Source organism: Brachybacterium paraconglomeratum, assembly GCF_039541415.1.
GTDB classification, from domain to species: domain Bacteria; phylum Actinomycetota; class Actinomycetes; order Actinomycetales; family Dermabacteraceae; genus Brachybacterium; species Brachybacterium paraconglomeratum_A.
The window spans coordinates 566,750-682,092 of record NZ_BAABGE010000007.1 but is presented as its reverse complement, the minus strand read 5'-3'; the positions used below and the strand labels follow the sequence as shown (position 1 = coordinate 682,092).

Genomic DNA, 115,343 nt, shown 5'->3' with positions numbered 1-115,343 from the left:
TTCTCGATCGATCACGGCATCGTGTCGATCGCCTCGATCACCTCCTGCACCAACACGTCGAACCCCTCGGTGATGATGGCCGCCGGCCTGCTCGCGCAGAACGCGGTCGATCGCGGACTGGTCGCCAAGCCCTGGGTGAAGACCTCCATGGCCCCCGGCTCCCAGGTCGTCACGAACTACTACACCAAGGCCGGGCTCTGGCCCGCTCTGGAGTCGCTCGGATTCCACCTGGTCGGCTACGGCTGCACCACCTGCATCGGTAACTCCGGTCCGCTGGACTCGGAGATCTCCGACGCGATCGCGGAGAAAGATCTCGCGGTCACCGCGGTGCTCTCGGGCAACCGCAACTTCGAGGGCCGCATCAACCCCGACGTGAAGATGAACTACCTGGCCTCGCCGCCGCTGGTCATCGCCTACGCACTCGCGGGCACGATGGACTTCGACTTCGAGAACGACCCGCTGGGACAGGACAAGGACGGCGCGGACGTCTTCCTGCGGGACATCTGGCCGAATCCCACCGAGGTGGAGAAGGTCATCGCCGAGTCCATCTCCCAGGAGATGTTCACGGAGGACTACAAGGACGTCTTCACCGGCGATGAGCGCTGGCGGAGCCTGGAGACCCCCGAGGGCGCGACCTTCGAGTGGGACGACGAGTCCACCTACGTGCGTAAGCCTCCGTACTTCGAGGGCATGACGGCGACGCCGGAGCCGGTCACCGACGTCACCAATGCACGCGTGCTGGTCAAGGTCGGCGACTCGACCACCACCGACCACATCTCGCCCGCCGGTGCGATCAAGCTGGACTCTCCGGCCGGACGCTACCTGCAGGAGAACGGGGTCGCGCGCAAGGACTTCAACTCCTACGGCTCGCGTCGTGGCAACCACGAGGTGATGATCCGCGGAACCTTCGCGAACATCCGCATCAAGAACCAGCTGCTGGACGGCGTCGAGGGCGGGTACACCAAGAACCTGCTGACCGGTGAGCAGGAGTTCATCTACGACGCGGCCCAGGCGTATGCCGAGAAGGACATCCCGCTGGTGGTCCTCGCCGGCAAGGAGTACGGCACCGGCTCCTCTCGTGACTGGGCGGCCAAGGGCACCAAGCTCCTCGGCGTCGAGGTCGTCATCGCGGAGAGCTTCGAGCGGATCCACCGCTCGAACCTCATCGGCATGGGCGTGCTGCCCCTGCAGTACCCCGTGGGCGAGAATGCCGAGTCGCTGGGCCTGGATGGCACGGAGACCTTCTCGTTCACCGGCGTGACCGCCCTGAACGACGGCTCCATCCCGAAGACGGTCAAGGTCGTCGCCGCGAAGGATGACGGCTCCACGGTGGAGTTCGACGCGCCGGTGCGCATCGACACCCCCGGCGAGGCGGAGTACTTCCGCAACGGCGGAATCCTCCAGTACGTCCTGCGGCAGCTTGTCGCAGCCTGATTGACGTGCTGCGAGGAACGAGCGGTAGGAAGTCGGGGAGAAGGTAGTGCCTGACTGACGTGCTGCGAGGAACGAGCGGTAGGAAGTCAGGGAGAAGGTAGAGCCTGACTGAGTGACGCCATGCGACGCCCCGACCCTGATGGGTCGGGGTGTCGTCGCGTTCTGAGGGAGATGCGCCTCGGGGACAGGTGCCCGCGTGCACCATTGCTCGGCACCTCTGCACCGCGATGCACACCGAAGCGGCGGCACGTGAATCACCGGTGAAGATGTGCACAGATGTGATCATGTCGCACGTCGCCACAGGTCAGCAGGACATAGGCTGGTCGAGTTCCGGCCCCGTCCCTGAGGGAGGACCACGCGTGTCCACCATTGAGCACCGCTCCGCCACCCCGCGCCGCGGGCGCGCTGCAGCGACGCCCCCGGCACCTGCTGCACCTTCCGCACCGGCTGCCGAGAGCGCGACGCCTCCTCCCGAGGTGGCGATCCCGGGCGACCCCGAGTCGCTGCGGGCGATGGACCCCGCACAGCTGCCCGGACTCGCACGCACCCTGCGTCGGCGCCTGGTGGAGATCTGCTCGCAGAGCGGAGGCCACCTGGGACCGAATCTCGGCGTGGTCGAGCTGACGATCGCCCTGCACCGCGAGTTCCACTCTCCGGCCGAGCCGATCGTCTTCGACACCGGTCACCAGGCTTATGTGCACAAGATGCTCACCGGGCGCGCTGATCTGACCGGGCTGCGCACCGCAGGCGGCACTGCGGGCTATCCAGACCGCAGCGAGTCGGTCCACGACCTGGTCGAGAACTCCCACGCTTCGGGCTCGATCGCCTGGGCCCATGGCCTGGACCGCGCCCACCGGCTCGCCGGAGCCGACGGCACTGCCCTCGCCATCATCGGAGACGGAGCCCTCACCGGGGGAGTGGCTCTTGAGGCCCTCAACCTGCTCGGCTCCGATCGCGGCTCCCGCACCATCGTGGTGCTCAACGACAACACCCGTTCCTATGCCCCCACCGTGGGCGGGATCGCCGAGCATCTCTCCCAGCTCCGCGCGGGACGGATCGCCGCCGGTGAGGATCTCTTCTCCACGCTCGGGCTGACCTATCTCGGACCGATCGACGGCCATGACCTCGGTGCCCTCGCCGACGCGATGGCCGCAGCACGGCGAGCCGCGGAAGACCCCACCAGCGCCGGTGTGCTCATCCACGTGCTGACCCGGAAGGGTGCTGGCTTCGCCCGCGCCGAAGCCGACACCGTGGATCATTGGCACGCCACCGGCCCCTTCGCTGCCGAGGGACCGGCGCCGGACCAGGAGCTGGCACCGGTACCGGACCAGGCCCAGCCGGCACCGACCGCGCCGGCGGAGACCTGGACGTCGCGCTTCGGCGCCGCGATGCTCGATGCCGCCCGCGCTGATGAGCGCGTGGTCGCGATCAGCGCCGCGATGATCGATCCCGTGGGCCTCACTCCCATGCAGCAGGAGCTGCCGCGACGTGTACTCGATGTCGGCATCGCAGAGCAGCTCGCGCTGGACACCGCCGCCGGACTCTCCGCGGGCGGACGCAAGCCGGTGGTCTCTCTCTATGCGACCTTCCTGAACCGGGCGATCGATCAGCTGCTGCTCGATATCGCGCTGCACGGCGAGGACGTCACCCTCACCCTGGACCGGGCTGGTGTCACCGGTGATGACGGGCCCAGCCACCACGGCATCTGGGACCTGGCCCTGGCGGCCACGGTGCCCGGTCTCTCACTCTGGGCACCCCGGGACGCCGCCCATCTCGATGCCGCGCTCCCGGCCGCCCTCGCTGCTCCCGGCCCGGCCCTGGTGCGCTTCCCGAAGGGGGCCTGCCCGCCGGAGCTGCCCGCCCTCGCCCAGCTGCCCGCGGGAGAGGTGCTCGCGGGTGACGCGAGCGCACCCATCGACATCCTGCTGGTCTCCGTCGGTGCGCTGGCGGGGCGCGCTGTCGACGCCGCTGCGGGGCTCGCTGCGATCCACCCCGCGCTGAACCTCGTGGTCCTGGACCCGGTCCGCGCCCTGCCGCTGGGGGACGAGCTGCTGGAGCTGGCAGCGACCGCCCGCGCGGTCGTCACGCTCGAGGACGGCTTGGCTGAGCGTGGGATCGGGGCAGCGCTCGGCACCCGACTCGCCCGTCACGCCACTCTCGCGGCTCCTGGCCCGGTCCTGCGCAACCTCGGGGTCGACCAGGAGTTCATCCCGCATGGCAAGCGCGATGCGATCCTCGCGGCGCAGGGCCTGGATGCGGCAGGCATCGCCGCGAGCATCCGCGGTCTCCTGCAGGGGAGCTGAGCCGAGGAGTCCTCCAGCGCGCTGCCGAAGTCTTCGGTGCACCGTCGGCTCCACTCTCGAGGGAGCCGACGCTCTCGCTCAACCCAGCGAGCTGCGCGGTGAGGGGTCGTCCGCCCGGGCGGTGAGGATGATCGGTGCGCCATCGGTGACCTGCAGGGTGTGCTCGGCATGGGCGCCGCGGGAGCCGTCGGCCGAGAGCTGGGTCCAGCCATCTCGTTCGTCGACCTTCAGCTCCGAGGTGGTGGGCACCAGGAACGGCTCGACCGTGATCAGCTGCCCCGCCACCAGGACGGCGCCGCCGCCGGGGGTGCCGTGATTGGGCACGAAGGGTGCCTCATGCATGGTGCGCCCCACGCCGTGACCGCCGAAGCGCTCGTTGATGGTGTAGCCGAGCGCATGGGCCTGGTTCATCACGGCATGGCCGATGTCGCCCACGCTGCTCCCGGCTCGCACCTGGTCGATGCCGGCCCACATCACCTGTTCGGTGTCCCGGATCAGGCGGAGGTCCTCCCCGCGCGGGGTGCCTACGATGATCGAGAGGCAGGAGTCCGCGACCCAGCCCTCGACCTCGACCGCGAAGTCCAGGGAGAGCAGGTCGCCATCTTCCAGGACCCGGTCATAGGGGCGACCATGAAGTACCCCGTCATTGACGGAGGTGCAGATCACGTGCCCGAAGGGGGACGACCCGAAGACCGGGTGGTACTCGATGTAGCAGCTGGTCGCTCCTGCCTCCCGAATCATCCGATGGGCCTCGGCGTCCACCTCCAGGAGATTCCAGCCGACGTCCACGACCTCGCGCAGGTGCGAGAGCACCGAGGCGACGAACTCTCCGGCCGGCCGGGCCTGGTCCAGGGTGGGCAGCTCCTGGGTGGAGCTGCGGCGGCGCTTGCCGAGGATCATCATGCCTCCGTGCTGAGGGGTGCGTCGGGCGCTGTGACGGCAGCGGGGTGCGTTTCCTGCCAGGTGAACAGCCGGGCTCCCACCCAGGCGATCCCGGCGCCGAACAGCGCCGCGCCGATCAGGTGGAGGAACACGACCAGCTCCGGCAGGCCGAGGAAGTACTGGATGTAACCGATCATGCCCTGGACCAGGGTGAGAGCCACCAGCCACCAGGCCGCGACGATCGCCTTCCGTCGGGCACCGCTTCGATGGAGCACGATCAGCAGCACCGCGAGCAGGGCACAGAACAGGTAGACCGCCAGGGCATGGATCCGCGAGGCCAGCATGGGGTTCAGCGCGATCCGGGTGACCTCTCCGTCGTCCCCCGAGTGAGGTCCGGTGCCGGTGACGATGGTGCCCAGGAGCAGCACCACGAAGCCCACCGCCGCGAGCGGCACGAAGACCTGGAGGGCGCGCACCGGGACCGCGAGGCGCGTCGCGCCGTCGCCGTCGTACAGGCGCACCAGCAGCACCATGGAGACGGCTGCCAATAGGGGCGAGATCAGGAAATGGGGGCTGACGATGCCCGGGTGGAGATCCGCGAAGACGACGACCATGCCGACGATGGCCTGCACGGCGGTACCGATCAGGGGCACCCAGGCCAGGCGGCGGAAGCCGGCGCCCTTGTGTCCGAGCCAGCGCCAGCTGACCAGCAGCAGAGCCACCGCAAAGACGGTCAGCACCCCGGTGAGCGAACGGTTGCCGAATTCGACGAAGGGATGGATGCCCGCCTCCATCGTCAGCACGGGCGTGAACTGGCCCGGCTCGCAGTTCGGCCAGGTCGAGCAGCCCAGCCCGCTGCCCGTCAGCCGGACGGCGGCTCCGGAGAGGATGATCCCGATCTGGGAGAGCAGGTTCCCCCAGAAGACCACCGCGGCCACGCGGGCGCGGCGCTGTGGGCCCCAGGAGGGCAGACGGGGATCGGGCAGAGTGCTCAGGCTCCGGTAGCGCTCGGGGGCGCGCGGCGCGGCTGCGACGGGACGGGACATGGCTCTGAGTCTAGATTCTGCCGCGGGGAGAACGCTGGGCGAGGCGGGCGGATGCGACCGATGACGCATCCAGAGCGTCCAGCTCCCGGTCCAGCCAGCTGTTCGTCAACTGTCCGTCCACCGGAACCAGCGCATGACGGCGAGCACTCCGCCGACAGCCCAGAGCAGCAGCACGGCGACGGAGCCTGCGGAGAAAGGCCCGGAGGCCAGACAGGCCCGCATCAGCTCACCGAGTGCGCCGGAGGGCAGCAGGTCGACCAGACCCCCCAGGATCCGTGGATAGGCCGCAGTGGGGAAGGCGACGCCGCCCGCCGCGATCATCAGCACGAACACGAGGTTCGAGACGGCCAGCACCGCTTCGGTGCGCAGCGTCCCGGCGACCAGCATCCCCAGCGCGCCGAAGGCGACGGTGCCGACCAGCCATATCGGGAACATCCCCAGCAGCCCCGACAGCTCGGGCCGCCAGCCGATGATGAGCGCGACCAGTCCGAGCACGATCACCTGCAGCACATGGGTGCTGAGCGTCGCGAGGATCTTTCCGGCCAGGTATCCGCCGCGCCCGAGCGGCGTGGTCGCCACCCAGCGCAGCACACCGTTGCGGCGGTCGAAGCCGGTGAGGATGGCCTGCGAGGTGAAGGAGGTGGAGATCAGGGCCGTGGCGAATGTCGCGGCGACCGCGGTGTCGACCGCGGCGACGCCCTCGAGCCGGCCCAGCGGCAGCAGCCAGAGCCCGATCAGCACCATGGCCGGCAGGGCGATGGCGACGGTGAGCTGCTCTCCGTTGGAGAGCAGGACCCTGGCCTCGAGCCTGGCGTGGGCGAGGATGCGACGCACCGCAGGTGCGGGGCGGGGACTGCGATCCGGGGGCGCGGAATCAGGGGACGTGGGGAGGGTGGTCATCGGGACTCCTCATCCATCAGGTCCAGCAGCACCGATTCCAGGTCGGCCGCGCCGCCCGTGCTGATCTCGAGCCGGGCGCCATGGCGCGCGGCGGCGGCGCGCAGATCGGCTTCGAGTGCGGGTGCTGCCTGCGGGTCGACTCCCGAGGCGGTGGCCTGCATCACCAAGGCGCCGTCGGACGAGCGGTGGGCGGTGATCACGTCCTGGACGGAGCCGGCGGCGAGGACCCGGCCGCGGGAGATCACCCGGACCGCGTCGGCAAGACCCACCACGTCGTCCATCAGATGGGTGGTGAGCACGACGGCGGTTCCGGTGCGGGCGAGCCCGCGGATCAGATCCCGCACCCGGCGGCGGATCGACGGGTCCATCCCGGCGGTCGGTTCGTCCAGGAAGACCAGGTCCGGGCGGCCGATGATGGCGAGTGCCAGCGCGAGGCGCTGGCGCTGTCCACCGGAGAGGCGTCGCACCAGGGTGCGGGCGAAGGCGTCGATGCCCAGATGCTCTGCCACCTCCTGGACATCCAGCGGCGCGGCGTGGAGGCTCGCGCCATAGCGCAGCAGCTGCATCGCCTGGGCGCCGGAGGCGAGCCCGCCGTCCTGGATCATCACCCCGACCCGGGCACGATGCTCTGGGCTGGAGCGCCAGGGGTCGGTGCCGAGCACCCGCACGGTGCCGCTCTGGGGGCGCAGCAGGCCGGTCGCACAGGAGATGGCGGTGGTCTTGCCGGCTCCGTTGCTTCCCAGCAGCGCGGTGACGGCGCCGCGCTCGGCGGTCAGGGTGAGTCCGTCCAGCGCGCGGACGGAACCGTAGCTGAGGGACAGGTCGTCGGCGACGAGGGCAGGGGAATGGGCGTTCATGGCGCCCACCATCGTAGGCCGCGGCCCGCATGACTCGGCACCCGAGGTGAGGGAACGGTCATGCGCGCCGGACGGAGCGCTCTCAGCGGCCGGTGACCTGCAAGGGGGTGTTGGCGGGGTCGACCACCTCGGCGGCGAGCGGCGCTGCGGGAGCGGTGCCGCCGGGGCCCCAGGTGTCGGTCTCGAAGCGGTCCCGGTCGTGGGGCTCCAGGAGCGGGTTCAGGTCCGGACCCAGCGGCACCACCTGGGTGGGGTTGAGGTCTTCGTGCACGTAGTAGTAGTGGCGCTTGATCTGTGCGAAATCGACGGTGTCCCCGAAGCCCGGGGTGGTGAACAGGTCCTTGGTGTAGTTCCACAGGTTGGGCATGCTCGAAAGCGCCTGTCGGTTCGCCTTGAAGTGGCCGTGGTAGACGGGATCGAAGCGGATCAGGGTCGGGAACAGGCGGACATCAGCTTCCGTGATCGAGGGACCCATCAGGTAGCGGCTGCGGCCCAGGCGCCCCTCGAGCTCGTCGAGGGCCGCCCACAGCGCGGAGTACTCCCGCTCGTACGCCTCCTGGGAGCCGGCGAAGCCGACCTTGTAGACGCCGTTGTTCACGTGGTGGAGCATCCACTTGTTCAGCGCGTCGATCTCCTCGCGCTGGGACTCGGGATAGAGGTCCGGTGCGCCGGCGCGGTGGTGCTCGGTCCACTCGGTGGCGAAGTCGAGGGTGATCTGCTGGAAGTCATTGGTCACGACGGCCTTGGTGGGGATGTCCACCACTGCGGGAACGGTGATGCCGCGCGGGTAGTCCGGGAAGCGGGCGAAGTATGCCTGCTGGAGCCGTTCGTAGCCCAGCACAGGGTCCACGCCGCCGTCATCGAGGTCGAAGGTCCAGGAGCGCTTGTCATGGGTCGGGCCGGGCATGCCCACGGAGAGGACGTCCTCCAGGCCGAGCAGTCGGCGGGAGATCAGGGTGCGGTTCGCCCAAGGGCAGGCACGCGCCGCGATCAGGCGGTACCGATCCTTCTCGACCGGCCAGCCAGCGCCGCCCTCGCGGGTGATGCGGTCGTCGATGTAGTTCATATCGCGGTCGAAGGACTCGCCGACCGCCACATAGGCGCCGCGGGTCGAGTGCTCGTCAACGGCGGCGGGGGAGGGGGAAGTCTGCGTGCTGTCCGTGGTCATCAGTGAGTTCCTTCGAGTCGGGAGTCGATGCGTCAAGTCTAGTTGAAAATGATACTAAACGAAAGAGGGTGTGCCAGGTGCGCCGCAGTGAGTGCTGTGGCGTCAGTGTGCACGTGCGGCCAGGGAGGGTGGTGCGCCCATTTGCCCAGGTAAGGGAACCCTTCGTGCTGTGGCGCACAGGGGTCCGGATGTATTTGGCAACACTTATGTTGTAAAATCAAAAGGGCGATAGGCGGGAGGAGGCGATCATGACCGCACCAGGCACGACATCAGGTGTCGAGACGCACGTCACGCAGACCACGCGTGACCGTCTCGTGGACGCCATCTCCACCCATGGCCCGATCACGGCACGTCGGCTGGCCGAGCAGTTCGGCCTCACCAGCGCTGCGGTGCGCCGTCATCTGGCGGCGCTCGAGACGGAGGGGGTCATCGCGGAGCATGACCTCCCCCTCGCCCCTCGAGGTCGCGGGAGGCCGAGCAAGTCCTTCGTGCTCTCCCCTTCAGCCCATGAGGACCTGCCGGGCGGGTACGACGAGCTGGCTGTGATGGCCATGGAGGAGCTCGCCCGACTGGGCGGGAACGAGGCGGTGACGGCCCTGGCCGAACGCCGCATCGCCGATTGGGAGAGCATCCTGGCCGAGCGCGTCACCGAACGCGAGGAGGCAGGGGAGGGCATCACTGTCACCCGCAAGCTCGAGCTGCTCTCCGAGCTGCTCACGGAGCGGGGATACGCCACCACGGTGCGTCCGCTCCATGTGCCGCTGCCTGGCAGGGGAGCGCAGCCCGGGGCCGCTCCGCGTACTCTCGTCACGGCCCAGCTGTGCCACGGCCGCTGCCCAGTGCTCGACGTCGCCGCAGATCACCCCGAGCTGTGCGAAGCCGAGTCCCGCGTCATCTCCCGCATCATCGGAGCACCTGTTCAGCGTCTTGCCACGCTGGCGCAGGGGGCTCACGTCTGCACGACCCACATTCCACTCACCGAGGGAAGGACACCATGACGAGCGCACCAGAGAAGCTCTCACAGGACGAGATCATCGACTCCATAGGCCAGTACGCCTACGGATGGCATGACGAGAATCCGGATTCCGACAACGCGCGCCGCGGTCTGTCCGAGGAGGTCGTGCGCGACATCTCGGCCCGCAAGGATGAACCCGAGTGGATGCTCGAACGTCGCCTGAAGGCACTCAAGCTGTTCTACAGGAAGCCGCTGCCCACCTGGGGCCCGGATCTCTCGGGCATCGCCTTCGACCACATCAAGTACTTCGTCCGCTCCACCGAGAAGCAGGTCACCTCCTGGGAGGATCTGCCTGCGGACATCAAGGAGACCTACGACCGCCTCGGCATCCCCGAAGCTGAGAAGCAGCGTCTGGTCTCCGGCGTCGCCGCGCAGTACGAGTCCGAGGTCGTCTACCACCAGATCCGCGAGGATCTGGAGGAGCAGGGCGTCATCTTCCTGGACACGGACACCGCGCTCAAGGAGCATCCGGAGATGTTCAAGGAGTACTTCGGTACCGTCATCCCCTCGGGTGACAACAAGTTCTCCGCACTGAACACCGCGGTGTGGTCCGGCGGATCCTTCGTGTACGTCCCCAAGGGTGTCCACGTGGAGATCCCGCTGCAGGCCTACTTCCGGATCAACACCGAGAACATGGGCCAGTTCGAGCGGACGCTGATCATCGCCGACGAGGGCTCCTACGTGCACTACGTCGAGGGCTGCACCGCGCCGATCTACAAGTCGGACTCCCTGCACAGCGCCGTCGTGGAGATCATCGTGAAGAAGGACGCACGCGTCCGCTACACGACCATCCAGAACTGGTCGAACAACGTGTACAACCTGGTCACCAAGCGCACGATCGTCGAACAGGGCGGCGTGATGGAGTGGGTCGACGGCAACATCGGCTCCAAGGTCACCATGAAGTACCCGGCCGTCTGGCTGATGGGCGAGCACGCCCGCGGCGAGACGCTCTCGGTCGCCTTCGCGGGCGAGGGCCAGAACCAGGACACCGGCTCGAAGATGGTGCACATGGCACCCCACACCTCGAGCTCGATCGTCTCGAAGTCGGTCTCCCGTGGTGGTGGGCGCAGCTCCTACCGGGGACTCGTACAGGTGATGCCGGGCGCGGAGCACTCCGCCTCGACCGTGCTGTGCGATGCGCTGCTGGTGGACACCATCTCCCGTACCGATACCTATCCCTACGTCGACGTCCGTGTCGACGATGTCCAGATGGGCCACGAGGCCACCGTCTCCAAGGTCTCTGAGGAGCAGCTCTTCTACCTGATGAGCCGCGGCATGGACGAGTCCGAAGCGATGGCCATGATCGTGCGTGGGTTCATCGAGCCCATCGCCCGTGAGCTCCCCATGGAGTACGCCCTCGAACTGAACCGCTTGATCGAGCTGCAGATGGAAGGAGCAGTCGGTTGATGACGACCACTGATGTGAAGGGTGCCGAGAACGCTGGGGATCCGGCCGCGAACGAGGCCGTGGGCCACGCCGCAGGAGCCGCCCCCGTCGCCGCACAGTCCGCCCTCGACGACGTCGAGACCACCGCGGCGCCGGAGCTGGAGGAGGAGAACCTGACCCTGCCGGGGCAGGACGTCTCCGCCGCTCACGCCGCAGCGAACCGTGGCGCTCGCAAGCGCTCGTTCGAGGTCTCCGATCACGAGGTCCCCAAGAGCGATGTCGAGGAGTGGCGCTTCACCCCGCTGCGCCGTTTCGCGGCGCTGTTCCAGGACGTCGCGACCGACGACCGTGAGGGCGATCCTGCGGTCGACTACCAGATCACGGTCCCCGAAGGGGCTCCGGCGATCTCGACTCTGGCTCCCGGCGAGGCCCCCCGCGGTACCGTCCTGGTGCCCGAGGACCTGGCCGCCGCGATCGCGTCGGCCCGCAGCGAGCAGGCTCTGCACCTGGTCGCCGCGAAGAACGTCGCCTATGACACGCCGTTCCGGGTGGACATGACCGGCCGGGGCGCGGAGCGTCGCGCCAACGCGCACATCGTGCTCGAGGCGAAGGAGTCGAGCTCGGCGACCTTCGTGCTCAACCACGCCGGCGCTGCGCAGTACGCGCAGAACGTCGAGATGATCGTCGGCGACAACGCCCAGATGACCGTGATCACCCTGCACGACTGGGATGACGACGCGGTGCACCTCGCCACCCACCACGCCCGCGTGGGCCGTGACGCGAAGCTCAAGCACGTCGCCGTCACCCTGGGTGGCAGCGCAGTGCGCTTCAACTCGATCGGCGAGTATGCGGCGACCGGTGGCGAGATCGAGAAGCTCGGCCTGTACTTCTCCGATGAGAACCAGTTCTTCGAGAACCGTCTGTTCATCGACCACAGTGCGCCGAAGTGCACCTCCAACGTCGCCTACAAGGGCGCGCTGCAGGGCAAGAACGCCCGCTCGGTGTGGGTCGGCGATGTGCTGATCCGCAAGGAGGCCGAAGGCACCAATACCTACGAGCTCAACCGCAACCTGCTGCTCACCGAGGGGGCACGCGCCGACTCGGTGCCGAACCTCGAGATCGAGACCGGTGAGATCGAGGGCGCTGGCCATGCCGCTGCAACGGGTCGTTTCGACGACGAGCAGCTGTTCTACCTGCGTTCCCGCGGGATCGACGAGATCGAGGCGCGTCGTCTGGTGGTGCGCGGCTTCTTCGCCGAGATCATCCAGCAGATCGACGTTCCTGAGATCCGTGAGCGGCTCTCGGCCTCGATCGAGGGCGAACTCGCACGGAGCATGAACTGATGTCGGACGCCTTCGTCCCCGTCGCCACCTTGGCCGACCTCGCCCCTGGCGAGGCGATCGATGTCGTCGTCGGCGACATCGAGATCGCCCTGGTGCGCGCCGAGGACGGTGGCGTCCACGCCCTCGAGGACCTCTGCTCGCACGACGAGATCGCGCTGAGCGATGGCGACGTCGAGGGCTGCACCATCGAATGCTGGAAGCACGGCAGTCAGTTCGACCTGGTCACCGGTCGTCCCCTGCAGCTTCCAGCGGTCCTTCCCGTACGGGTCTTCCCCGTGCGGATCGACGAGAGCAGCGGAGAGATCCTGGTGGATCCGACCGCAGCCCCCGCCACCTGATCATTCCGGGCACCTCCATGGAGCCCTTCCGACTTCACGAATCCACCAGCATCCCTGGTCAAGGAGAACCACCTATGTCGATCCTCGAGATCAAGAACCTCCACGCCTCCGTCGAGACCCCTGAGGGCACCAAAGAGATCCTCAAGGGCGTCGACCTCACCATCAAGGCGGGCGAGACCCACGCCATCATGGGGCCCAACGGCTCCGGCAAGTCGACCCTCGCCTATGCCATCGCCGGTCACCCCAAGTACACGATCACCGAGGGCGAGGTCCTGCTCGACGGTGAGGACGTGCTCGCGATGAGCGTCGACGAGCGTGCCCGCGCGGGCCTGTTCCTCGCCATGCAGTACCCGGTCGAGGTTCCCGGCGTCACCGTCTCGAACTTCCTGCGCACCGCCAAGACCGCGATCGACGGCGAAGCCCCCGCGCTGCGCACCTGGGTCAAGGACATGAAGGGCGCGATGTCGGATCTGAAGATGGACCCCGTCTTCGCCGAGCGCAATGTCAACGAGGGCTTCTCCGGTGGCGAGAAGAAGCGCCACGAGATCCTCCAGATGCAGCTGCTCAAGCCCAGCATCGCGATCCTCGACGAGACCGACTCCGGCCTCGACGTCGATGCGCTGCGCGTGGTCTCCGAGGGCGTGAACCGCGTCAAGGAGAACTCCGAGGTGGGCATCATGCTGATCACCCACTACACGCGGATCCTGCAGTACGTGAAGCCGGACTACGTCCACGTCTTCGTGAACGGCCGGATCGCCGAGCAGGGCGGCCCGGAGCTGGCCGAGCGCCTCGAGGCAGAGGGCTACGACCGTTTCCTCGTCGGCGCCTGATGTCACCCGCCGGTCCGGCTCGGGACATGACGTCCTGGGCGGGACCGGCCCCCACCCCTTCGGGAGCAGCTGCTGCGCTCCCTATCCCCTCGGGAGGATGCGATGACCGAACAGAAGACCCCTGACGCGACGGTGAGCGATGCCGACGTCATCGAGGCGATGAAGGACGTGATCGATCCCGAGCTCGGGATCAATGTCGTCGATCTCGGCCTCGTCTACGGCGTCCACGTCGACGGCGGCAATGCCGTCATCGACATGACCCTGACCTCCGCCGCCTGCCCGCTGACGGACGTGCTCGAGGAGCAGACCTTCGCGGCGCTGGACCCCATCACAGAGACGCACCGCATCAACTGGGTGTGGATGCCGCCGTGGGGCATGGAGAAGATCACCGAGGACGGCCGCGAGCAGCTGCGCGCGATCGGTTTCAACCTCTGAGCTGAGCAGTGTGCCGCCGCTGCGCTGAACAGCCCAGCAGCGCGAAGCAGTTCAGCTCCGCGAGGTAGCTGAGCTCCGCGAGGCAGCTCAGCTCCGCGAGGCAGCTCAGCCCCGCGAGGCAGCTCAGCCCCGCGAGAACGACGTTCGGACCACCTTCCTCGACGGAAGGTGGTCCGAACGTCGTTCTCGGCCCGGCCGCCGGCCCGAGTCCGGCATCCCGAGTCCGGCAACCTGAGTTCGGCAACCCGAGTCCGGCAACCCGGGTCCGGTGGCCGGTCAAGCCGGTAACCCGGTCCCGACCGCCGGTTGAGGCCGGAAGCCTGAGTCCGGCCGGGGCCGGCTGCCAGCCTGGGTCCGACAGTCAGCCGATGATCTGCTCTGCGGTGGTGACCTCGAGCCCGTGGGCCTCACCGGTGCCCGCATGAGCGAGCTTGCCCTCGTGGGTGTGCAGGCCCTGGGCGAGCGCACCGTCGGAGCGCATGGCCTCGCGCCAGCCCGCCCCGGCGACCTTCAGGATGTAGGGGAGGGTCGCGTTGTTCAGCGCGGCCGTCGCGGTCACCGGCACCGAACCCGGCATATTGGCCACGCAGTAGTAGACGGTGTCATGGACGCGGAAGGTGGGATCGTCGTGCGTGGTGGGACGGGAGTTCTCGAAGCACCCGCCCTGATCGATCGCCACATCCACGAGCACAGAGCCCGGCTTCATCGTGGAGACCATCTCGTCGGTCACCAGCTTCGGTGCCCGCTTGCCCGGGATCAGCACCGAGCCGACCACGACGTCGGCCCGCCTGATCTCCTCGGCCAGGTCCAGGGACGTGGAGTAGCGGGTGCGGATGTCCCCGTGGTGCATCGTCGCGATCTGCCCGAGCCGGGAGACGTTCAGATCCATCACGGTCACATTGGCATGCAGACCGTTGGCCATCATCGCCGCCTGTTCGCCGACCACACCACCGCCGACGACCAGCACATTCGCCTCGCTCGTGCCGGGCACTCCACCCATCAGCACCCCGGCGCCGCCGAGTGGCGCCATCAGGTGGTACGCGCCGACCTGGGCGGCGAGCCGTCCCGCGATCGCGCTCATCGGTGCGAGCAGGGGGAGTGAGCGGTCCGGAAGCTGCACCGTCTCATAGGCGATCGAGGTGGCGCCCGAGGTCAGGAGCGCCTCGGTGAGGTCCCTGGCCGCGGCGAGATGCAGATAGGTGAAGAGGATCTGGCCCTTCCGCAGGTAGCCGTGCTCCTCCGGGAGCGGTTCCTTCACCTTGACGATCATCTCGGCCTGCGCCCAGACCTCCGCGGCGGAATCCAGGACGGTGGCCCCGGCGGCGCGATAGTCCTCATCGCTCACCCGTGAACCCACGCCGGCACCGGCCTCGACCACGACCTCGTGGCCGCGCGCCACCAGCTCATGGACACCGGGAGCGCCCAGGCCCACCCGATTCTCGTTGTTCTTGATCTCCCGGGGTACCCCGATTCGCATGGCGCGCCTCTCTGCTGCGTTCATCGGCCTCGATCCAAGCCGCTCGGGTCAGCATCTCACCAACTCGACGCCGAAAGGTGCGGTGCTGTGGAACGCGGCACCGTGAGCGCTATTCACGTGCTCTGGGCGGCGCGGCGGACCTAGACTCGTCCAGGCTCCGCGCGGGCCTGTCCGTCCGCAGCGCACCGAGCTTCCACCCCCTCGAACAGGAGCACCATCCAGTGATCACCGTGCACGACCTCGCCATTCGCGTCGGCGCCCGGCTGCTCATGAGCGACGTCTCCTTCCAGATCACCGCGGGGGACAGGGTAGGGCTGGTGGGCCGCAACGGCGCCGGCAAGACGACCCTGACCAAGGTGCTCTCCGGCACGCTGGACCCCTCGCAGGGCAGCGTCGAGGTCACCGGTGAGCTCGGCTACCTTCCTCAGGACACCCATAGCGGCGAGGACACCGAGCCGGTGCTCGCCCGCATCCTCTCCGCCCGCGGACTCGACGGGATCTTCAAGAAGCTGCGTCGCGCCGAGGAGGAGATGGGGGACATGAGCCTCACCGAGGCGCGGCGGGAGAAGGCGATGAATCGCTATCCGCGGCTCGAGGCGGAGCTGGATGCCGCCGGCGGCTATGCGGCCGAGGCCGAGGCGAAGCGGATGTCCGCGAACCTGGGCCTGCCCAATCGCCTGCTCGAGCAGGAGCTCGGCACCCTCTCCGGTGGCCAGCGCCGCCGCGTCGAGCTCGCACGCATCCTGTTCTCCCAGGCCGCCACCATGATCCTGGATGAGCCCACCAACCACCTCGATCACGACTCGATCGTCTGGCTGCGCGACTACCTCATGACCTACCGCGGCGGATTGATCATCATCAGCCACGACGTGGAGCTGGTCGAGCACGTCGTGAACAAGGTGTTCTACCTCGACGCCAACCGCGCCTCGATCGACATGTACAACATGGGCTGGAAGCTGTATCAGCGCCAGCGCGAGGACGACGAGAAGCGTCGCAAGCGCGAATGGAACAACGCCGAGAAGAAGGCCACCCAGCTCACCGCCCAGGCAGAGAAGATGCGCGCGAAGGCCACCAAGGCGGTCGCGGCGCAGAACATGCTCAAGCGCGCAGAACGCATGCTCGACGGACTCGAGGGGGAGCGCCAGCAGGACCGCGTCGCCTCCCTGAGGTTCCCCAAGCCCGCCCCCTGCGGCAAGACCCCGCTGATGGCGGAGGACCTCTCGAAGTCCTACGGCAGCCTCGAGATCTTCACCAGCGTGGACCTCGCGATCGATCGCGGATCCAAGGTCGTCATCATCGGGCTCAACGGCGCGGGCAAGACCACCCTGCTGCGGATCCTCGCAGGAGTCGACAAGCCGGACACCGGGAATCTGCTCCCCGGCCACGGTCTGCGGATCGGCTACTACGCCCAGGAGCACGAGACCCTCGACCTGGACCGCACGGTGCTCGAGAACATGATGACTGCGGCCTATGAGCTGGCCGAGGTCGAGGCGCGCAAGATCCTCGGCTCCTTCCTGTTCACCGGGGACGACGTCCACAAGCCGACCCGGGTGCTCTCCGGTGGTGAGAAGACCCGTCTCGCCCTCGCGACCCTCGTCGTCTCCAGTGCGAACGTGCTGCTGCTGGACGAGCCGACGAACAACCTCGACCCCGCCAGCCGCGAGGAGATCCTCGGGGCGCTCGCGGCCTTCGAGGGCGCCGTGGTGCTGGTCTCGCACGACCCCGGCGCGGTGGCGGCGCTGAACCCCGAGCGGGTGCTGATGATGCCCGACGCCGTCGAGGACCTGTGGAATGCGGAGTACCAGGAGCTCATCGAACTCGCCTGAGCGCGAGACGGGGCGCGGCGCCCACCTGCCAGTGATCAGCGGTAATGAGCTGTATCGTCATGAACGCCTGATATCTGCCGTCCCTGGCAACTGTCGTCGAGGAGTCGCCGTGTTCGTCCTGTCCCTCTCCGGCCGTCGCGGCCACGGCCGCGATGAGGCCGATCCGATCCCGGCTCTGCTCACTGCGCTGGAGGGGCTGGATCTGTCGCTCGCACCGGAGCGCACGATGGGACCCGATGCCCTGGTCCTCGCCGGTCGCGCCGAGGTCGCCCTCGAGGTGCTGCTGCGGGCGGCGGAGATCGGTCCGCTCGCGGCAGGCCTGGGGATCGGCGCGGTGACCCGCCCGCTGCCCGGCTCCGTGCGTGAGATCTCCGGACCCGCCGTCGTCGCGGCGACCGCTGCGCTGCAGGCGGCCGCGACGACCTCGCAGGTTCCTGTGGCGGTGCGCGCCGCCGATGAGCGGCATCGCGACACCGCCGCGGACGCCGAGGCTGTGCTGCGTCTGGTGGTGTGGATGATCCGCACGCGCAACCGCCGTCAGCGCGAGACCGTCGGTGAGCTGCGTGAGGATCCCGGCGCCACGCAGGCACAGCTCGCCGAGCGCCTCGGGGTGACCCAGCAGACGGTCTCCCGGGCGGTGAAGACCAGCGGCTGGCGCGAGGAGAGCGCCGCGCATCCGCTGGCGACGCGGCTGCTGAGCATGATCGACCTCACGTCGGCTCGCTGAGCGCCCTCTGCGCCTCTGTGTACGCGTGCCTGCGCGCTATCCTTGGCACGCCCAGACCACTATCGAGGAGACTCATGGCGACGACGAACGATCTGAAGAACGGAATGGTCCTGGTGCTGGACCAGCAGCTCTGGAGCGTGGTCGAGTTCCAGCACGTCAAGCCCGGCAAGGGCCCGGCCTTCGTGCGCACCAAGCTGAAGAACGTCATGTCCGGCAAGGGCGTGGACAAGACCTTCAACGCCGGCCTCAAGGTCGAGACCGCCACGGTCGACCGCCGGGACATGCAGTACTCCTACCTTGATGGCGACATGTACGTCTTCATGGACACCAGCAGCTGGGAGCAGACCAGCCTCACCGCGGAGACCGTCGGCTCGGCCAAGGACTTCATGATCGAGGAACAGGACGTGGTGATCGCCTTCCATGAGGGTGAGGCGCTGTTCGTCGAGCTGCCCGCTTCCGTGGTGCTCGAGATCCAGTTCACCGAGCCGGGCCTCCAGGGAGACCGCTCCAGCGGTGGCACCAAGCCCGCCACGCTCGTGACCGGCCTCGAGATCCAGGTCCCGCTGTTCCTCAACGAGGGCGACAAGGTCAAGGTCGATACTCGCAGCGGCGACTACCTCGAGCGCGTCAAGTGACCTCAGGCTCTGCGCAGGACGATTCTCCCGCAGCGGAGGAGACCGGGGCCCCGGCGATCCGCCGGGTGCCCGGCCTGCCCCATCCCACCCGGGAGGGCGCCGAAGTCACCTTCGAGCGCACCGTCCCCGCCCCTGCCGATCGGCTCCACAGCCGGTCGCGGGACCGGATCCGGGCGATCGACGTGCTCTTCGAGGCCGATGCGAAGCAGCGTGAGGTGCTGGGCGTGCTGGAGGAGAGGCTCCGCCGCACGGCGGCGCAGACTCCGCTGCCGCAGCGGTCCCGTGAGCTCGTCGAGCTCTATGCACCGAATGCGGTGGATATCGACGAGGACCTCGCCACCCACTCCCGGGACTGGCCCCTGCATCGGATGCCTGCGGTGGACCGCGCGATCCTGCGCCTGGGCAGTGCCGAACTGCTCTACGGCGAGGACGACACCGGACGAGGAGCGATCATCGGCGAGTACACGAAGATCGCCGAGGTGCTCTCCACCGACGACTCGCCCCGCTTCGTCAACGGCCTCCTGCAGCGGCTGGTCGAGGTGCGCGGCCTGCTCGCGTGAGCTGTCGGCGGCGCGACCCTGCGGGGTCTCCGCCGCCACCCTCCGCCACCACCCCTGTGACGAGTCCGAAGGGCGGGCAACCGGGCGTCGCCCGCAGCCTGCCCTCTAGACTCGACACTGCTCGCTTGAGCGACTGACCCTTTAACGACACGTCCTGAGAGACGTCGAAGGGAGACGAACGATGAACGATGATTCCCCCACGGGCCCACGGCCCGTCACGAAGGATCCGGTGCCTGCCGCGGACAGTTCCCGCGTGCTGGGCCCCGAAGAGATCCGGCGGGCGCTCACCCGCATCGCCCACGAGATCCTCGAGAGCGGCCATGGCGCTGAGGACCTGGTCCTGCTCGGCATCCCCCATCGAGGAGTGCCGCTGGCCCGGCGCCTGGCGGAGCAGATCGCTCGCGCGGAGGGTCGCCCCGACGGGGATGACCTCACAGAGCTGTATGGCTCGCTGGACATCACCATGTACCGCGATGACCTGCGGAACAATCCCACCCGCGCGCCGAGTCCGACCCGGATCCCACGCTCGGGCATCGACGGCCGCACCGTGGTCCTGGTCGATGACGTGCTGTACTCCGGACGCACGATCCGTGCCGCCCTCGATGCGCTCGGTGCGGTCGGACGGCCGGCCGCAGTACGGCTGGCGGTGCTGGTGGACCGGGGCCATCGGGAGCTCCCGATCCGGGCGGACCATGTCGGCAAGAACCTTCCCACCGCGCGCAGCGAGCGGGTGCATGTCCAGCTCGTCGAGACCGATGGGGCGGATGCCGTCGACATCGTGCGCCCGGCCGGCACCCACTCTCAGGAGGTGCGGGAATGAAGCACTTCATCTCCATCGCCGATCTCTCCCGGGATGAGGCGCTCGCGGTGCTCGCCACGGCCGAGCACATGGCGCAGACCCAGTCCCGCTCGATCCGGAAGCTGCCCACGCTGGTGGGCACCACCGTGGTCAACCTCTTCTTCGAGGACTCCACCCGTACCCGGATCAGCTTCGAGGCCGCCGCCAAGCGGCTCTCGGCCGATGTCATCAACTTCTCGGCCAAGGGCTCCAGCCTCTCCAAGGGCGAATCGCTGAAGGACACCGCACTCACCTTGCAGGCGATGGGCGCTGACGCAGTGGTCGTCCGCTCCGGATCCTCCGGCGCCGCGCACCTGCTCGCCCACGCCGGTTGGATCGAGCAGCCGATCATCAATGCCGGTGACGGCGCGCACGAGCATCCCACCCAGGCGATGCTCGACGTCTTCACGATGCGCAGGCATCTGCGCCCCGGGGACCTCACCGCGGACCTCGCCGGGATCCACGTCGTCATCGTCGGCGACATCCTGCACTCGCGGGTGGCCCGGTCCAACGTGCTGCTGCTGACCCTGCTGGGCGCCCGGGTCACGCTGGTCGCCCCGCCCGCACTGGTCCCGGTCGGGGCCTCCTCCTGGCCCTGCGAGATCAGCTACGACCTCGACCAGGCGCTCGCGAGCGGCCCGGATGCGGTGATGATGCTGCGAGTGCAGAGCGAACGGATGGTCGGCGGCGGGTTCTTCCCGACGGTGGGGGAGTACTCCCGCCGCTATGGGCTCTCCACCGCTCGAGCCGCGGCCCTGCCAGAGCACACCATCGTGCTGCACCCCGGCCCGATGAACCGAGGACTCGAGATCGCCGGTGCGGTCGCGGATTCCCCTCGCAGCGTCATCGTCGAACAGGTCGCCAGCGGCGTCTTCGTCCGAATGGCCGTCCTCTTCCACCTGCTCGCCACCGACGCCCGGGAGGCGCCCCGTGACCACTGAGAACGCCACCACCGCAGAGACGCCCACCCCCGAGGCCACCACCGCCGAGGCCGCCACCATCGGGCCCACCGCAGGTGCGGTCGGCAGTGCAGGCTCACCTGCACCGCTCCTGATCCGAGGCGGCCGTCCGTACGGCGAAGACATCCAGGACGTGCTCCTGGTCGCCGGACGCATCGAGGCGATCGGCACCGCTCTCGATGCCCCCGAGGGCACCGAGATCATCGACGCCGACGGCTGCATCGTGCTGCCCGGGCTCGTCGACCTCCACACCCACCTGCGCGAGCCCGGCGGTGAGGAGGCCGAGACCGTCGAGTCCGGCACCCGCGCCGCGGCCCGCGGCGGGTTCACCGCTGTGCACGCCATGGCCAACACCACGCCGGTCGCCGACACCGCCGGCGTCGTGGAGCAGGTCGCCCGGCGAGGCGACACGGCTGGATGGTGCTCCGTGCGCCCCGTGGGTGCGGTCACCGTGGGCCTGGCGGGACAGCGACTCGCAGAGCTCGACGCGATGGCGAACTCGCGGGCGAAGGTCCGGGTGTTCAGCGACGACGGCAAGTGCGTGCACGACCCTGTGCTGATGCGCCGAGCCCTGGAGTACGTGAAATCCTTCGATGGCGTCATCGCCCAGCACGCCCAGGATCCCCGCCTGACCGAGGGCGCCCAGATGCATGAGGGTGCGGTCTCTGCGGAGCTGGGCCTGACCGGCTGGCCTGCCGTCGCCGAGGAATCGATCATCGCCCGCGACGTGCTGCTCGCACAGCACGTGGGCTCCCGGTTGCATGTGTGCCACCTGTCCACCGCTGGCAGCGTCGACATCATCCGCTGGGCCAAGCAGCGCGGCATCGAGGTGACCGCCGAGGTCACGCCACACCATCTGCTGCTGACGGACGAGAATGTGCGCCAGTTCGATGCGGTGTTCAAGGTCAATCCTCCGCTGCGCACCGCCGCTGATGTCGAGGCAGTCCGCGCCGGCCTCGCCGACGGCACCATCGATATCGTGGCCACCGATCACGCCCCGCACCCGCGCGATGCCAAGGACCGCGAGTGGGACCAGGCCGCGATGGGAATGACTGGCCTGGAGACGGCACTCGCGCTGGTGCAGCTGACGATGGTCGACGAAGGCCGCCTCAGCTGGCGCGACGTCGCACGGGTGATGTCCGAGACGCCTGCGCAGATCGGCCGTGACGAGGACCAGGGGCAGGCCCTGGCTCCCGGCGCGCCGGCGCACGTCCTGGTCTGGGACCCACGGCCGGTCCGCGTCGCAGATCCTGCCCAGCACGCCTCGCTGAGCCGGAACTCTCCCTTCGCCGGGCTCGAGCTGCCCGGCCTGAACCGGCTGACCGTGCTCGCGGGACGCCCGACCGTGCGCGACGGCGAGGTGGTGGAGCGATGAGCGGCCAGCTCATCCCGGTCCTGCTGCTCGCTGTGCTGTTCGCGCTGATCCTGTGCGCGATGGTCTGGGGATGGCGCCGACGGGGACGGTCCCAGCAGCATCTCCCCGCTCCCGAGGACGCCCCCCTCGAGCAGCTCGGGGAAGCGGTGGCCCACGGCCCGGTCGATGCCGTCTACGTCGACACCGTGCTCGCGGAGCAGCCGCTCGAACGGGTCGTCGCCCACGGACTCGGACAGCGCGCGAAGGCGTCGGTCACCCTCGGCGACCAGGGATCCTGGCGGCTGGAGCGCGAAGGCATCGGCAGCATCACCATCCCCGGCAGCGCCGTCACCGAGCTCACCTCGGGCCCCGGCATGGCCGGGAAGTTCATCGGCGGCGACGGCCTCCTGATCATCCGCTGGCGCCTCGGCGACCAGCTCCTCGACACCGGTCTTCGCCTCGCACGGCGTGCTGACCACGACCTCCTGCTCTCCCGGAAGGAGAACGCATGAACTCCCCTGCGTCCCCAGAATCCACCGACCCCACCAGGGCCCCCCGTCACCGCCTGCGCACCGACAAGGCGCTGCTGGTCCTCGAGGATGGCACCGTCCTGCGCGGCTCCGCCTACGGGGCACGGGGCTCACGCCTCGGCGAGGTCGTCTTCACCACCGGCATGACCGGCTACCAGGAGACCCTCTCGGATCCCTCGTACGCCGGGCAGATCGTCGTGCAGACCGCCCCGCATATCGGCAACACCGGCGCCAACGCCCAGGACATGGAGTCGCGGAAGGTGTGGGTGCGCGGCTATGCCGTGCGCGACGCCAGCCGCATCGCCTCCTCGTACCGCTCTGAGCAGACCCTGGACGAGCTGCTGATCAGCAGCGACATCGTGGGCATCAGCGACATCGATACCCGCATGCTCACCCGCCGGCTGCGGGACCATGGCTCTCTGCGCGGGGGCATCTTCTCCGGGGACGCCCTGGCGAGCTCCGAGGAGGAGCTGCTCACGCAGGTCCGCGAGCAGCCCACGATGACCGGCGCGAGCTTCATCGAGGAGGTGACCATCGCCCAGCCCGTGACCCTCGAACCCGAGGGCGAGGTGGTCGCGACCATCGCCGCCCTCGACCTCGGCATCAAGAGCGCCGCCCCGCGCAGCATGCTCCAGCGCGGGCTGCGAGTGCACCTGCTGCCGGCCTCGACCTCGCTCGAGGACCTGCTGGCGCTGAAACCGGATGCGGTGTTCTTCTCCAACGGCCCGGGCGACCCCGCCGCGGCGACCGCACCGATCGAGCTGCTGCGCGGGGTCCTCGACGCCGGGCTGCCCTTCTTCGGCATCTGCTTCGGCAACCAGCTGCTGGGCAGGGCCCTCGGCTTCGACACCTACAAGCTGAAGTTCGGCCACCGCGGCATCAACCAGCCCGTGCAGGACCGGGAGACCGGTGAGGTGGCGATCACCGCCCACAACCACGGCTTCGCCGTGGACCTCCCGATCGAGGGCGAGCACATCGCGCCCTACGACGACGGCCGTTACGGCCGCGTGGTGGTCTCCCACGTCGGCCTCAACGACCAGGTGGTCGAGGGCCTCCGCTGCCTCGACCGGCCCGCGTTCTCGGTCCAGTACCACCCCGAGGCGGCCGGCGGCCCGCACGACGCCTCGCCCCTCTTCGATCGTTTGGCAGAGCTCGCCGTCGCGCACCGCGCCGGCTCTGCATCCAAGGAGTCCTGATGCCCCGTCGTACAGATATCTCATCCATCCTGGTGATCGGCTCCGGCCCGATCGTGATCGGCCAGGCCGCGGAGTTCGACTACTCCGGCACCCAGGCCTGCCGAGTGCTGCGCGAGGAGGGCCTGCGGGTCATCCTGGTCAACTCCAACCCGGCCACGATCATGACCGACCCGGACATCGCCGATGCCACCTACATCGAGCCGATCGACCCGCAGATCATCCGCACCATCATCGAGAAGGAGCGGCCCGACGCGCTCCTGCCCACCCTCGGCGGCCAGACCGCGCTGAACGCCGCGATCGCGCTCGCGGAGAACGGGACCCTGGAGGAGTTCGGCGTCGAGATGATCGGTGCCAACCTCGAGGCGATCAACAAGGCGGAGGACCGCCAGCTGTTCAAGGAGGTCGTCGATCGAGTCGGAGGCGAATCCGCCCGCTCGATGATCTGCCACTCGGTCGATGATCTGCTGGCCGGCGCCGAGGAGCTGGGCTACCCGATGGTGGTGCGCCCCAGCTTCACCATGGGCGGGCTCGGCTCGGGCATGGCCTACAACGAGCAGGACCTGCGCCGCATCGGCGGGGACGGCCTGCACTACTCACCGACCTCCGAAGTGCTGCTCGAGGAATCGATCCTGGGCTGGAAGGAGTTCGAGCTCGAGCTGATGCGCGACAGCGCCGACAACTGCGTCGTGATCTGCTCGATCGAGAACGTCGACCCGGTCGGCGTGCACACCGGCGATTCGGTGACCGTGGCCCCGGCTCTCACCCTGACCGACGTCGAGATGCAGACCCTGCGCGACCTCGGCATCGCGATCATCCGCGAGGTGGGCGTCGACACCGGGGGCTGCAACGTCCAGTTCGCCACCCATCCCGAGACCGGCCGCGTGATCGTCATCGAGATGAACCCGCGCGTCTCCCGTTCCTCGGCACTGGCCTCGAAGGCCACCGGCTTCCCGATCGCGAAGATCGCTGCCCGGGTCGCGATCGGCTACACCCTCGATGAGATCCGCAATGACATCACCGGCACCACCCCGGCGAGCTTCGAGCCGGCGCTGGACTATGTGGTCGTCAAGGTGCCCCGCTTCGCCTTCGAGAAGTTCCCCGCGGCGGATCCGACTCTGACCACGACCATGAAGAGCGTCGGCGAGGCGATGGCCCTCGGCCGTAACTTCACCGAGGCGCTCGGCAAGGCGCAGCGCTCGATCGACGTCAAGGGGGCCTCGCTCTCCTATGCGGGGAACCCGCCGACGGCCGCCGAGGTCACCGAGCTGATCGAGGCCTCACGCACCCCCACGGCGGAACGGCTGGTCGACATCGGCCGGATCCTGTGGTCCGCCGCCGAAGGGATCCTCGATCCCGCAGAGACCCTCGACCGACTGATCGAGGCCACCGCCATCGACCGCTGGTTCCTCGACCAGATGCTGATCGTCGCCGAGATCGCCGCGGAGATCCGCAGCGCGGAGGTGCTGGATGCCGAGCTGCTCTCCCTGGCCAAGCGCCACGGCCTCTCCGACGACCAGATCGGCGCGCTCACCGGCCGCAGCGGCGACGTGGTCAAGGGCGTGCGCGAGGCGCTGGGCATCAACCCTGTCTTCAAGACGGTGGACACCTGCGCCGCGGAGTTCGCCTCCGCCACCCCCTACCACTACTCCACCTACGACCAGGAGACCGAGGTCGAGCCCCGCGAACGACCCGCGGTGCTGATCCTCGGCTCCGGCCCGAACCGGATCGGTCAGGGCATCGAGTTCGACTACTCCTGCGTGCACGCCGCGATGGCGCTGGGGAACCCGGAGCTGCCCGGCGGCGGCTTCGAGACGGTCATGATCAACTGCAACCCCGAGACGGTCTCGACCGACTACGACATCGCCGACCGTCTCTACTTCGAACCGCTCACCTTCGAGGACGTGGTCGAGGTGTACGAGGCGGAGAAGGCTGCCGGCCCCGTCGCCGGCGTCATCGTGCAGCTCGGCGGCCAGACCCCGCTCTCGCTCGCCCGCCGGCTCGAGGCCGAGGGGCTGCCGATCATCGGCACCAGCCCATCGGCGATCGACAACGCCGAGGACCGTGGCCATTTCGGCGCGGTGCTCGCCGAGGCGAACCTGCCAGCCCCTCCCTATGGGACCGCCTGGGGACTCAGCGACGCGACCGAGGTCGCCGCGAAGGTGGGCTACCCGGTGCTGGTGCGTCCGAGCTATGTGCTCGGCGGGCGCGGCATGGAGATCGTGTTCGATGAGGCGGGTCTCGTGGATTACGTGGCCCGCAACCTTCCCGACGGCGGCCGCGCCGAGGCCCCGATCCTCATCGACAGCTTCCTGGACACGGCGATCGAGATCGACGTCGATGCCCTCTACGACGGCACCGACCTCTACATCGGCGGCGTGATGGAGCACATCGAGGAGGCCGGGATCCACTCCGGGGACTCCGCCTGCACCCTCCCGCCGATCACCCTCAGCGACGCGGTACTGGAGCGGATCCGCACTTCCACCCTCGCGATCGCCGAGGGCGTGGGCGTGCGCGGACTGCTCAACATCCAGTACGCGCTCTCCCACGGGGTGCTCTACGTGCTCGAGGCCAACCCGCGCGCCTCCCGCACGGTGCCCTTCGTCGCCAAGGCCACGGGAGTGCCGCTCGCACAGGCCGCTGCACTGCTGATGGCCGGCACCTCGATCGCGGACCTGCGCCGCGGGGGAGTGCTCCCGCTCGAGGGCGACGGCATGGATCTGCCCGACGACTCTCCCATCGCGGTGAAGGAGGCGGTGCTCCCGTTCAAGCGCTTCCGCACCCGTGAGGGCAAGGCGGTGGACTCTGTGCTGGGGCCGGAGATGCGCTCCACCGGAGAGGTGATGGGGCTGGATTCGACCTTCCCCCTCGCCTTCGCGAAGTCCCAGCTGGCGATCTCCGGCCAGGGCCTGCCCACGGCAGGCATCGCCTTCGTCTCGGTCGCAGACCGGGACAAGCGCTCCCTCGCGCTCCCCGTGGCACGCCTCGCGGCGCTCGGATTCGAGATCCTCACCACGGCGGGCACCGGCAGGGTGCTGCGCCGCTACGGCATCCCCTGCCGGGTGCTGCGCAAGGCGTCCGAGGCCGGCGACGAGGCGAGCGTGATCGAGCTGATCGAGGAGGGCACCGTGGATCTGGTGATGAACACCCCCTCCGGTTCCAACGCCCGGGTGGACGGCTACGCCATCCGCGCCGCCGCGACCAGCATGGACGTGCCGATGATCACCACGCTCCAGGAGTTCCAGGCCGCAGTGCAGGCGATCGAGGCACGACCGGTCGAGCCCTTCGAGGTGACGAGCCTGCAGGCCCACACGGCCCGGCTCATCGACGCCCGGGCCGCACGGGTCGGCGCATGACAGAGCAGGGGAGGAGCTTCGGCTCCAGACTGCAGCAGGCTGTCGCCGAGCACGGACGGCTGGTCGCCGGTATCGACCCCCACGCGTCCTTGCTGGACGCGTGGGGGCTGCCGGACACCCCCGAGGGCCTGCGGGAGTTCTCCCGCGTCACGCTGGACGCGGTGGCTGGACGGGTCGCCGCGATCAAGCCTCAGTCCGCCTTCTTCGAGCGCCACGGCTCCGCCGGGGTCGCGGTCCTCGAGGAACTGCTGCAGGCGGCCCGTGAGGCCGGGGTGCTGAGCATCCTGGACGTCAAGCGCGGCGACATCGGCTCGACCATGGGCGCCTACGCCGATGCTCATCTGCGTCCGGGGGCTCCGCTCGAGGCTGATGCGATCACCGTCAGCCCCTTTCTGGGCACCGGGTCCCTCGACCCCGCGGCGCAGCTCGCCATCGCGCACGGCAAAGGGCTCTTCCTGCTCGCGCTGACGTCGAATCCGGACGGACCCCAGGTCCAGCACGCTCTCACCGTTGCAGACACGCCGGTGGCGCGCGAGATCGCGCGACACGCCGAGGCGGTCGGAGCCGCAGATCCGGGGGAGTGGTCGAGCGTCGGCCTGGTCGTGGGCGCCACTGTCGGTGACAGCTACCGTCGGCTCGGCCTGGATCGTGTCGCACCGTCGGTCCCGCTGCTCGCGCCGGGCTTCGGAGCACAGGGGGCGGGCCCTGCGCAGATGCGCGAAGTTTTTGGTGACAATGCAGGTCACGTGCTGGTTACGCTCTCGCGAGGACTCCTGGGGGCAGGTCCCGACGCGGACTCCCTGAGCCGTCGGGCAGAGCAGCTGCGCGCTGAATACGACGTTCCTTCCGACGCCTCCTGACGAGGGGTCCGGGCAGGGTCCGCAGCTCCCGCCCGGACTTCCTCGGAAGTGCCCGAGAAGGGGCCGATCTGCACCGGACCAGCGACGAAGCGTGTCAAAAGTGCGCTCGGCCACCAATATGGGGTTACGCTCTTCCCACATCGAGGTCCTCCCGGATCTCCTCGTCACCAGCAAGAGAACAAGAGGTAAGAACAGTGGCTCTCCCTCCCCTCACCCCTGAGCAGCGGGCCGACGCCCTGAAGAAGGCGGCCGAGGCTCGTCGCGAGCGCGCCGCCATCAAGGCTCGGCTCAAGGACAGCGCCGGACACCGCGGCGAGGAGATCAAGAAGGTCCTCAAGGAGGCCGAGACCAACGAGGTCGTCGGTCGTCTGCGTGTCTCCGCCCTGCTGGAGGCCCTCCCGGGTGTCGGCAAGGTCAAGGCCCAGCAGATCATGGAGGAGATCGGCATCTCCCCCTCCCGCAAGATCCGCGGCCTCGGCTCCCATCAGGCTGAGAAGCTCGTCGCACACTTCTCCGAGTGATCGACCACTCCACCGGGGCCGGCGCCGTGAAGGCGTCGGCCCCGGTGACCGTGCTGGCCGGTCCCACCGCTGTCGGCAAGGGCACCGTCTCCGCAGCGATCCGTGCGCGCTACCCGCAGATCTGGCTGTCCGTCTCCGCCACCACCCGGGCTCCGCGCCCCGGTGAGGTCGACGGCGTGCACTATCGCTTCGTGAGCGAGGAGGACTTCTCCTCGCTGATCGAGCAGGGCCAGATGCTCGAATGGGCCGTGGTCCACGGCCGCAACAAGTACGGCACCCCGCGGGGGCCCGTCGAGAAGAAGGTGTCCGAAGGGCGCCCGGTGCTGCTCGAGATCGATCTGGCCGGTGCACGCCAGATCCGCGCGTCCATGCCCGAGGCCCGCTTCGTGTTCCTCGCCCCACCGGACTGGGACACGCTCGTGGATCGCCTGGTCGGCCGGGGCACGGAAGATGCCGAAGAGCGCGAGCGCCGTCTGGCGACGGCGCGCGTCGAGCTCGCCGCGGAGGACGAGTTCGACATCACGATCGTCAACGACACCGTGGATCGGGCGGCCGACGAGCTCGCCGGACTGCTCGGCGTGCGCGACCTCACCTGACCCCGCACCCTCCCCGACTCGTCTTCCCGCCCGCGAGGGCGTATCCTGAAGCGTCGCACCCAGAAACTCATGAAGGGACATCCGTGGCCGGAACAGTCGCTCAGCCCGAAGGCATCACGAACCCCCCGATCGACCGTCTCCTCGAGACCGTCGACTCCAAGTACGCCCTGGTGCTCTACGCCTCCCAGCGCGCCCGCCAGATCAACGCGTACTACTCGCAGCTCTCCGAAGGGCTGCTCGAGTTCGTCGGTCCGCTGGTGGATGTCGACAACCAGGAGAAGTCCCTCTCGATCGCACTGCGTGAGATCGATGAAGGCCTGCTGACCGTCCGCGAGATCGACGAGGAGGAGTACGCCGCGCAGAACGAGCCGGATCCGAACGCTCCGGCCCCGCTGATGCTCGGCGACGACGCTCCTGAGGTCCCGTCCTCCGGCTTGACCCTCTGACTCGGCCATCGCCGGGTTGAACCGATGACCATCCTGCCGCGCCCCCTCGCCGGGGCCCGCGTCCTGATCGGAGTCGGCGGCGGCATCGCCGCATACAAGACCGCGCACCTGGTGCGCGGTCTTGTCGGTGAAGGGGCCGACGTCCGCGTCATCCCCACCGCCGCCTCGCTCGAATTCATCGGGGCGGCGACCTGGGAGGCGCTCAGCCACCATCCGGTCCTCACCTCCGTCTTCGAGGACGTCGACGAGGTGGCGCATGTGCGCTTCGGCCAGGAGGCCGATCTGGTGGTGATCGCCCCCGCCACCGCTGACCTGCTCGCGCGAATGCGGATCGGTCGCGCCGATGATCTCCTCACCGCCTCGCTGCTGGTGACGCGCGCTCCCGTCGTGGTGGCGCCCGCGATGCACACCGAGATGTGGGAGCACCCCTCGACCCGGGACAACGTGGCGGTCCTGCGCGAGCGCGGCATCACCGTGCTCGAGCCGGCCGTCGGTCGCCTCACCGGCCCAGATTCTGGGCCCGGACGACTCCCCGAGCCGGCAGCGATCCTGGAGGCCGCGCGAGTAGCGATCACCGCTCCGCGCGATCCTCACGGTGCCGTGCGCCGCGATCTCGACGGCCGTGAGCTGCTGATCACCGCCGGCGGCACCCGCGAGGACCTCGATCCGGTGCGCTTCCTCGCCAACCACTCCTCAGGCAAGCAGGGCTGGGCACTAGCCCATGCGGCCCTCGTCCGTGGAGCCCGGGTGCGTCTTGCCGCCGCGAACGTCGACCTCGACACCCCTCCGGGCGCCGAACGCTATGACATCGGCAGCGCCGCTGAGCTCGCGAGCATGGTCGCGGAGCATCGTGGCGAGGTGGATGCGCTGGTGATGGCTGCAGCAGTGGCCGATTTCACCGCCGCCGCACGGGCGGAGGCGAAGATCAAGAAGGACGACGGCGACGAGGACTCCGTGCCGGCCATCGCCCTGCGCCGCACCGAGGACATCCTGCGTCACAGTGTGCTCGATCGCGCAGACGCCGCACGACCCACGATCGTGGGCTTTGCGGCGGAGACCGGCGGCGATGGCTCCACAGCACTCGACCTGGCGCGCGCCAAGGCACGCCGCAAGGGCGCCGACCTGCTGGTCTTCAACGACATCAGCACCGGGGTGTTCGGCGCGGCCGACAACTCCGTGCGCATCCTCGACCGTGACGGTGAGGAGATCGCCCGCGCCGAGGGCAGCAAGACCGCCGTCGCCCACGCGGTGCTCGACGAACTCGTCGCCGCCTTCCCGGAAGTACCCTGAACCTCATGACCTCCAGCGAGCTGCGCACCTTCACGTCCGAATCGGTCACCGAAGGGCACCCCGACAAGATCTGCGACCAGATCTCCGACGCGATCCTCGATGATCTGCTGGCCCAGGACCGCGATGCGCGCGTCGCGGTGGAGACGCTGGTCACCACCGGTCTCGTCCACGTCGCCGGCGAGGTCCGCACCACCGGATACAGCGACGTCGCGACGATCGTGCGCGATGTGATCCGGGAGATCGGCTACGACTCCTCCGAGAAGGGCTTCGACGCCGATTCCTGCGGTGTGCAGGTCTCGATCGGTGCGCAGTCACCGGACATCGCCCAGGGCGTCGACAACTCCTTCGAGACTCGCGGTGACGCCACGGCGGAGGCCTTCGCCAAGCTCGGAGCCGGTGACCAGGGCCTGATGTTCGGCTACGCCTGCCGGGACACCCCCGAGCTGATGCCGCTGCCGATCCATGCCGCGCACCGGCTCACCCGCAACCTCTCGACCGCACGCCGCGACGGGGTGCTGCCGTACCTCCGCCCCGATGGGAAGACCCAGGTCTCGATCGGCTACGACGAGGACGGCGTGGCCCGCAGCGTCGAGGCGATCGTGGTCTCCACGCAGCACAGCGAGGAGGTCGATCTGGTCAGCCAGCTCGCGCCGGCCATCTCCAAGGTCGTCATCGCCCCGGTGCTCGAGGATCTCGAGGCACTGGGCCTGGACACCTCGGATGTCACCACCCACATCAACCCCTCCGGGCGCTTCGTGCTCGGCGGGCCCAAGGGAGATGCAGGACTGACCGGCCGCAAGATCATCGTGGACACCTACGGCGGGATGGCCCGCCACGGCGGCGGCGCCTTCTCCGGCAAGGACCCCTCGAAGGTCGACCGCTCCGGCGCCTATGCCATGCGCTGGATCGCGAAGAACATCGTCGCCGCCGGCCTCGCAGACCGCTGCGAGGTGCAGATCGCCTACGCGATCGGGGTCGCCGAGCCGGTGGGCCTGTACGTCGAGACCTTCGGCACCGGTCACGTGCCCTCGCATCAGATCGCCGCCGCGGTGCGGAAGGTCTTCGACCTGCGCCCCGCCGCCCTGATCGACGCCCTGGACCTGCTGCGACCGATCTACGCTCTGACCTCGGTGCACGGCCACTTCGGCCGCGAGCTGCCGGAGTTCACCTGGGAGCGCAAGGATCGCGCCGAGGAGCTGGAGCGCGCACTGTGAGCACCGCCGATAGCGCCCTGCCCGGTTCCGCTGGCTCCCTGCCCGTCTCCGGTCTGGACCCTGAGCTCTCCTCCCGCCTCAAGCGGGATGCCGACGGGCTGCTCACCGCGGTGGTGCAGGACGCCACCGATCAGCGGGTGCTGATGGTGGGCTGGATGGATGACGAGGCGCTGCACCGCACCCTCAGCACGGGTCGTGTCACCTACTGGTCCCGCTCCCGGGGCGAGTACTGGCGCAAGGGCGACACCAGCGGCCACGTCCAGTGGGTCCGCTCCGTCGCCATCGACTGCGACGCCGACACCCTGCTGATCCGCGTGGACCAGGTCGGCGCGGCCTGCCACCGCGGCACCGACACCTGCTTCGACGGCGGCGCACTCGAAGCCGTCGTCCTCGACCCCACGGAGCGCTCTGCATGACTGACCATCCCGTTCCCGGCCCCAGCGTCGACGGCACCGCTGAGCCCACCCGCGCTGCGGCCTATCCGGAGCAGGTCGGCGGCCGGGAGGGGGACGCGCTCGGCGCGATCACCCCGGACCGAGAGACCTTCCGCGAGCTCGCCGCCCGCCAGCGGGTGGTGCCGCTCAGCGTCCGCCTGCTGGCCGACGAGGACACCCCCGTCTCGCTCTACCGCCGGCTCACCGCCGACGGCGAGACCCGCGGCACCTTCCTGCTCGAGTCCGCCGGGGAGGGGGAAGCGTCGCGCTATTCGATCATCGGCACCCGGGCCCGCGCCGTCCTCACCGAGCGTGACGGCGAGGCGCACTGGCGCGGAGACGTCCCGGCCGGAGTGCCCACCTCAGGCAGCCCGGTCGAGGCGCTGCGCGCCGTCACCAGCGCCTTCCACGCCGCACGCCAGCCGCACCTGCCCCCGTTCTCCGGTGGCCTGGTCGGTTTCATCGCCTACGACGCAGTGCGCCATTGGGAGAAGCTGGAGGCGTCCCCGCCGGATGAGATCGGCCTGCCGGACCTCTCGATGCTGCTAGCCCAGGACGTGGTGGTCCACGACGCCCACGATTCGACCGTGGTGCTGGTCGCCAACGCTCTGAACCTCAATGCCACGGCTGATGGAGTCGACGCCGCCTACGACGACGCGCTGGCGCGGCTCTCGACGATGCGCGAGCGGCTGCGGACCCCGGTGAGCACCGGGCCGATCGTCTATGACGCGGTGCGCGAGCTCGAACCCAAAGCCCGCACCTCCCAGCTCGAGTACGAACAGGCCGTCCGCGAGGCGGTCCGGGACATCATCGACGGCGAGATCTTCCAGGTGGTGCCCTCGCAGCGGTTCTCGCTGCCGGTCTCCGCGGATCCGCTGGACGTATACCGCGTGCTGCGGAGGATGAACCCCAGCCCGTATATGTACCTGCTGCGAACGGTCGACGCCGAAGGCGAACCGATCGATGTGGTCGGGGCGAGTCCCGAATCGCTGGTCACGGTGCGCGGCACCACCGCCACCACCCATCCGATCGCCGGGTCACGGCCGCGAGGTGAGACCCCGGAAGAGGACGAGCGCCTCGGCAGCGAGCTGCTCGCCGACCCGAAGGAGCGCTCCGAGCACCTGATGCTGGTCGATCTCGCCCGCAACGACCTGCAGAAGTTCTGCGCCCCGGGCACCGTGGTGGTGCGCGACTTCATGCACATCCAGCGCTTCTCCCATATCCAGCACATCGTCTCCACCGTCTCCGGCCACCTGCGCGAAGGCGCACTCGCCTATGACGCGCTGCGCGCCACCTTCCCGGCCGGAACCCTCTCCGGCGCGCCGAAGCCCTCGGCGATGCGGATCATCGACCGGCTGGAGCCCGTGCGACGCGGGGTCTACGGAGGCACCGTCGGCTATATCGACTTCGCCGGCGACATGGATATGGCGATCGCGATCCGCACTGCAGTGATCAAGGACGGGACCGCACACGTCCAGGCCGGCGGGGGAGTGGTCGCAGACTCCGACGCCACCATGGAGCACCGCGAGACCCAGTCCAAGGCGGCCGCCGCACTGCGCGCCGCCGCCGCCGCCGAGACCCTCCGCCCGGCATGAGCGAGGATTCCTCCACCCTGCCCGCGGCCCGCAGCGAGCGAGCTGCCCGCCCGGAGCGCACAGCACGTCTCAGCCGCCGCACCACCGTGCTCGCCGCGACGGCAGCCTCTGCGCTGCTGGCCGGGGCGACCCGCACCACCTGGATCCACGCCACCGCACCGGATCTGACCGGCACCGTCCAGCAGGTCGAGGTGATGGGAGCAGAGGCGGCCCCGGCTGTGCTGGCTCTCGCCCTGGCGGCGATCGCCGCGTCGCTAGCCACCTCGCTCTCCTCCGCCTGGCTGCGGTTCCTGACCGGACCGGTGCTGATCGTGACCGGGGTGGGGGCGGCCTTCGCCGCCTTCTCCGCAGCGCAGTCACCGCAGGACGCCGCCGGCTCTGCGGTGGCCTCCACCACCGGTGTGCTCGGAGCTGCAGTGCAGGCCGAGGCGACCGCCTGGCCGCTGCTGACCCTGATCCCGGCCCTCACTGTCGCGGCGATCGGGGTGCTCGTGCTGGTGATCGGCCGGTCCTGGCCGACCGGCAGCCGCTATCGCAGCGCAGCTCTCGCCGCGCCGGTGCGCCGCGGTGATCCCGCAGAGGACCCGGCGGCCGCTTGGGATGCCCTCACCCGCGGTGAGGATCCGAGCCTCCACAGCAGCGAGCCGGAGAGCGAGGCCGCACCGGACACGGAGGCCGCGCCGCACAGCACAGGCGGGCCGGACGGTGCGGAAGCGCACGGCGCCGGCACCCCTGCCCCGGAGGGACCCTCGACCGTCGGGTGATGCTCCTCACCGGGCCCGCGAGGACCTCGCGCCACGCCGCGGACCGAGCACCAGAGCCACCGGATGACGTGGCACAATGGCCTCGACCGGGACCCTGACTGGAGAAGGATCATGCCGAAGACCTACGCTGTGCCGCCGCCCCCTCACCACAATGAGGGCAAGACCGTTGCGGGCTGGACCATGAACCTCGGCATCGTCCTCGGTTCCATCCCCATCGCAGTCGGCATGATCGTGCCGGACATCATCGATACGGACCTGACGATGCTGATCTGGATCGGTGCGGCCATCATCCTGCTCGCGATCGTGGCCGGCGTGGTGCTCTCCCTCGCCGGGCTCGGCCAGCCTCGCGAATACAGCCAGAAGTCGGCGGAGATCACCGCCGACGGCGGCGCGAACGCACGGGGCCATGTGCCCGCCGAGGCCGACGCCAGGTGATCGACGCGGCGAGGGCGAGACATGGCGACGCCGTGCTCCGCGCTCCCGCCCGCGGCCCGCGCCGGGCCCTCCTGCCGCTTGCGATCGGCATCGGCGGCCTGGCCGTCGCTGTCGGCGTGCAGCTGGTCTTCGACCCGTTCCGCACCCATATCCCGCTGTGCGTCCTGAACCATCTCACGGGGCTGGAGTGCCCCGGCTGCGGAGCGATCCGCGCCGTGCACTCCCTGCTCGCCGGTGACATGCTGCTGGCACTGCGGAACAATGCGCTGATCACCATCGCGATACCACTGGTCGCGGCCGGGCTGCTGACCTGGTCAGTGCGCCGCGCCAGAGGACTGCGCACGGACCTGATGCCCACGAAACCGGTGCTGCTGGGACTGGTCGTGATCGCAGTCCTGTTCGCGGTGCTGAGGAACCTGCCAGCATTCTGGTTCCTCGCCCCGATCTCCTACGTCGGCGGCTGACCCCGCCACCGACGATCCCTGGGAATCGACGATCCCCGGGAGTCCCGGCGGCACAGCGTGCCGCCCCGCTCTGAGCTGCTGCAGGAGGCATACGTGACCACCACCGGAACCGTCCTCGACGAGATCATCGATGGCGTGCGCGAGGACCTCGCACCGCGGCGCGCCGCCGTGCCGGATGCTGAGATCCAGCGCCTGGCCGCCGCAGCCCCACCGGCCCTGGACGCCCGGGCGAGCCTGCTCGGCGATGGCACCACCATGGGCCTGATCGCCGAGGTCAAGCGCTCCAGCCCCTCCAAGGGCGCGCTCGCAGAGATCCCGGAGCCGGCCGAACTCGCCGCCGCCTATGCAGATGCCGGCGCCTCCGCGATCAGCGTGCTCACCGAGCAGCGTCGATTCCGCGGCACCCTCGCCGACCTCGACGCGGTCCGCGCCCGGGTCCAGGTGCCCGTGCTGCGCAAGGACTTCGTGGTCGAGCCCTACCAGGTGTATGAGGCCCGGGCCCACGGCGCCGATCTGGTGCTGCTGATCGTGGCAGCCCTCGACGACGTCCAGCTGCGGACGCTCTACGACCTCATCACGGAGCTCGGCATGCAGGCGCTGGTGGAGGTCCACACCGCCGAGGAGCTGGATCGGGCCCTCGCGCTCGAGGCGGACATCATCGGAGTCAACGCCCGCAACCTCAAGGACCTCACCGTCGACCTCGGACGGGCCGCGGACCTGCTGCGCAGGATCCCCGCCGGGCCGCTCGCCATCGGTGAATCGGCCGTGCTCTCGGTCGCGGACGTCGAGGCGTACGCCGCCGCCGGCGCCGATGCCGTGCTGGTCGGAGAAGCGCTGGTCACCTCGGGAGACCCCGCCGCAGCCGCAGCGTCCTATCGTCAGGTGGCCCGCCTGGGCCGCACCCTCCCGGAAGGAGCTCAGGCATGAGCAGCCCCGACCACGATCGTCCCCTCTCCGAGCGGGTCGTCACCGACCTCACCCGGCCCATCTCGGAGCTGCGCTCCGAGGCAGGCCCCTACTTCGGGGACTTCGGCGGCCGCTTCCTGCCCGAGGCGCTGGTGCCCGCCCTCGACGAGCTCACCGAGATGTACGAGAAGGCGATCATCGATCCGGAGTTCATCGCCGAGCTGCAGCACCTCGCCGCCGAGTACACCGGGCGCCCCTCGCTGCTCTCGGAGGCCCCGCGCTTCTCCCAGCTCGCCGGCGGTGCTCGCATCCTGCTGAAGCGCGAGGATCTCAACCACACCGGCAGCCACAAGATCAACAACGTCCTCGGCCAGGCACTGCTCACCAAGCGCATGGGCAAGACCCGCGTGATCGCCGAGACCGGCGCGGGCCAGCACGGAGTCGCGACCGCCACCGCAGCGGCGCTGTTCGGTCTGGACTGCACGATCTACATGGGCGGTGAGGACACCGAGCGCCAGGCGCTCAACGTCGCACGGATGCGCCTGCTGGGCGCGGAGGTGATCGCGGTCGAGCAGGGTTCACGCACCCTCAAGGACGCGATCAACGAGGCGTTCCGCGACTGGGTCGCGAACGTCGAGACCACCCACTACCTGCTCGGCACGGTCGCCGGCCCGCACCCCTTCCCGGCCATGGTGCGCGACTTCCACCGCATCATCGGCGAGGAGGCCCGCGCCCAGACGCTCGAACGGGTGGGGCGCCTGCCCGACGCGGTGGTCGCCTGCGTGGGCGGCGGCTCCAATGCGATGGGCATCTTCCACGCCTTCCTCGACGACACCGACCCGCTGGTGCGCCTGATCGGCTGCGAAGCAGGAGGCGACGGGATCACCACCGGCCGCCACTCCGCCACCATCACCGGTGGCACCCCCGGTGTGCTCCATGGTGCCCGCAGCTTCGTGATGCAGGACGAGGACGGCCAGACGATCGCCTCCCATTCGGTTTCCGCCGGCCTGGACTATCCCAGCGTTGGTCCCGAGCATGCCTGGCTGGCAGATATCGGCCGCGCCGAATACCGCGCGATCGATGACGGCCCCGCGATGGAGGCCTTCGCGCTGCTCTCCATGACCGAGGGCATCATGCCCGCGATCGAGTCCGCGCATGCCTTGGCCGGGGCCCTCGAGCTGGGCCGTGAGCTCGGCGAGGACGCCGTCATCCTGGTGAGCCTCTCCGGCCGCGGCGACAAGGACGTGGACACCGCCTCGCGCTGGTTCGGACTGGTCGGCGACGAGCCCGCTCGCGCCGATCTGACCGCTCTGCGCGCTGCGGCCCGTGCGACCACCGACCAGGCAGAGGAGACCCGATGACCACCGCTGAGAGCCACCGGCTGCGCGCTGACGAGGTCCTGGACCGCGCCCGCGCCGAGAACCGGGCCGCGCTGATCGCCTACCTCCCCGTGGGCTTCCCGGACCTCGAGCGCTCGATCGAGGCCGCCCGCATCCTCATCGACCACGGCGCCGACATGATCGAGCTGGGCCTGCCCTACTCCGACCCGGTCATGGACGGCGCGGTCATCCAGCAGGCGGCAGCCGCGTCGCTGGAGGGCGGCACCCGCACCCGGCACGTGCTCCAGGCCGTCGAGGCGCTCTCCGGCCGCGGCGCCGCAATCCTGGTGATGAGCTACTGGAATCCGATCCTCGCCTACGGTCCTGACGCCTTCGCCCGCGATCTCGCGGCCGCTGGCGGCGCCGGGGTGATCACCCCGGATCTGATTCCCGACGAGGGCGCGGACTGGATCGCGGCGAGTGAGGCGCACGGCGTGGACCGCGTGTTCCTGGTCGCACCCAGCTCTCCCCGCAACCGGCTCGAGCATGTGGTCTCGCACACGCGGGGGTTCGTCTACGCCGCGAGCACCATGGGCGTGACCGGAACCCGTGCGAGCGTCTCCGACGCCACGCAGGGCCTGGTCGAGCGCACCCGCGCGGCCGGGGCGAGAAACGTCTGCGTCGGGCTCGGCGTCTCGAACGGTGAACAGGCATCGCAGGTGGGCGCGTACGCTGATGGAGTGATCGTCGGGTCCGCCTTCGTCCGAGCTCTGCTCGAGAACCAGCACGACGACGCCGCAGCCCGCACCGCACTCGCGGCCGTGGCCGATGACCTCCGTGCCGGCGTCGAGCGCGCCCGAGCTTGACCTGAAGACTCGACAGCTCGACGTCCCGCTGGTCCGAAGAACCCCGCCAGTCCGATGAACCCCGCTAGTCCGAAGAACCGAGAACAGGAAGGGCCGCGATGATCCCCAGCTCACCGATCTCAGCGCTCTCCCTCGGCCCGCTGACGATCCACTTCTACGCCCTGTGCATCCTCTCCGGGATCGCGGTGGCGATGTGGTGGGCGACCAAGCGCTGGGAGAAGCGCGGCGGCGACGGGGACACCTTCTTCGACATCATCTTCGTCGCGATCATCGCCGGCATCGTCGGCTCCCGCATCTGGCACGTCCTCACGTCGCCGGCGCCCTTCTTCGGCCCTGACGGCGACCCGCTCGCGGTGCTCTACATCTGGCAGGGCGGTCTCGCGATCTACGGCGGCGTGGCAGGCGGCGCGCTCGCGGTCTGGTTCATGGCCCGTCACAAGGGCGTCTCCTTCACAGCCCTCGCCGATACCGTCGCGCCGACCCTGCTGATCGCCCAGGTGCTCGGACGCTTCGGCAACTGGTTCAACCAGGAGCTCTACGGGCCCGCGCTGGACGCCTGGTGGGCGTGGGACGTCACCTGCGTGACCAACGGCCAGACCATCGGTGGCTGCGTCCCCGGCACCTATCACCCCACCTTCCTGTACGAGCAGCTGTGGAACCTCGCAGCGCTGGCGGTGCTGCTGCTGCTCAGCCGCCGCTACCAGTGGGCCGGCGGGCGGATCTTCTGGGTCTACGTCGCGCTCTACTCCACCGGCCGCGCCTGGATCGACGCGATCCGCAGCGAGCCCGTGCTGATGATCGGGCCCCTGCGCATCCACACCCTGGTCGCGATCCTGATGGCCCTCGTGGGCGTCGCGATGTTCGTCTACCTCACCCGCCGCAAGCAGCGCCGCGGGGGAGAGGTCGTCGCCGCCGACGGCTCCTTCGAGATGCCCGCGCAGACGGCAGGAAACGGCCCCGACGAGGACGAGGACGAGAAGTCCGGCACGCCTCCCTCCGCCGCCGCGGATCCCTCACCCGGACCGTAGGCACCGCACCCCCCGAGCGACACAGATCGCCAGGACGGGCGGCGAGCCCCGGCACCGGGCGCTCGTCACGGATGACGAGCACGTCACCGGCCGCCCCTTCGAAGGGTTCTCTGCGTCATGCTCCCTCTGCATTCCCGTTTCTCCGCGCTGCCCGCCGCCCAGGGCCTCTATCACCCTGACAGCGAGGTGGATTCCTGCGGTGTCGCGATGATCGCGAGCCTCCAGGGCCATCCCGGCCATCACATCGTCGAGCACGCCCTCACGGCGCTGCGCAACCTCGAGCATCGGGGCGCGGTCGGCGCGGAAGAGGACACCGGCGATGGCACCGGCATCACGGTCCAGCTGCCCGACGCCTTCCTCCGCGAGGCCAGCGGGCTCGACCTGCCACCCCGCGGTGCCTATGCCGCCGGCACCCTCTTCGTGCCGCGCGACGATGCCGGTCGCAGGGCCGTGCTCGAGGCCCTGTGCCAGATCGCCGCCGACGAGGGCCTGGCACTGCTCGGCACCCGTGAGGTCCCGATCACCGAGGGCCTGGTCGGACCGTCCGCCGAAGCGGTCCGCCCCGACATGGTCCAGGTCTTCCTGAGCGATGTCGAGGGGCAGCGCACAGACCTGGCGCTCGAGCGGGCGGCCTTCGCCGTCCGCCGCCGCGTGGAGCACACCACGGTGGGCTACTTCCCCTCGCTCTCGACCCGGGTGATGGTCTACAAGGGGATGCTGACCCCTGAGCAGCTGGACGAGTTCTATCCGGACCTGCGCGATCCCCGTTTCGCCTCGGAGCTCGCCATCGTGCACTCCCGCTTCTCCACCAACACCTTCCCGGCCTGGCCGCTGGCGCAGCCCTTCCGCACCCTCGCGCACAACGGCGAGATCAACACCGTGATCGGCAACCGCAATCGCCTGCGGGCGGCCGAGGGCTCGATGTCCACCGGCGTCTTCGGGGAGGACTTCGCCCGCCTGCTGCCGGTCAACACCCCCGGCGCCTCGGACTCCGCCAGCCTCGACGAGGCGCTCGAGCTGCTCCACCTCAGCGGCCGCTCCCTGGTGCACTCGCTCATGATGCTGATCCCTGAGCCGTGGGAGAACGACCAGTCGATGGACCCGGATCTGCGGGCCTTCTACGAGTTCCACGCCGCTCTCCAGGAGCCGTGGGACGGCCCGGCCGCCGTGGTCTTCACCGACGGCACCCGGGTGGGTGCGCGACTGGACCGCAACGGCCTGCGCCCCCTGCGCTACTGGGTGATGGAGGACGACCTGGTGGTGCTCGGCTCCGAGACCGGTCTGGTGGACCTGCCTCGCAGCAGCGTGGCGCGCACCGGCCGGGTCGCGCCGGGCGAGATCTTCCTGCTCGACCTCGATCTCGGCCAGATCGTCCCCAGTCAGGAGATCACCCACCAGATCGCTACCGAGCACCCGTATCGCACCTGGGTCCGCGAGCAGAAGGTCGCGCTCTCGGAGTTGCCTGAGCGCGAGCACATCACCCACTCGCGCGCCTCCGTCGTACGCCGCCAGCAGACCTTCGGCTACACCGAGGAGGAGCTGCGCATCCTGCTCGCGCCCATGGCAGCCAAGGGCGCCGAGCCGCTCGGGGCGATGGGCACTGACACCCCCATCGCCGTGCTCTCGGAGCGCCCGCGGCTCCTGTTCGACTACTTCACGCAGATGTTCGCCCAGGTCACCAACCCGCCGCTCGACTCCCTGCGCGAGGAGATCGTCACCTCCTTGGCCGTGGCCCTGGGTCGCTCGCGCAATCTGCTGGACGCCACCCCGCAGCACGCGCGCCAGCTCGCCCTGGACTTCCCGATCCTGGACAACGACGAGCTCGCGAAGATCGTCGCGATCGACGCGAACCCCGCCACGGCCGACTTCCATACGGTGCGTCTGCGCGGCCTGTACCCCGTGGCCGGCGGCACCGCCGCCCTCGAGCAGCGCCTGCACGAGATCTGCGGGGAGGCCGGGCGGGCGATCGACGAGGGCGCCACCTTCCTGGTGCTCTCGGACCGCGACGCGAACCAGGTGCTCGCACCGATCCCGTCGCTCTTGCTCACCAGCGCGGTCCAGCACCATCTGGTGCGCACGGGGCGGCGCACCTCGGCGGCGCTGCTGGTCGAGGCGGGGGACGTGCGCGAGGTGCACCACGCGGCGCTGCTGATCGGCTACGGCGCGAGTGCGATCAACCCCTATCTCGCGATGGAGAGCGTGGAGGAGCTGGTCGAGCGCGGCGTGATCAGCGGCGTGAGCCCTGAGCAGGCGGTCGCGAACCTGAACAGGGCGCTTGGCAAGGGCGTCCTGAAGATCATGTCCAAGATGGGCATCGCGACGGTCGCCTCGTATCGCGGCGCGCAGATCTTCGAGGCCGTCGGCCTCGCGCAGGATCTCGTGGAGCAGTGGTTCCCCGGGACCATCAGCCGGATCGGTGGGATCACGCTGGACGTGATCGCCGCGGAGAACGCGGCCCGTCATGCGCTCGCCTACCCGGCGGACGGCCAGCGCCCTGCGCACCGCAGCCTCCCTGTCGGCGGCGAGTACCAGTGGCGCCGCGAGGGGGAGCCGCATCTGTTCACCCCCGAGGCGGTGTTCCGTCTCCAGCACTCCACGCGCACTCGCCAGTACGAGGAGTTCCGCCGCTACACCGACGAGGTCGACGACCAGCACGAGCGTCTGATGACCCTCCGCGGGCTGCTGCGCCTGCGCACCGGGGCCCTGGAGCCGGTGCCGCTCCGCGAAGTGGAGGGGGTCGATGCGATCACCCGGCGCTTCATGACCGGCGCGATGAGCTACGGCTCCATCTCGCAGGAGGCGCACGAGACCCTCGCGATCGCGATGAACCAGCTCGGCGGCATGTCCAACAGCGGCGAGGGCGGCGAGGACCCCGAGCGCCTGCGCGACCCGGAGCGCCGCAGCGCGATCAAGCAGATCGCGTCCGGCCGCTTCGGCGTCACCAGCGAGTACCTCACCTTCGCCAAGGACATCCAGATCAAGATCGCCCAGGGCGCCAAGCCCGGCGAGGGCGGGCAGCTGCCTCCGGAGAAGGTGTACCCGTGGATCGCCCGCACCCGGCACTCCACGCCCGGGATCGGCCTGATCTCCCCTCCGCCGCACCACGACATCTATTCGATCGAGGATCTCGCCCAGCTCATCCATGACGCGAAGTCCGCGAACCCCGCGGCGCGCGTGCACGTCAAGCTGGTCTCCCGCTTCGGCGTGGGCACCGTCGCTGCGGGCGTCTCCAAGGCGCATGCGGACGTCGTGCTGATCTCCGGCCACGACGGCGGCACGGGCGCGAGCCCGCTGAACTCGCTCAAGCACGCGGGCACCCCGTGGGAGCTGGGACTCGCCGAGACGCAGCAGACCCTGCTGCTCAACGGCCTGCGCGACCGCATCACGGTGCAGGTCGACGGCCAGCTGAAGACCGGCCGCGATGTGGTGATCGCCGCGCTGCTGGGCGCGGAGGAGTACGGCTTCGCCTCCGCCCCGCTGGTGGTCTCCGGCTGCGTCATGATGCGTGTGTGCCACCTGGACACCTGCCCGGTCGGCGTGGCCACCCAGAACCCGGAGCTGCGCTCCCGCTTCACAGGGAAGGCGGAGCACGTGGTGACCTTCTTCCGCTTCATCGCCGAGCAGGTGCGCGAGCACCTCGCCGCGCTGGGGCTGCGCACCCTCGACGAGGCGATCGGGCGCAGCGACCTGCTCGACCTGGCCGAGGGAGCACGGGCAGGCAACGCGCTCGGCACCGCCAAGCGCGAGGGCCTCGACCTCGCGGCGATCCTCGCCGCGCCCACCATCCACGAGGGCGACTTCCCCCGTCGGCGCCGTGCCCAGGACCACCACCTTGACCGCGCCCCCGACCATCCCTGGATCGCGGCGGCCGACAGCGTGCTCAGCGGCGCGGAGACGTCCGTGCACCTGCGGGACACCCTGCGCAACGTGCAGCGGAGCGCCGGCACCCTGCTCGGTCACGAGGTCACTCGCCGCACCGGCGGCGACGGGCTCGAGGATGACGCGATCGTGCTGGACCTCGAGGGCACCGGCGGTCAGTCGTTCGGCGCCTTCCTGCCGCGCGGCATCAGCATGCACCTCACGGGCGATGCGAACGACTACGTCGGCAAGGGGCTCTCGGGCGGCATCATCGCCGTCGGCCATGGCGCCGGCACCGGCCCGTCGCTGACCTCCGCCCCGATCGCCGGGAACACCTGTGCCTATGGCGCGACCAGCGGCCGGCTGTTCCTGGCCGGTTCCGCGGGGGAGCGCTTCGGTGTGCGCAACTCCGGCGCGACCCTGGTCGTCGAGGGCATCGGAGACCATGGCGCCGAGTACATGACCGGAGGCGCTGTGCTCGTGCTCGGCCCGACCGGCCGAAACCTCGGCGCCGGCATGAGCGGCGGCACGCTGTTCGTGCTGGACCTGGACCCCAGCCGGCTGAATCCGGCCGACGCCGCCGGCTTCACGCTCAGCCCCGTCACTGCCGAGCATCGCGAGTTCGTGCTCGAGGCGGTGGCCGACCACGCCGCGCGCACCGGCTCCGACCGGGCAGCTGCACTGCTCGCGGACGAGGAGGAGCTGCTCGGACGGCTCACCGAGATCGCTCCGCGCGCCTTCCTCACCATCACCGCGCTCCGTCAGGACGCGGTGGCCCGGGGCAACAACCCCGATGCGAACGATGTCTGGAACGAGATCTTGGAGGCCACCCATGGCTGATCCCCGCGGATTCCTGCGCTACCGCGATCGTGAGCTGCCGGCTCGCCGTCCCGTGCCGCTTCGCCTGATGGACTGGCGCGAAGTGTACGAGGCCCGCGAGCAGGGCACCCTCGACGTCGTCTCGAGGCAGGCAGGACGCTGCATGAACTGCGGCATCCCCTTCTGCCATCAGGGCTGCCCGCTGGGCAACCTGATCCCCGAGTGGAACGACCTGGTCTACAGGGAGGACTGGCAGGAGGCGAGCGAGCGCCTGCACGCGACCAACAACTTCCCGGAGTTCACCGGTCGCGCCTGCCCGGCGCCGTGCGAGTCCAGCTGCGTGCTGGGCATCAACCAGCCGCCGGTGACGATCAAGAACGTGGAGGTCTCGATCATCAACCGTGCCTTCGAAGAGGGATGGGTGCAGCCCGTCGTCCCCACCCGGCAGACGGGACGTTCGGTCGCGGTCGTCGGCTCCGGACCTGCCGGGCTCGCCGCCGCCCAGCAGCTCACCCGCGCCGGGCACTCCGTGGTGGTCCTCGAACGCGAGGACCGGCTCGGCGGCCTGCTGCGCTATGGCATCCCCGAGTTCAAGCTCGAGAAGCGTCACCTCGAGCGCCGACTGCAGCAGATGCGGGAGGAGGGGACCCGCTTCCGCACCGGGATCGACATCGGCGGGACGGGCGAGGATGACCTCTCCGTCCAGGAGCTGCGGTCCCGCTTCGATGCGGTGGTGCTCGCGATCGGTGCGAGCGTCCCGCGGGAGCTGCCGGTGCCCGGCAGGGAGGCCACCGGCATCCACCCGGCGATGGAGTACCTCACCCAGGCGAACCGGCTGGTGGAGGGCGACTGGGTCGAAAGCCCGATCTCAGCCCAGGGGAAGGACGTGGTGATCATCGGCGGCGGGGACACCGGCGCAGACTGCCTGGGCACGGCGCTCCGCCAGGGCGCGCGTTCGGTGACGACGCTCGCGATCGGCACCCAACCTCCGCCCGAGCGCGACGAGCGCCAGCCCTGGCCCACCCACCCGGTGCTGTTCGAGGTGTCCACCGCGCATGAGGAGGGCGGGGACCGCTCCTACCTGGCCTCGACCACGGGTTTCGAGATCGATGCCGAGGGCGCGGTCAGCGGGCTCGAAGTCGCCCGCACGCGCTTTGTCGACGGTGCCCGCGTCCCCACGCCGGACACCGCGGCGGTGCTGCCCGCCACGCTCGTGCTGATCGCCATGGGCTTCACCGGCGCGACCGAGGAGGGACTGCTCACCACGCTCGGAGTGGAGATCACCTCACGCGGCAACATCGTGCACGATGCTGACTGGGCGACGAACGTGGAGGGCGTGTTCACCGCGGGGGACTGCGCCCGCGGTCAGAGCCTCATCGTGTGGGCGATCGCAGAGGGCCGCTCGTGCGCCGCCGCGGTCGATGAGCACCTGATGGGAGTCACATCCCTGTCTCGGCCAGTGAGTCCCGGCGAGAAGCCTGTCACAGTGTGAAACACTAGGGGCAGAACACGCGATGCTGCGGCCCTTGGGCAGCGCACGCGCGCGCCCGCTGAAAATTGGGTCGCGGCCCTACTTACGAACTACAGATGGGTTGACATGCGCAAAGCGAAGATCGTCTGCACACTCGGGCCGGCGACCGATTCCTACGAGCAGATCCGCACGCTGATCGAAGCGGGGATGAACGTCGCCCGGATGAACTTCAGCCATGGCACGCACGAAGACCACGCGAGCGTCTACGCGAACATCCGCCGTGCCGCGGAGGACCTCGGCAAGAACGTCGCCGTCCTGGTCGACCTGCAGGGTCCCAAGATCCGCCTCGGCAAGTTCACCGATGGCCCGCACAAGCTCGAGGTGGGCGACAGCCTCACCATCACCACCGACGACATCGAGGGCACCCGCGAGCGGGTCTCGACCACGTTCAAGGGCCTGCCGGGCGACTGCCGCCCCGGCGATGTGCTCCTGATCGACGACGGCAAGGTCTCGGTGCGCGTCACCGAGGTCACCGAGACCGAGGTCGTCACCGTCGTGGAGGTCCCCGGACCGGTCTCCAACAACAAGGGCATCAACCTGCCCGGCGTCGCCGTGTCGGTTCCTGCCATGAGCGAGAAGGACATCGCGGACCTCCGCTTCGGCCTCCGCCTCGGCGCGGATCTGGTCGCACTGTCCTTCGTGCGCGATGCGCACGACATGGACGGCGTCCTGCGGATCATGCAGGAAGAGGGCCGCCGGGTCCCCGTCATCGCGAAGATCGAGAAGCCGCAGGCTGTCCGGGCGCTGCGCTCGATCGTCGGCGCTTTCGACGGCATCATGGTCGCCCGTGGCGACCTCGGTGTCGAGATGCCGCTGGAGCAGGTCCCGCTGGTGCAGAAGCGTGCGATCGAACTCGCCCGCCGCAACGCCAAGCCCGTGATCGTCGCCACCCAGGTGCTCGAATCGATGATCGAGAGCCCGCGCCCCACCCGCGCCGAGGCGTCGGACTGCGCCAACGCGATCCTCGACGGTGCTGACGCAGTCATGCTCTCGGGCGAGACCAGCGTGGGCAAGTACCCCTTCGAAGCTGTGCGCACCATGGCCCGCATCATCACCAACACGGAGGAGAACGGTGCGGACCGCATCCTCCCGCTGGGCACCATCCCGCACACCCGCGGCGGTGCGATCACCCGTGCGGCCTCCGAGATCGGTGACCAGCTCTCCGCGCAGTACCTGGTGACCTTCACCGAGTCCGGCGACACCGCGCGCCGGCTCTCGCGCCTGCGGCCCACCATCCCCCTGCTGGCGCTGACCCCGTACCCGGAGATCGCCCGCCAGCTGTCCCTGACCTGGGGCATCGAGTCGCACCTGGTCCCGATGCAGAGCGACACCGACGCGATGGTCGGCAAGGTCGACGATCTGCTCCGCGAGCAGAAGGGCCTCCAGAAGAACGACCTGGTCATCGTTGCCGCCGGTTCGCCCCCCGGCGTCCACGGCTCGACCAACACCCTGCGCGTGCACCGCATCGGCGACCTCGACGGCACCGAGTCGGCCCGCATCGAGGCGAGCAACATCGCCGCAGGCCCGCAGGGCTGATCCTGCAGGGCTGAGCGACGTTCTGCGAGCTCGCGAGCGGTAGGTGCGCAGCGAGTTCGCAGGGCTGAGCTGCGCTGAACGCGACAGTGTGACAAGAACGGCGCCCGCGGCCATCTGGCCGTCGGGCGCCGTTCTGTACGAAGTGCAGCACGTTGGTGATGCTGCTTCACTGGGGTACCGGGTGCGGGACTCGAACCCGCACGCCCTCACGGACAGCGCATTTTGAGTGCGCCGCGTCTACCATTCCGCCAACCCGGCTGGCCCCCCACCGGGGAGTGCTGGATTAGGATACCGCTGATGACCACCGGCCTCGACCGCGCGGGTGCACGCCACCCGCACACAGGCCCACACCGAGACACAGGGCGACATGACTGACGATATGACTTCACTTCCCGACGACGCCCAGGACGAGGCACTGCCCGGTGACGGTGCGCCGCGTCGCACCGCTGTGGTGGCTGAGGACGAGAGCCTCATCCGCATGGACATCGTCGAGACCCTCTCCGAGGCAGGTTACGAGGTGCTCGCGGCGGTGGGCGACGGTGAGAGCGCCGTGGCCAAGGCTCGCGAGCTGCGCCCCGATGTGGTGGTGATGGATGTCAAGATGCCGCAGATGGACGGTGTCACCGCTGCGGAGAAGATCGGCGAGGAGAACCTCGCTCCAGTGGTCATGCTCACCGCGTTCTCGCAGACCGAGCTGGTCGAGCGTGCACGGGACGCTGGCGCGATGGCGTACGTCGTCAAGCCGTTCACCCCGGCGGATCTGCTCCCGGCGATCGAGATCGCGATCTCGCGTTTCCAGCAGATCACGCAGCTCGAGTCGGAGATCGCCGACCTCGGGGAGCGCTTCGAGACTCGTAAGCGCGTGGACCGCGCCAAGGGCCTGCTGCAGACCAACATGGGCCTGTCCGAGCCCGAGGCTTTCCGCTGGATTCAGAAGACGTCGATGGATCGTCGCCTGACGATGCGCGAGGTCGCGGATGCCGTGATCGATCAGCTGGGTGGCCAGAGCAAGGACTGACGCCACCGGGCCGGGTGGGCCGGGACGAGAGGGGACAAGCGGGCCGATGGCGATCTCACGACGCACGCTGGTGCGCGGGCTCGGAGCAGGGGTGCTCGGGACCGGTGCGCTGACGGCCTGCGGTGAAGGCGGTCTTCGCGGAGGGCGAGGTGCGCGCAAGACCACTCCGCCACCCACTGCTGAAGCTCTCTCGGAGCCCGAGACCCCGCTGGTGATCGGCCAGATCGGGGCGAACTACGGCCGGATGGCGTCCTTCGAGGAAGCGATCGCGGTCTCGCTCAACATGGCCCGGATCGATGTGAACGCCCGCTGGGACGGGCTGTTCGGATATGACGTCGAGCTCTCTGAGCGGTACGTCATGCAGGAACCCGGGGAGGATCTCTCCGCGGTCATCCAAGGCATGGCCGATTCCGGTGTCACCTGCGTGATCACCTCGATCGATGAGGAGTCGCTGATCGCCGCGATGCCAGCGCTGGTCGACGCGGGGATGGCGGTGGTCGATGTCTTCACCTCCGGCCGCGATCTGCGCCAGCCGGAAGTGGAGACCGCGAACCTGCTCGTTCGGCTCTCGCCGACGGACCTCACGATGGCGGCGCAGTATGCCGAGATCGCGCTCGGCAGCACGGCAGAGAAGGCCGGGCCGGCGGGGACCATCGCCTATCTCTCGGAGGACACTCTGCAGGGCCGGAGTCTGCTCTACGAACTCGAGCATCTCCTCGCCCCGCGCAGCGGAAAGGTGCTCTCTCAGCAGTTCTACGAGGTGGGGAACTTCGGCGACATCGCTGCCCGGGTGAAGGCGGTGACCGATGCTCCGCCGGCCCTGCTGATCTTCAACGGCGGCGCGGAAGCCGCGCCCTTCCTCTCGGCGCTCTATGACGCGACCCTCGATGAGGGGCAGCGACCGACCGTCGAGTTCCCCAAGCGGCTCGCGCCAGCGGCGACGGTCGACTATTCGCGGGAACAGGTGGCGAAGGAGCTCTCTCCGGACTCTCTGACCTCGGCGACCAGCTATGAACCCGGCGCCGAGCTCACGATCGAGCACGAGAACATGATGCTCAACATCAATGCCGATTTCCTGCGCTTCGGGTATGCCTACTCGCAGCATGGTTACGACGCGTTCACGATGGTCTGCCTGGCGGCTCAGCATGCGCTCTCGGTCGAAGGGCCGGCGCTGACCGCGGCGCTCCCTGCGATCCTGACGGGGACGGAGGCCTGCACCGATTACGGTGCGTGCCGGCAGGTGATGAGGACGGCGCTGGAGGCGGAGGAGAGGGCGACCGTGGCGTACTCCGGGCGGATGGGCAAGCTCGAGCTGGGCCCTGAGTCCGACGCCCGGCTCGGAGAGCTCCGCGAGTACACCTGGTCCGAGGCCAATGTGCTGCAGCGCGGCACCGCGAAGAACTTCGAGGCCCCCGAGTAGGGAGCTTCCTGGCCGCGGCGCACCCTTCGCTCAGCGCGGAGGGAGCAGCTGAGTGGCGACGGTGATCGTGCTCAGCAGCGTCCCCTGCTCGTCATGCACTTCGACCAGATAGTTGGCCACCTGGCGCCCGAGGTGGAGTGCGCGGCAGGTCCCGGTCACCGTGCCCTGCCGCGCCGAGCGATGATGCAGCGCGGAGACGGAGGTGCCCACCGCCTGCGCCTTCTCGCCGTGGGCCGCGCGGGCCTGCAGGATCGCGCAGAAGGACGCGATGGTCTCTGCCAGGGCGATCGTCGCCCCGCCATGCAGCAGCCTGGCCGGCTGCAGATTTCCCTCCACCGGCATCGTGATGGTCCCGCCCGCAGCATCGAGCGTCAGCAGCTCCATGCCGCATCGCTCCACCAGGGTGCCGCGCAGCAGCGGGGCGAAGTGCGCGCGCAGCTCCGGGCTGAGCGGCGGGGCGACGGTGTGGTCAGGACGGCTGCTGTCGGTCATGGCACGAGCGTGCCACAGCCCGCCGGGGGAGCGGGTGTCGGCACGACATGGGAGACTGCTCCTCATGAATGCGAGTGACACCGACGACCAGCGCATCCTCCTCATCGACGGGCATGCGATGGCGTTCCGCGCCTTCTTCGCCCTGCCGGCGGATGGTTTCAGTGACGGCCGGGGCCAGGCCACCAATGCCGTGTACGGCTTCACCCGCATGATCATCAACGTGGTCGCCTCCGAACGGCCGACGCACCTCGCGGTCGCCTTCGACTTGCCCGGCGGCACCTTCCGTGACCGCATCTACGACCAGTACAAGGGCGGCCGGGACGCGACCCCTGAGGCCTTCCACGGCCAGATCGGCCTGATCCAGCAGGTGCTGGACGCCTTGGGGGTGCGCTGGCTCACCTACGAGGACTATGAGGCCGACGACATCATCGCCACCCTCGCCACCCGTGCCGAGGCAGCGGGAGACGAGGCGCTGATCGTCACCAGCGACCGCGACGCGATCCAGCTGGTCGGCGAGAAGGTCACCCTGCTGCAGCCGATCAAGGGCGTCACCGAGATGCGCCGGATGACCCCGGCGGCCGTGGAGGAGAAGTACGGCGTCCCGCCGGAGCGCTACTCGGATCTCGCGGCGCTGGTGGGCGAGTCGGCGGACAACCTCCCCGGCGTCCCGGGCGTCGGCCCGAAGACGGCCGCGAAGTGGATCGTGCAGTACGGCGACCTGCCCGGCGTGATCGCCCACGCCGGCGAGATCAAGGGCAAGGCGGGGCAGTCGTTGCGCGACAATCTGGAGGCTGTGGAGCGGAACCGCTTGATGAACGCTGCCTTCACCACCCTGGACCTGCCCGAGGATCCCGCGCATTACGCCCTCGGGGGCGGGGACCGCACTCGCACGATCGCAGTGTTCGACGACTTGGCCTTCGGTGACACGATCCGCCGAGACCTGCCGGCGGCGCTGCTCGGCGAGACGGTGGCTGAGGCAGCGGCCGAGGAGGAGCAGGAGGCCGTGGAGGTCCTCACGATCGAGGACGTCACGGGGCTGCAGGAGCTGCTCGACACCGGCAGCGACGTGCTCTCCCTCGACATGGCCGAGGACGTCCGGGGCGGTGCCCTGCTGGGACTGGCCACAGCGGAGGCCCGCGGTGCGGTGCCGCTGGAAGCGCTGGACTCGGAGACCTCCGCCCTGCTCGCCTCGACTCTCGATCAGGCCACGGAGATCCTGGTCGCCGATGCTCCGGCGGTCCGCTCCTGGCTGGCCGAGCACGGCTACCGCCCCCAGGCACAGCTGCGCGACCTCTCGTTGGAATCGTTCGTGCTGCGGCCCGGCGCTCGCACCTACGACGCGGAAGCGCTCGGCGCCGAGTTCGCGGGTGCGAGCTTCGAGCCTCGCCCCCGCAAGCCCGCCCCCTCGACCCTCTCGAAGGAGACCCCCGAGGTCCGCGCAGAGCACGTCGCCCGCGCGGGCGCCCGCCTCGCGAACGCTGCGGCCGCGCTCCACCCAGCGGCGGCGACGCTCAGCGCGAGCCTCGAGCAGGAGCCCTGGGCTCTGAGCATCCTGGACGAGCTCGAGCGCCCCTTGCAGACGGTGCTGGAGACCATGCATGAACGGGGCATCGCCCTCGATATCGCTGAGGTCGCCTCCCTGCGGCAGGAGTTCGAGGGCTTCGTCGCCCAGGCCAAGCGCGAGGCCGGCGAGATCGTGGGGGAGGAGGTCAACCTCGCCTCGCCCAAGCAGCTGCAGGTGGTGCTGTTCGAGACGCTCTCGCTGCCCACTACCCGGAAGATCTCCTCAGGTCACTCGACGGACGCCGAATCGCTCACCGATCTCTCCGAGTCCCTGGACCCGGAGTCCGCCGGGCATCGCTTCCTGTCGTGGTTGCTGCGCTTCCGCGAGATGAGCAAGCTGACCGGCTACCTGGTGGGCCTGGACAAGGTCGTGGACAGCGGCTCGCGCGTGCACACCACCTTCCAGCAGACCGCCGCGGCGACCGGACGCCTCGCCTCCACCGAGCCGAATCTCCAGAACATCCCCGTGCGCACCGCCGAAGGGCAGCGCATCCGCGACGTCTTCGTGCCGGGCGACGGCTTCGAGACGCTGCTGACGGCGGACTACTCCCAGATCGAGATGCGGATCATGGCGCACCTGTCCGAGGACGAAGGTCTGATCGAGGCGTTCAACTCCGGAGAGGACCTCCACAACTTCGTCGCCTCCCGGGTGTTCGGGGTGAGCCCCGATGCAGTGGACCCGGCGATGCGCTCGAAGACGAAAGCGGTCAGCTACGGCCTGGCCTACGGCCTCTCGGCCTTCGGCCTGTCCCGCCAGCTCCGGATCTCCCGGCCCGAGGCGGCAGCCTTGCGCGACGGCTACTTCGAACGGTTCGGCGGGGTGCGCGACTACCTCCAGGACAGCGTGGAGACGGCCCGCACCACCGGCTACACCGAGACCATCCTGGGCCGCCGCCGCTATCTCCCCGACCTCACCTCGGACAATCGTCAGCGTCGCGAGAACGCCGAGCGGGTGGCGCTGAACTCGCCGATCCAGGGCAGCGCCGCAGACATCATCAAGCTCGCGATGCTTGCCGTCGAGCGACGGATGCGCGAGGCGGAGCTGACGTCCCGGATGCTGCTCCAGGTGCATGACGAACTGGTGATCGAGGTCGCGACCGGCGAGCTCGACCGGGTGCGGGAGATCGTCGAGTACGGCATGGACTCCGCCTACCAGCTGTCGGTGCCGCTCGAGGTGGGAATCGGCATCGGCCGCACCTGGCGCGAGGCGGCGCACTGACCCGGGCCTGCGGGGCCGGAGGCGCGCCTGCTGGCCCGCACCGACAGTGCCTGAGGGGCGCCGACGGAGCCGGCCCGGCGATTCCGGGATGGAGATCACAGCGGCTCGCCGAGCGCTGACGGCACCGGATCTCGCGGAACTCTGCGGGGACTGTTAGGCTTTCGAAGGTCTGTGCGCCACATGGCGTGCGGGCGAGGCATCTGCATGCCCCTCCCGTCCGCGCCTCTCGGGCACCGACTGTTCCCCTCGCGGGGATCAGCACGTCCATCGACCCTACTCATTTCCTGTCCCGACGGAGTCCTTACCTACATGACCGACACCACGACCCCCCAGATCGCCATCAATGACATCGGTGATGCCGACGCGCTCATGGCTGCCATCGATGCCACCATCAAGTACTTCAACGATGGCGACATCGTCGAAGGCACTGTGGTGAAGGTCGATCACGACGAGGTCCTCCTGGACATCGGCTACAAGACCGAGGGCGTCATCCCCTCGCGCGAGCTGTCCATCAAGCACGACGTCGACCCCGGCGAGGTCGTCCAGGTCGGCGACGAGATCGAGGCCCTGGTTCTCCAGAAGGAGGACAAGGAAGGCCGTCTGATCCTGTCCAAGAAGCGCGCACAGTACGAGCGCGCCTGGGGCACGATCGAGCAGATCAAGGAAGACGAGGGCGTCGTCACCGGCCGCGTCATCGAGGTCGTCAAGGGCGGCCTCATCGTCGACATCGGCCTGCGCGGCTTCCTCCCCGCCTCCCTCGTGGAGATGCGTCGCGTCCGCGACCTGCAGCCCTACGTCGGCCAGGAGATCGAGGCGAAGATCATCGAGCTCGACAAGAACCGCAACAACGTGGTCCTGTCGCGCCGTGCATACCTCGAGGAGACCCAGTCCGCGGTCCGCTCGGACTTCCTCCAGACCCTCCAGAAGGGCCAGGTCCGCGAGGGCGCTGTGTCCTCCATCGTCAACTTCGGCGCCTTCGTCGATCTCGGCGGCGTCGACGGCCTGGTGCACGTCTCCGAGCTGTCCTGGAAGCACATCGATCACCCCTCCGAGGTTGTCGAGGTCGGCCAGAAGGTCAAGGTCGAGGTCCTGGATGTCGACATGGACCGCGAGCGCGTCTCCCTGTCGCTGAAGGCGACCCAGGAGGACCCGTGGCAGCTCTTCGCACGCACCCACGCCATCGGCGAGGTCGTGCCGGGCAAGGTCACCAAGCTGGTTCCCTTCGGTGCGTTCGTGCGCGTCGAGGACGGCATCGAGGGCCTCGTGCACATCTCCGAGCTGGCTCAGCGCCACGTGGATCTGCCCGAGCAGGTCGTCACCGTCGACCAGGACGTCTTCGTCAAGGTCATCGACATCGACCTCGAGCGTCGCCGCATCTCGCTGTCGCTCAAGCAGGCCAACGAGGGCGTCGACCCCGAGGGCGACGATTCGACCTTCGACCCCGCGCTCTACGGCATGGCGGCGGAGTACGACGCCAACGGCGAGTACAAGTACCCCGAGGGCTTCGATCCGGAGACCAACGAGTGGCTCGACGGCTACGACGCTCAGCGCGAGGTGTGGGAAGGCCAGTACGCCGCTGCGTACGAGCGCTGGACCGCACACAAGGCTCAGGTCGTCGAGGCGATCAAGGCTGACGAGGAGTCCGCGAACGCTCCGGCCGCCGCGACCACCTCGTCGTCGTCGTCTTCCTCCTCCACGGAGTCCTCGGCGCCCGCGTCGCAGTCCTCCTACCAGTCGAGCTCCTCGGATGAGGGCACGCTCGCTTCCGACGAGGCTCTGGCCGCCCTGCGCGCCAAGCTCACCGGCAACTGATCCCTTGCTGATCTCTTGATCAGCGATGGATAGCACGACGGGCGTCACCTTCGGGTGGCGCCCGTCGTCGTGTGTCGTGCACCGCGCGGTCCCGGGCCACAGCTCCTGGCGCCTTCGCGTCCGGTACCGCCTGTACGGCAGACTGATGCCATGACCACCGCGCTCGAAGCCCACCCGATCCATTCCTGGCTCACCGATATGGACGGTGTGCTCGTCCACGAAGATGCCGCGCTGCCTGGAGCAGCGGACTTCATCGCTGCACTGCAGCAGTACGGCCGCCCCTTCCTGGTGCTGACCAACAACTCGATCTTCACCCCGCGGGATCTGCGGGCGAGGCTCTCCCGCAGCGGCATCGACATCCCCGAAGCATCGATCTGGACCAGCGCCCTGGCCACCGCCCGCTTCCTCGCGGAGCAGCAGCCGGGCGCAGCCGCCTATGTGATCGGCGAAGCCGGGCTCACCAGCGCGATGCATGAGGAAGGCTTCATCCTCGCCGATTCCGATGTCGACTTCGTGGTGCTGGGGGAGACTCGCACCTACTCCTTCGAGGCGATCACCCGCGCGGTCCGCCTGATCACCCTGGGTGCGAAGTTCATCGCCACGAACCCCGACGTGACCGGACCCAGCGCCGAGGGACCGCTGCCGGCCACCGGATCGGTGGCGGCGATGATCACCGCCGCCACTGGGATCCAGCCGTACTACGTCGGCAAGCCCAACCCGCTGATGATGCGCACCGCGCTGAATCGGATCGGCGCCCATTCGGAGACCTCGATCATGATCGGTGACCGGATGGACACGGATGTGAAGTCCGGCCTCGAGGCGGGGATGCGTTCGCTGCTGGTGCTCTCGGGATCCACTCAGGAGGACGAGATCATCCGGTACCCGTACCGGCCCACCGCGGTGCTCGACGGCATCGCCGACGTGGTCCCGCTGGTCGGGAAGCTCACCCCGTTCGAGTCTGTCGAGCTCGGCGAGGACTGAGCCGGACACCGGTCCGGGGCTTCAGCCCGACATGACAGAATGAACGCCATGTTGCGCTGGCTCACGGCCGGGGAATCCCACGGCCCCTCTCTGATCTCCCTGCTCGACGGCGTCCCCGCCGGTATCGAGCTGACCAGTGACGATCTGAAGGACGCGCTCGCGCGTCGTCGGCTCGGACACGGTCGCGGCAGCCGCCAGAAGTTCGAGCAGGACGTGCTCACCATCCATGGCGGCCTGCGGCACGGACTCACCCTCGGTTCTCCGCTCGCGATCGAGGTCGCGAACTCGGAGTGGCCGAAGTGGGAGAAGGTGATGAGTGCCGATCCCGTGGCCCGTGAGGACCTCGTGGTCGATGCCGGCACCGGGGACGAGCGCGAGATCGCCCGCAATCGGCCGCTCTCGCGGCCGCGCCCCGGTCACGCCGACCTCTCCGGGATGCTGAAGTACGGCTTCGACGAAGCCCGGCCGATTCTCGAACGTGCGAGTGCGCGCGAGACCGCTGCCCGGGTGGTGGCGGGCCGGGTCGCCGCTGCGCTGCTCGAACAGGCCGCCGGGATCCGGCTCGTATCCCACACCCTGCAGGTGGGGAGCGTGCGCGTGCCCGACGGCGCGGCGCTGCCCACTCCCGATGACGACGCCCTGCTGGATGCCGATCCGCTGCGCTGCTTCGACCGCAGCTCCTCTGCCGCGATGATCGCAGAGGTCGATGCGGCCAAGGCCGACGGCGACACGCTCGGCGGAGTGGTGGAGGTGCTGGCCTATGGAGTGCCCGTCGGCCTCGGCTCCCATACCCAGTGGGATCGCCGCCTGGACGGCAAGCTCGCCCAGGCGATCATGTCGATCCAGGCGATGAAGGGGGTCGAGATCGGTGACGGGTTCGCCACCGCCGGTCGTCGCGGCTCCGAGGCGCATGACGAGATCCTCGCGACCGGTGGGGCATCCGACCCTGGCGCTGCGGGGACCTTCCCGCGCGTGACCAATCGCGCCGGCGGCCTCGAAGGCGGCATGACCAACGGCCAGGTGATCCGCGTGCGCGGCGCCCTGAAGCCCATCTCCACCGTTCCCCGCGCGCTGCGCACGGTGGACGTCTCCACGGGCGAGCAGACCACCGCCAACCACCAGCGCTCCGATACCTGCGCCGTGGCCCCCGCCGCGGTGATCGCCGAGGCGATGGTGGCGCTCGCCCTGGCGGACGCGCTGCTGGAGAAGACCGGCGGAGACTCCGTCGCCGAGATCCGTACCCACCTGGAGGGGACGAACGCTCTGCAGTCGGCACTGACCGACCGCCGCCCGGACCCTGCCTCGTGACGGGCCCGCTCGTCATCCTCATCGGCCCGATGGCGGCGGGCAAGACCAGTGTGGGACGCGCCCTCGCCGCACGGCTGCGCGTCGACTTCGCCGATCTGGACGCGCTGATCGTCGAGGCCACGGGCCGCAGCATCCCCACCCTCTTCGCGGAGGAGGGCGAGCCTGCCTTCCGCGAGCTCGAGTCCCAGACCCTCGCCCGCGCCCTCACCGACTGCGACGGGGTGCTGTCCCTCGGGGGCGGCGCGCCCATGCATCCCACGTCCGCTGAGCTGCTGCGGGGCCTGCCCGTCGTGCTGCTCGAGGTGGAGGAGCGCATCGCCGCCCGGCGCCTCTCCTATGGCGCAGGCCGCCCGATGCTCGAGGGCCGTGACCCCATGGCGCGCTGGCGCGAGCTCGCTGAGGAACGGGGCGAGCGCTACCGCGAGGTGGCGGCGCACCGCATCGATTCCGGCCACGGCAGCCCCGCGCGCGTGGCCCGCACCATCATCCGGAGCCTGCAGCTGCCCCTGCCGGCCGATCCCGAGAAGGAGACCGCATGAGCACCACCGTCATCCCGGTGACCACCCCGACCGGCGGCTACGACGTGCACGTCGGCCGCGGCCTGCTGGCCGAGCTGCCCGCTCTGCTGCCCGAGCGTGCCCGCCGAGTGGTGATCATCCATCAGCCCAGCCTGAACCTGGTGGCTGAGCAGATCCGCGAGTCCATCGCGGAGACGGGTCGCAAGGCCTTCGCCGCCGAGATCCCCGACGGCGAGGAGGCGAAGACCGCTCAGGTCGCCGGATTCCTGTGGGGCGTGTGCGGGCAGGCCGAGATCGGCCGCAGCGACCTGGTGATCGGGCTGGGCGGCGGCGCCGCCACCGACCTGGCGGGTTTCGTCGCCGCGTCCTGGCTGCGGGGGATCGACGTGCTCCAGGTCCCCACCACCGTCGCCGCGATGGTGGATGCCGCCGTGGGCGGGAAGACGGGCATCAACACCTCCGAGGGCAAGAACCTCGTCGGCGCCTTCCACCCGCCGATCGCGGTGCTCGCCGATCTCGACGTGCTCGCCGGGCTGGGGGCGAATGACGTCGCGGCCGGCATGGCGGAGGTCGTCAAGGGCGGCTTCATCGCCGACGCGCGCATCCTCGAGATCATCGAGGAGGACCCCAGCGCGGCGCTCGATGTCACCAGCGATGCCTTCCGCGAGCTCGTCGAGCGCAAGATCCGGGTGAAGGCCGAGGTGGTCTCCGAGGATCTCACCGAGCAGGGCAACCGCGAGATCCTCAACTATGGTCACACCCTCGCCCACGCCATCGAGCGCAACGAGCGCTACCTGTGGCGTCACGGCGCCGCGGTGAGCGTGGGCATGATGTTCGCAGCCGAGCTCTCCCACCTTGCAGGCAAGCTCTCCGAGGCGGACGTCGATCGCCATCGCGCGATCCTCCTCTCCCTGGGGCTGCCCACGACCTATCGTGACCGCCAGTGGCCGAAGCTCGAGGACGCCATGAAGCGGGACAAGAAGACGCGCGCCGGGCTGCTGCGCTTCGTGGTGCTCGACCGCATCGGAGCAGTCTCCCGGATCGAAGGACCTGACCCGGCGCTGCTGCTGTCCGCCTACGCCGCCATCACTGAGGAGTGAGGACCGAGATGACCCACGAGACCACACCCCCGGAAGAATCCACCACCGCGGGCTCCGCTCCGGAGACCGACGTCCGTCGCCGCACCGCCACCGTGCGCGGCATCGAGCTGGGTCGGGCGCGACCGGAGATCATCGTGCCCCTGGTCGAACCGGACGAGGAGTCGCTGCTGGAGCAGGCCGCGGCTGCCGTGGGCACCCGAGCACGGGTCATGGAGTGGCGCCTGGACCGTTTCCGACCTGATCTCGAGGACGTCACCGATCACCTCGATGCGGTGCTCGCCGCCCTGCCCCGGCTGCGGGGACAGCTGGGACCGGACAAGGCGCTGCTGGTGACCTTCCGCACCGCCGCCGAGGGCGGTGCCAGGACGATCTCGGACCAGAACCTGGGGATCCTGCTGGAGAACCTGATCAGCGGCCGCCGTGCGGGCACCCAGGCCGCCGTCGACCTGGTGGATATCGAGACGTCCCGCGACCCGGCGATGGTCGCGCGGGTGATCGCCGCCGCGCACCGTCACGGCACCGTGGTGGTCGGTTCGTTCCACGACATGGACTCGACGCCTGCGGAGGAGACGATGGTCGAGATCCTGCGCTCCCAGCGCCGGCTCGGGGTCGACATCCCGAAGCTCGCCGTCACCCCGCGCAGCTCTCGCGATGTCCTCACCCTGCTCTCGGCGAGCCTCACCATCGCCGAAGACCTCTCCGGTCCGCACATCGCGATCAGCATGGGATCGCTCGGTGCGAGCAGCCGCGCCGCGGCCGAGACGTTCGGCAGCGCAGCGACGTTCGCCACCGTCGGAGCCGGCTCCGCCCCCGGACAGCTCGCCGCCGAGGATGTGGCACGGATGCTCGAGCTGCTGCGCCCCTGAGCAGCACTCCTCAGCGGAGCGGAGGCCCGCTGCGCGGCGTGCGTCAGAACCGCTCGGGATCCGACGGGCCTTCACCCATCGGACCGGCATCCGTCGGCTCGTCGACCTTCCGCGTGCGGTGCTCGTTCTCGACCGTCCCTGGCAGCTCCTCGGCGTCCACGGTGAGTGCGGACTCGGTGCTGGGAAAGATGCGGTCCTCATAGTCGCCGGCGTCGAGGTCTTCCGCGAAGGAGTCCTCGGCCAGATCATCGGTGCCCGCGTCGACCACCGGGATCGTCCCGGTCTCGAGCGCCACCCGTTCCCGCTCATTCCTGCGCGTGCGACGCACCAGCTGCTTGAGCTGGGAGGCGGACATCGTCACCTGCCATTCGCTGTGCCCGGGCAACGTCCAGCGGCGCCAGGCGGCGACCCCGGCGAGCAGCGACCCGATCGTCACCGCCACCAGGACGGTTCCCGAGGGCAGCCCGAGCGCGAGGACGCCCCAGGTCAGCACCGCGGTGACCAGCGCTCCGGTGGCATACAGCGGGCCCCCGCCGAATATCGCCGGGATCCGTCCCACCAGTACATCGCGGATCACCCCTCCGCCCACCGCGCTCATGACCCCCAGCAGGATGGCGGGGAGCACGTCGAGCCCGTAGCCCAGCGATTTGGCAGTACCGGTCGCCGCCCAGAGACCCATCGCGGCGATGTCCAGCACCGTCACCATGCGACGCCACCAGGGCCCATCGGTGGAGATGAAGAAGGAGAAGGCCGCCCCTGACAGGGCGCAGGTCAGATACCAGGGCCCGGAGAAGGCGGCGGGGACGCCGAAGTCGAGGATCAGGTCGCGCACGATGCCGCCCCCGAGCCCGGCGGCGATACCGATGATCGCGAAGCCCACCGCATCGAAGTTCAGCCGGGAGGCCAGTGACCCGGCGGCCACGCCCATCACGAAGACCCCCACCAGGTCCAGGGTGCGCAGCAAGTCGTTGGTCACGAGCAGTTCGAGAGGGTCCACAGGATCGACGGTAGTACGCGCCGGACAGGAGCGGCAGACCGTACGATCGGGCCATGACCACGCTCACCACCCCGCTGCGCCTGGGCCTCACCGGAGGCATCGGCTCCGGCAAGTCCACCGTCGCCGAGATCTGGCGCGCGGCCGGGCACCGCGTGATCGACCTCGATGCCCATTCCCGCGCCGTGCTGGACGTGCCCGGCGACGGGGTCGAGAAGGCCATCGCCCGCTTCGGCGAGGAGTTCCGCTCTGACGGCGGCACGATCGACCGGGCGGCCATGGCGCGACTGGTGTTCGCGGACGCCGACGCACGGGCGGATCTGGAGCGCATCGTCCTGTCCCGCGTCGATGCGGCGGTGGCCCGAGAGGAGCAGGACGCGGCGCGGGCGGGGGAGCGGCTCGTGATCCATGACAGCCCTCTGCTGCTCGAGAAGCACCACGAGGCGGACTACCGCGCGGTCGTGGTGGTGCTCGCCCGCCGGGAGGACCGCATCTCTCGGGTGATGCGCGATCGCGGCAAGGACCGCGCGTATGTCGAGTCGGTCATGGCCGCGCAGGTCAGCGACCTCGAACGGATCCGTGCAGCCGATCGTCTGGTGCTGAACACCGCAGACCGGGAGACCCTCTCCGCCCGTGCCCTGCACGCCCTCCAGACCGTCCTGGTCGAGCGGGAGGATTCCGCCCTGCGCTGACGCCGCCGGGCGGCCATGTCGTCTGTGGGCCGCGAGTCGTAGGCTCGGGGGATGCGTCCCGTCACCGATCTGGTCCGCTCCGAGCATCCCTTCGAAGTCGTCTCCGAGTACTCGCCCTCGGGCGATCAGCCGACCGCGATCGCCGACCTCACCCGCCGCATCAACGACGGCGAACAGGACGTGGTGCTGCTGGGCGCCACCGGCACCGGCAAGTCCGCGACGACAGCCTGGCTGATCGAGCAGGTGCAGCGGCCCACCCTGATCATGGCCCACAACAAGACCCTCGCCGCCCAGCTCGCGAGCGAATTCCGCGAGCTGCTGCCGCACAACGCCGTGGAATATTTCGTCTCGTACTACGACTACTACCAGCCCGAGGCGTACGTCCCGCAGTCGGACACCTACATCGAGAAGGACTCCTCGATCAACGCCGAGGTGGAGCGACTGCGCCACAGCGCCACCAACTCCCTGCTGACCCGCCGCGACGTGGTCGTCGTCTCCTCCGTCTCCTGCATCTACGGCCTGGGCACGCCGCAGGAGTACGTGGACCGGATGGTGCAGCTGAAGGTCGGCCAGGACCTGGATCGCGACGAGCTGCTGACCCGCTTCGTGGACATGCAGTACGACCGCAACGACGTGGCCTTCGAGCGCGGCACCTTCCGGGTGCGCGGCGACACCGTGGAGATCATCCCGATGTACGAGGAGCTCGCGATCCGGATCGAGTTCTTCGGCGACGAGATCGACGCGATCTACACGCTGCACCCGATGACGGGGGAGGTGATCCGCAAGGAGGATCACATCCACATCTTCCCTGCCTCCCACTACGTCGCCGGCCCCGAACGGCTCTCCCGCGCGATCGGGACCATCGAGATCGAGCTCGCCGAGCGGCTCGAGGAGCTCGAGCATCAGAACAAGCTGCTCGAGGCGCAGCGGCTGCGGATGCGCACCACCCACGACCTCGAGATGCTGCGCCAGATGGGTTCCACCAACGGGGTGGAGAACTACTCCCGCCACCTCGACGGCCGCGCACCCGGGACCGCCCCGAACACCCTGATGGACTACTTCCCCGAGGACTTCCTGCTGGTGATCGACGAGTCGCATGCGACCGTCCCGCAGATCGGCGCGATGTACGAGGGGGACCGCTCCCGCAAGCGCACCCTGGTCGACTTCGGGTTCCGCCTGCCCTCGGCGCTCGACAACCGTCCGCTCACCTTCTCCGAGTTCACCAAGCGCACCGGGCAGACGGTCTACCTCTCGGCGACTCCCGCCGCCTACGAGCTCGACCGGTCCGACGGCGTGGTCGAGCAGATCATCCGGCCGACGGGCCTGGTGGACCCCGAGGTCATCGTCAAGCCCGTCAAGGGGCAGATCGACGACCTGCGCGAGGAGATCGAGAAGCGGGTCCAGCGCGACGAACGGGTGCTGGTCACCACGCTCACCAAGCGCATGGCCGAGGATCTCACCGACTTCCTGCTCGAGAACGGGGTGCGGGTCCAGTACCTGCACTCCGATGTCGACACGCTGCGGCGGATCGAGCTGCTGCGCTCCCTGCGGATGGGGGAGTTCGACGTGCTGGTGGGCATCAACCTGCTGCGTGAGGGCCTGGACCTGCCAGAGGTGTCGCTGGTGGCGATCCTCGACGCGGACAAGGAAGGCTTCCTGCGCTCGCGCACCTCACTGATCCAGACCATCGGCCGCGCCGCACGAAACGTCTCCGGTCAGGTGCACATGTATGCCGATCGGATCACCGATTCGATGGAGGCCGCGATCGAGGAGACCAACCGGCGCCGCGAGAAGCAGGTCGCCTACAACCTCGAGAACGGCATCGACCCGACTCCGCTGCGGAAGCGGATCGCCGATGTCACGGACATGCTCGCCCGCGAGGACATCGACACCGACACCCTGATGTCCACCGACTACCGCTCCGGCAAGGACCGGGTGGCCCGCGACCGGGCCCGTGCGAACGCGGTGGATGCGGTCAAGGGCCGCAGCGTGGACCTCGGGGACGATCCCGTCGGCGAGCTGACCGGGATGATCGACGAGATGACCGCACAGATGCACCAGGCTGCGGAGAACCTCCAGTTCGAGGTCGCCGGGCGTCTGCGCGACGAGGTGCAGGAGCTCAAGAAGGAGCTGCGGGCGGTGCAGCGCTCGAGCTGAGCCGGCTCCTCGCGAGAGCGCGCCTCACGGCTCGAGCTCCGATCGGCGCCGGCCGAGCTCTCGCAGCGCACCGTTCAGCGAGGACCCCTCGAACGGCAGCGTCCCCAGGTCCACGCCCCGGGCGGCTCGCAGTGCGAGCGTCATCGCGCTGCGTGCCGCTGCTGGCGGCAGTCCGATCGCATCGGCGAAGGCCGACCAGTGCCGCCGGCGGATCGTGGAGGTGCGTCCGTCGACAGGCAGCGCCATCGTGAAGTCCCGGTACACCGCAGTGCAGGGGACGTCGTAGATCGGCGCCACCTGCCAGCGCCCACCCCGGTCACGCAGGATCGACACGTTCTTGGCATGCAGATCACCGTTCCCGGTGAGCCAGGCGAAGAGGAACTGCAGGTAGAGGTTGCGTGCAGCGATCATCGGGGCGGCCGCGCGTCGGGCAAGAGCCTGCACCACCTGCTCGCTGGTCACCGTGTACTTCGCCGCCGGCAGCATGTCCAGCACCTGGCTCGCATCCTCCATGGCCAGGCGCTCGACCCCGCCGTCCTCCGTGTGCACCCGATCGAATCGCGTGACCAGCAGGCCGGGGACGTCATTCACGTCCCGCACCAACCGGTGCTGGGCGACGGCGATCTTCAGCCCGCGCGCCGCTCCCAGATGCAACGTCTCATTGGCCACCAGGTGGGGATACTGCGGCGGGTCGATCTTCAGCAGAGCTCGCTCGCGGGTCGTGGCCAGCGGGGCGGTGAGCATCGTGGCCGAGGCTTTGGCCTGCACTCCGGGGAGCGCATGACGGTCCGGCATATCGGTGAGCTGCCGGAAGTCCAGGCGCGCGGGATCATCGTCGGCGAGGGGGACCGGCTCCACGGCCGGCTGATCGGCAGGAACCACCTGCACATCACCAGGAGCATCCGCACCGACGGCGAGCAGGACGGTCAGCTCATCGTCGGCCGATGTCTTCGTCTCGCGCTGCAGCACGGTCAGGCGGTGCCCTTCCGGAAGCAGGCCGGCGAAGTACGGGGGCAGCCCGCCGCCCGGTCGGATCACAGGGCGATCCGTGATCGGCAGGGTCGTGGCGACAGGCTCTCCGGTGTACCCCTCGCGATAGCGGAACGTCACCTCACCGGACGGCGCACGCTCGAGGAACCCGGCGAGGACGCCGGCCTTGTGCACGTCCGCCCGCGTCACGAAACGCAGGGTCGTCAGATCCGGGAGAGCGCTCATGGCGCGACATTCACGCTCAGGCCGAGCACCGCGAGCACGGTGAGCACGGATCTCAGGCCTGGACTCCCGGAGCCGATCTCGATCTCTCGGATCGTGCGATCGGAGAGTCCCGCCAGCTCGCCCAGCTGCTGCTGAGTGAGGCCGGCATCCTTCCGGGCGCGACGGATCGACCTGCCGATCTCTGTGGCGAGCTCATCGGTGCGTGCCATACCGGAGGAATCCTTCCGAACGGGTGCCTGATGGTGCCACTGTCTCATGCCGAGCGCCCTATCGGAAGGATGCTTCCGAATTTGAAGCATGCGAGGTTCTCGCCGGGGTGCGTCACCGCAGATCTGGGCAGATCCGAAGAATCCTTCTGATTCCATGTCGACCCCCGTGAGCGGGAACGAGCCCTGGGGCACGGGCTGAGCAGGACTCCGGGGGAGATCTGCTCGCCCACAGTCAGCTCTCGCGAGGTCCGGGCTCACGCTCCCATGACTCGACCGGTCCCGGTATGACCTCGAACAGCGGATGCACTTCGGGCTCATGGATCTGACGTGCCTGCTCCCACCGCTCGGGGCTTCGGCGCTCGAGCTTCGCGAGCAGATGCCTCCACTCGAGTGCGAGCTGGCCGCCCGTCACCGGAATGGGGGCCGGCTGCACACCCGCGTCCGGTGGGAGATCGATGCGCGTGAGATCGAAGCGATACCCTCGCTCGGTCGCTTCCTGCGCGATGGCTGCAAGATAGGCGCCGACGGCGGCGATCGGCTCGGCGTGTGCCCGGAACCGCTCCAGCTGCGGATGCGCGCGGTATCCCCGCGTCCGCCCGGCGAGCACCGCTTGGGCCAGCAGCGATTCTCGCCAGCAGCCGGTCAGGCCCTGGCGATCGAGGTGGCGGGGGTGCAGTGACCACAGACGCATCCACCCATTCTCCCGCATGGAGGGTGCTCCTGCGCCTGCCCCGTCGAAGGTCATCCACCGCGCCGACGATCGTCGGCGGGGGAGGGCGGCGTCCCCCGGTAGCGTCGTCACCACGTCGACGGCTCGAGCTTCCCTCCCGGGTCGAACGCGTCGCGCCCCCTGCATAAGATCGAGGAGTGTGTCCATGTCCAAGCCCTCAGATTCTCGGATTCTGACCGACGCCGCCAGCACCGCCGTGACGATCGGCGTCGGGATGATCCCGCTCCACCGCCTGCCACGCCAGGTGCAGACCGGCTACATCGTGCTCCCCGCAGCCTTCACGTCCGCCGTCATGCTGCTCGCGTTCCGGCACCATGCCTCCCGCTCTTCCCCGGCCCGAGATGCCGGCAGGAGCACCGGCGAACCGTCTCGCGGGCCGAGCATGTCGACCGCCTCCAAGTACGCCCTGTCCCTCGCCTGCGGCGGCGTGGTGGCTGGAGTTGGGGCGGCGAGCATCTGCCTGGACCGCGGGATCGAGAACCAGCTGCGCCGACGGGGCGTGCCCGCTCCCCGCGTGATGATGGGACTCGCCTCCGGGGCGCTCATGCTGGCGGTGAACGCGCTCGGTGAGCGCGGGGTCACTTCTCCGCCGAGCGCTCGGTGATCGTGAGGTCCAGCGGGAAGTCGATCGGACTGCCGGGGAACAGCAGCCGACCCGCCGCATCGGCCGACTGGGTGATCGCTGCAGCGGCGGCCTCGGCCTGCTCTGCCGGGGCGTGGACGATCACCTCGTCGTGGAGGAAGAACGCCAGGTGGGCGCGCCGAGAGAACACCGGCCCCGACGGCGTGGCCGCTTCCGCATCCGGCACTGCCTCGAAGCGTGCGAGCTGCAGTCGCAGCGCCGCCATCCAGGACAGCGCCCATTCTGCCGCGGTGCCCTGCACCACGAAGTTCCGGGTGAACCTGCCGCGGTCCCGGGCCGAGCGCCTCGCCGCCTCCTGCTGACCGGGCCCGGCGTCGGGCTGGTTCGCGGCGCGCTGCGACTGGGTCCAGGCATCGTCGACGGCGGGGGAGGAGCGGCCCAGCCAGGTGGTCACGGTCCCGCCGCGCTCCCCGGTCGCGGCCGCGCCGTCCACCAGCGCCATCGCGGCGGGGAAGTTCCGGCGCAGCCGCGGCACCACCCGTCCGCTGTCGCCGGTGGTGCCGCCGTAGAGCGCCCCGAGCACTCCGATCTTCGCCTCCTGACGGGTCTGCACGATGCCGGCCTCGACGATCCCGGAGTAGAGATCCTTCCCCGCGCCCGCAGTGATCATCGCCTGGTCCCCGGACATCGCGGCGAGCACCCGCGGCTCCAGCTGGGAGACGTCAGCGCTGACCAGGCGCCAGCCCGGATCGGCGCGCAGCGCCGGCCGCAGCTGCCGCGGGATCTGCAGCGCTCCGCCGCCGCTCGAGGCCCACCGTCCGGTGACCACGCCGCCCGGCACATAGACCGGGCGATAGCGCCCCTCATGCACCCACTCGTCCAGCCACGTCCAGCCGTTGGCGGTGAGCAGGCGGGACATCTTCTTGTATCGCAGCAGCGGCTCGATGGCCGGATGCTCGTGCTGCTGCAGCTCCCATTGCGAGGTGGAGGGCACGTCGATCCCGGCCCGGTGCAGGGCCCGCAGCAGCCTCGGCGGGGAGTCGATCGGCACCAGCGGGTCATCGAGAGCGGCACGCACCTGGGCGCCGGTCTCCACCATCCGTGCGGGAGGCGTGCCGGGGGAGGGACGAGGTCCCAGGGCCTCGGTGAGGATCTGATCGTGATGCGCCACGTCCCAGGGGATCCCGGCGGCCTGCAGCTCCGCGGCGATCAAGGCCCCGGCCGATTCCGCGGCGACCAGCAGACGAAGCCGTCCCGGATCCTGCGCCCCGTCGATCGCGACGCGCTGACGGTCGAACTCGGCCAGCGTCTCCTCTGCATCCGAAGGGACGGCGCCGGAGCGCGCGGATGCGACATCGAGCTCAAAGAGAGTGGCACCCAGGTCGCGAATCGGCTCGTGGGGATCCAGCGGGGTGTCCCAACCCGTCGCAGCACGCAGCGCCTGCGCGTCCTGGACGAGCTCCGAATGGCAGAGGATCCGGTGGATCAGCCGCAGGTCGTGGCAGCGCTGGAGCGTAACCCCGGCTGCGAGCAGCCGCGGATACCAGGCCGCCGCATCGCTCCAGACCCAGCGCGGAGCGTGCTGCGCCTCGTAGCGGGCGACGAGCGCAGCGAGCCCGTCGGTCGCCACCTCTTCCGTCCCGAGCGTCCTGCCCTCGCCATCCAGCGCGATCAGTCGGGCGCGATCGCCGTCACCGCGGCCGAGGACGCACCATGCAGACGTGGCGGGCGGCAGGGGAACGGACGCTGGAGGCGGAGAGGAAGTCACCAGCCCCGCTCGCGCCACTCCGGCAGCGACGGGCGCTCCGCGCCGAGGGTGGTGTCGTCACCGTGCCCGGGGTACACCCAGGTCTCATCCCCGAGGCGGTCGAAGATCCGCTGCTCGACGTCGTCCAGGAGCTGCGTGAAGCGCTGCGGATCCTGATCGGTGTTGCCCACCCCGCCCGGGAACAGCGAGTCCCCGGTGAAGAGGTGATCGCCCTCGTCTCCGGCGCGCAGCAGCACCGCGACAGAGCCGGGGGTATGGCCGCGCAGATGGATGATCTCGACCTGCTGCTCACCGAACGTCAGCACGTCGCCGTGGGCGAGGGGGAGATCGATCCGCTCGGTGATCTCCTTGGCATCCGCTTCACCGGCGGCGGTGCGAGCACCGGTGGCCGTCATCATCGTCGCGAGGGCTCCCACATGGTCGTGATGAGAATGCGTGGTGACGATGAGGTCCAGCTCGTTGTGCGACCCACCAGCGGCGACCATGCGGCGCAGCGCGTCGGGCTCCGCAGCGGCGTCGATCAGCAGCTGCGCTCCGCTCGACCGACAGGTCAGCAGATAGGCGTTGTTGTTCATCGGGCCCACGGAGAGCTTGCGGATCTGCAGGTGGCGGAGGTCGCGCACCATCGGCTCGCCTCCAGGTTCGACGTGTCCTGTGTACTCATGATCAGCCATGGGACCAGTATGTCGTCCACCTCTCCTCCGAACAACTGTTCGAAGGTGGGTGTTCGCCCCTAAGATGGCCCGGTGACTGAATCTCTGGTCGTTCGTGGTGCGCGCGAGCACAACCTCAAGAACATCGACATCGACATCCCCCGCAACAAGCTGGTGGTGTTCTCCGGCCTGTCTGGGTCGGGCAAGAGCTCCCTGGCCTTCGACACCATCTTCGCCGAAGGACAGCGCCGCTATGTGGAGTCGCTCTCCGCCTATGCCCGGCAGTTCCTGGGCCAGATGGACAAGCCCTCCGTCGACCTCATCGAGGGGCTCTCCCCAGCGGTGTCGATCGATCAGAAGTCGACCAACCGCAACCCCCGCTCGACCGTGGGCACGATCACCGAGATCTACGACTACCTGCGGCTGCTGTTCTCCCGCACCGGCGAGCAGCACTGCCCCGTCTGCGGCGAGCTGGTCAGCTCCTCCTCTGCGGAACAGATCGTGGACACCCTGCTCGGCGAGGAGGCCGGCACGCGCTTCCAACTGCTGGCCCCGGTGGTGCAGGGCCGCAAGGGTGAGCACGTGGACCTGCTCAGCTCCCTGCGCTCGCAGGGCTTCGCCCGCGCCCGGATCGACGGGAAGAACCGCCGGCTCGACGAGGAGATCACCCTCGACAAGAAGTTCAAGCACACCATCGAGGTGGTCGTGGACCGCCTCTCCGCGAAGCCGGACTCCCGGCGTCGCCTCACCGACTCCGTCGAGACCGCGCTGCGGCTCGCCGAAGGGATCCTGTCGGTCGACTTCGTGGACCTGGACGAGAAGGATCCGGACCGGATCCGCCGCTTCTCCGAGAAGCGCGCCTGCCCCAACGACCACCCCCTCGCGATCGACGACATCGAACCGCGCACCTTCTCCTTCAACGCCCCCTACGGCGCCTGCCCCGAGTGCACGGGGCTCGGCCAGCGGCTCGAGGTCGACCCCGAGCTGGTCATCCCCGATGAGGACCTCACCCTCGCCGAGGGCGCGATCGCTCCCTGGGCGATGGGCACCACCGACCGTCACCTCGAAGTGATGGCCGGTCTCGCCGAGGAGCTCAGCTTCTCCATGGACACCCCCTGGCGAGCCCTGCCCGAGCGGGCTCAGGAGGCACTGCTGCACGGCAAGGACCACAAGGTCCACGTGAAGTACCGCAACCGCTTCGGCCGCGAACGCACCTATTCGACCGGCTTCGAAGGGGTGATGCACTTCCTCGAGCGGCGTCATACCGACACCGAGTCGAACTGGGCGAAGGACCGCTACGAGCAGTTCATGCGCGAGGTCCCGTGCCCCACCTGCAAGGGCACGCGGCTGCGTCCCGAGGTCCTCGCCGTGACCGTCGGCGGGCGCTCCATCGCCGAGGTCACCGAGATGTCGATCCGCGATGCCTACGAGTTCCACGACAGCCTCGAGCTCGGAGTGCGAGAAGCGCAGATCGCCGACGAAGTGCTGCGCGAGATCCGCTCCCGGCTCGGCTTCCTGCTCGACGTGGGCCTGGACTACCTCTCCCTCGCCCGCGCCGCCGGCACCCTCTCCGGCGGTGAGGCGCAGCGGATCCGCCTCGCCACCCAGATCGGCTCCGGCCTGGTGGGCGTGCTCTACGTGCTCGACGAACCCTCGATCGGCCTGCACCAGCGGGACAATGAACGCCTCATCGTCACCCTCGAAAGACTCCGTGACCTCGGAAACACCCTGATCGTGGTCGAGCACGACGAAGACACTCTCAACGCCGCGGACTGGGTGGTGGACATCGGCCCGCTGGCCGGCGAGCACGGCGGCGAGGTCGTCTACTCCGGCGAGGTCGAAGGGCTCAAGCAGCACGAGACCAGCCTCACCGGCCGCTACCTCTCCGGAGCGCTCGAGATCCCGCTGCCGGAGGCCCGCCGGGCGATCGACAAGGAGCGGATGCTCAAGGTCATCGCCCCGCGCGCGAACAACCTCGCCGGGCAGGACGCCTCCTTCCCCCTCGGCGTGCTCACCGCGATCACCGGTGTCTCCGGTTCCGGGAAGTCCTCACTGGTCAACGACATCCTGTACTCGGTGCTCGCCAAAGAGCTGAACCGGGCCCGGATCGTCCCCGGCCGTCACAAGCGGGTCACCGGCCTCGAGCACCTCGACAAGGTGGTGCACGTGGACCAGTCGCCGATCGGCCGCACCCCCCGCTCGAACCCCGCCACCTACACCGGGGTCTGGGACCGGGTGCGCACCCTGTTCGCACAGACCAACGAGGCGAAGATCCGCGGCTACACCGCCGGGCGCTTCTCCTTCAACGTCAAGGGCGGTCGCTGCGAGGCCTGCTCCGGTGACGGCACGCTGAAGATCGAGATGAACTTCCTGCCGGACGTCTACGTCCAGTGCGAGGTCTGCAAGGGCCAGCGGTACAACCGCGAGACCCTCGAGGTGAAGTTCAAGGACAAGAACGTCGCCGAGGTGCTGGACCTGTCCATCGCCGAATCGCTCGAGTTCTTCGACGCGGTCCCCGCGATCCGTCGCCAGATGCAGACCCTCGTCGATGTGGGGCTCGGCTATGTCAAGCTCGGCCAGTCCGCGACCACCCTCTCGGGCGGCGAGGCGCAGCGGGTGAAGCTCTCCTCCGAGCTGCACAAGCGGTCCAACGGACGGACCATCTATGTGCTCGACGAACCCACCACGGGCCTGCACTTCGAGGATGTCCGCAAGCTGCTCGAGGTGCTGAACGGGCTGGTCGACAAGGGCAACACGGTGCTGGTCATCGAGCACAACCTCGATGTCATCAAGACCGCCGATCACGTCATCGACCTCGGGCCCGAGGGCGGCTCGGGCGGCGGGCGCATCGTCGCCACCGGCACCCCGGAGCAGGTGGCGGAGACTCCGGGCTCCTACACCGGGCACTTCCTCGCACCGCTGCTCACGAGCGGGCGCGCAGGCCGCACCTCACGAAGCACGGAGCGGTGAGAGCGGTGACTCCGTAGTGGCAGATCCGGCGACCTATCGTCCCGCCACCGGGACCATCCCCACCCGGCCCGGGGTGTACCGCTTCCGGGATGAGCACGGCCGGGTCATCTACGTCGGCAAGGCCAAGAACCTCCGTCAGCGCCTGGTCAACTACTTCCAGGACCTCGCCGTCCTCCACGAGCGCACCCGGCGGATGGTCACCACCGCCGCGAGCGTCGAGTGGACCGTGGTGGGCACGGAGGTGGAGGCGCTCACCCTCGAATACACCTGGATCAAGGAGTTCGACCCGCGGTTCAACGTCAAGTTCCGCGACGACAAGTCCTACCCCTACCTGGTGATCACGATGGGGGAGAAGGTGCCCCGGGTGCACATCACCCGTCGGCCCCGCGCGAAAGGGGACCGCACCTTCGGGCCCTACCCGCAGGTGGGCGCGATCCGGGAAACCCTGGACCTGATGCTGCGGGTGTTCCCGATCCGCTCCTGCACCGCCGGGGTGTACCGCCGCGCCGAGCGCGCCGGTCGGCCCTGCCTGCTCGGCTTCATCGGCAAGTGCGCCGCGCCCTGCGTCGGGGACATCACCGAGGACGAGCACCGCCGCCTCGCCGAGCAGTTCGCGGACTTCATGGCAGGCAACACCTCGAAGTACACCCGCCGCATCGAGCAGCAGATGAAGGGCGCCGCCGCGGCGATGGACTACGAGACCGCTGCGAGCCTCCGGGACGACCTCAAAGCCCTGAACAAGGTCATGGAGAAGAACTCGGTGGTGCTCTCCGACGCCACCGATGCGGACCTCGTGGGCCTCGCCCAGGACGAGCTCGAAGCTTCCGTGCAGGTATTCCACGTGCGCGGCGGCCGTATTCGCGGCCAGCGCGGCTGGACCGCGGAGATCCTCGACGAGTCCACCGGCCCCGACCTCATCGAGCGCGCGCTCACCACCCTCTACGCCGAGAGCCCCGCACCCAAGGAGGTGCTGGTCCCGATCCTGCCCCGGAACCGCGAGCAGGTGCTGGAGATGATGGGGCCGCGGGTGGACCTGCGAGTCCCGCAGCGCGGCGAGAAGAAGGACCTGCTGCTGACCGTCGGCGAGAACGCGACCGAGGCGCTGCGCCTGCACCGGCTGAAGCGCACCGGCGACCTCACCGCCCGCACCAAGGCGCTCGAGGACCTGGGCGAGGCGCTCGACCTCTCCGAACCGCCGCTGCGGATCGAGTGCTTCGACATCTCCCACTCCCACGGCACCAACGTGGTCGGCTCCCAGGTGGTCTTCGAGGACGGCCTGCCCAAGAAGAGCGAGTACCGCCGCTACGCCGTGAGCGGCGAAGCCGCCCGCGACGACACGGCCTCGATGTACGACGTCATCTCCCGCCGGCTGAAGCACCACCTCGACCCGCCGGAGCCGGCCGAGGAGGAGCAGGGCAGGTACCGGCGCTTCGCCTACCCGCCCTCGCTGATCCTGGTCGACGGCGGCCCGCCGCAGGTCGCCGCCGCCCAGCGCGCGTTCGACGACCTCGGCATCACCGACATCGCGCTGGCCGGCATCGCCAAGCGGCTCGAGGAGATCTGGCTGCCGGGGGACGACTATCCCGTGATCCTGCCGCGCACCAGCGAGGCGCTCTTCCTGGTCCAGCGCCTGCGTGATGAGGCGCACCGCTTCGCGATCACCTACCACCGCTCCAAGCGCGGCCGCGCCATGCAGGCCAGCGCGCTCGACGGCATCGCCGGTCTCGGTCCCGCCAGGCGGCGAGCTCTCCTGGATCGCTTCGTGACCGTCTCTGCGATTCGTGCGGCGAGCGAAGAGGATCTGGCTCAGGTCGACGGGATCGGGCCCGCGTTGGCCGCGCAGATCGCGCTCGCGCTACGATCCGACCAGGAGGACCAGGCGCAGGCAGTCCTCGAGGATGGCGAGCTCGGGGTCACGGTGGACATGGCGACCGGCGAGATCCTCGACCGCTGACCCCAGCGCCTACCCCTGTACCCGACCACGGAAGGAGCGCTCGTGACCGAGGAGCCCGTACTGACCCCGACCACCGATACCCGGGGTGACGTCGTCATCATCACCGGCCTCGCCGGCGCCGGGAGAGAGACCGCAGCCCATGCCCTGGAGGACATGGGCTGGTATGTCGTCTACAACATCGTCCCGCAGCTGATCGGGACCCTCTACGAGCTGCGCGCCTCAGCCGTGGGCCGCGAGAATCGCTTCGCCGTGGTGGTCGATCCCCGTTCCGGCCCCTTCTTCAGCGAGCTCGCCGATGTGGTCGCCGAGCTGCGCAAGGCAGATCTGCGACTGCGTCTGCTGTTCCTCACCGCCGATGAGTCGACGCTGGTGCGTCGTTTCGACTCGGTGCGCCGCCCCCACCCCCTGCAGGGTGACGAAGGCGTGCTGGAGGGGATCCGCCGGGAGCGCGAGATGCTCGCACCGCTCCGGCGCATGGCGGATCTCGTCGTGGACACGTCCCCACTGAACGTGCACCAGCTGACGATGAAGATGCGCACGGTCTTCGGCACCAGCGAGGAGCAGCAGCTCACCGTGACGATGCTCTCCTTCGGGTTCAAGTACGGGATCCCGCTCGAGGCGGACCACGTCAGCGATGTCCGGTTCATCCCCAACCCCTACTGGGTCCCGGAGCTCCGGCCGAAGCGAGGCACCGACCCCGAGGTCGCGGATTTCGTCCTGCAGGACGCCAATGCGCGGGAGTTCGTGGACCGCTATCTCGAGATGATCCAGCCCGTGCTGCGCGGCTACAGCGCCGAGAACAAGCACTTCACCACCCTCTCGATCGGTTGCACCGGTGGCAAGCACCGCTCCGTCGCCGTGTCGGAGAAGATCGGCGAGGAGCTGCGTCGCCGCGGCCATGCCGTACGGATCCGCCACCGCGATCTGGGGCGCGAATGAGCATCGCACCGCGCTCCCGGGGATACCGGCTGCGGGGCGCGGATCGTTCGGCCAGCGCACGGCGCGGCCGGCGCGGTGACCCACAGCGACCGCTGCGGGTGGTCGCCCTCGGCGGCGGACACGGTCTCGCCGCCAACCTGCGCGCCCTGCGGCTGCTGGCTGATGACATCACCGCCGTGGTGACCGTCGCCGACAACGGCGGCTCCTCCGGGCGGATCCGCACCGAGATGCCCGTGCTGCCCCCGGGGGACCTCCGCATGGCGCTCGCAGCGCTGTGCGAGGACTCCGACTGGGGATCGATCTGGGGTGACGTGATCCAGCATCGCTTCTCGACCGATGGCGAGCTCGATGGGCACGCGCTGGGCAACCTCCTGATCGTCGCGCTCTGGCAGATCCTCGAGGATCCGGTCGAGGCGCTGGACCAGATGGCCGAGCTGCTCGGCGCCCGCGGGCGGGTGCTGCCGATGGCGCTGGATCCCCTCGACATCGAAGCCCAGGTGCGCGGCGCGGACGGCACGCTGCGCACAGTCTCCGGGCAGTGGCAGGTCGCCACCGCGGAGGGCAGGGTCGAGGACATCCGGCTGATCCCGGAACGGCCGCGGGTTCCCCAGGACGTGATCGAGGCGCTGGGCCGCGCTGACTGGATCATCGTCGGACCCGGCTCCTGGTACACCTCGGTGCTCCCGCACCTGATGATCCCCGAGATCGCAGAGGCGATCCGCACCAGCCCCGCCCGACGCTGCATCACCACCAACCTCTCGGTGGGAGCGCAGGAGGCAGAGGGCATGACCAGCCTGGACATGCTCGATGTGCTGCTCGAACGGGCACAGGGCACCCGCTTCGACGCGCTGCTGGCCGACCCCACCACGCTGGACGACGCCCTGGAGCTCTCCGAGGCGGCGCAGGCCCGCGGCATCCGCACCCTGCTGCGCCAGGTGAGCGTGGGCGACGGGACACCCCATCACGACCCGGTGCGGCTCGCCGCCGCGTACCGTGATCTCTTCGACGACGCCTACGGCGATGTCGAGCCCGAGCATGAGGGCACCGAGCACCGCATCACGGGGGATCAGCCCCCCACCATCGAGGAGGACTTGCATGGCTCTGACGGGTGAGGCAAAGGAGGAGCTGAGCCACCTCGAGGTGAGTCGACCCTCCGCCCGCAAGGCCGAAGCAGCAGCGATGCTCCGCTTCGCCGGCGGACTGCACCTGATCGCCGGGAAGGTGGTGGTCGAGGCGGAGCTGGATTCGGCGGCCGTCGCCCGCCGCCTGCACGGCATCATCTCCGACATGTATGGGCACCGTGCCGAGTTCGCCGTCCTCGCCCCCTCCGGCATCCGCCGGACGACCCGCTACATCGTGCGGGTCGAACGCGAGGGCGGGATGCTCGCACGGCAGACCGGCCTGCTCGATGCCCGCGGCCGGCCGGTGCGGGGAATGCCACCCTTCGTCGTCGGCGGGGCGACGGTCGATGCGGAGGCCGCCTGGCGCGGCGCCTTCCTCGCCCGGGGGATGCTCACCGAGCCCGGACGGTCCTCGGCGCTCGAGCTGTCCTGCCCGGGCCCCGAGGTGGCGCTCGCGATGGTCGGGTCCGCCCGCCGGCTGGGCGTCGCCTCGAAAGCACGCGAGGTGCGCGGGACTGATCGGGTGGTGCTGCGAGATGGTGATGCGATCTCGATGCTGCTGACCCGCATGGGGGCGCACGAGACCGTCAAGAGCTGGGAGGAACGCCGCAGCAAGCGCGAGGTGAAGGCGACCGCCCATCGGCTGGCGAACTTCGATGACGCGAACCTCCGGCGCTCCGCCCGCGCGGCAGTTGCGGCGGGGCAGCGGGTGCAGCGAGCGCTGGAGATCCTCGGCGACGAGGTCCCCGAGCACCTGCAGGCGGCGGGACAGCTGCGGCTCGAGCACCGGCAGGCGAGTCTCGAGGAGCTCGGACGACTGGCAGATCCGCCCCTCACGAAGGACGCCGTGGCCGGTCGGATCCGGCGCCTGCTCGCCACCGCGGACAAGCGTGCGGAAGACCTCGGCATGCCTGGAACTGACCACGGAGTGGACGAGGAGCGGTTACCGCCGTCACCAGACCCAGGACGTTGATAAGATCGTCATGGTCGTCGGTCACTCCGGCGCCGTCCGAGCGTACAAGGGCGTGCGCGCCATGTCAGTACCGGAATTTCGCAGACATCTGCGAATCTAGGAGGAACCCTTGACCATCAAGGTTGGAATCAACGGATTCGGCCGCATCGGCCGTAACTTCCTGCGCGCCGCACTCGAGCAGAAGGCCGACATCCAGATCGTCGGTGTGAACGACCTCACCAACAACGCCACGCTCGCGAATCTCATCAAGTACGACTCGATCGGTGGCGTGCTTCCCTACGAGGTCTCCTTCGACGAGGATTCGATCACCGTCGGCGAGAACACCTTCAAGGCGTTCGCCGAGCGCGATCCCAAGAACATCCCGTGGGGCGAGATCGGCGCGGACGTCGTCATCGAGTCCACCGGCATCTTCACCGACGCCGAGAAGGCCAAGGCTCACCTCGAGGCCGGCGCCAAGAAGGTCATCATCTCCGCTCCGGCGAAGAACGAGGATGCCACCTTCGTGATCGGTGTCAACGAGGGTGACTACGACCCCTCGAAGCACCACATCGTCTCCAACGCGTCCTGCACCACCAACAGCCTCGCTCCCGTGGCCAAGGTGCTGAACGACGAGTTCGGCATCGTCAAGGGCCTGATGACGACCATCCACGCCTACACCTCTGACCAGGTGCTGCAGGATGGCCCCCACTCGGACCCGCGTCGTGCACGCGCGGCCGCGCTGAACATCATCCCGACCACCACCGGTGCGGCCAAGGCCGTAGCTCTGGTGCTCCCGGAGCTCAAGGGCAAGCTCGACGGCTACTCCCTGCGCGTCCCGGTTCCCACCGGCTCGATCACCGACCTCACCTTCGAGGCTTCGCGCGAGGTCACCGCTGAAGAGGTCAACGCCGCCATCAAGAAGGCTGCAGAGGGTCCCCTCAAGGGCATCCTGCGCTACACCGAGGACCCGATCGTCTCCAAGGACATCGAGGGCGATCCGCACTCCTCGATCTTCGACAGCCAGCTCACCAAGGTGAACGGCAACCTGGTGAAGATCTTCTCCTGGTACGACAACGAGTGGGGCTTCTCGAACCGCCTCGTCGAGCTCTCGCAGCTCGTGGGCAAGTCGCTCTGATTTCCCTCTGATTCCCGCGTCGTCCGAGGACGACCAGGACATCTCCGGAGCCCGCCGGTCGCCACCCCGAGGGGTCGGCATCCGGCGGGCTCCGCTCGTCCCACGGCTGTCTCGGCGCTCCGGCGCCGCCCGGCCTCGAACCGAAGGAACCACCATCGTGCTGAAGACCATCGATTCGCTCGGAGAGCTGCGCGGCAAGCGAGTGCTCGTCCGCGCCGATCTCAACGTCCCTCTGGACGGCACCACGATCACCGACGACGGCCGCATCCGCGCCGCTCTGCCCACCCTCAGCCGCCTCGTCGAGGCGGGTGCCCGGGTTGCGGTCATCTCCCACCTGGGACGCCCCAAGGGCGCTCCTGAGGACAAGTACTCGCTGCGTCCCGTCGTCGGCCGGCTCGGAGAGCTGCTCGGCCAGGACGTCGCCTTCGCGACCGACACCGTCGGCGCCTCCGCCCAGGAGGTCGTCGCCGGCCTCGAGGACGGCCAGGTGGCTGTGCTCGAGAACCTCCGCTTCAACGCCGGGGAGACCGCGAAGGACGAGTCCGAGCGGCTCGCCTTCGCCCAGGAGCTCGCCGCACTCGGCGACGCCTTCGTCTCGGACGGCTTCGGCGTCGTCCACCGCAAACAGGCCTCCGTCTACGAGCTCGCCACCCTGCTGCCCTCGGCGGCCGGCGAGCTGGTGCTGCGCGAGGTCGAATCCCTGCGCAAGGTCACCGACTCCCCGGAGCGGCCCTTCGTGGTGGTGCTCGGCGGCGCGAAGATCGCCGACAAGCTCGGGGTCATCGACAGCCTGCTGGGCAAGGCCGACCGCATCCTGATCGGCGGCGGCATGGCCTACACCTTCCAGAAGGCGCAGGGCTACGAGGTCGGAAAGTCGCTGCTCGACGAGTCCAAGCTGGACGTGGTCCGCGAGTACATGGAGCGCGCTGAGAAGAACGGTGTCGAGCTGGTCCTGCCGGTCGACACCGTCGTGGCGCCCGAGTTCTCCGCCGACGCTCCCGCGACCGTGGTCCCGTCCTCCGAGATCCCCGCGGAGCAGGAGGGCATGGACATCGGTCCGAAGACGGCGAAGCTGTTCGGCGAGAAGATCGCCGACGCCGCAACGGTGTTCTGGAACGGCCCGATGGGCGTCTTCGAGTTCGAGAGCTTCGCCCAGGGCACCTCGAGCGTCGCCGATACGCTCTCGAAGGCTCCCGGTTACACCGTGGTCGGCGGTGGCGACTCCGCTGCTGCGGTCCGTATTCTCGGATTCGACGAATCCCTCTACTCGCACATCTCCACCGGCGGCGGCGCGAGCCTCGAACTCATCGAGGGCAAGTCCCTGCCGGGCATCTCAATCCTCGAGGAGGACTCCAAGTGACCACCCGTACCCCGCTGATGGCGGGCAACTGGAAGATGAACCTGGACTGGAAGCAGGGCCTCGCCCTGGTCGAGGAGCTGGGCGAGCAGCTCAAGCCCCTCGACACCTCTCTTGTCGAGACCGTCGTGCTCCCTCCCTTCGTGGACCTGCGCACCGTGCAGGTCGCTGTGGATGCCGGCAAGCTGCCGATCGCCTATGGCGCACAGGACATCTCCGAGCATGAGTCCGGCGCCTACACCGGCGAGGTCTCCGGACAGATGCTGAAGACCCTGGGCTGCACCTATGTGGCTGTCGGCCACTCCGAGCGTCGCCAGTACCACGGTGAGGACGAGCAGGTCACCAGCGCGAAGGTCCGTGCCGCCTTCGCCGCCGGGCTCACGCCGATCCTGTGCGTCGGCGAGCCGCTCGAGGAGCGCAAGGCAGGCAATCATGTGCCGTTCACCCTCGCGCAGCTCACGGGCGGCATCGAGGGCCTGACCGCCGAGCAGGCGAAGAAGATCGTCATCGCCTATGAGCCCGTCTGGGCGATCGGCACCGGCGAGGTCGCCAGCGCAGATGACGCGCAGGAGGTCTGCCAGGCGATCCGTGAGTCTCTGCGCGAGCAGCACGGCGATGTCGTGGCCGACGCGGTCCGCGTCCTCTATGGAGGCAGCGTGAAGTCGTCCAACGTGGTCGAGCTCATGGGCAAGGCCGACGTCGACGGCGCCCTCGTCGGCGGCGCGTCGCTGAAGGCCGAAGAGTTCGCCAAGATCGCCGGCTACCAGGGCTGATCTCAGTCTGAGCGACGTGCTGCGAACTTGCGAGCAGCAGGAGCACAGCGAGTTCAGTTCAGCCTGAGCAACACCCTCGGCAGCCGAGAGGCTTGCCACGCGGGCCGGACCCTCCTCGGGTCCGGCCCGTGCCGTATGCTGGATCAGTCCGTCTTACCCCGTGGAAGGTGCCCGTACTCGTGGATCTGCCCCTGCTGAAGCTCATCCTTCAGATCATGCTGGCCGTCCTCGGTCTGCTCACGATCATGTTCGTGCTGCTGCACAAGGGACGTGGTGGAGGACTCTCCGACATGTTCGGCGGCGGCGTCTCCTCCAACGCGAGCGCCTCCGGGGTGGCTGAGCGCAACCTCAACCGCCTCACCGTCGGTGTCGCGGTGAGCTGGGGTCTGTGCGCTGTGGGCCTCGGCATCGTGGAGAAGCTGCTCTGATCCTCTGATTCTGCGGGGTCCGCCGATCCTGCAGAGGCTCTTGGATCTGCACCCTGAATCTGCTGAGAAGGGCCGGTCACCATCACGGTGACCGGCCCTTCTCGCGTTCTCAGCGTCCTCTGGGACCGCTCATCCGGGCAGCTGCCCGGAAGCGGCGGCGTCGAGGAACCAGGTCGTCGTCTCCAGGCCGCGCACGGCGGAGGCGGGAACCTGCCAGGGGTTGATGTCCTGATGTCCGTCGCGTGCCGCTTCGGCCTTCTCCCCGCCAGCGACCAGCAGCGCCACGTGACGAGAGGAGTTCAGCACCGGCCAGGTCAGTGAGATCCGCTCCGCGGGCGGCTTCGGCGAGTCGGTGACCCCGATCGCGCTCGCTGCCACCTGTCGCTGATCCGGATGCTCGGGGAACAGCGAGGCGATGTGTCCGTCGGGACCCATCCCCAGCAGCACCACGTCGAAGAACGCCCGGCCGCGGGTGCGGAACGGCTGATCGCCGCCCATCTGGTCCAGCTGCTGCCCGTACCAGGCAGCGGCATCGTCCAGCGACATGCCATCGGCGGGGGAGGGCATCACATGGATGTTGCGGGCGGGGAGACCGGCCTCGGCCTGGAGCGGTGCGAGCAGTGACTCACGCACTCCCACCTCATTGCGCTCCTCGGAGTCCGGACCCACGAATCGCTCATCACCCCACCACAGGTGAAGCCGGCTCGCGTCGACCCCTGCGGTGCGCAGCGCGGCGGGCAGCGCCGCGGCGGTCTTGGTGCCGACGGTCCCACCGGTGAGCACCAGATGCGCATACGGGCGCTGCTCGAGCGCCGCCGCGAGCTGCTGGGCAGTCTGCGCTGCGGCAGCGGCTGCCACCGCGTCGGCGTCGGAGAGCACCTGGTCGACGGGATCGGGCTTGCCCCCGGCGAAGGTGGCAGTGTCATCGATGCTGCTGTATGTGGCGGCGAGCACCTCGCCGTAGACCTCGTCGGGATCCAGCCGGCGCAGCTCCTCGGTGATGAGCTCGGCGAGAGTGCGGCGCGGCATCGTGACGTGCTGCCCGGTGTCGTCACCGGGGAGCTTCATCACGATCGAGGCATCATCGACCCGGGTGAGGTCGATGGTGCCGTCCTCGCGGACCAGACGGACGCTGTGGACCCCGGCGTAGTCGACGCCTTCACCGTTGGGGGGCAGCACCTCCGTCTCCACCCCGAGAGCGTGCTCGAGCCAGCCGGCCATCAGCACCACCGAAGGATTGTCGACCGTGCCGGAGACCTCCACCTTGGTCGGGGTGGAGATCGGTGGGACCTCGAAGGCGCTCGCGACCAGCCCGCGCCAGCGGGTCAGCCGAGCCCAGGCGAAGTCGGAATCGCCGCTCGCGTAGCCGCGACGCAGCCGCTTGAGGGTGCCCAGCGGGTCCTGGCACCCGGCGGAGTCGGTGATGCGGCGCTGAGACATCGAGCCGAGCACGTCGTGCACCGGAGAGGACGGAGCGTTCTCCGGCCACCAGGTGACGATCGGTGCGTCGGGCAGCAGCAGTGCCATGACGAGGGTGTCCAGCGACCACTGGACATCCCCGCGGGCGCGCAGGATCACGATCTCGCCGGCGCCGGCGTCGCGACCTACACGGATCTCCGCGTCCAGGCCGGACTTCTCGGCCTCCGGCTCCGCATCGACCACGATCACCCGGGCGGGATGCTCATGGCTGGCAGCGATCGCCGCTTCGAGCGGCTCCTCGACGTCGCCGGTGGCGACGATGATGAGGGTCAGGACACGGCCGATGGTGTTCGCACCGAAGGTCTCCCGCATCTCGATCATCTGCTTGTTGATCGCCGACGCGGTGGTGTCGGTCAGGGTGGTGATCACGGTCGCCTCCAGGTACGCCCGTCGAGGGCGAGCATCTCGTGCGCAGTATCGGGGCCCCAGGTGCCGGGGCGGTACGGGGCCGGGTCGAGGTTCTCGGCCCAGAACTCGGTGATGGGGTCGAGGATCCTCCAGGAGAGCTCGACCTCCTTCTGCCGCGGGAACAGCGGCGGATCGCCGAGCAGCATGTCCAGGATCAGTCGTTCGTACGCCTCCGGCGACTCCTCGGTGAAGTTCATGCCATAGGCGAAGTCCATGGACACGTCCCGCACCTCCATCTGGGTGCCGGGGACCTTCGAACCGAAGCGCATGGTGACGCCCTCGTCCGGCTGGACCCTGATGACGATCGCATTCTGGCCCAGATCTGCCGTGTCCGTGGAACGGAACGGCAGGAACGGAGCACGTTTGAAGACGACCGCGATCTCGGTGACGCGGCGGCCCAGTCGTTTGCCTGCACGCAGGTAGAAGGGCACTCCTGCCCAGCGACGGGTGGCGATGTCCAGACGCATCGCCGCGAAGGTCTCGGTGGTGGAATCGGCGGGGATGCCGTCTTCCTCGAGATAGGGCAGCACCTGCTCGCCTCCCTGCCAGCCGCCGACGTACTGGCCGCGGGCGGTGTGCGCCGCCAGATCCTCCGGCAGCTCCACCGCGGCGAGGACCTTCTCCTTCTCGGCACGCAGGTCCGAGGCGCGGAAGGTGACCGGCTCCTCCATCGCGGTCAGCGCGAGCAGCTGCAGCAGGTGGTTCTGGATGACGTCGCGAGCCGTGCCGATGCCGTCGTAGTACCCGGCCCGGGATCCGATGCCGATGTCCTCGGCCATCGTGATCTGCACATGGTCCACGTAGTTCGAGTTCCAGATCGGTTCGAACATCTGGTTCGCGAAGCGCAGCGCCATGATGTTCTGGACCGTCTCCTTGCCCAGGTAGTGGTCGATGCGGAAGACGTCCTCGGGACGGAACGCCTTCTCCACCACGTCGTTGAGCTCGCGGGCGGAGGCGAGGTCATGGCCGAAGGGCTTCTCGATGACGACCCGGCGCCAGGATCCGTCGCGGGGGGTGTTCAGTCCGGAGTCCGCGAGCTGGCCGCAGACCTGCGGGAACGCGTCGGGCGGGATCGAGAGGTAGAAGGCATGGTTGCCGCCGGTGCCACGGGTGCGATCGAGCTCGCCGACGACCTCGGTGAGCTTCTCGAAGGCCGCGGAGTCATCGAAGGTGCCGGTGACGAAGCGGAGTCCGCCGCGCAGCTGCTCGAAGACGCTCTCATCGAAACCGGTCCGGGAGTGCTCGGAGACGCTCTTGCGGACGTAGTCGGCGAAGTCGTCATCGGACCATTCGCGACGGCCGAAGCCGACGAGTCCGAAGCTGGGCGGCAGCAGGCCACGATGGGTGAGGTCATAGATGGCGGGCAGCAGCTTCTTGCGGGCGAGGTCGCCGGTGACGCCGAACATCACCATGGAGCTCGGTCCGGCGATGAGGGGGAGCCGGCGGTCGCGGGGATCGCGCAGCGGGTTCGGCGCGTCAGCCCCTGCGGGGAGGGTGGAGGAGTCGGTCACGTTCGTCCTTTCTAGGACACGGAGCAGAGGAGCACGTCCCGCCCGATCGGCGGGTCCGTGCTCCTCGGAGAGTCAGGCGCGCGCGGACTCGATGGAGGCGGACACCGTGGCCAGGAGCTCGTTCCAGGCCTTCTCGAACTTCTCGACGCCTTCGCTCTCGAGCAGCGCGAAGACCTCGGCCAGGTCGACTCCGGCACCGGCGACCCGCTCGAGCGTCGCGACGCCCGCAACGGCGGACTCGGCGGACAGCGGAGCCTTCAGCTCCGAGTGGTCCGCAGCGGCCTCGAGGGTCTTCTCCGGCATGGTGTTGACGGACGGGGCCCCCACCAGGTTGTCGACATACAGGGTGTCGGCGTAGTCGGGGTTCTTCACCCCGGTCGACGCCCACAGCGCCCGCTGGACGTTCGCGCCCTGCAGGGCGGTGAAGCGCTCGGAACCGAAGGCTTCGAGGTAGGTGCCGAAGGCGGCCTGCGCGTTCGCGACGCCGGCCTGACCGCGCAGAGCAGTCGCCTCCTCGGTGCCCAGTGCCTCGAGGCGCCCGTCGATCTCCGCGTCCACGCGGGAGACGAAGAAGGAGGCGACCGAGTGGATCTTCGCGAGATCCTTGCCCGCTGCTGCGGCCTGCTCGAGGCCGGCGAGGTACGCCTCGATCACTGCCTCGTAGCGCTCGACGGAGAAGATCAGGGTGACGTTGACGCTGATCCCCTCGGCGATCACTGCGGTGATGGCCGGCAGGCCCGCCTCGGTGGCGGGGATCTTGATCATGACGTTCTCGCGGTCGACGACCGTGAAGAGGTGCTTGGCCTGCTCGATCGTCTTCTCGGTCTCGTGGGCGAGGCGCGGATCGACCTCGATGCTCACGCGGCCGTCGAAGCCGTGCGAGGAGGCGTAGACGTCGGCGAAGAGATCAGCGGCGTTGCGCACATCATCAGTGGTGAGCACCTCGACGATGGCGTCGACGTCCTTGCCCTCCGCCGCGAGACGGGCGATGTCTGCGTCGTACTCCGAACGGCCGGAGATCGCGGCCTGGAAGATCGACGGGTTGGTGGTCACGCCGACGATGTTGCGGCTGTCGATGAGCTCCTGGAGGTTGCCGGAGGACATCCGCTGACGCGAGAGATCGTCGAGCCAGATGGAGACTCCGGCGTCGGAGAGGGCCTGGGTGTTCGTGTTCTGAGCCATGTCGTTCCTTCCGGGCGTCGAGCGCCCTGTGTCGAACTGCTGTCGCCCGATGCAACGGTCTCAAGGGCCGAATCCTTCCCCGAGGTGAGGAAGGGAACCTCTGCGTCCGCGGACGACGGCGCAGCGAGCGGAGGAGGCGGAGGAGAGGGGTGAAGCGGCGGGGCGGGACCCGGAGGTCCCGCCCCGCGGGGGTGTCAGGCCCCGGCTGCTGCGAGGGAGTCCTTCGCAGCCGCGACCACGGCCTCGGCGGTGAAGCCGAACTCCTTGAAGAGGGTGCCCGCGTCAGCGGATGCCCCGTAGTGCTCGAGCGAGACCGCACGCCCATGGGTGCCCAGGAAGCGGTACCACGGCATCGCGATGCCGGCCTCGACGCTCACGCGTGCGGTGACCGATGCGGGGAGCACAGACTCCCTGTACGCCTCGTCCTGCTCGTCGAACCACTCGACGGACGGCATCGAGACCAGACGAGCGGGGATGCCCGCGGCCTCGAGCTGCTTCTGCGCCTCGGCGGCGTACTGCAGCTCGGAACCGGTGCCGATGAGGATCACCTGCGGCTCCGCCGAGGCCTCCTTCATGATGTAGCCGCCCTTGGCGAGGTTCTCCGCGCCCGCATACTCGCTGCGGTCGAAGGTCGGCATGGCCTGGCGGGAGAGGATCAGGCCGACAGGGCCGTGATCGCGCTCGAGCAGCGCCTTCCAGGCCTGCGCGGTCTCATTGGCATCCGCGGGGCGCACGATCGACAGGTTCGGGATCGCGCGGTACGCGGCCAGGTGCTCGACCGGCTGGTGGGTGGGGCCGTCCTCGCCCAGACCGATGGAGTCGTGGGTCCAGACGTAGGTCGCGGGGACCTTCATCAGCGAGGCGAGGCGCACCGCGCCGCGCATGTAATCGGAGAACTGGAAGAAGGTGCCGCCGTACGGGCGGGTGAGCCCGTGCAGCGAGATTCCGGAGAGGATCGCGCCCATCCCGTGCTCGCGGATGCCGAAGTGCAGCGTGCGGCCGTACTTGTCACCGGCGAACTCGGCGGAGCTGAGCTCCTCGGGGAGGAAGGACGGCTCGCCCTTCATGGTGGTGTTGTTCGAGCCGGCGAGGTCGGCGGAACCGCCCCACAGCTCAGGCATCACGGGTGCAAGAGCATTGAGGACCTTGCCGGAGGCGGCGCGGGTGGCCAGGCCCTTGGCGTCGGCCTCGAAGCTCGGGAACGCCTCGGCGAAGCCCTCCGGCAGCTCACGGGCCTGGAGCCGGTCCAGCAGAGCGGCCTTCTCCGTGTTCGCGGAGCGCCAGGCCTGGTATCCCTTGTCCCACTCTGCCTTCGCGGAGGCCGCACGCTCGGAGAGGGCGCGGGTGTGCGCCAGCACATCCTCGTCGACCTGGAACGTCTGCTCCGGGTCCAGGCCCACGACCTTCTTCAGGCCCGCGACACCCTCAGCGCCGAGCTTCGCGCCATGCACGGTGAAGCTGCCGGCAAGCTCGGGGATCGGCCAGCCGATCACGGTGCGCAGGCGGATGAAGGTCGGCTTGTCGGTGACCTTCTGCGCCTCGAGGATCTCGGCCTTCAGCGCCGCGACGTCCTCGAGGTACTCGCTGCCGCCCTGGGTCCAGTCCACGGTGCGCACGTCCCAGCCGTAGGCCTCGTAGCGTGCAGCGGTGTCCTCGGTGAAGGCGATCGAGGTGTTGCCCTCGATGGAGATCTCGTTATCGTCCCAGAGGACGATCAGGTTGCCGAGCTGCTGGGTGCCGGCGATCGAGCTGGCCTCGCTGCTGACACCCTCCTGGAGGTCGCCGTCGGAGGCGATCACGTAGGTGAAGTGGTCGAAGGGGCTGGTCCCTTCTGCGGCCTCGGGATCGAGCAGGCCGCGCTCGCGCCGCTGCGCCATGGCGAAGCCGACAGCCGAGGAGATGCCCTGGCCCAGCGGACCGGTGGTCATCTCCACACCGTCGGTGACGAAGTTCTCCGGGTGGCCGGGGGTCTTCGAGCCCCAGGTGCGTAACTCCTCGAGGTCCTTCTTCTCGAGGCCGAAGCCGGCGAGGAACAGCTGGATGTACTGGGTGAGGCTGGAGTGACCGGCCGAGAGTACGAAGCGGTCGCGGCCGAGCCACGTCGGATCCTTGGGATCGTGGCGCATCACGTCCTGGTAGAGCAGGTAGGCGGCCGGAGCGAGGCTCACAGCGGTGCCCGGGTGGCCGTTGCCGACCTTCTCCACCGCATCGGCGGCGAGGACGCGCGCGGTGTCGACCGCTCGCTTGTCCAGTTCGGTCCAGCCCTCGGGGGCCTTGAAGTTCTCCGTCATGATCGGGTGCTTCCTTTCGCCGGTGTGCGGCCGCTCGGCCGCGTGGATCGACAGGCCTCGACGGGCGGTCCCGATGACACGTCGTGTGACGTGCGGGTTCCAGGCGCGAGGCGACAGCGTCTAGCTTAGTCGCGCGCGATCTGTGGTGCCGGACTGTTCAGCGTGTTGCCGTTTCGCGGCCACCGACCTTTCCCCGGGCCGCCTGGGCAGTCCGGCCCGGGCGGACGAAAGAGCAGCACGGTGCTGGTTCTCACCTCGTGCCCTGATGACGTCCTCCGAGGGCACGGCCTAGACTGGCGTGGTTCACGCGGCTGCCGTGCCGCGCTCAGAGGAAGGACGGTGGGCGGTGACCGCCACCCAGGGAGCTTCAGTCCAGGACGCACGCAGGGGCGGTGGACGGGCCCCGCAGTCCGTGCGCTCCGTGATCCTCAGCTATGTGGCGCTGACCAAGCCGCGCATCATCGAACTGCTGCTGATCACCACGATCCCCACGATGTTCCTCGCTGCAGGCGGGTTCCCCTCGGTGTGGCTGATCGTGAACACCATGATCGGCGGCTATCTCGCCGCTGGCGGCGCGAACGCGCTGAACATGTACCTCGAACGCGACATCGACGCGAAGATGAAGCGCACCCGCAATCGACCGATCCCCTCCGGGGCGGTGTCCCCGCGCGACGCCCTGATCTTCGGCATCACGATCTCGGTCGTGTCCGCGCTCTGGCTGGGACTGCTGGTGAACTGGGCCTCCGCGGCCCTCGCAGTGGGCGCGATCCTGCTGTACGTCGTCTTCTACACGATGATCCTCAAGCGACGCACCAGCCAGAACATCGTCTGGGGCGGGGTCGCCGGATGCATGCCGGTGCTGATCGGCTGGTCCGCGGTGACCGGGACCGTCTCCTGGACCGCGGTACTGCTGTTCCTGGTCGTCTTCTTCTGGACCCCGCCGCACTACTGGCCGCTGGCCGAGAAGTTCTCGGCGGACTATGCCAACGCCGGCGTTCCCATGCTCCCGGTGGTCGCCTCGAAGGCGACCGTGGCCCGCCAGATGATCATGCACACCACCCTGATGATCGCCTCGAGCCTCGCGATCATCCCGCTGGGATCGACCGGCTGGGTCTACGGCGTCGCCGCCGTCGCCTCCGGCCTGTGGTTCGGCTACCTGGTGATCCGCTACGCACTGCGCGTACGCCGCGGGCTCACCGGCAAGGCACTGGGCCCGATGACCGTCTTCCACGGCTCGATCACCTACCTCACTGTGCTCTTCGTCGCCCTCGCGATCGATCCCTTCGTCACCCTGTGACCCCCGGCGGTGCGGGCCCTGCAGAGGAGCCACCGGTGCCCGGCACGGAGCAGAGCCTGCGTCCCGCTGACCGTCGGATCCTCGAGCAGTACCTGAGCCACCTGCGCATCGAGCGCGGACTCTCCACCCACACCCTGTCGGCCTACCGTCGCGATCTCACCCGCTACCTGGCCGAGCTGGCCCGGCGGGAGGTGGATCCCACCGCCGTGGATCCGCAGCAGCTGGGAGCGTGGCTGCAGGCGGTGCGCACCGGCGCCGACGGCGGCAGCGCTCTCTCCGCCGCGTCCTCTGCCCGCTCCTTGGCCGCGGTCAGAGGACTGCACTCCTTCCTCGATGCCGAACGGGTCTCGACCACCGGCGATCCCGCACGGCTGGTCCCGTCGCCGACGCTGCCGAAACGGCTGCCTCACCCGCTCACCATCGAGCAGGTCGAGACGCTGATCGAAGCCTCCGGCCGGCCGGGGACCGGTCGGGACGCCACCGAACGGGCATTGCGCGACCGGGCGCTCCTCGAGGTCCTCTACGGCCTGGGTGCCCGGATCTCGGAGGCGACCGGACTGGACATCGATGACATCGACCCCCAGGAACGAGCAGCCGTGCTGCGCGGCAAGGGAGATAAGCACCGGGTGCTCCCGGTGGGGAGATTCGCGCTCGCGGCACTCGAGGCCTACCTGACGCGTGGCCGTCCCACGCTCGCTGCGCGGGGGAGCGGCACCCCCGCGGTGTTCCTGGGCTCCCGCGGCACCCGGCTCACCCGCCAGGCTGCCTGGCAGGTGGTGCGGAGCGCTGCGGAAGAGGCGGAGCTCTCCGATCTCCCGGAGCCGATCAGCCCTCACACCCTGCGCCATTCGTACGCCACTCATCTGTTGCACGGCGGCGCCGATGTACGCAGCGTGCAGGAGCTGCTGGGCCATGCCTCGGTCACCACCACGCAGCTGTACACCCAGGTCACCGTCGACACCTTGCGCGAGACCCATGCCGGCGCCCACCCCCGGGCTCGGTGAGGGGCTTAGACTTGTCCGGCGCGACGTCCCTGCCGGGCCTGATCCTTCGGGGACGACCTATGCGGGACGCAGACGGCATGGTGACGCCGTCGTTCCCCGGACCACAGGGACGGATCAGCTCCGGCCCGGTCACGGATCATTCCGCACCACCAGACCACGACGCCGACGACAGGACACCGACGTGAGCCCGACCTCCCCCCAGCAGCTGGATATCGGTCTCGGCCCGACCGGCCGACCGATGCCGGAGCTCCCGGAGCCGGCCCCGCTCGACTCCCACGGGCCGGCACGCATCATCTCGATGGTGAATCAGAAGGGTGGGGTGGGCAAGACCACCAGCGTGATCAACCTCGGCGCGGCGCTGGCCGAGCTCGGGCGCAAGGTGCTGCTGGTGGATCTGGACCCGCAGGGCGCGCTGAGCGCCGGGTCCGGGGTGAACCACTACGACCTCGATGTCACCGTCTACAACCTGCTGATGGAACGCGGCCATGACGTGCACGACGTGATCCAGGAGACCGCGACCGAGAACCTCGATGTGCTCCCGGCCAACATCGACCTCTCCGCCGCCGAGGTCACCCTGGTCAACGAGGTCGCCCGCGAGATGGCACTGGCCCGCGTGCTGCGCCCGGTGGCGGATGAGTACGACGTCATCATCATCGACTGCCAGCCCTCGCTGGGCCTGCTGACCGTGAACGCCCTCGCGGCGAGCCACGGGGTGATCATCCCGCTCGAAGCGGAGTACTTCGCCCTGCGCGGCGTGGCGATGCTGGTGGAGACGATCGAGAAGGTCCAGGACCGGATCAACCCCCGCCTCGAGCTCGACGGCATCCTGATCACCATGTTCGACCCCCGCACCCTCCATGCGCGCGAGGTGTGCCAGAGCGTGGTCGGGGCCTTCCCGGACAAGGTCTTCCACACCACGATCAACCGCACGGTGAAGTTCCCCGATGCCTCTGTGGCAGGCGAGCCGATCACGTCCTTCGCCTCCTCCACCAAGGGCGCTGACGCCTACCGCCAGCTCGCCAAGGAACTCATCTCCCGCGGTTCGGCAGCCTGATGGCCGCTGATCGGCGCGGCGGGCAGCGCTCCGGCGGCGCAGGTGGCTCGAGCAGCCAGCCGCAGCGTCGCCGCAGCGCATTCACCCCGCCGAAGCGGGTCAAGCTGCGCGACGAGGCAGGCTCCCCGGTGGCGCCGGCCAAGGACCCGGACGGCCTCGCGCCCGAACCCCATCGCGAGGACGGGGAACGGCTGCAGAAGGTGCTGGCGCGCGCCGGGTTCGGCTCCCGTCGGGCCTGCGAGACGCTGATCTCCAGCGGCCGGGTGCGGATCGACGGGATCATCGTGCAGGAGCAGGGGGTGCGGATCGATCCCACCACCCAGGTCGTCCATGTCGACGGACGCCGGCTCCAGCTCGATGAGACCAAGCTGACGCTGGTGCTGAACAAGCCTCGCCTCGTGGTCTCCGCGATGAGCGATCCGGAGGGGCGGCGTGACCTCACCGAGTTCACCGCCGCCCACTCCCAGCGGCTCTACCATGTGGGCCGCCTGGACTACGAGACCGAGGGGCTGCTGCTGCTCACCAATGACGGCGAGCTCGCCCACCGCCTCACGCACCCCAGCTTCGAGGTCGAGAAGACCTATGTGTGCCGGTTCGAAGCGCCCGGCGGCGCGCCCCGCGGCCTGGTCAAGGCTCTGCGCGAGGGAGTCGAGCTGGAGGACGGCCCGGCCCGAGCCGACCGGGCCCGGGTGCTCGCCCAGGACGGCCACGAAGCGGTGGTCGAGGTGACCCTGCATGAAGGACGCAACCGCATCGTGCGGCGCATGTTCGCTGCTCAGGGGTTCGAGCTCACCGCGCTGATCCGTACCCGGATCGGTCCGGTGCTGCTCGGCGATCTCGACTCGGGCGGCACCCGGGAGCTGACGGGCCGTGAGCTGGGCACGCTGATGGCCGAGGTGGGGCTGTGACCGCAGAGCCCGCGACGCCGCGGTCTGTGATGTCGCTGGTGCCCTCTCCGATACGCATCATCGGCACCGGCCTGATCGGCGGCTCACTGGGCATGGCGCTCGGCGGGGCGGGCGCGAGCGTGCAGGTCGAGGACGTCTCCCCGGGCACCATGGCGCTCGCGGTCGAGCTGGGAGTGGGACACCTCCCCGACCCCGCCGAACCGCCCCCGCAGCTGGTGGTCGTCGCGGCTCCGCCCGATGCGACGGCCCAGCTGGTCGTCCAGGCTCTGCGCACCTGGCCGGAGGCGCTGGTCACAGATGTCGCGAGCGTCAAGGGGATCGTCCTGCAAGGGATCTCCCAGGCGGTCGACGCCGAGCAGCTCACCCGATACATCGGAGCCCATCCGATGGCGGGTCGGGAAGTCGCCGGGGTGATCTCCGCCCGCGGTGATCTGTTCCGCGGACGCCCCTTCGTGGTCGTTCCCCACCCCAGCACCCGCCCGGACGCGATCAGCCTGCTCCAGGGCATCGCCACCGCGATCGGCGCGGTGCCCGTGGTGATGGGAGCTGACGAGCATGACACCGCTGTCGCGCACGTCTCGCACGTGCCCCAGGTGCTCTCCAGCCTGCTGGCGACCACGCTGCTGGAGCCGGGAGAGACGGCACTGGGTCTGTCCGGACAGGGCCTGCGCGACACCACCCGCATCGCCGATTCCGATCCGCGGATGTGGGTCGAGATCCTCGGCGCCAACGCCGAGGCGATCAGCGACGTGCTCGACGGGGTGCGCGGCCGGCTGGACGGAATACTGGCGGCGCTCGCCACGATGGCCGGTGACCCCGACCCGGCTGTCGGCTCGCGGCGCGCTCTCGCCGAACTCATCTCCGACGGGAACCGCGGGGTGCGACGCATCCCCGGCAAGCACGGCGGAGCCTCCGACGCCTTCTCCACCGTGACGGTGCTGGTGCCGGACCGTCCCGGCGAGCTCGGCCGGCTGTTCACCGAGATGGGGGAGATCGGAGTCAACCTCGAGGACTTCCACCTCGAGCACAACTATGGGCGTCAGGTGGGCCTCGGCCACCTCGCCGTGGACTCCTCCCGTGAGGAGCTGCTCACGCGGGAGCTCTCCGTACGCGGTTGGACCGTCGCGGAGTCCTGAACGCCCCGTATCCTTGCCGGATGCACACCAGCGCGCCGCACGACCCCTCCTCCCTCGCGAGCACCGGCCCCGTCCGGGGCATTGCCATCGCGATCGACGGACCGGCCGGTTCCGGCAAGTCCACGGTTTCCCGCTATGTCGCCGATGCGCTCGAGGGCGGCATCCTCGACACCGGCGCGATGTACCGCGCCGTGGCCTGGGACTGCCTGGACCGCGACATCGACCTCGCCGACCGTGAGGCCGTCGCCCGGGCCGCGGAGGAGCTCGAGCTCGAGCTCGGCACCGATCCCGAGGGCGCGACCGTCACGGTGCGGGGAATCGACATCACCGCCGAGATCCGTACCGAGCGGATCTCCCAGCGGGTCAGCGATGTCGCCACCAACACCCTGGTGCGCGCGATCCTGCAGCAGCGTCAGCGCGAGCTGCTCTACGCCACTGCCGACGAACGCGGATTCTGCGTCGCCGAGGGCCGCGACATCACGACCGTGGTCGCGCCCGATGCCCAGGTGCGGGTGCTGCTGATCGCCTCCGACGAGGAGCGGATGCGCCGCCGCGCCGCCGAACTCGACCTCGAGGACAACGAGGACACCCGAGCTCGGATGGCCGATCAGGTGCTGCGCCGCGACCGGGACGATTCCACGGTCTCGGAGTTCCTCACCGCTGCCGACGGGGTGGAGACCCTGGACACCACGGGCCTGGACATCCCCGACGTGGTCGAACGGGTGCTGATGCTCGTCGCTGCGGCCGAGACGGCGCAGGAGGAGGCCGAGCACGGCAAGCCCGAGCCGGTACGTGCCGAGGCGGCCGTCCGGGAGAGCTCCTCGACGCAGCGCGCCGCGACCGACGGCCCCACGGATGCGGATATCGAGAACGCATTGCGGGCGGGCCTGACCGACTACGAGCTCGACGACGAGGACCTGGCCCTGCTGACGGGGGACGAGTCCGAAGAGCTGCTCCCCGAGATCCAGCGGAACCTGCCGGTGGTGGCGGTCGTGGGCCGCCCCAACGTCGGCAAGTCCACCTTGGTCAACCGTATTCTCGGCCGCCGCGAGGCCATCGTCGAGGACCGCCCCGGGGTGACCCGCGACCGTGTCTTCTATGAGGCCGAATGGTCGGGCAAGGACTTCTGGCTGGTCGACACCGGAGGCTGGGAGGACCGCGTCCAGGGCATCGCCTACCGGGTCGCCGAGCAGGCCGAGGTCGCCGTCTCCCTCGCCGACGTCGTCATGTTCATCGTCGATGCGAATGTGGGTGTGACCACCACCGATGAGCAGCTCCTCAAGGTGCTGCGCAAGGCCAAGGTGCCGCTCGTCCTGGTGGCCAACAAGGTCGATGACCAGCGCGGCGAGATCGAGGCCGCCGGGCTGTGGAACCTGGGCCTGGGGGAGCCGCATGCGGTGTCCGCCCTGCACGGTCGCGGATCCGGTGACCTGCTGGACGCCGTGCTCGCTGCGATGCCTGAGGAAGGCCGGGGAACTCCCGCCGACCGCGGTCCGCGCCGGGTGGCCCTGGTGGGTCGACCGAATGTGGGCAAGTCCTCGTTGCTGAATCGACTGGCCAAGGAGCAGCGGGTGGTGGTCGATGACGTCGCCGGCACCACCCGGGACCCGGTGGACGAGAAGATCACTCTCGGCGGCAAGGACTGGACCTTCGTGGATACCGCGGGCATCCGCCGCCGGGTGCTCCAGTCGCAGGGCGCCGACTACTACGCCTCGCTGCGCACCCGCTCCGCCCTGGATCGGGCCGAGGTGGCGGTGGTGCTGCTCGAGGCCTCGGAGCCCATCTCCGCTCAGGACCTGAAGATCATCGACATGGTCCTGGAATCAGGTCGTGCTCTGGTGCTCGCTTTCAACAAGTGGGACCTGCTGGACGAGGAGCGGCACAAGACGCTGGAGCGGGAGATCGAGCGAGATCTCGCACACGTCGCCTGGGCGCCGCGGGTCAACATCTCCGCCGAGACGGGCCGTCACGCCGACCGACTCGTCCCGGCCCTGGAAGCAGCTCTGGAGTCCTGGGACCAGCGCATCCCGACCGGCAGGCTCAATGCCTTCCTGGGCCAGCTGGTGGCCGCGCATCCCCATCCGGTACGCAGCGGCAAGCAGTCCCGCATCCTGTTCGCGACGCAGGCCCGCACCAGGCCGCCCCGCTTCGTCATCTTCGCCAGCGGCTTCCTCGAGCACGGCTATCGCCGGTTCATCGAGCGTCGTCTGCGAGAGGACTTCGAATTCACGGGCTCCCCGATCGTGCTCGGGGTGCGGATCCGCGAGAAGCGCAAGCGCTGAAGCCGGCGCGAATGCTGACGGCGGGGTGCGGCCGAGGTGCGAGACTCCGGCCGCACCACGTATCGTGTCCGGCATGAGCAATCCCGGTGACAACGGCTCCTGGAACACCCAGGGGAACGACTTCGACGCGCAGCAGGGAGCCCAGGATCCCTACGCCCAGCCGCAGCAGGATCCGTGGGCGCAGCCGCAGCAGGATCCCTATGCCCAGCCGCAGCAGGATCCGTGGGCGCAGCCGCCCGCGGAGCAGCCCGCCGCTCAGCAGGATGCCTTCGGTGAGCAGTCCCCGGCAGCGCAGCAGTACGGCCAGCAGGACCCCTACGGTCAGCAGCCAGCGGCAGGGAACGATCCGTTCGCTCAGCCCTCGGTGCCGTCGGCCTCGGACCCGTATGGCCAGCAGCCTGCCGCCGGGCAGGATCCCTTTGCGCAGCAGCACCAGCCGTCGGCGGCCTCCGCCTCCGATCCCTACGGCCAGCCGCAGCAGGGCTGGTCGCCCGCGCCCGGCTCCGGGGCGTCTGCCTCAGATCCGTACTCGCAGGGCGGTTCCGCGTCGGGCCCGTTCGCACCGGGCGGAGCCGGCTACGGCCAGGCCAGCGGAGGTCAGGCTCCCGGCGTGGCCGGTGGAGCGGCGCCTCAGGGAGAGCCGCAGAGCCGCCTGGTGGTCGGTCTGCTGGGAATCTTCCTCGGCGGCTTCGGCGTTCACCGGTTCCTGCTCGGATACACCACGATCGGCATCATCCAGATCGCGGTCACTGTGCTGACGTGCGGCATCGGGGCCTGGTGGGGGCTCATCGAGGGCATCATGGTGCTCGCCAAGTCCCCGACCTTCGAACGCGATGCCCATGGGCGCCCGCTGAAGGACTGAGCCTGCTGCACGCCTGACCCGCCACTCTCCCCGACCTGAGCGATAAGGAATTGCGAACCATGAGCTATCACCCCCAAGGTCCGCTGCCGGAGCGCAGCAAGCTCCAGACCAGCGCAATCATCCTCATCGTGGTCGGCTTCCTCTGCGGAGGAACGATCCCGGCGATCTTCGGGATCATCGCCCTGGTGCAGATGGACAGCGATCCGTACTCCGCCCAGAAGATGAACAAGGTCGGCTGGATCCTCTTCTGGGTGATGCTCGTGCTGATCATCCTGTTCATCGTCATCTACGTGGTGGTCGTGGTGCTCATGCTGGGGGCGGCCACCCTCCCGTTCCTGATGGGCGGCTGACCCCGCCAGAATTCTAGGAGGAGCTGCCATCGCCACCCCGGACTTCGTCCTGTCCCTGCGCGAACGCATAGGGCACGAGCTGCTGTGGATGCCCGGCGTGACCGCCATGGTGCTCGATCGGGAACGCACCTCCCTGCTCGCCGTGCGCCGCGAGGATGACGGTGCCTGGACCCCTGTCACCGGGATCATCGATCCCGGCGAGGAGCCTGCCCGTGCCGCGGTGCGTGAGGTCACCGAAGAGGCCGGCATCCAGTGCACTGCACTGCAGCTGATCGATGTGCGCGCCCTGCCGCCCATCACCTACCCCCACGGAGACCAGGCGCAATATCTGGACCTGTGCTTCCTGTGCGAAGCAGAGAGAGACCAGGAGCCGTATCCCGCTGATGGCGAGAACACGGAAGCGCGCTGGTTCCCGATCGACTCAGCACCGCCGATGAACGCCCGCTTCACCGAGCAGCTCCGGTGGGCGCTTCAGGAGCGGCCCGAGGCTCGGTTCCGCCGATGAGGCGTCTCGACCCGCTGCCCGGCACCCGGGTGAGGATCACGCTGAGCGATCGGCCCGACGACACCGCCGTGGTGAGAGTCATAGCGGCGCCTCGTCGTGACATGGCCCGGACAGGAGCGCTCAGCGTCCCGCTGCAGCCCTTCGCCGAGTCGATCCTGGTCGACGTCTCGGTGGGGGAGAAGGCCCTGCTGCCCGGCGCCTGGGTCCAGCAGGAGGTGCTGGAACGCGGCGCCCCGCTCGCCCCCGTCCCGGTGTCTGCCGCCGATCTGCGGCCCCCTGCCGTGATCAGCGGCGCCGCGGAACACGCGAGCCTGTACTGGGGCGAGACCGTCTGGCCGCTCGATCTCGGTGGCGTGGTGGCGATCCCCGCTTCGGCACGGCCGGATCCCCATCCGCTCTCGCGCCTGCGCCGGCTCACGCTGATCGCCGCCGGGCGACGTGAGGAGATCGGGCTGACCCTGTGGCGCGACCCCGCATTCGACGTCCCCTGGCAGGATGTGCGGCTGCTGCCGCGAGCTGCCTCGTGGTTCGAGCTCGCGCAGGTCCCGCCCGGGATGCGTTACGCCGATGCCGAGCAGGCGCAGGCAGTGGGCAGGGCTCGGCCCCGCCCGCGAGTTCCCTGAACCCGTCCGGTCGGTCACCCGGGTTCGTGACCTCGGCGCCGTAGGGAACTAGCGTGGCCCCAGACCAGCTGTCCCCGTCGAAGGAGCTGCCATGACCGACGAAGCCTCCCAGCCACTCCTCTCCGAGGTCGCCGAAAGCGCCCGTGCTCTGTCGACCCGCGATGGCGAGCCCTCATTTCCCGCGCAGAACCAGGAGCCGCCCGGCCTCACCGCGCCGATGCAGCCGACCCCTGATCACGGCGAGCGCAGCTATGTGGGCCACGGACGACTGCGCGGACTGTCCGCGCTGATCACCGGGGGTGACTCCGGGATCGGGCGGGCCGTCGCGATCGCGTACGCACGCGAAGGCGCCGACGTGGCGATCTCGTACCTGCCCGAGGAGCAGGAGGACGCCGAGCAGACCCGGCACTGGATCGAGCAGGCCGGACGGCGCGCCCTGCTGCTGCCCGGAGATATCCGCGATGAGCAGCTGGCCCGATCGCTCGTGACCCGCACCGTCCAGGAGCACGGCCGCCTCGACATCCTGGTCAACAATGCGGCCTTCCAATGGGGCCGAGCCGAGCCCCAGGGGCTTGAGGGCATCAGCTCCGAGCGGCTGCACCGCACTCTGACCACGAACCTGGAAGCGCTGTTCTGGATCACCCAGGAGGCGGCGCCGCATCTGGGGGAGGGGGCGAGCATCATCAACTGCTCCTCGATCCAGAGCTACGATCCCTCGGTCCCGCTGATGGACTACGCGGCCACGAAATCCGCGATCAACAACGTGACCGTCAACCTGGCCTCGGACCTCGGACCGCGCGGAATCCGGGTGAACGCCGTGGCCCCCGGCCCGATCTGGACCCCGCTGAACGTCGCCACGCGGGTCAGCGACGACTACGTCGAGTTCGGGGCCAACACGCCGCTCGGCCGGGCCGGGCAGCCGGCGGAGGTGGCGGGAGCATTCGTCTTCCTGGCCAGCCCCGCAGAGGCCAGCTATGTCTCCGGCACGGTGCTCGGGGTGACTGGTGGCCGGCCGGTCTTCTGAGCTCGGACTCGTCCGAGCCCGAACTCAGCGGAAGATGACCGTGCGAGGCCCATCCAGCAGCACCCGCGACTGCGCGAACCAGGTGACGGCCTGACGGAGGGTCCTCACCTCGGCGTCCTGCCCGATGGACATCAGTTCCTGCGGGGAGCGGGTGTGATCGACCCGGATCACGTCCTGCTCGATGATCGGTCCCTCATCGAGGTCGCTGGTGACGAAGTGTGCGGTCGCGCCGATCTGCTTCACCCCTCGCGCGTAGGCCTGGCGGTAGGGGTTCGCGCCCTTGAAGCCGGGCAGGAACGAGTGGTGGATGTTGATGCAGCGACCGGCGAGTTCAGCGCACAGCTCGGGGGAGAGGATCTGCATGTAGCGGGCCAGCACCACCAGTTCGATGTCGTGCTCATCGATCGCCGCGCGCACTCTGTCCTCGAACGCCGCCTTCGCGCCGTCGCCCTTCGTGGGCAGGTGTTCGAAGGGCACCCCGTAGAAGCCCGCCAGCCCCTCGAGGGTGGGATGGTTCGCGAGGATCAGCGAGATCTCGATCGGCAGGCTCCCTGAGTCGACCTGGAACAGCAGATCGTTCACGCAGTGCTTCGCGGTCGAACCGAGGACCAGCGTGCGCAGGGGACGCCCCACCACGTCGACGCGGTGCTCGAGCCCGAACCGCTCGACCGCCGGGGCCAGCGCGGCCTCGAGCTGCTCGAGCGACGCGTCGGTCACCACCTGGAGCCGCAGATAGAACCGGTGGGTGGTGCCGCTCTCGAACTGGCGGCTCTCGGTGATGTTCCCACCGATCTCCACGATCGCACCGGTCACCGCATGCACGATGCCGGGAGCGTCCGCGCACACCACGGTGAGGACGAACTCGTTCGGTGCCGTAGCGGACTCAGGCGTGGTCTGGGTGGAAGTGATCGCACTGCTCATGCGGCCAGTCTAGGAAGCCGGGCAGGTTCTGAGGCACCGGGCCTCAGATCCTGCGGGCTTCATCACGCCCGACCGGACCTCCACAGCTTCGAAGGCCACCAGATGACCTTGCCCAGATCGAGGGCGAGGGCCGGGACCAGCAGGGTGCGCACCACGAAGGTGTCCAGCAGCACCCCGAAGGCCACGATGAACGCCAGCTGGGCGAGGAACAGGATCGGGATCACGCCGAGCGCCGCGAACGTCGCCGCGAGCACCATGCCGGCCGAGGTGATGACCCCGCCGGTCACGGCAAGGCCACGCACCACGCCGTCCCGGGTCCCGTGCTGCAGGGACTCCTCCCGGACCCGGGTCATCAAGAAGATGTTGTAGTCGATGCCCAGAGCGACCAGGAAGACGAATCCGTACAGCGGGACCGCCGGATCGGCGCCGGGGAAGTCGAACAGGTGGTTGAACACCAGGGCCGCCACGCCCATCGCCGTGCCGAAGGACAGCACCGTGGTGGCGACCAGGAGGATCGGGGCGAGGATCGAGCGGAGCAGGAGCATCAGGATCAGCAGGATCACGACGAGCACGATCGGGATGATCAGCGCCCGGTCATGAGCCGACGCGTCATTGGTGTCGATCGCGATGGCGGTGGGCCCTCCGACCAGCGCTGTGACGTCCTGAGCGGCGAACTCGGCGCGCAGCTCCCGCACCGTCTCCTCGGCTGCGGCGGAGTCGGGTGCGTCGGCGAGGGTCGCCTGGAGCAGGATGTCTCCATCGATGACGGTGGGTTCCAGGGACGGCGTGCCGGGCGGCCCCAGGGGCTGGATGCCTGCTTCGGTGACGGGAGCAGAGCCGCTGGGGGAGTCCTCGGCGGTGACCGTCACCGAGTCGATCCCGCCGGCTGCCAGCAGGATGTCGGTGACGTCCTGGAGGGCGGAGCGGTCGACGAGGATCTGGGCGGGAGTCCCTGATCCGCCGGGGAAGTGCTCTCCCAGCGCGATCTGTCCCTCGCGAGCGGAGGATTCTGTCAGCACCAGGTCGGATTGCGGGACCCCGTCGGCGTGCAGCTGGGTGACACCGAGGCATCCGACGGCGAGGACCAGGGCGGTGATGACCCAGAGGGGCCGGGGGCGGCGTCGGACGGCGAGCGCGATCCGGCCCCAGATCCCGTGGGCGGCCGGGTCAGCCCCGGCATCGGGAGCGTCGGGCTCGAATCGGGGCCGGCGCGGCCAGAACGCCGCCCGGCCCATGGCGTACAGCGCCGCGGGGAGGAAGGTCAGCGCTGCGGCCATGGCGAAGAGGATTCCGATGGCCGCCACCGGGCCGAGCGTGCTGTTCGACTTCAGATCCGACAGCAGCAGGCAGAGAAGGCCGGCGATGACGGTGCCGCCTGAGGCCAGCACCGGTTCGATGGTGCCCCGCAGAGCCTTGATCGTCGCTGCCCCGCGAAGGCGGGTGTGGCGCAGCTCGTCGCGATAGCGCGCCACGTACAGCAGGGAGTAGTCGGTGGCGGCGCCGATCACGAGGATGAACAGGATGCCCTGGGTCTGTCCGGACAGCAGCAGGATGTCTGCGGCAGCGAGGTACCAGATCGTCAGCAGAGCAGCGCACAGTGCGAAGATGCTCGTGGCGAGGACGACCACGGGCAGGATCACCGAACGATAGACGACGATGAGGATGACGAACACTGCCGCGAGCGCCACGGCCAGCAGCAGCCCATCGATGCCCGCGAAGGCGGCACCGAGATCGGCGCTGAATCCCGCGGGGCCGGTCACATACGGGGTGAGGCCTTCGGGTAGATCAGCGGCCAGCGTCGTCTCGATCTCAGAGGTCAGCTCGGCGATATCCGCGTCCGGGTCGAGGGGCACGAAGATTTGGGCGGCGAGGCCGTCCTCCGCGACGATCACCGGTGAGATCTCGCCGGTGATCCCCTCCATCTGGGCCAGGTCGGAGCCGGCCTTCTCGAGCTCGGCTGACATCTGATCGTCGATCTCGGCATCGGAGGTGATGACCACGATCGCGGGCAGCGAGTCCGCACCGAGGAAGTCGGAGGAGACGAGGGAGACCTGCGTGGCATCAGCGGTCTCGGGCAGATAGGCGGTGCGGTCGTTGGAGGAGACCTCGTCGACGCGCCCGAAATACGGTCCGCCGATTCCGGCGGCGACCAGCCATCCCAGGATCAGCAGTGCAGGCAGCAGTATGCGCAGCGCGCGTGGGATCCCGGCACCGGTGCGGCGGCGGGAAGGGGGTGAGGAGCGGGGGGAGTTGACCGGAGCGGACATGGTGTTCTTTCGGTGGTCGTGGTGAGCTGAGGTCAGTGTTGCACAAATTGCTAGCTTGGCTAGATACATGAGCGGTAAGTCGCTCCTCTTAGGATGAGTGTCATGACATCGCCTTCCCTCGACAAGGGCCCATCGCCGGAGCCCACCCCGCCCACTTCGCTGTTCTCCCTCGAGGGGAGCGATCCGCACCAGGAGCTGATCGATCGCACCGGCCTGACCAGTGCAGATATCTCTCAGATCGACGCGCTGATGGCAGCGCTCTCGCGCCTGCGGGTCGCGGAGCGGGAGCTCTCGGAAGCGTCGCTGCGCTATATGCAGCTGGGCGAGACGGACATGCGGGCACTCCACTTCCTGATCGTCTGCGAGAACACCGGCGTCGTCGTGACCCCCGGCGCCATCTCCCAGGAGCTCCAGATCTCTAGCGCCTCGACCACGAAGCTGCTGGACCGTCTCGAGCGTGCGGGGCATATCCGTCGCACCCCCCACCCCTCGGATCGGCGGGCACTGGTGATCGGCATCGATCCCGCGACGAGAGCTACCGCGATCCGCACCGTGGGTTCCATGCAGGCGCGCAGGGTCCACGCTGCGCGGCGTCTGACCAGCGCCGAGCGCGAGATCGTGAGCGGATTCCTGGACGACATGGCACGCGAGATCTCGCTGGGGAACGCGGACTGGTCCGACACGGAAACTGACGACGACCAGCACTGAGGTTGGATGATGACGCAACGACCTACCGACCGGTCGGGTCAGTGACCTGCGCGGGGAGAGTCGGGAGTGCACCCCCGGGACCGGTGGCTTGACGGGGTGAGCGCCCCCGGGTGAGGGTCAGCACACCGGCACCCACTTGCCAGACGGGGTGATCTTCGCTATGCGGCCGGGCGTGAACAGCGATGTCACCCTGCACCGCGACGGGAGGTCCCTCATGGACACCACCATCTTCGAGCAGCACGAGTCCGAGATCCGCGGGTACTGCCGCGCATATCCGACGGTGTTCGCCTCCGCTTCCAACGCCCGCCAGGTCGACGAGGACGGCACCAGCTATATCGACTTCTTCGCCGGGGCCGGGGTCCTGAACTTCGGGCACAACAACCCGAAGATGAAGGAGGCGATGATCGCGTTCCTCCAGGCCGACGGAGTGGCCCACAGCCTGGATACCTACACGACCACCAAGCGTGACTTCATCGCCCGGTTCCACGAGGTGGTCCTCGCCCCGCGGGGGATGGACCACCGCATGCAGTTCATGGGACCCACGGGGTCCAATGCGGTGGAGGCAGCGCTCAAGCTGGCCCGCCTCACCACCGGTCGACGGGAGATCGTCGCCTTCAGCCACGGCTTCCACGGCATGACGCTCGGCTCGCTCGCCGCGACCGCCAATGAAGCCTTCCGGCAGTGGGCCGGCGTTCCGCTCACCGACGTCGTGCGACTGCCCTTCGAGACCGCGCCCGGTGGTCGTACCGGCGTCTCCGATTACGCCGCCGCCCTGCGCGACCCCTCGAGCGGGGTCACACCTCCCGCAGCCTTCCTCATCGAGCCGGTCCAGGCCGAGGGCGGCGTGAACCTGGCCAGCAGAGAATGGCTGCACGAGATCCAGGACCTCGCCCGCGAGGTCGGGGCGCTGTTCATCATCGACGACATCCAGGCCGGGGTGGGCCGCACCGGAGGCTACTTCTCCTTCGACGGGATGGACCTGGACCCGGACATCATCACCCTCGCCAAGGGGCTCGGCGGCTTCGGCACCCCGATCGCGATGAACCTCAACAAGCCTGCGGTCGACGACAACTGGTCACCCGGAGCCCACACCGGCACCTTCCGCGGCCAGGGGCTCTCCTTCGTCGCCGGGACGGTGGCACTGGACTACTTCACAGACGAGACGTTCCTGGCCGATGTGCTCGCCAAGGGCGAGCAGATGCGCCAGAAGCTCGAGGCGATCGCCGCCGCCCACCCCGACCAGGAATGGGAGGTGCGCGGCAAGGGCATGATGCAGGCCCTGGATACCGGAGACGGAGCCTTCGCCAAGCAGGTCCAGACGGAGTGCTTCGAGCGCGGGCTGCTGATCGGCCCGTGCGGCAGCGGGGGACGGGTGATCAAGCTGATCCCGCCGCTGACCATCCCCGAGTCTGACCTCGCGGAGGGTCTGGACCTCCTTGAGCAGGCCATCGACGCCGCGGCGAAGGCGCGCTGATGATCCGCCGGTCAGATATGACCTTCGCCCCCGAGGAGTACGTACGACGGCTCGGAGCGCTGAGAGGGCGGATGGCAGAGCGGGAGCTGGACGCGGTGATCATCACCGACCCCGAGAACCTGATGTACCTCACCGACTATCAGACCACCGGGTATTCCTACTTCCAGGCCCTGATCGTGCCGCTGAGCGCCGATCCGGTGATGATCACCCGTGCGCTCGAGGAGTCCAACGTGATCGCCCGGACCTGGGTGGAGCACTCCCGCCCCTACCCCGATGACGGCGACGCGATCCTCGAGCTGGTCAGCACCCTGCGGGATCTGCGGCTCGGCGAGTCCACCGTGGGTTACGAGCGCAACAGCTACTACTTCCCCGCCTATCAGCAGGACCGCTTCCACGACGCCTTCGGAGAGGGGCTGGTGGACTGCTTCGGGATCGTGGAGGAGGGGCGGATCCGCAAGTCTCCGGCGGAGATCGAGGTGATGCAGCTAGCCGCCTATGCCGGGGAGGCGGGGATGGCCGCCGGACTCGGTGCGGCGATGGCCGGTGCCACCGAGAATGATGTGGCCGCCGCGATCACCTCGGCGATGTTCCGGGCCGGCGGGGAGTTCCCGGCGGTCGCCCCCTACGTCGCTTCCGGCCCGCGCTCGATGATCGGCCATTCCACCTGGGAGGGACGCATGATCCGCCCCGGGGAGCATGTCTTCCTCGAGGTCGGCGGGTGCTATCGCCGCTACCACACGGCGATGATGCGCACCGCGGTCAACGGGGCCCTCTCGGACTCGATGCACTCCGCACAGGAGCTGATGAAGCAGACGCTCGCGGAGCTGCGAGCCCTGATGAAACCCGGAGTCACCGTCTCGGAGATCGCCGAGCTGACCCGTACCCGCATCGAGAGCAACGATGTGGGCGCTCAGCTGGTCACGCGCGCCGGCTACTCGATCGGGATCGCCTTCCCACCCTCCTGGGACGAGGGATACATCGTCTCCCTGCTGGAGGGTGATGAGCGACAGCTCGAGGAGGGCATGACCTTCCACCTGCTGCCGTGGATGTGGGGCGTGGACGGGAACAAGACCGTCGGCATCTCGGACACCGTCCACATCACGAAGGACGGCTGCGAGTCGTTCTTCACCCTGCCCGAGGACTTCACCGTCCATGAGAGCTCCGCCCGGTCGTTCCCCACCGGCGCTGTTCTCACGCCGCGCTTCTGAGAGGAGCAGCACCCTATGACCATGCTGACCGCCATCGATCCCACCACCGGACGCGTCGTACGAGAGATGCCTGCCGCGACCCCGGCGGAGATCACCGCGATCATCGATCGCGCCCAGGCTGCTTACACCTCGTGGAAGGACACCACCCTCGCCGAGCGTGCAGAGGTGCTGCGCAACGTCGCGACCTATCTGCGCGAGCACACCGAGGAGCTCGCCCCGCTGATGACCGAGGAGATGGGCAAGCCGATCGGGGAGGCCCGCGGCGAGGTCGCGAAGTCGGCGTGGGCCGCCGAGCATTACGCCGAGTTCGGGCCCGAGTACCTGGCCGAGGAGCATCTGGAGTCCGATGCGACCTCGTCCTATGTGCAGTACCTGCCGCTCGGCCCGGTGCTCGGGATCCTGCCGTGGAATGCCCCGTTCTGGGTCGCCTTCCGCTTCTGCGCCCCGGCGCTGATGGCCGGGAACACCGCCATCATGAAGCACGACCCCCATGTGCCGGGCTGCGCCGCCGCGCTCGAAGAGGTGTTCCGGGCCGCCGGCGCCCCCGACGGGGTCTTCCAGACCCTGCTGGCCGCCACCGAGGATGTCGAGCAGGCGATCCGCGATCCTCGCGTCCAGGCGGTCTCCTTCACCGGCTCGGACCGGGCCGGGGCAAAGGTCGCCTCGATCGCCGCGAGCGAGATCAAGCCCGCCGTGCTCGAGCTCGGCGGCTCTGATCCCTGCATCGTGCTGGCCGACGCGGACCTCGCGAAGGCCGCGGAGGTCTCGGCGCTCTCACGGATCATCAACGCCGGCCAATCCTGCATCGCCGCGAAGCGGGTGATCGTGGAGCGCTCGGTGCACGACGAGTTCGTCGAGCTGCTGACCGCCCAGCTGCGGGACCTGGTGGTCGGCGACCCCCGTGACGAAGAGACCAAAGTGGGGCCGATCGCCCGGAAGGAGCTGCGGGAGAACCTGCACCGGCAGGTCACCACGAGCGTGGAGGCCGGCGCCGCACTGGTCCTCGGCGGAGAGATGCCGGAGGGGCAGGGCTTCTTCTATCCCGTCACACTGCTGACCGGGGTCGAGCCGGGGATGACGGCCTGCACCGAGGAGACCTTCGGACCGCTCGCCGTGGTGATGGCAGCGGAAGATGCGGAACACGCCCTGGCCCTCGCGAACGACACCCCCTACGGCCTCGGTGCCGCGATCTGGACCGAGACCGAGCGCGGGGTCGCTATGGCCCGTCGTATCGAGGCGGGGCAGGTCTCGGTCAACGGGATCGTGAAGTCGGATCCGCGGCTGCCCTCCGGCGGGATCAAGCGCTCGGGCTACGGCCGCGAGCTGGGCCCGCACGGCATCCGCGAGTTCACCAACGCGCAGCAGATCTGGATAGGGCCGGTGAAGGGCTGATCCCGGACCCGGAACCACTCGCCCTGCTCGAAGCGACGGCTCGACGGCGCGGATAGACTCGGAATGGCGTCTGGGCAGCACTCCGGCGCATGACGACGGCCAACGGGGACACATGCATCAGGGACACACGCGACGAGGACACATCAGCACTGGACCGACTCGCGTGGCCTCGCTGCTCGCCCTGACTGTTCTCGGTGGCGTCGTGCTGGCCGGCTGCTCCCCGTCCACGGAGATCAGCAGCGACGGGCCCACCGAGCAGGGCGTCACGGTGCTGGAGGAGTTCTTCGACCATCTCGAGTCGGGCCAGCCTGCCGAGGCGGCAGCGCTCACGAGCATCGACTTCCCCGCCGAGTTCGTCGACGACGACTTCTACATGGCATCCGCCGCACGACCCACCGATGCCCGGATCATCGACGCCACGGGCGACGACAGCTACGCCGTCACGGCCACGGTCGAGTATGTGCTCGATGATCCGGACAGTCCGGTGACGGCAACCTTCACCGTGACCACCACGGACGGTGAACGCACGGTCTCCTGGAGCGGTGCCGGGCGCTATGGGCTGATCTTCCTCTCCTCGCCCGGAAGGATCACAGTCAACGACACCCTCGAGTACTCGATGAGCCAGGAGGGATACGACCTGATGCTGCTGCCGGGACTCTATGACATCTCCTATACGGACCCCACCGGCGTCACGTGGCTGGAGGGGGACGGGACCAGCGACTTCACGCTCGCCTATCCAGTCGAGGAGACGCCGGCCGACTCCGAGGTCCCGGAGAACGTCGGCGTGACCACCTCGTATATCTCGGTGAATGCCTATCCCGAGGCCTCGGTGACGACTGCTGTGGAGGAGGAGATCACCCGGCTCACCACCGCGTGCACCGAGGAGGAGCTGACGGGTCCATCCTGCCCGCCCGCGCTGCGGGAGTACGGCGGCTCGCTCGTCGAACCGTCCACGGCCGAGTGGTTCCAGGAGCCGGATCCCCGCGGGTACACCATCGCCGAGGGCACCGTGCACTACACGCTGGCCTTCTCCGTCACTGTCGGCGAGGAGGTCTTCTCTCTGCCTGCCGTGTACGAGGGCGCCGTGACCAGAGCCGAGGACGGAACCATCACCTACACCCAGTCGAGCTGACGCCCGGACCTGCTGGCGCCTCGGCATCCTTGCGCCGGCACAGCAAAATGCCCCCTCCCGACGTGTGTCGGGAGAGGGCATCTCGGTCCTACTGTGCAGGCCACCAGAGATTCCTGGCCGTCCTGCTCTCGGTCGGGCTGACAGGATTTGAACCTGCGACCCCTTGACCCCCAGTCAAGTGCGCTACCAAGCTGCGCCACAGCCCGAGATCTTGCATGATCTTCCGTCACCGGAGGACCGAGGAACACAGTACCCCTAGCAGGACCCCAGGAGCCAATCGAGAGGTGCGTGACCTGCGGCACCTGTGCCGCAGCCGCCCAGGAGGAGCCGGATGCGATAGTGGGCGCAGTGAACGCCATCCGCCCGGCCCGACGCGCAGGAGGATCGATGACGACCGACGAGCAGGAGCTGCAGCGCTGGCGAGAGGCCCTCGCGCAGCAGCCGACGGAAGAAGACTTCTCTGCCCTCACCGGCTATCGCGAGGAGGAGCCGCCGTGGCGGTGGCGCACCCTGGTGGAGAACCTCGCCCCGATGGCGGATCGCGTGCTGGTTCTGGGCACCGGCAGGGGAGAGGCGCTGGCTGCCCTCGTGGACGTGCTTCCGGAGCACACCTCTGCCACCGAGGGCTGGGCACCCCATCTGCCGGTGGCGCGGAAACGCCTCGCGCCGCTGGGCATCGACGTCCATGAGCATGACTCGGCCGTGGCGGGATCGCGCCTGCCCTTCGCCGACGCCAGCTTCGACCTGGTGCTGAGCCGCCACGAGTCCTTCGCCGCAGCAGACATCGCCCGGGTGCTCCGACCCGGCGGCACCTTCCTCACCGAGCAGGTGGGCGTCGATGACGGTCAGGAGATCCGTGAGCTGTTCAGCATGGACGATGCCCAGTCCGAGGCGACGCTCGAGAGCACGATGCATGCCCTCTCCAGAGCGGGCCTGCGCATAGACCGCTCCGACACCTTCCACGGCAGCTACGAGTTCGACGACGTGCCGACGCTCCTGCGCTCTCTGCGCCGATTCCTCTGGGATGCGCCGGAGGACCTGGACGCCGATCGGCACCGAGATGCCCTCGAACACCTCCACGCACAGGTGCAACAGGGTCCCTTCCTCGCCACCGTGAGCAGGCACCTGGTCCAGGCGAGTGCACCCGAGACCCTGGATTCCGGCCGCACAGACTTCTCGACCCTGCTGGGCGAGCAGCTGGACGTTCCGCGGGTCTGACGACTCCGCCCGGTCGCCGCTCCTAGACTGCTGACATGCGCGAACGCGAGCACGAGACCCCGCACGGCGAGACCCCGTACTCGCCGACCTCGCTGCTGCGCGCGCTCACCGCGGACCCGTACAGCGTGGACACCCTGCGGAAGGACGAGCATCCGGCCGCCGAGGCCGCCCCTCCCGACAACCGGCTCATGCGTGGAGTGACCCTGCTGCTGGCGTTGGCGCTGGGCTTCGTGGTCGCCGTCTCGGTGCTCGATCTGCGGCACGAGTCCAGTGCAGAGGGCAACCCCCGCGCACTGCTCGAGCAGGAGGTGCTCGAGACACGCGCCGAGGCCGAACAGCTGGAGCGGCACCAGTCCGAGCTCGAGGGACAGATCGCAGATGCCCAGGGCGTCATCCTCGATGGCTCCGACGCCGGCGCTTCGGCACGGCTGGCCGCCTACGAGCAGGCCGGGGGAGGGGTGTCGCTCAGCGGATCCGGAACCGTCCTGGAGCTCCAGGACTCCGCTCCGCTGCCGTCGAGCCCAGGTGGCGGCGCCGGCACGGTGAACCGGGTGACCGACGGGGACCTGCAGATCGCCGTGAACGGGCTGTGGGCTGCGGGGGCGGAGGCCATCTCCCTCAACGGCCAGCGACTCACCGCCACCACCGCGATCCGGACTGCGGGCTCCGCCGTCCTGGTCGACTTCCGTCCCCTGTCCCCGCCGTACAGGATCACCGCGCTCGGAGACACAGAGCAGCTGCGCACCGGCGTGCTCGAAGAAGAGACCGGGGACTACCTCACCGATATCTCGACCCGATACGGCATTCGCATGTCCTGGGAGGATGGGGACGAGCTCACCGTGCCTGCGCGCGCAGTGGGCACCCTCCGGGAAGCCTCGGTGCTCGATGATGAGACGCACGAGGCCCCGGACACTCCGCCGACCCCCAGCTCGACCCAGCATTCGACCGCCGGCAACGGCGTCGAGGAGGAGACCCCATGATCGCCATTCTCGGACTGGTGCTGGGCATCGTGCTCGGCATCGTCGTCCAACCCGACGTCCCCGCTGTGCTCCAGCCGTATCTCCCGATCGCCGTGGTGGCGGCACTGGACACCCTCGCCGGCGGCCTGCGGGCGAGCCTCGATGGCGCCTTCGACTCCCATGTCTTCATCACCTCGTTCCTGTTCAACGTGCTGATCGCCTCGTTCCTCGTCTTCCTCGGAGATCAGCTCGGAGTCGGCTCGCAGCTCTCCACCGCTGTGATCGTGGTGCTCGGGATCCGCATCTTCTCGAACGCGGCAGCGATCAGGCGCCTGCTGTTCCGATCATGAGCGACGGCACCCGCACGCCCGATTCCCCGGCGCAGCAGAAACTGGTCTGGCGACGCCTGCGCGACACCCTCCGCCCGCAGGCGAATCTGTCCCAGCTCATCGTGGGGCTGCTGTGCCTGCTGCTGGGGCTATCGATCGCTGCTCAGGTGCGCCAGGGCGATGACTCCCTCGAGGGCGCGAGCCAGCAGGAACTGGTGCGGTTGCTGGACGAGTCGGGGCGGCACGCCGCGGATCTCGAGGTCGAGAACGCGGAGCTCGATCGCACCCTCGAGGCCCTGCGCTCCGGTCAGGAGGACGACGTCGCCGCGCAGAACGCGGCCGAGGAGCGCCTCGAGGACCTGGAGATCCTCGCCGGGACCGCACCGGCCCAGGGGCGGGGAGTGGTGGTCTCGATCGCCGACCCGAACGGCGAGCTGCGCGCATCCACACTCCTGGGGGTGATCCAGGAGCTGCGCAATGCCGGCGCGGAGGTGATCCAGATCGAGGAGGTGAGGGTGATCGCCTCGAGCTCCATCACCACGACCCCGACGGGAGCCCTCCAGGTGGATGGAACGAGGATCGAGGCACCCTATGAGATCCGAGCCATTGGAGATCCCTCCGTGATGGAGCCGGCGCTGCGCATCCCGGGCGGGGCCGCGGATTCGGTCGCCGGAGACGGCGGCACGCTCGCGGCGGCCGCCGATGACGCCGTCCGGGTGGAGGCCACCGTCGCACTGAAGGACCCCGAACACACGCAGGTGGTCAAATGATCGTCAATTCTTGACGTCACCACGCCTGGAAAGTTCCCCGCGGGCCGATTCGCGTGCGAGGATGGTGGAGCCGAATCCCGCGTGCTCATAGTGCAGGATCCGTTGCAGGCCAGGAAGGGGTGCGCGGTGTCAGGGAACACCGAGTGGAACGACGAGAATCTCGATCACACATCAAAGCTGAGTGCGATCTCGCCCAACGATCCCCTGGAGGAGACCGAGCCCGGTCTCTCGTCCCAGGATCGCCGGGCCATCGAGAACCTGCCCCCGCGCAGTGCCTTGCTGATCGTGCAGAAGGGCCCGAATCTCGGCGCCCGCTTCCTGCTCGACTCCGAGACCACCGTCGCGGGACGCCATCCCAAGAGCGAGATCTTCCTCGACGACGTGACGGTCTCGCGGAAGCATGCCGCCTTCGTGCGCGATGGTGACGGCTTCCTGGTCCGGGATCTCGGCTCGCTCAACGGAACCTACGTGGGCAAGGACCGAGTCGATGAGGCTCGTCTGCAGGCCGGCCAAGAAGTCCAGATCGGCAAGTACCGATTGACCTACCACCTGTTCCACGGGACGGCCTGACCTGATGCCGGCCTCCGCCGCGCGCAGGCCGAGCTCCTCCGCAGCGGCACGCCTCAGCATCGGGCAGGTGCTCGAGATGCTGCGCGATGAGTTCCCGGACCTCGCGCACTCGAAACTGCACTATCTGGAGTCCGAGGGTCTGATCTCCCCGGAGCGCAGCGGCGCTGGCTATCGCAAGTACAGCCGCGAGGACGTGGATCGCCTCCGCTTCGTGCTGCGTGCTCAACGGGACCGCTTCTGGCCGCTCAAAGTCATCAAGGAGCACCTGCTCGAACACGGGGTCCACTCCGAGGTGACGTCGATCGCTTCGCATCCCGGCCCCACCGCGTCGCTCCAGGCAGTTCGCCTGGACAGGCGGGGGCTCGCCCGGGAGGCGACGGTCGATGAGGCCTTCCTTGCGGAGCTCGAGCAGTACGGGCTGCTCGGCGACAGCGCCCTCTTCTACGGCTCCACCGAGCTGGAGCTCGTCCGGGCAGCGCGGGACCTCGCCGAGCAGGGTCTGCATCCGCGCCATCTGGTGATGCTGCGCACCGCGGCGGAGAGACAGGCGCACATGATCCGCTCGGTCGCGAGCCCACGTTCCCGCGCCGGCGACTCAGCTGCACGCGGAGAGGCCGAGAATTTTGCCCGTGACCTGGGCGAATCGATGATCACCGTGCACGGTGCGGTGCTTCGGACAGCACTTCGGGAGCGCTGACCAGGAAGGGGTCGTCACCTCTCCGTGACCTTCGGGCGGCGCGTTGCTGTCGACCGACGGGGACTTCGCGCTACTCTGAGCAGGTGCTCTCACCTTCCCCCTCGGAGAGCCTGAACCCGGAGGTACCCGTGAACGCCACTGGCGATGATCGCACTGAACAGTCCACCGTCCCCGCAGAGCCTGCTCAGGGCGTGCTCTTCGACGACATCGTGGACGCTCCGGGCGAGCTCGGTTATCGCGGTCCGGCCGCGTGCAAGGCCGCAGGCATCACCTACCGCCAGCTCGACTACTGGGCCCGCACCGGCCTTGTGGAGCCGGGCGTCCGCGCCGCTCACGGCTCCGGCAGCCAGCGCCTCTACGGCTTCCGCGACATCCTGGTGCTGAAGGTCGTCAAGCGACTGCTCGACACCGGTGTCTCCCTCCAGCAGATCCGCGTCGCCGTCAGCGCGCTGCGTGAGCGCGGGATCGACGATCTCGCCGGCATCACGCTGATGAGCGATGGCGCCTCCGTCTACGAGTGCACCTCCGCCGAGGACATCTTCGACCTGGTCCAGGGTGGCCAGGGTGTCTTCGGCATCGCCGTGGGCCGAGTCTGGCGCGAGGTGGAGAACGACCTGCTGAGCCTGCCGGGTGTCAACCCTGCTGACGATGCCGCGCTCGCGCTGCAGGATGAGCTGGCAGCACGCCGCCGCTCCCGTCAGGCAGGCTGAGCCAGCCTCCACCACAGACGCACAGCGAAACGGCGAGCCCTGGGAAGGGGCTCGCCGTTCTGCTGTGCTGGTCTGCTGCGTGGAGCAGGTTGCGCTGGACCTGCGGGCATCCAGCATGCGCTGGGAGCCAAGCCCTGCCGCGACTGCTGCGCCTCAGGAGCTGCTGCGGCTCAGGAGTTCTGGCGCGAATCCATCACCGTGGCGAGCAGCGCGTCGAAGTCCTCGGTGAGGCGCTTGCCGGAGGCACCTTCGTAGCGATGCAGCGGCACGGCGCCGCCCTGCGCCTGCTGCAGCCCCACGCGCTCCTCGATGACCGGTTCGAGCACAGCGTCGCCGAAGAGCTCACGCAGCTCCGCGAGCCGGTACTGATGCTCGACCGAGCGCGGGCGGTAGCGGTTCACCACCAGGCCCAGCGGCTGCAGCCGCGGTGCGGTGCCGCCGTCGTGCATCTCCGTGGCGAGCTTCAATGCCCGGTCCGCAGCGGTCACCGCGAAGAATCCGGGCTCCGCGACCACCAGGGAGCGATCGGACGCCGCCAGCGCCATCTGCGTGAGGCCGTTGAGCGAGGGCGGGCAGTCGATCAGCACGATGTCGTACTGGTGGGAGCGCTTGTCCAGGGCTTGATGGAGGCGGCGCACCTCTTTGGGAGACAGTGCGGGGGAGTCCAGGATCGCAGAGCGGCTCGAGCCCGGAATGATGTCCAGGTGGGAGCTTGCGCCAGCAGCCCAGGGCGTCTCGATGATGGCCCGGTCGATGGTCTCGGTGCGCGGGGAGGACAGCACCTCGGCGATGTCCAGCGTGCTGGCTGGTTCGCCGAGCAGGCCGAGCGTCGAGTCGCCTTGAGGGTCGAGATCGACGACGAGGGTGTTCACCCCCTGATGCAGGGCGGCAGAGGCCAGGCCCAGGGTCACCGACGTCTTGCCGACGCCGCCCTTCAAGGAACACACACTCACGATGAACACGCTCCGCAGTCTACCGACCGCACCTGCGCGCAGACGCCACGACGGGCGGTAGCCTGCCTGAATCATTCTAAGAACTGCTGATCAGGGGGAATCGATGGGACAGATCACCCACGAGCTCGTACTCGAGGTGCTCGACGGCTGCGGTGCCAGCGCGCTGCAGGAGGCCAGCACGCTCGGATTCGCACGGCTGGTCGGACCGACCGAGCTGGTGCTCAGCACCTCGGACCTCGACGCAGTGCGCGGGCTGCGACGCGTGGTCGCAGCCTCCACGAGCCTGACGGTTCCTGCCCGTCGGCCGCGCGAGCTGCTCGAGACCTCGGTGCAGCAGCGCTTCGGCGAACTGCTCGAGGACGTGCGCCGACAGCGACCGCGGATACGTTTCCACGGCCTGCGTCTCGAGGCCGCCGGCTCCGATACGCCCGACATGCGGCGGCTGGCGTCCGCGCTCGCCGAACTTGCCGAGGTGCCGTTCGCCTCAGATGGCGACCTGGTGGTGCGGGTGCGGCGCGGGGCCCCGTCCGGGACCTGGCAGCTGCTGCTGCGCACCACTCCGCGACCGCTCTCCACCCGGGCGTGGCGCACGGTGGACTACCCCGGGGCGGTGAACGCGACCATCGCCGCGACCGTGCTCGATCAGCTCCAGGTGGGTGCCGAAGATTCTCTGCTGGACATGACGTGCGGCTCCGGTACGTTCCTCGTGGAGCAGCTGCACGACGTCGCGCCGGCGCGTGCGGTGGGCGTGGATCTGAACGCGGACGCGATCGATGCCGCCCGCGAGCACCAGCGAGTCGCCCGCCGCAAGGGCAAGGTGGACTGGCTGGTCGGGGACGTGCTGGACGTGGACCTCGAGCCAGGTTTCACCCGGCTGGTGACCAACCCGCCCTGGGGCACCCTGCATGGCGATCACGAGACGAACGAGGAGCTGCTGGCCGCGCTGCTGGGCAGAGCCGCTGAGCTCGCTGCCCCGCAGGCGCGGCTGGGGGTGCTCACCCACGAGATCACCAGGATGCAGCAGGTGCTGGAGACTGCGCCCGCAGGCTGGCGCCCCGTGGGCGAGCACCGGTTCTTCCAGAAGGGCCACCATCCGCGGCTGTTCCTGCTCGAGCGAGGCTGAGGCCCGAGCTCACAGACCCCGTCGGCCCTCCTGCAGCGCGCGCAGCGCGGCCGGCTCCCCGTGGACCTGAACCCGGGCCACCTGATCGCGACCGCTCACCCAGAGCAGCAGCTCGAGCGGCTCGCCGTGCACCCGCAGGCTCCCCGCCGAGCGGCGGGCGCGAAGACGCCTGCCGCCGAGCGGGGAGACCAGGGT

102 protein-coding genes and 2 tRNA genes (2 of these 104 running past the window's edge) are annotated in these 115,343 nt (G+C 69.1%); 81 read left to right on the top strand and 23 right to left on the bottom strand.

The features are described 5' to 3' along the window. Together acnA and ABD893_RS12355 are read left to right on the top strand one after the other, a co-directional pair. Positions 1-1,434: the 3' portion of an aconitate hydratase AcnA gene (gene acnA, locus ABD893_RS12360; RefSeq protein WP_345080470.1), read on the top strand. It extends 1,344 nt beyond the left edge of the window; the window shows 1,434 of its 2,778 coding nt (coding positions 1,345-2,778); its start codon lies off the left edge, out of view; the stop codon is at positions 1,432-1,434. Between the two features lie 359 nt (positions 1,435-1,793). Continuing rightward, positions 1,794-3,737, top strand: coding sequence for a 1-deoxy-D-xylulose-5-phosphate synthase (locus ABD893_RS12355; RefSeq protein ID WP_345080467.1), 1,944 nt, complete (start codon positions 1,794-1,796; stop codon positions 3,735-3,737). Between the two features lie 78 nt (positions 3,738-3,815). Here the strand turns inward: ABD893_RS12355 and map are convergent, their stop codons facing one another. The 5 genes from map to ABD893_RS12330 form a co-directional block, all read right to left on the bottom strand. Beyond that, on the bottom strand, positions 3,816-4,637 hold the full coding sequence (gene map, locus ABD893_RS12350) for a type I methionyl aminopeptidase (RefSeq protein ID WP_345080800.1): 822 nt from the start codon (positions 4,635-4,637) through the stop codon (positions 3,816-3,818). Continuing rightward, entirely contained in the window at positions 4,637-5,665 is a 1,029-nt protein-coding gene (locus ABD893_RS12345) for a COX15/CtaA family protein (protein WP_345080464.1), read from the bottom strand. The genes map and ABD893_RS12345 overlap by 1 nt, the downstream gene beginning before the upstream one ends. A 105-nt stretch (positions 5,666-5,770) precedes the next feature. Beyond that, positions 5,771-6,565, bottom strand: a complete 795-nt coding sequence (locus ABD893_RS12340; RefSeq protein WP_345080461.1) for an ABC transporter permease — start codon at positions 6,563-6,565, stop codon at positions 5,771-5,773. Further along, positions 6,562-7,422 carry an ABC transporter ATP-binding protein gene (locus ABD893_RS12335; RefSeq protein WP_345080458.1) on the bottom strand — a complete coding sequence of 287 codons (861 nt, stop codon included), beginning with the start codon at positions 7,420-7,422 and terminating at the stop codon, positions 6,562-6,564. Before ABD893_RS12335 ends, ABD893_RS12340 begins: the two co-directional genes overlap by 4 nt. Positions 7,423-7,504: 82 nt before the next feature. Then, positions 7,505-8,590, bottom strand: coding sequence for a glutathione S-transferase family protein (locus tag ABD893_RS12330; RefSeq protein WP_345080455.1), 1,086 nt, complete (start codon positions 8,588-8,590; stop codon positions 7,505-7,507). Positions 8,591-8,838: 248 nt separating this feature from the next. Between ABD893_RS12330 and ABD893_RS12325 the strand changes: the two genes are divergently transcribed. From ABD893_RS12325 to ABD893_RS12300, 6 genes are all read left to right on the top strand, one after another. Next, the gene (locus ABD893_RS12325; protein WP_345080452.1) at positions 8,839-9,588 is read left to right on the top strand and encodes a helix-turn-helix transcriptional regulator; all 750 of its coding nucleotides are present in this window, start codon (positions 8,839-8,841) and stop codon (positions 9,586-9,588) included. Continuing rightward, the gene (sufB, locus tag ABD893_RS12320) at positions 9,585-11,012 is read left to right on the top strand and encodes a Fe-S cluster assembly protein SufB (protein ID WP_345080449.1); all 1,428 of its coding nucleotides are present in this window, start codon (positions 9,585-9,587) and stop codon (positions 11,010-11,012) included. The genes ABD893_RS12325 and sufB overlap by 4 nt, the downstream gene beginning before the upstream one ends. Beyond that, positions 11,012-12,334: a Fe-S cluster assembly protein SufD gene (gene sufD, locus ABD893_RS12315; protein ID WP_345080446.1), complete on the top strand. Its 1,323-nt coding sequence runs from the start codon at positions 11,012-11,014 to the stop codon at positions 12,332-12,334. Before sufB ends, sufD begins: the two co-directional genes overlap by 1 nt. Next, positions 12,334-12,672: a non-heme iron oxygenase ferredoxin subunit gene (locus tag ABD893_RS12310; RefSeq protein ID WP_345080443.1), complete on the top strand. Its 339-nt coding sequence runs from the start codon at positions 12,334-12,336 to the stop codon at positions 12,670-12,672. Before sufD ends, ABD893_RS12310 begins: the two co-directional genes overlap by 1 nt. Before the next feature lie 74 nt (positions 12,673-12,746). Beyond that, positions 12,747-13,502 (top strand): Fe-S cluster assembly ATPase SufC, encoded by a 756-nt coding sequence (sufC, locus tag ABD893_RS12305; protein ID WP_345080440.1) that lies wholly within the window; start codon positions 12,747-12,749, stop codon positions 13,500-13,502. 102 nt (positions 13,503-13,604) lie between these two features. Continuing rightward, positions 13,605-13,937, top strand: coding sequence for a metal-sulfur cluster assembly factor (locus ABD893_RS12300; protein ID WP_345080437.1), 333 nt, complete (start codon positions 13,605-13,607; stop codon positions 13,935-13,937). A 361-nt stretch (positions 13,938-14,298) separates the two neighbouring features. Here ABD893_RS12300 and ald read toward each other — a convergent pair whose 3' ends face one another. Next, positions 14,299-15,414 (bottom strand): alanine dehydrogenase, encoded by a 1,116-nt coding sequence (gene ald, locus ABD893_RS12295; protein WP_345080434.1) that lies wholly within the window; start codon positions 15,412-15,414, stop codon positions 14,299-14,301. Between the two features lie 221 nt (positions 15,415-15,635). On the opposite strand from ald, the gene ABD893_RS12290 reads away from it, so the two are divergent. From ABD893_RS12290 to pyk, 28 genes are all read left to right on the top strand, one after another. Further along, the gene (locus ABD893_RS12290; protein ID WP_345080431.1) at positions 15,636-17,240 is read left to right on the top strand and encodes an ABC-F family ATP-binding cassette domain-containing protein; all 1,605 of its coding nucleotides are present in this window, start codon (positions 15,636-15,638) and stop codon (positions 17,238-17,240) included. A 109-nt stretch (positions 17,241-17,349) separates the two neighbouring features. After that, entirely contained in the window at positions 17,350-17,967 is a 618-nt protein-coding gene (locus tag ABD893_RS12285; RefSeq protein WP_345080428.1) for a winged helix-turn-helix domain-containing protein, read from the top strand. Between the two features lie 74 nt (positions 17,968-18,041). Then, on the top strand, positions 18,042-18,602 hold the full coding sequence (gene efp, locus ABD893_RS12280; RefSeq protein WP_345080425.1) for an elongation factor P: 561 nt from the start codon (positions 18,042-18,044) through the stop codon (positions 18,600-18,602). Then, positions 18,599-19,162 carry a transcription antitermination factor NusB gene (gene nusB, locus ABD893_RS12275; protein ID WP_345080422.1) on the top strand — a complete coding sequence of 188 codons (564 nt, stop codon included), beginning with the start codon at positions 18,599-18,601 and terminating at the stop codon, positions 19,160-19,162. The genes efp and nusB overlap by 4 nt, the downstream gene beginning before the upstream one ends. 181 nt (positions 19,163-19,343) lie before the next feature. Continuing rightward, positions 19,344-19,982, top strand: coding sequence for a bifunctional pyr operon transcriptional regulator/uracil phosphoribosyltransferase PyrR (gene pyrR, locus ABD893_RS12270; RefSeq protein WP_345080419.1), 639 nt, complete (start codon positions 19,344-19,346; stop codon positions 19,980-19,982). Continuing rightward, positions 19,979-20,941, top strand: a complete 963-nt coding sequence (locus ABD893_RS12265; RefSeq protein ID WP_345080416.1) for an aspartate carbamoyltransferase catalytic subunit — start codon at positions 19,979-19,981, stop codon at positions 20,939-20,941. The genes pyrR and ABD893_RS12265 overlap by 4 nt, the downstream gene beginning before the upstream one ends. Before the next feature lie 58 nt (positions 20,942-20,999). Next, positions 21,000-22,334, top strand: a complete 1,335-nt coding sequence (locus ABD893_RS12260; protein ID WP_425548380.1) for a dihydroorotase — start codon at positions 21,000-21,002, stop codon at positions 22,332-22,334. Beyond that, entirely contained in the window at positions 22,331-22,825 is a 495-nt protein-coding gene (locus ABD893_RS12255; protein ID WP_345080413.1) for a PH-like domain-containing protein, read from the top strand. Before ABD893_RS12260 ends, ABD893_RS12255 begins: the two co-directional genes overlap by 4 nt. Then, positions 22,822-24,039 (top strand): glutamine-hydrolyzing carbamoyl-phosphate synthase small subunit, encoded by a 1,218-nt coding sequence (carA, locus tag ABD893_RS12250; RefSeq protein WP_345080410.1) that lies wholly within the window; start codon positions 22,822-22,824, stop codon positions 24,037-24,039. Before ABD893_RS12255 ends, carA begins: the two co-directional genes overlap by 4 nt. Then, positions 24,039-27,392, top strand: a complete 3,354-nt coding sequence (carB, locus tag ABD893_RS12245) for a carbamoyl-phosphate synthase large subunit (RefSeq protein ID WP_345080407.1) — start codon at positions 24,039-24,041, stop codon at positions 27,390-27,392. The genes carA and carB overlap by 1 nt, the downstream gene beginning before the upstream one ends. Further along, positions 27,389-28,252, top strand: a complete 864-nt coding sequence (gene pyrF, locus ABD893_RS12240) for an orotidine-5'-phosphate decarboxylase (RefSeq protein ID WP_345080404.1) — start codon at positions 27,389-27,391, stop codon at positions 28,250-28,252. Before carB ends, pyrF begins: the two co-directional genes overlap by 4 nt. Positions 28,253-28,446: 194 nt before the next feature. Continuing rightward, the gene (gene mihF, locus ABD893_RS12235) at positions 28,447-28,773 is read left to right on the top strand and encodes an integration host factor, actinobacterial type (protein WP_345080401.1); all 327 of its coding nucleotides are present in this window, start codon (positions 28,447-28,449) and stop codon (positions 28,771-28,773) included. Beyond that, positions 28,770-29,369 carry a guanylate kinase gene (gmk, locus tag ABD893_RS12230; protein WP_345080398.1) on the top strand — a complete coding sequence of 200 codons (600 nt, stop codon included), beginning with the start codon at positions 28,770-28,772 and terminating at the stop codon, positions 29,367-29,369. Before mihF ends, gmk begins: the two co-directional genes overlap by 4 nt. A gap of 83 nt (positions 29,370-29,452) precedes the next feature. Beyond that, positions 29,453-29,815, top strand: coding sequence for a DNA-directed RNA polymerase subunit omega (gene rpoZ, locus ABD893_RS12225; protein WP_345080395.1), 363 nt, complete (start codon positions 29,453-29,455; stop codon positions 29,813-29,815). Positions 29,816-29,839: 24 nt separating this feature from the next. After that, positions 29,840-31,105: a bifunctional phosphopantothenoylcysteine decarboxylase/phosphopantothenate--cysteine ligase CoaBC gene (coaBC, locus tag ABD893_RS12220; RefSeq protein WP_345080392.1), complete on the top strand. Its 1,266-nt coding sequence runs from the start codon at positions 29,840-29,842 to the stop codon at positions 31,103-31,105. Between the two features lie 5 nt (positions 31,106-31,110). After that, complete coding sequence (gene metK / locus ABD893_RS12215; protein WP_345080389.1) at positions 31,111-32,319, top strand: methionine adenosyltransferase; 1,209 nt, start codon at positions 31,111-31,113, stop codon at positions 32,317-32,319. Further along, complete coding sequence (gene hisI, locus ABD893_RS12210; protein ID WP_345080386.1) at positions 32,316-32,735, top strand: phosphoribosyl-AMP cyclohydrolase; 420 nt, start codon at positions 32,316-32,318, stop codon at positions 32,733-32,735. Before metK ends, hisI begins: the two co-directional genes overlap by 4 nt. Further along, positions 32,732-34,348: an anthranilate synthase component I gene (locus tag ABD893_RS12205; protein ID WP_345080383.1), complete on the top strand. Its 1,617-nt coding sequence runs from the start codon at positions 32,732-32,734 to the stop codon at positions 34,346-34,348. The genes hisI and ABD893_RS12205 overlap by 4 nt, the downstream gene beginning before the upstream one ends. After that, on the top strand, positions 34,345-35,112 hold the full coding sequence (locus ABD893_RS12200; RefSeq protein WP_345080380.1) for a Trp biosynthesis-associated membrane protein: 768 nt from the start codon (positions 34,345-34,347) through the stop codon (positions 35,110-35,112). The genes ABD893_RS12205 and ABD893_RS12200 overlap by 4 nt, the downstream gene beginning before the upstream one ends. A gap of 111 nt (positions 35,113-35,223) precedes the next feature. Next, positions 35,224-35,547, top strand: a complete 324-nt coding sequence (locus tag ABD893_RS12195; protein WP_345080377.1) for an HGxxPAAW family protein — start codon at positions 35,224-35,226, stop codon at positions 35,545-35,547. Positions 35,548-35,579: 32 nt separating this feature from the next. Then, complete coding sequence (locus tag ABD893_RS12190; protein ID WP_345080375.1) at positions 35,580-36,011, top strand: DUF2752 domain-containing protein; 432 nt, start codon at positions 35,580-35,582, stop codon at positions 36,009-36,011. A 93-nt stretch (positions 36,012-36,104) separates the two neighbouring features. After that, positions 36,105-36,938, top strand: coding sequence for an indole-3-glycerol phosphate synthase TrpC (trpC, locus tag ABD893_RS12185; protein WP_345080373.1), 834 nt, complete (start codon positions 36,105-36,107; stop codon positions 36,936-36,938). Further along, on the top strand, positions 36,935-38,278 hold the full coding sequence (gene trpB, locus ABD893_RS12180) for a tryptophan synthase subunit beta (RefSeq protein ID WP_345080370.1): 1,344 nt from the start codon (positions 36,935-36,937) through the stop codon (positions 38,276-38,278). Before trpC ends, trpB begins: the two co-directional genes overlap by 4 nt. After that, positions 38,275-39,102, top strand: coding sequence for a tryptophan synthase subunit alpha (trpA, locus tag ABD893_RS12175; RefSeq protein ID WP_345080367.1), 828 nt, complete (start codon positions 38,275-38,277; stop codon positions 39,100-39,102). Before trpB ends, trpA begins: the two co-directional genes overlap by 4 nt. A gap of 98 nt (positions 39,103-39,200) precedes the next feature. Next, positions 39,201-40,130 (top strand): prolipoprotein diacylglyceryl transferase, encoded by a 930-nt coding sequence (gene lgt / locus ABD893_RS12170; protein WP_345080365.1) that lies wholly within the window; start codon positions 39,201-39,203, stop codon positions 40,128-40,130. A 117-nt stretch (positions 40,131-40,247) separates the two neighbouring features. Then, positions 40,248-44,828 (top strand): glutamate synthase large subunit, encoded by a 4,581-nt coding sequence (gene gltB / locus ABD893_RS12165; protein ID WP_345080363.1) that lies wholly within the window; start codon positions 40,248-40,250, stop codon positions 44,826-44,828. After that, complete coding sequence (locus ABD893_RS12160; RefSeq protein ID WP_345080361.1) at positions 44,821-46,299, top strand: glutamate synthase subunit beta; 1,479 nt, start codon at positions 44,821-44,823, stop codon at positions 46,297-46,299. The genes gltB and ABD893_RS12160 overlap by 8 nt, the downstream gene beginning before the upstream one ends. Positions 46,300-46,404: 105 nt before the next feature. Then, a complete protein-coding gene (gene pyk, locus ABD893_RS12155) occupies positions 46,405-47,874 on the top strand; it encodes a pyruvate kinase (RefSeq protein ID WP_345080359.1) in 1,470 nt (489 codons plus the stop codon). Between the two features lie 175 nt (positions 47,875-48,049). Here the strand turns inward: pyk and ABD893_RS12150 are convergent. After that, a tRNA-Leu gene (locus ABD893_RS12150) sits at positions 48,050-48,132 on the bottom strand. A gap of 121 nt (positions 48,133-48,253) precedes the next feature. On the opposite strand from ABD893_RS12150, the gene ABD893_RS12145 reads away from it, so the two are divergent. Continuing rightward, on the top strand, positions 48,254-48,892 hold the full coding sequence (locus tag ABD893_RS12145) for an ANTAR domain-containing response regulator (protein WP_345080356.1): 639 nt from the start codon (positions 48,254-48,256) through the stop codon (positions 48,890-48,892). Positions 48,893-48,938: 46 nt separating this feature from the next. Next, positions 48,939-50,312: an ABC transporter substrate-binding protein gene (locus ABD893_RS12140; RefSeq protein ID WP_345080353.1), complete on the top strand. Its 1,374-nt coding sequence runs from the start codon at positions 48,939-48,941 to the stop codon at positions 50,310-50,312. Positions 50,313-50,342: 30 nt separating this feature from the next. Here ABD893_RS12140 and ABD893_RS12135 read toward each other — a convergent pair whose 3' ends face one another. Continuing rightward, positions 50,343-50,804, bottom strand: coding sequence for a hotdog fold thioesterase (locus ABD893_RS12135; RefSeq protein WP_345080350.1), 462 nt, complete (start codon positions 50,802-50,804; stop codon positions 50,343-50,345). A gap of 64 nt (positions 50,805-50,868) precedes the next feature. Here ABD893_RS12135 and polA point away from each other — a divergent pair, with 64 nt between their 5' ends. The 7 genes from polA (at position 50,869) to aroD (ending at position 60,171) form a co-directional block, all read left to right on the top strand. Further along, positions 50,869-53,586, top strand: coding sequence for a DNA polymerase I (gene polA / locus ABD893_RS12130; RefSeq protein ID WP_345080347.1), 2,718 nt, complete (start codon positions 50,869-50,871; stop codon positions 53,584-53,586). 309 nt (positions 53,587-53,895) lie between these two features. Continuing rightward, positions 53,896-55,398 (top strand): 30S ribosomal protein S1, encoded by a 1,503-nt coding sequence (gene rpsA / locus ABD893_RS12125; protein ID WP_345080345.1) that lies wholly within the window; start codon positions 53,896-53,898, stop codon positions 55,396-55,398. 150 nt (positions 55,399-55,548) lie between these two features. Next, entirely contained in the window at positions 55,549-56,379 is an 831-nt protein-coding gene (locus tag ABD893_RS12120; protein ID WP_345080342.1) for an HAD-IIA family hydrolase, read from the top strand. 48 nt (positions 56,380-56,427) lie between these two features. Continuing rightward, the gene (gene aroC, locus ABD893_RS12115) at positions 56,428-57,687 is read left to right on the top strand and encodes a chorismate synthase (protein ID WP_345080339.1); all 1,260 of its coding nucleotides are present in this window, start codon (positions 56,428-56,430) and stop codon (positions 57,685-57,687) included. After that, the gene (locus tag ABD893_RS12110; protein WP_345080337.1) at positions 57,684-58,226 is read left to right on the top strand and encodes a shikimate kinase; all 543 of its coding nucleotides are present in this window, start codon (positions 57,684-57,686) and stop codon (positions 58,224-58,226) included. The genes aroC and ABD893_RS12110 overlap by 4 nt, the downstream gene beginning before the upstream one ends. Continuing rightward, a complete protein-coding gene (aroB, locus tag ABD893_RS12105; RefSeq protein ID WP_345080335.1) occupies positions 58,223-59,305 on the top strand; it encodes a 3-dehydroquinate synthase in 1,083 nt (360 codons plus the stop codon). Before ABD893_RS12110 ends, aroB begins: the two co-directional genes overlap by 4 nt. Positions 59,306-59,313: 8 nt before the next feature. Then, a complete protein-coding gene (gene aroD, locus ABD893_RS12100) occupies positions 59,314-60,171 on the top strand; it encodes a type I 3-dehydroquinate dehydratase (RefSeq protein ID WP_345080333.1) in 858 nt (285 codons plus the stop codon). A 43-nt stretch (positions 60,172-60,214) separates the two neighbouring features. On the opposite strand, the gene ABD893_RS12095 is transcribed toward aroD, so the two are convergent. Then, positions 60,215-61,168: a trimeric intracellular cation channel family protein gene (locus ABD893_RS12095; RefSeq protein WP_345080328.1), complete on the bottom strand. Its 954-nt coding sequence runs from the start codon at positions 61,166-61,168 to the stop codon at positions 60,215-60,217. Between the two features lie 53 nt (positions 61,169-61,221). On the opposite strand from ABD893_RS12095, the gene coaE reads away from it, so the two are divergent. Continuing rightward, positions 61,222-61,857, top strand: a complete 636-nt coding sequence (gene coaE, locus ABD893_RS12090) for a dephospho-CoA kinase (protein ID WP_345080325.1) — start codon at positions 61,222-61,224, stop codon at positions 61,855-61,857. 51 nt (positions 61,858-61,908) lie between these two features. Continuing rightward, entirely contained in the window at positions 61,909-64,014 is a 2,106-nt protein-coding gene (gene uvrB / locus ABD893_RS12085; RefSeq protein WP_345080322.1) for an excinuclease ABC subunit UvrB, read from the top strand. 24 nt (positions 64,015-64,038) lie between these two features. Here the strand turns inward: uvrB and ABD893_RS12080 are convergent, their stop codons facing one another. From ABD893_RS12080 to ABD893_RS12070, 3 genes are all read right to left on the bottom strand, one after another. After that, positions 64,039-65,229 (bottom strand): type II toxin-antitoxin system HipA family toxin, encoded by a 1,191-nt coding sequence (locus ABD893_RS12080; protein ID WP_345080319.1) that lies wholly within the window; start codon positions 65,227-65,229, stop codon positions 64,039-64,041. After that, the gene (locus ABD893_RS12075) at positions 65,226-65,438 is read right to left on the bottom strand and encodes a helix-turn-helix domain-containing protein (protein WP_345080316.1); all 213 of its coding nucleotides are present in this window, start codon (positions 65,436-65,438) and stop codon (positions 65,226-65,228) included. Before ABD893_RS12075 ends, ABD893_RS12080 begins: the two co-directional genes overlap by 4 nt. A 232-nt stretch (positions 65,439-65,670) precedes the next feature. After that, on the bottom strand, positions 65,671-66,129 hold the full coding sequence (locus tag ABD893_RS12070; protein WP_345080313.1) for a pyrimidine dimer DNA glycosylase/endonuclease V: 459 nt from the start codon (positions 66,127-66,129) through the stop codon (positions 65,671-65,673). 184 nt (positions 66,130-66,313) lie between these two features. Between ABD893_RS12070 and ABD893_RS12065 the strand changes: the two genes are divergently transcribed. Then, positions 66,314-66,772 carry a hypothetical protein gene (locus ABD893_RS12065; RefSeq protein WP_345080310.1) on the top strand — a complete coding sequence of 153 codons (459 nt, stop codon included), beginning with the start codon at positions 66,314-66,316 and terminating at the stop codon, positions 66,770-66,772. Here the strand turns inward: ABD893_RS12065 and ABD893_RS12060 are convergent. Together ABD893_RS12060 and ABD893_RS12055 are read right to left on the bottom strand one after the other, a co-directional pair. Beyond that, on the bottom strand, positions 66,747-68,519 hold the full coding sequence (locus tag ABD893_RS12060; RefSeq protein ID WP_425548373.1) for a bifunctional 3'-5' exonuclease/DNA polymerase: 1,773 nt from the start codon (positions 68,517-68,519) through the stop codon (positions 66,747-66,749). The genes ABD893_RS12065 and ABD893_RS12060 overlap by 26 nt on opposite strands. Then, the gene (locus tag ABD893_RS12055) at positions 68,516-69,193 is read right to left on the bottom strand and encodes an MBL fold metallo-hydrolase (RefSeq protein WP_345080307.1); all 678 of its coding nucleotides are present in this window, start codon (positions 69,191-69,193) and stop codon (positions 68,516-68,518) included. The genes ABD893_RS12060 and ABD893_RS12055 overlap by 4 nt, the downstream gene beginning before the upstream one ends. Positions 69,194-69,265: 72 nt before the next feature. Between ABD893_RS12055 and uvrA the strand changes: the two genes are divergently transcribed. From uvrA to secG, 9 genes are all read left to right on the top strand, one after another. Beyond that, complete coding sequence (gene uvrA / locus ABD893_RS12050) at positions 69,266-72,142, top strand: excinuclease ABC subunit UvrA (protein ID WP_345080304.1); 2,877 nt, start codon at positions 69,266-69,268, stop codon at positions 72,140-72,142. Between the two features lie 16 nt (positions 72,143-72,158). Then, a complete protein-coding gene (gene uvrC, locus ABD893_RS12045) occupies positions 72,159-74,096 on the top strand; it encodes an excinuclease ABC subunit UvrC (protein WP_345080302.1) in 1,938 nt (645 codons plus the stop codon). 42 nt (positions 74,097-74,138) lie between these two features. After that, entirely contained in the window at positions 74,139-75,035 is an 897-nt protein-coding gene (gene rapZ, locus ABD893_RS12040) for an RNase adapter RapZ (protein ID WP_345080300.1), read from the top strand. After that, positions 75,032-76,147 carry a gluconeogenesis factor YvcK family protein gene (locus ABD893_RS12035; protein WP_345080296.1) on the top strand — a complete coding sequence of 372 codons (1,116 nt, stop codon included), beginning with the start codon at positions 75,032-75,034 and terminating at the stop codon, positions 76,145-76,147. Before rapZ ends, ABD893_RS12035 begins: the two co-directional genes overlap by 4 nt. Further along, positions 76,131-77,129 (top strand): DNA-binding protein WhiA, encoded by a 999-nt coding sequence (gene whiA / locus ABD893_RS12030; protein WP_345080293.1) that lies wholly within the window; start codon positions 76,131-76,133, stop codon positions 77,127-77,129. The genes ABD893_RS12035 and whiA overlap by 17 nt, the downstream gene beginning before the upstream one ends. A 109-nt stretch (positions 77,130-77,238) precedes the next feature. After that, positions 77,239-78,243 carry a type I glyceraldehyde-3-phosphate dehydrogenase gene (gap, locus tag ABD893_RS12025; protein WP_345080290.1) on the top strand — a complete coding sequence of 335 codons (1,005 nt, stop codon included), beginning with the start codon at positions 77,239-77,241 and terminating at the stop codon, positions 78,241-78,243. A 157-nt stretch (positions 78,244-78,400) separates the two neighbouring features. Beyond that, the gene (locus ABD893_RS12020; RefSeq protein ID WP_345080287.1) at positions 78,401-79,603 is read left to right on the top strand and encodes a phosphoglycerate kinase; all 1,203 of its coding nucleotides are present in this window, start codon (positions 78,401-78,403) and stop codon (positions 79,601-79,603) included. Further along, complete coding sequence (gene tpiA, locus ABD893_RS12015; protein ID WP_345080285.1) at positions 79,600-80,373, top strand: triose-phosphate isomerase; 774 nt, start codon at positions 79,600-79,602, stop codon at positions 80,371-80,373. Before ABD893_RS12020 ends, tpiA begins: the two co-directional genes overlap by 4 nt. A 185-nt stretch (positions 80,374-80,558) precedes the next feature. Then, complete coding sequence (gene secG / locus ABD893_RS12010) at positions 80,559-80,801, top strand: preprotein translocase subunit SecG (protein WP_345080791.1); 243 nt, start codon at positions 80,559-80,561, stop codon at positions 80,799-80,801. Between the two features lie 129 nt (positions 80,802-80,930). Here the strand turns inward: secG and pgl are convergent, their stop codons facing one another. The 4 genes from pgl to tkt all read right to left on the bottom strand — a co-directional run bounded on the left by pgl (position 80,931) and on the right by tkt (position 87,672). Continuing rightward, positions 80,931-82,649 carry a 6-phosphogluconolactonase gene (gene pgl / locus ABD893_RS12005; protein ID WP_345080282.1) on the bottom strand — a complete coding sequence of 573 codons (1,719 nt, stop codon included), beginning with the start codon at positions 82,647-82,649 and terminating at the stop codon, positions 80,931-80,933. Continuing rightward, complete coding sequence (zwf, locus tag ABD893_RS12000; RefSeq protein WP_345080279.1) at positions 82,646-84,199, bottom strand: glucose-6-phosphate dehydrogenase; 1,554 nt, start codon at positions 84,197-84,199, stop codon at positions 82,646-82,648. The genes pgl and zwf overlap by 4 nt, the downstream gene beginning before the upstream one ends. Before the next feature lie 72 nt (positions 84,200-84,271). Continuing rightward, positions 84,272-85,381: a transaldolase gene (tal, locus tag ABD893_RS11995; protein WP_345080276.1), complete on the bottom strand. Its 1,110-nt coding sequence runs from the start codon at positions 85,379-85,381 to the stop codon at positions 84,272-84,274. A gap of 194 nt (positions 85,382-85,575) precedes the next feature. Continuing rightward, on the bottom strand, positions 85,576-87,672 hold the full coding sequence (gene tkt / locus ABD893_RS11990; RefSeq protein WP_345080273.1) for a transketolase: 2,097 nt from the start codon (positions 87,670-87,672) through the stop codon (positions 85,576-85,578). A gap of 346 nt (positions 87,673-88,018) precedes the next feature. On the opposite strand from tkt, the gene ABD893_RS11985 reads away from it, so the two are divergent. The 11 genes from ABD893_RS11985 (at position 88,019) to ABD893_RS11935 (ending at position 98,717) form a co-directional block, all read left to right on the top strand. Beyond that, positions 88,019-88,969 (top strand): heme o synthase, encoded by a 951-nt coding sequence (locus tag ABD893_RS11985; RefSeq protein ID WP_345080270.1) that lies wholly within the window; start codon positions 88,019-88,021, stop codon positions 88,967-88,969. A gap of 35 nt (positions 88,970-89,004) precedes the next feature. After that, positions 89,005-89,973, top strand: a complete 969-nt coding sequence (locus tag ABD893_RS11980) for a site-specific tyrosine recombinase XerD (RefSeq protein ID WP_345080267.1) — start codon at positions 89,005-89,007, stop codon at positions 89,971-89,973. Positions 89,974-90,154: 181 nt separating this feature from the next. Continuing rightward, positions 90,155-91,027, top strand: coding sequence for a ParA family protein (locus tag ABD893_RS11975; protein WP_345080264.1), 873 nt, complete (start codon positions 90,155-90,157; stop codon positions 91,025-91,027). Continuing rightward, positions 91,027-91,935 (top strand): pseudouridine synthase, encoded by a 909-nt coding sequence (locus ABD893_RS11970; protein ID WP_345080261.1) that lies wholly within the window; start codon positions 91,027-91,029, stop codon positions 91,933-91,935. Before ABD893_RS11975 ends, ABD893_RS11970 begins: the two co-directional genes overlap by 1 nt. A 29-nt stretch (positions 91,936-91,964) precedes the next feature. Then, entirely contained in the window at positions 91,965-93,071 is a 1,107-nt protein-coding gene (locus ABD893_RS11965) for a prephenate dehydrogenase (RefSeq protein ID WP_425548379.1), read from the top strand. A 20-nt stretch (positions 93,072-93,091) separates the two neighbouring features. Next, the gene (gene der, locus ABD893_RS11960) at positions 93,092-95,353 is read left to right on the top strand and encodes a bifunctional cytidylate kinase/GTPase Der (RefSeq protein ID WP_345080255.1); all 2,262 of its coding nucleotides are present in this window, start codon (positions 93,092-93,094) and stop codon (positions 95,351-95,353) included. 73 nt (positions 95,354-95,426) lie between these two features. Further along, positions 95,427-96,215 (top strand): TM2 domain-containing protein, encoded by a 789-nt coding sequence (locus tag ABD893_RS11955; protein WP_345080252.1) that lies wholly within the window; start codon positions 95,427-95,429, stop codon positions 96,213-96,215. Between the two features lie 59 nt (positions 96,216-96,274). Continuing rightward, on the top strand, positions 96,275-96,565 hold the full coding sequence (locus ABD893_RS11950; protein WP_345080249.1) for a hypothetical protein: 291 nt from the start codon (positions 96,275-96,277) through the stop codon (positions 96,563-96,565). Positions 96,566-96,653: 88 nt separating this feature from the next. After that, positions 96,654-97,070, top strand: coding sequence for an NUDIX domain-containing protein (locus ABD893_RS11945; RefSeq protein ID WP_345080246.1), 417 nt, complete (start codon positions 96,654-96,656; stop codon positions 97,068-97,070). Then, positions 97,067-97,693: a hypothetical protein gene (locus ABD893_RS11940; RefSeq protein ID WP_345080243.1), complete on the top strand. Its 627-nt coding sequence runs from the start codon at positions 97,067-97,069 to the stop codon at positions 97,691-97,693. The genes ABD893_RS11945 and ABD893_RS11940 overlap by 4 nt, the downstream gene beginning before the upstream one ends. Positions 97,694-97,784: 91 nt before the next feature. Next, positions 97,785-98,717, top strand: coding sequence for an SDR family oxidoreductase (locus ABD893_RS11935; protein ID WP_345080240.1), 933 nt, complete (start codon positions 97,785-97,787; stop codon positions 98,715-98,717). Between the two features lie 24 nt (positions 98,718-98,741). Here the strand turns inward: ABD893_RS11935 and ABD893_RS11930 are convergent, their stop codons facing one another. Both ABD893_RS11930 and ABD893_RS11925 read right to left on the bottom strand, forming a co-directional pair. Beyond that, the gene (locus tag ABD893_RS11930; RefSeq protein WP_345080237.1) at positions 98,742-99,638 is read right to left on the bottom strand and encodes a formyltetrahydrofolate deformylase; all 897 of its coding nucleotides are present in this window, start codon (positions 99,636-99,638) and stop codon (positions 98,742-98,744) included. 62 nt (positions 99,639-99,700) lie between these two features. Continuing rightward, positions 99,701-101,905, bottom strand: a complete 2,205-nt coding sequence (locus ABD893_RS11925; RefSeq protein ID WP_345080234.1) for an MMPL family transporter — start codon at positions 101,903-101,905, stop codon at positions 99,701-99,703. Between the two features lie 102 nt (positions 101,906-102,007). On the opposite strand from ABD893_RS11925, the gene ABD893_RS11920 reads away from it, so the two are divergent. The 5 genes from ABD893_RS11920 (at position 102,008) to ABD893_RS11900 (ending at position 107,819) form a co-directional block, all read left to right on the top strand. Further along, positions 102,008-102,613 carry a MarR family winged helix-turn-helix transcriptional regulator gene (locus ABD893_RS11920; RefSeq protein ID WP_345080231.1) on the top strand — a complete coding sequence of 202 codons (606 nt, stop codon included), beginning with the start codon at positions 102,008-102,010 and terminating at the stop codon, positions 102,611-102,613. 214 nt (positions 102,614-102,827) lie between these two features. Beyond that, positions 102,828-104,087, top strand: coding sequence for an aspartate aminotransferase family protein (locus ABD893_RS11915; RefSeq protein ID WP_345080228.1), 1,260 nt, complete (start codon positions 102,828-102,830; stop codon positions 104,085-104,087). Next, positions 104,087-105,295 carry an ectoine hydrolase gene (gene doeA / locus ABD893_RS11910; protein WP_345080225.1) on the top strand — a complete coding sequence of 403 codons (1,209 nt, stop codon included), beginning with the start codon at positions 104,087-104,089 and terminating at the stop codon, positions 105,293-105,295. Before ABD893_RS11915 ends, doeA begins: the two co-directional genes overlap by 1 nt. 15 nt (positions 105,296-105,310) lie before the next feature. Further along, positions 105,311-106,687: an NAD-dependent succinate-semialdehyde dehydrogenase gene (locus ABD893_RS11905; RefSeq protein ID WP_345080222.1), complete on the top strand. Its 1,377-nt coding sequence runs from the start codon at positions 105,311-105,313 to the stop codon at positions 106,685-106,687. 163 nt (positions 106,688-106,850) lie between these two features. Further along, complete coding sequence (locus ABD893_RS11900) at positions 106,851-107,819, top strand: hypothetical protein (RefSeq protein WP_345080220.1); 969 nt, start codon at positions 106,851-106,853, stop codon at positions 107,817-107,819. Between the two features lie 132 nt (positions 107,820-107,951). Here ABD893_RS11900 and ABD893_RS11895 read toward each other — a convergent pair. Further along, positions 107,952-108,025, bottom strand: a tRNA-Pro gene (locus tag ABD893_RS11895). A gap of 181 nt (positions 108,026-108,206) precedes the next feature. Between ABD893_RS11895 and ABD893_RS11890 the strand changes: the two genes are divergently transcribed. The 7 genes from ABD893_RS11890 (at position 108,207) to ABD893_RS11860 (ending at position 113,072) form a co-directional block, all read left to right on the top strand. Then, on the top strand, positions 108,207-109,037 hold the full coding sequence (locus ABD893_RS11890) for a class I SAM-dependent methyltransferase (protein ID WP_345080218.1): 831 nt from the start codon (positions 108,207-108,209) through the stop codon (positions 109,035-109,037). Positions 109,038-109,072: 35 nt separating this feature from the next. Further along, the gene (locus tag ABD893_RS11885) at positions 109,073-110,017 is read left to right on the top strand and encodes a DUF881 domain-containing protein (RefSeq protein WP_345080215.1); all 945 of its coding nucleotides are present in this window, start codon (positions 109,073-109,075) and stop codon (positions 110,015-110,017) included. Continuing rightward, positions 110,014-110,346 (top strand): small basic family protein, encoded by a 333-nt coding sequence (locus ABD893_RS11880; RefSeq protein ID WP_345080212.1) that lies wholly within the window; start codon positions 110,014-110,016, stop codon positions 110,344-110,346. Before ABD893_RS11885 ends, ABD893_RS11880 begins: the two co-directional genes overlap by 4 nt. Then, positions 110,343-111,095, top strand: coding sequence for a DUF881 domain-containing protein (locus tag ABD893_RS11875; protein ID WP_345080209.1), 753 nt, complete (start codon positions 110,343-110,345; stop codon positions 111,093-111,095). Before ABD893_RS11880 ends, ABD893_RS11875 begins: the two co-directional genes overlap by 4 nt. Before the next feature lie 126 nt (positions 111,096-111,221). Further along, entirely contained in the window at positions 111,222-111,665 is a 444-nt protein-coding gene (locus ABD893_RS11870) for an FHA domain-containing protein (protein ID WP_425548372.1), read from the top strand. A gap of 4 nt (positions 111,666-111,669) precedes the next feature. Then, entirely contained in the window at positions 111,670-112,362 is a 693-nt protein-coding gene (gene ftsR / locus ABD893_RS11865; protein WP_345080205.1) for a transcriptional regulator FtsR, read from the top strand. A 128-nt stretch (positions 112,363-112,490) separates the two neighbouring features. Then, entirely contained in the window at positions 112,491-113,072 is a 582-nt protein-coding gene (locus tag ABD893_RS11860) for a MerR family transcriptional regulator (RefSeq protein WP_345080201.1), read from the top strand. A 170-nt stretch (positions 113,073-113,242) separates the two neighbouring features. Here ABD893_RS11860 and ABD893_RS11855 read toward each other — a convergent pair whose 3' ends face one another. Next, positions 113,243-114,034: a ParA family protein gene (locus ABD893_RS11855; RefSeq protein ID WP_345080198.1), complete on the bottom strand. Its 792-nt coding sequence runs from the start codon at positions 114,032-114,034 to the stop codon at positions 113,243-113,245. A 94-nt stretch (positions 114,035-114,128) separates the two neighbouring features. On the opposite strand from ABD893_RS11855, the gene ABD893_RS11850 reads away from it, so the two are divergent. Then, a complete protein-coding gene (locus ABD893_RS11850) occupies positions 114,129-115,148 on the top strand; it encodes a methyltransferase (protein ID WP_345080196.1) in 1,020 nt (339 codons plus the stop codon). Positions 115,149-115,157: 9 nt separating this feature from the next. Here the strand turns inward: ABD893_RS11850 and ABD893_RS11845 are convergent, their stop codons facing one another. After that, on the bottom strand, positions 115,158-115,343 hold the 3' portion of the coding sequence (locus ABD893_RS11845) for a TIGR03085 family metal-binding protein (RefSeq protein ID WP_345080193.1). It continues 453 nt past the right edge of the window; the window shows 186 of its 639 coding nt (coding positions 454-639); its start codon lies beyond the right edge, outside the window; its stop codon occupies positions 115,158-115,160.

Excerpts from the sequence above, each read along its gene's own strand:
- ABD893_RS11875 (WP_345080209.1), top strand. The coding sequence starts at position 110,343 with ATGAGCGACGGCACCCGCACGCCCGATTCCCCGGCGCAGCAGAAACTG.
- aroC (WP_345080339.1), top strand. The coding sequence starts at position 56,428 with ATGTTGCGCTGGCTCACGGCCGGGGAATCCCACGGCCCCTCTCTGATC.
- coaBC (WP_345080392.1), top strand. The coding sequence starts at position 29,840 with ATGACCATCCTGCCGCGCCCCCTCGCCGGGGCCCGCGTCCTGATCGGA.
- ABD893_RS12205 (WP_345080383.1), top strand. The coding sequence starts at position 32,732 with ATGACTGACCATCCCGTTCCCGGCCCCAGCGTCGACGGCACCGCTGAG.
- tkt (WP_345080273.1), bottom strand. The coding sequence starts at position 87,672 with ATGACGGAGAACTTCAAGGCCCCCGAGGGCTGGACCGAACTGGACAAG.
- ABD893_RS11925 (WP_345080234.1), bottom strand. The coding sequence starts at position 101,905 with ATGTCCGCTCCGGTCAACTCCCCCCGCTCCTCACCCCCTTCCCGCCGC.
- ald (WP_345080434.1), bottom strand. The coding sequence starts at position 15,414 with ATGCGAATCGGGGTACCCCGGGAGATCAAGAACAACGAGAATCGGGTG.
- doeA (WP_345080225.1), top strand. The coding sequence starts at position 104,087 with ATGATCCGCCGGTCAGATATGACCTTCGCCCCCGAGGAGTACGTACGA.
- ABD893_RS12140 (WP_345080353.1), top strand. The coding sequence starts at position 48,939 with ATGGCGATCTCACGACGCACGCTGGTGCGCGGGCTCGGAGCAGGGGTG.
- ABD893_RS11915 (WP_345080228.1), top strand. The coding sequence starts at position 102,828 with ATGGACACCACCATCTTCGAGCAGCACGAGTCCGAGATCCGCGGGTAC.
- ABD893_RS12145 (WP_345080356.1), top strand. The coding sequence starts at position 48,254 with ATGACTTCACTTCCCGACGACGCCCAGGACGAGGCACTGCCCGGTGAC.
- ABD893_RS11885 (WP_345080215.1), top strand. The coding sequence starts at position 109,073 with ATGCGCGAACGCGAGCACGAGACCCCGCACGGCGAGACCCCGTACTCG.
- sufD (WP_345080446.1), top strand. The coding sequence starts at position 11,012 with ATGACGACCACTGATGTGAAGGGTGCCGAGAACGCTGGGGATCCGGCC.
- ABD893_RS11970 (WP_345080261.1), top strand. The coding sequence starts at position 91,027 with ATGGCCGCTGATCGGCGCGGCGGGCAGCGCTCCGGCGGCGCAGGTGGC.
- rpsA (WP_345080345.1), top strand. The coding sequence starts at position 53,896 with ATGACCGACACCACGACCCCCCAGATCGCCATCAATGACATCGGTGAT.
- ABD893_RS12340 (WP_345080461.1), bottom strand. The coding sequence starts at position 6,565 with ATGACCACCCTCCCCACGTCCCCTGATTCCGCGCCCCCGGATCGCAGT.
- ftsR (WP_345080205.1), top strand. The coding sequence starts at position 111,670 with ATGCCGGCCTCCGCCGCGCGCAGGCCGAGCTCCTCCGCAGCGGCACGC.
- ABD893_RS11850 (WP_345080196.1), top strand. The coding sequence starts at position 114,129 with ATGGGACAGATCACCCACGAGCTCGTACTCGAGGTGCTCGACGGCTGC.
- ABD893_RS12200 (WP_345080380.1), top strand. The coding sequence starts at position 34,345 with ATGAGCGAGGATTCCTCCACCCTGCCCGCGGCCCGCAGCGAGCGAGCT.
- ABD893_RS12055 (WP_345080307.1), bottom strand. The coding sequence starts at position 69,193 with ATGGCTGATCATGAGTACACAGGACACGTCGAACCTGGAGGCGAGCCG.
- ABD893_RS12070 (WP_345080313.1), bottom strand. The coding sequence starts at position 66,129 with ATGCGTCTGTGGTCACTGCACCCCCGCCACCTCGATCGCCAGGGCCTG.
- polA (WP_345080347.1), top strand. The coding sequence starts at position 50,869 with ATGAATGCGAGTGACACCGACGACCAGCGCATCCTCCTCATCGACGGG.
- ABD893_RS12080 (WP_345080319.1), bottom strand. The coding sequence starts at position 65,229 with ATGAGCGCTCTCCCGGATCTGACGACCCTGCGTTTCGTGACGCGGGCG.
- ABD893_RS11940 (WP_345080243.1), top strand. The coding sequence starts at position 97,067 with ATGAGGCGTCTCGACCCGCTGCCCGGCACCCGGGTGAGGATCACGCTG.
- gltB (WP_345080363.1), top strand. The coding sequence starts at position 40,248 with ATGCTCCCTCTGCATTCCCGTTTCTCCGCGCTGCCCGCCGCCCAGGGC.
- trpA (WP_345080367.1), top strand. The coding sequence starts at position 38,275 with ATGACCACCGCTGAGAGCCACCGGCTGCGCGCTGACGAGGTCCTGGAC.
- ABD893_RS12335 (WP_345080458.1), bottom strand. The coding sequence starts at position 7,422 with ATGAACGCCCATTCCCCTGCCCTCGTCGCCGACGACCTGTCCCTCAGC.
- ABD893_RS12160 (WP_345080361.1), top strand. The coding sequence starts at position 44,821 with ATGGCTGATCCCCGCGGATTCCTGCGCTACCGCGATCGTGAGCTGCCG.
- ABD893_RS12065 (WP_345080310.1), top strand. The coding sequence starts at position 66,314 with ATGTCCAAGCCCTCAGATTCTCGGATTCTGACCGACGCCGCCAGCACC.
- ABD893_RS12345 (WP_345080464.1), bottom strand. The coding sequence starts at position 5,665 with ATGTCCCGTCCCGTCGCAGCCGCGCCGCGCGCCCCCGAGCGCTACCGG.
- aroB (WP_345080335.1), top strand. The coding sequence starts at position 58,223 with ATGAGCACCACCGTCATCCCGGTGACCACCCCGACCGGCGGCTACGAC.
- whiA (WP_345080293.1), top strand. The coding sequence starts at position 76,131 with ATGGCTCTGACGGGTGAGGCAAAGGAGGAGCTGAGCCACCTCGAGGTG.
- carA (WP_345080410.1), top strand. The coding sequence starts at position 22,822 with ATGAACTCCCCTGCGTCCCCAGAATCCACCGACCCCACCAGGGCCCCC.
- ABD893_RS11965 (WP_425548379.1), top strand. The coding sequence starts at position 91,965 with ATGTCGCTGGTGCCCTCTCCGATACGCATCATCGGCACCGGCCTGATC.
- der (WP_345080255.1), top strand. The coding sequence starts at position 93,092 with ATGCACACCAGCGCGCCGCACGACCCCTCCTCCCTCGCGAGCACCGGC.
- ABD893_RS12325 (WP_345080452.1), top strand. The coding sequence starts at position 8,839 with ATGACCGCACCAGGCACGACATCAGGTGTCGAGACGCACGTCACGCAG.
- ABD893_RS11930 (WP_345080237.1), bottom strand. The coding sequence starts at position 99,638 with ATGAGCAGTGCGATCACTTCCACCCAGACCACGCCTGAGTCCGCTACG.
- ABD893_RS12265 (WP_345080416.1), top strand. The coding sequence starts at position 19,979 with ATGAAGCACTTCATCTCCATCGCCGATCTCTCCCGGGATGAGGCGCTC.
- ABD893_RS12135 (WP_345080350.1), bottom strand. The coding sequence starts at position 50,804 with ATGACCGACAGCAGCCGTCCTGACCACACCGTCGCCCCGCCGCTCAGC.
- ABD893_RS12035 (WP_345080296.1), top strand. The coding sequence starts at position 75,032 with ATGAGCATCGCACCGCGCTCCCGGGGATACCGGCTGCGGGGCGCGGAT.
- sufC (WP_345080440.1), top strand. The coding sequence starts at position 12,747 with ATGTCGATCCTCGAGATCAAGAACCTCCACGCCTCCGTCGAGACCCCT.
- map (WP_345080800.1), bottom strand. The coding sequence starts at position 4,637 with ATGATCCTCGGCAAGCGCCGCCGCAGCTCCACCCAGGAGCTGCCCACC.
- ABD893_RS11880 (WP_345080212.1), top strand. The coding sequence starts at position 110,014 with ATGATCGCCATTCTCGGACTGGTGCTGGGCATCGTGCTCGGCATCGTC.
- ABD893_RS12330 (WP_345080455.1), bottom strand. The coding sequence starts at position 8,590 with ATGACCACGGACAGCACGCAGACTTCCCCCTCCCCCGCCGCCGTTGAC.
- ABD893_RS12120 (WP_345080342.1), top strand. The coding sequence starts at position 55,549 with ATGACCACCGCGCTCGAAGCCCACCCGATCCATTCCTGGCTCACCGAT.
- pyrR (WP_345080419.1), top strand. The coding sequence starts at position 19,344 with ATGAACGATGATTCCCCCACGGGCCCACGGCCCGTCACGAAGGATCCG.
- carB (WP_345080407.1), top strand. The coding sequence starts at position 24,039 with ATGCCCCGTCGTACAGATATCTCATCCATCCTGGTGATCGGCTCCGGC.
- ABD893_RS11950 (WP_345080249.1), top strand. The coding sequence starts at position 96,275 with ATGAGCTATCACCCCCAAGGTCCGCTGCCGGAGCGCAGCAAGCTCCAG.
- ABD893_RS11955 (WP_345080252.1), top strand. The coding sequence starts at position 95,427 with ATGAGCAATCCCGGTGACAACGGCTCCTGGAACACCCAGGGGAACGAC.
- trpB (WP_345080370.1), top strand. The coding sequence starts at position 36,935 with ATGAGCAGCCCCGACCACGATCGTCCCCTCTCCGAGCGGGTCGTCACC.
- sufB (WP_345080449.1), top strand. The coding sequence starts at position 9,585 with ATGACGAGCGCACCAGAGAAGCTCTCACAGGACGAGATCATCGACTCC.
- tal (WP_345080276.1), bottom strand. The coding sequence starts at position 85,381 with ATGGCTCAGAACACGAACACCCAGGCCCTCTCCGACGCCGGAGTCTCC.
- ABD893_RS12255 (WP_345080413.1), top strand. The coding sequence starts at position 22,331 with ATGAGCGGCCAGCTCATCCCGGTCCTGCTGCTCGCTGTGCTGTTCGCG.
- ABD893_RS11920 (WP_345080231.1), top strand. The coding sequence starts at position 102,008 with ATGACATCGCCTTCCCTCGACAAGGGCCCATCGCCGGAGCCCACCCCG.
- uvrB (WP_345080322.1), top strand. The coding sequence starts at position 61,909 with ATGCGTCCCGTCACCGATCTGGTCCGCTCCGAGCATCCCTTCGAAGTC.
- aroD (WP_345080333.1), top strand. The coding sequence starts at position 59,314 with ATGACCCACGAGACCACACCCCCGGAAGAATCCACCACCGCGGGCTCC.
- ABD893_RS12300 (WP_345080437.1), top strand. The coding sequence starts at position 13,605 with ATGACCGAACAGAAGACCCCTGACGCGACGGTGAGCGATGCCGACGTC.
- ABD893_RS12195 (WP_345080377.1), top strand. The coding sequence starts at position 35,224 with ATGCCGAAGACCTACGCTGTGCCGCCGCCCCCTCACCACAATGAGGGC.
- coaE (WP_345080325.1), top strand. The coding sequence starts at position 61,222 with ATGACCACGCTCACCACCCCGCTGCGCCTGGGCCTCACCGGAGGCATC.
- lgt (WP_345080365.1), top strand. The coding sequence starts at position 39,201 with ATGATCCCCAGCTCACCGATCTCAGCGCTCTCCCTCGGCCCGCTGACG.
- pyk (WP_345080359.1), top strand. The coding sequence starts at position 46,405 with ATGCGCAAAGCGAAGATCGTCTGCACACTCGGGCCGGCGACCGATTCC.
- pyrF (WP_345080404.1), top strand. The coding sequence starts at position 27,389 with ATGACAGAGCAGGGGAGGAGCTTCGGCTCCAGACTGCAGCAGGCTGTC.
- ABD893_RS11945 (WP_345080246.1), top strand. The coding sequence starts at position 96,654 with ATGCCCGGCGTGACCGCCATGGTGCTCGATCGGGAACGCACCTCCCTG.
- metK (WP_345080389.1), top strand. The coding sequence starts at position 31,111 with ATGACCTCCAGCGAGCTGCGCACCTTCACGTCCGAATCGGTCACCGAA.
- efp (WP_345080425.1), top strand. The coding sequence starts at position 18,042 with ATGGCGACGACGAACGATCTGAAGAACGGAATGGTCCTGGTGCTGGAC.
- ABD893_RS11905 (WP_345080222.1), top strand. The coding sequence starts at position 105,311 with ATGACCATGCTGACCGCCATCGATCCCACCACCGGACGCGTCGTACGA.
- ABD893_RS11935 (WP_345080240.1), top strand. The coding sequence starts at position 97,785 with ATGACCGACGAAGCCTCCCAGCCACTCCTCTCCGAGGTCGCCGAAAGC.
- ABD893_RS12075 (WP_345080316.1), bottom strand. The coding sequence starts at position 65,438 with ATGGCACGCACCGATGAGCTCGCCACAGAGATCGGCAGGTCGATCCGT.
- ABD893_RS11890 (WP_345080218.1), top strand. The coding sequence starts at position 108,207 with ATGACGACCGACGAGCAGGAGCTGCAGCGCTGGCGAGAGGCCCTCGCG.
- ABD893_RS12310 (WP_345080443.1), top strand. The coding sequence starts at position 12,334 with ATGTCGGACGCCTTCGTCCCCGTCGCCACCTTGGCCGACCTCGCCCCT.